This is a genomic window from Phycisphaerae bacterium, assembly GCA_035275405.1.
Lineage (GTDB): Bacteria > Planctomycetota > Phycisphaerae > UBA1845 > UTPLA1 > DATEMU01.
In genome coordinates this window covers 571,557-686,899 of record DATEMU010000015.1, presented here as the reverse complement: position 1 = coordinate 686,899, position 115,343 = coordinate 571,557, and the positions used below count along the sequence as shown (strand labels likewise).

The 115,343-nt window shown below is 60.7% G+C and carries 85 protein-coding genes and 3 tRNA genes (2 of these 88 cut by a window edge); 48 read left to right on the top strand and 40 right to left on the bottom strand.

Annotated features, from left to right (window positions below; translation table 11 throughout):
• Positions 1-416 carry the 5' portion of a c-type cytochrome gene (locus tag VJZ71_20575; protein HKQ50479.1) on the bottom strand. Its footprint begins 1,024 nt before the window's first position, so only the first 416 of its 1,440 coding nucleotides appear in the window; the start codon lies at positions 414-416; its stop codon lies off the left edge, out of view.
• Between the two features lie 111 nt (positions 417-527).
• Between VJZ71_20575 and VJZ71_20570 the strand changes: the two genes are divergently transcribed.
• The 7 genes from VJZ71_20570 to VJZ71_20540 all read left to right on the top strand — a co-directional run bounded on the left by VJZ71_20570 (position 528) and on the right by VJZ71_20540 (position 7,672).
• Complete coding sequence (locus tag VJZ71_20570) at positions 528-1,700, top strand: hypothetical protein (protein HKQ50478.1); 1,173 nt, start codon at positions 528-530, stop codon at positions 1,698-1,700.
• 17 nt (positions 1,701-1,717) lie between these two features.
• A complete protein-coding gene (aroE, locus tag VJZ71_20565; GenBank protein ID HKQ50477.1) occupies positions 1,718-3,319 on the top strand; it encodes a shikimate dehydrogenase in 1,602 nt (533 codons plus the stop codon).
• Between the two features lie 186 nt (positions 3,320-3,505).
• A complete protein-coding gene (locus VJZ71_20560; protein HKQ50476.1) occupies positions 3,506-4,360 on the top strand; it encodes a metallophosphoesterase in 855 nt (284 codons plus the stop codon).
• Positions 4,357-4,896 carry a shikimate kinase gene (locus VJZ71_20555; protein ID HKQ50475.1) on the top strand — a complete coding sequence of 180 codons (540 nt, stop codon included), beginning with the start codon at positions 4,357-4,359 and terminating at the stop codon, positions 4,894-4,896. The genes VJZ71_20560 and VJZ71_20555 overlap by 4 nt, the downstream gene beginning before the upstream one ends.
• A gap of 40 nt (positions 4,897-4,936) precedes the next feature.
• Complete coding sequence (locus tag VJZ71_20550) at positions 4,937-6,421, top strand: prepilin peptidase (protein HKQ50474.1); 1,485 nt, start codon at positions 4,937-4,939, stop codon at positions 6,419-6,421.
• Between the two features lie 4 nt (positions 6,422-6,425).
• The gene (locus tag VJZ71_20545; protein ID HKQ50473.1) at positions 6,426-6,800 is read left to right on the top strand and encodes a hypothetical protein; all 375 of its coding nucleotides are present in this window, start codon (positions 6,426-6,428) and stop codon (positions 6,798-6,800) included.
• A gap of 176 nt (positions 6,801-6,976) precedes the next feature.
• Entirely contained in the window at positions 6,977-7,672 is a 696-nt protein-coding gene (locus tag VJZ71_20540; protein ID HKQ50472.1) for an OmpA family protein, read from the top strand.
• Positions 7,673-7,819: 147 nt separating this feature from the next.
• Here the strand turns inward: VJZ71_20540 and VJZ71_20535 are convergent, their stop codons facing one another.
• The 4 genes from VJZ71_20535 to VJZ71_20520 all read right to left on the bottom strand — a co-directional run bounded on the left by VJZ71_20535 (position 7,820) and on the right by VJZ71_20520 (position 11,490).
• Positions 7,820-8,617: a hypothetical protein gene (locus VJZ71_20535; protein HKQ50471.1), complete on the bottom strand. Its 798-nt coding sequence runs from the start codon at positions 8,615-8,617 to the stop codon at positions 7,820-7,822.
• A gap of 285 nt (positions 8,618-8,902) precedes the next feature.
• Positions 8,903-9,073 (bottom strand): hypothetical protein, encoded by a 171-nt coding sequence (locus tag VJZ71_20530; GenBank protein ID HKQ50470.1) that lies wholly within the window; start codon positions 9,071-9,073, stop codon positions 8,903-8,905.
• A 223-nt stretch (positions 9,074-9,296) separates the two neighbouring features.
• Positions 9,297-10,265, bottom strand: coding sequence for an ATP-binding cassette domain-containing protein (locus VJZ71_20525; GenBank protein HKQ50469.1), 969 nt, complete (start codon positions 10,263-10,265; stop codon positions 9,297-9,299).
• A 91-nt stretch (positions 10,266-10,356) separates the two neighbouring features.
• Positions 10,357-11,490 carry an efflux RND transporter periplasmic adaptor subunit gene (locus VJZ71_20520; GenBank protein ID HKQ50468.1) on the bottom strand — a complete coding sequence of 378 codons (1,134 nt, stop codon included), beginning with the start codon at positions 11,488-11,490 and terminating at the stop codon, positions 10,357-10,359.
• A 199-nt stretch (positions 11,491-11,689) separates the two neighbouring features.
• Between VJZ71_20520 and VJZ71_20515 the strand changes: the two genes are divergently transcribed.
• Positions 11,690-11,872 carry an Rdx family protein gene (locus tag VJZ71_20515; protein HKQ50467.1) on the top strand — a complete coding sequence of 61 codons (183 nt, stop codon included), beginning with the start codon at positions 11,690-11,692 and terminating at the stop codon, positions 11,870-11,872.
• 46 nt (positions 11,873-11,918) lie between these two features.
• Positions 11,919-12,581 (top strand): nitroreductase family protein, encoded by a 663-nt coding sequence (locus tag VJZ71_20510; GenBank protein HKQ50466.1) that lies wholly within the window; start codon positions 11,919-11,921, stop codon positions 12,579-12,581.
• Between the two features lie 25 nt (positions 12,582-12,606).
• On the opposite strand, the gene VJZ71_20505 is transcribed toward VJZ71_20510, so the two are convergent.
• The 5 genes from VJZ71_20505 to VJZ71_20485 all read right to left on the bottom strand — a co-directional run bounded on the left by VJZ71_20505 (position 12,607) and on the right by VJZ71_20485 (position 18,404).
• Positions 12,607-12,680, bottom strand: a tRNA-Arg gene (locus VJZ71_20505).
• A complete protein-coding gene (locus VJZ71_20500; protein HKQ50465.1) occupies positions 12,671-13,897 on the bottom strand; it encodes a site-specific integrase in 1,227 nt (408 codons plus the stop codon). Before VJZ71_20500 ends, VJZ71_20505 begins: the two co-directional genes overlap by 10 nt.
• 340 nt (positions 13,898-14,237) lie before the next feature.
• The gene (locus tag VJZ71_20495) at positions 14,238-14,636 is read right to left on the bottom strand and encodes a hypothetical protein (GenBank protein HKQ50464.1); all 399 of its coding nucleotides are present in this window, start codon (positions 14,634-14,636) and stop codon (positions 14,238-14,240) included.
• A 188-nt stretch (positions 14,637-14,824) separates the two neighbouring features.
• Positions 14,825-17,101: a phage/plasmid primase, P4 family gene (locus VJZ71_20490; protein ID HKQ50463.1), complete on the bottom strand. Its 2,277-nt coding sequence runs from the start codon at positions 17,099-17,101 to the stop codon at positions 14,825-14,827.
• Between the two features lie 418 nt (positions 17,102-17,519).
• A complete protein-coding gene (locus tag VJZ71_20485; GenBank protein ID HKQ50462.1) occupies positions 17,520-18,404 on the bottom strand; it encodes a hypothetical protein in 885 nt (294 codons plus the stop codon).
• 717 nt (positions 18,405-19,121) lie between these two features.
• On the opposite strand from VJZ71_20485, the gene VJZ71_20480 reads away from it, so the two are divergent.
• A complete protein-coding gene (locus VJZ71_20480; protein HKQ50461.1) occupies positions 19,122-19,679 on the top strand; it encodes a hypothetical protein in 558 nt (185 codons plus the stop codon).
• A gap of 64 nt (positions 19,680-19,743) precedes the next feature.
• On the opposite strand, the gene VJZ71_20475 is transcribed toward VJZ71_20480, so the two are convergent.
• Complete coding sequence (locus VJZ71_20475) at positions 19,744-20,727, bottom strand: hypothetical protein (protein HKQ50460.1); 984 nt, start codon at positions 20,725-20,727, stop codon at positions 19,744-19,746.
• A 414-nt stretch (positions 20,728-21,141) separates the two neighbouring features.
• On the opposite strand from VJZ71_20475, the gene VJZ71_20470 reads away from it, so the two are divergent.
• The 20 genes from VJZ71_20470 to VJZ71_20375 all read left to right on the top strand — a co-directional run bounded on the left by VJZ71_20470 (position 21,142) and on the right by VJZ71_20375 (position 49,125).
• Positions 21,142-21,615: a hypothetical protein gene (locus VJZ71_20470; protein ID HKQ50459.1), complete on the top strand. Its 474-nt coding sequence runs from the start codon at positions 21,142-21,144 to the stop codon at positions 21,613-21,615.
• Positions 21,616-22,721: 1,106 nt separating this feature from the next.
• A complete protein-coding gene (locus tag VJZ71_20465; protein HKQ50458.1) occupies positions 22,722-25,451 on the top strand; it encodes a LamG-like jellyroll fold domain-containing protein in 2,730 nt (909 codons plus the stop codon).
• A 146-nt stretch (positions 25,452-25,597) separates the two neighbouring features.
• The gene (locus VJZ71_20460) at positions 25,598-25,888 is read left to right on the top strand and encodes a hypothetical protein (GenBank protein ID HKQ50457.1); all 291 of its coding nucleotides are present in this window, start codon (positions 25,598-25,600) and stop codon (positions 25,886-25,888) included.
• Between the two features lie 566 nt (positions 25,889-26,454).
• Positions 26,455-27,186: a hypothetical protein gene (locus VJZ71_20455; GenBank protein HKQ50456.1), complete on the top strand. Its 732-nt coding sequence runs from the start codon at positions 26,455-26,457 to the stop codon at positions 27,184-27,186.
• Between the two features lie 54 nt (positions 27,187-27,240).
• Positions 27,241-27,837: a hypothetical protein gene (locus VJZ71_20450; GenBank protein HKQ50455.1), complete on the top strand. Its 597-nt coding sequence runs from the start codon at positions 27,241-27,243 to the stop codon at positions 27,835-27,837.
• Positions 27,838-27,856: 19 nt separating this feature from the next.
• A complete protein-coding gene (locus VJZ71_20445; GenBank protein ID HKQ50454.1) occupies positions 27,857-29,440 on the top strand; it encodes a hypothetical protein in 1,584 nt (527 codons plus the stop codon).
• 719 nt (positions 29,441-30,159) lie between these two features.
• Positions 30,160-30,609 carry a hypothetical protein gene (locus tag VJZ71_20440; protein ID HKQ50453.1) on the top strand — a complete coding sequence of 150 codons (450 nt, stop codon included), beginning with the start codon at positions 30,160-30,162 and terminating at the stop codon, positions 30,607-30,609.
• Positions 30,610-30,941: 332 nt separating this feature from the next.
• Positions 30,942-31,532 (top strand): hypothetical protein, encoded by a 591-nt coding sequence (locus VJZ71_20435; protein HKQ50452.1) that lies wholly within the window; start codon positions 30,942-30,944, stop codon positions 31,530-31,532.
• Between the two features lie 43 nt (positions 31,533-31,575).
• Positions 31,576-32,181 carry a hypothetical protein gene (locus tag VJZ71_20430; GenBank protein HKQ50451.1) on the top strand — a complete coding sequence of 202 codons (606 nt, stop codon included), beginning with the start codon at positions 31,576-31,578 and terminating at the stop codon, positions 32,179-32,181.
• A 90-nt stretch (positions 32,182-32,271) separates the two neighbouring features.
• The gene (locus VJZ71_20425; protein HKQ50450.1) at positions 32,272-32,544 is read left to right on the top strand and encodes a hypothetical protein; all 273 of its coding nucleotides are present in this window, start codon (positions 32,272-32,274) and stop codon (positions 32,542-32,544) included.
• Positions 32,545-32,555: 11 nt separating this feature from the next.
• A complete protein-coding gene (locus tag VJZ71_20420; GenBank protein HKQ50449.1) occupies positions 32,556-33,584 on the top strand; it encodes an MBL fold metallo-hydrolase in 1,029 nt (342 codons plus the stop codon).
• A gap of 266 nt (positions 33,585-33,850) precedes the next feature.
• Positions 33,851-36,634, top strand: coding sequence for a DEAD/DEAH box helicase family protein (locus VJZ71_20415; protein ID HKQ50448.1), 2,784 nt, complete (start codon positions 33,851-33,853; stop codon positions 36,632-36,634).
• Positions 36,631-38,145, top strand: a complete 1,515-nt coding sequence (locus tag VJZ71_20410) for a hypothetical protein (protein ID HKQ50447.1) — start codon at positions 36,631-36,633, stop codon at positions 38,143-38,145. The genes VJZ71_20415 and VJZ71_20410 overlap by 4 nt, the downstream gene beginning before the upstream one ends.
• Positions 38,146-38,247: 102 nt before the next feature.
• Positions 38,248-39,711, top strand: a complete 1,464-nt coding sequence (locus VJZ71_20405; GenBank protein ID HKQ50446.1) for an HD domain-containing protein — start codon at positions 38,248-38,250, stop codon at positions 39,709-39,711.
• The gene (locus VJZ71_20400; protein HKQ50445.1) at positions 39,708-40,250 is read left to right on the top strand and encodes a hypothetical protein; all 543 of its coding nucleotides are present in this window, start codon (positions 39,708-39,710) and stop codon (positions 40,248-40,250) included. Before VJZ71_20405 ends, VJZ71_20400 begins: the two co-directional genes overlap by 4 nt.
• Before the next feature lie 10 nt (positions 40,251-40,260).
• Positions 40,261-41,754 carry a class I SAM-dependent DNA methyltransferase gene (locus VJZ71_20395; GenBank protein HKQ50444.1) on the top strand — a complete coding sequence of 498 codons (1,494 nt, stop codon included), beginning with the start codon at positions 40,261-40,263 and terminating at the stop codon, positions 41,752-41,754.
• 247 nt (positions 41,755-42,001) lie between these two features.
• Positions 42,002-43,246 carry a DUF6361 family protein gene (locus VJZ71_20390; protein HKQ50443.1) on the top strand — a complete coding sequence of 415 codons (1,245 nt, stop codon included), beginning with the start codon at positions 42,002-42,004 and terminating at the stop codon, positions 43,244-43,246.
• Positions 43,239-45,122, top strand: a complete 1,884-nt coding sequence (locus VJZ71_20385) for a phospholipase D family protein (protein HKQ50442.1) — start codon at positions 43,239-43,241, stop codon at positions 45,120-45,122. Before VJZ71_20390 ends, VJZ71_20385 begins: the two co-directional genes overlap by 8 nt.
• Positions 45,122-48,529 (top strand): helicase-related protein, encoded by a 3,408-nt coding sequence (locus tag VJZ71_20380; protein ID HKQ50441.1) that lies wholly within the window; start codon positions 45,122-45,124, stop codon positions 48,527-48,529. Before VJZ71_20385 ends, VJZ71_20380 begins: the two co-directional genes overlap by 1 nt.
• 35 nt (positions 48,530-48,564) lie before the next feature.
• Entirely contained in the window at positions 48,565-49,125 is a 561-nt protein-coding gene (locus VJZ71_20375; protein HKQ50440.1) for an HD domain-containing protein, read from the top strand.
• On the opposite strand, the gene VJZ71_20370 is transcribed toward VJZ71_20375, so the two are convergent.
• Together VJZ71_20370 and VJZ71_20365 are read right to left on the bottom strand one after the other, a co-directional pair.
• Positions 49,084-49,422 (bottom strand): hypothetical protein, encoded by a 339-nt coding sequence (locus VJZ71_20370; protein ID HKQ50439.1) that lies wholly within the window; start codon positions 49,420-49,422, stop codon positions 49,084-49,086. The two genes, VJZ71_20375 and VJZ71_20370, sit on opposite strands and share 42 nt — an antisense overlap.
• A 108-nt stretch (positions 49,423-49,530) precedes the next feature.
• On the bottom strand, positions 49,531-49,977 hold the full coding sequence (locus VJZ71_20365; protein HKQ50438.1) for a hypothetical protein: 447 nt from the start codon (positions 49,975-49,977) through the stop codon (positions 49,531-49,533).
• 692 nt (positions 49,978-50,669) lie between these two features.
• Here VJZ71_20365 and VJZ71_20360 point away from each other — a divergent pair.
• Positions 50,670-51,173: a hypothetical protein gene (locus VJZ71_20360; protein HKQ50437.1), complete on the top strand. Its 504-nt coding sequence runs from the start codon at positions 50,670-50,672 to the stop codon at positions 51,171-51,173.
• A 14-nt stretch (positions 51,174-51,187) separates the two neighbouring features.
• On the opposite strand, the gene rtcA is transcribed toward VJZ71_20360, so the two are convergent.
• From rtcA to VJZ71_20330, 6 genes are all read right to left on the bottom strand, one after another.
• Positions 51,188-52,213, bottom strand: a complete 1,026-nt coding sequence (rtcA, locus tag VJZ71_20355) for an RNA 3'-terminal phosphate cyclase (protein ID HKQ50436.1) — start codon at positions 52,211-52,213, stop codon at positions 51,188-51,190.
• Positions 52,200-53,006: a DUF5677 domain-containing protein gene (locus VJZ71_20350; protein HKQ50435.1), complete on the bottom strand. Its 807-nt coding sequence runs from the start codon at positions 53,004-53,006 to the stop codon at positions 52,200-52,202. Before VJZ71_20350 ends, rtcA begins: the two co-directional genes overlap by 14 nt.
• An 18-nt stretch (positions 53,007-53,024) precedes the next feature.
• A complete protein-coding gene (locus VJZ71_20345; protein HKQ50434.1) occupies positions 53,025-54,524 on the bottom strand; it encodes an RtcB family protein in 1,500 nt (499 codons plus the stop codon).
• Positions 54,525-54,903: 379 nt separating this feature from the next.
• Positions 54,904-54,987 (bottom strand) — tRNA-Leu (locus tag VJZ71_20340).
• 3 nt (positions 54,988-54,990) lie between these two features.
• Positions 54,991-55,074, bottom strand: a tRNA-Leu gene (locus VJZ71_20335).
• Between the two features lie 243 nt (positions 55,075-55,317).
• Positions 55,318-56,901 carry a TROVE domain-containing protein gene (locus VJZ71_20330; GenBank protein ID HKQ50433.1) on the bottom strand — a complete coding sequence of 528 codons (1,584 nt, stop codon included), beginning with the start codon at positions 56,899-56,901 and terminating at the stop codon, positions 55,318-55,320.
• A gap of 212 nt (positions 56,902-57,113) precedes the next feature.
• On the opposite strand from VJZ71_20330, the gene rtcR reads away from it, so the two are divergent.
• Positions 57,114-58,718: an RNA repair transcriptional activator RtcR gene (rtcR, locus tag VJZ71_20325; GenBank protein HKQ50432.1), complete on the top strand. Its 1,605-nt coding sequence runs from the start codon at positions 57,114-57,116 to the stop codon at positions 58,716-58,718.
• A gap of 10 nt (positions 58,719-58,728) precedes the next feature.
• Here the strand turns inward: rtcR and VJZ71_20320 are convergent, their stop codons facing one another.
• Positions 58,729-59,034 (bottom strand): GIY-YIG nuclease family protein, encoded by a 306-nt coding sequence (locus tag VJZ71_20320; GenBank protein HKQ50431.1) that lies wholly within the window; start codon positions 59,032-59,034, stop codon positions 58,729-58,731.
• 401 nt (positions 59,035-59,435) lie between these two features.
• Between VJZ71_20320 and VJZ71_20315 the strand changes: the two genes are divergently transcribed.
• Complete coding sequence (locus VJZ71_20315; GenBank protein ID HKQ50430.1) at positions 59,436-61,295, top strand: radical SAM protein; 1,860 nt, start codon at positions 59,436-59,438, stop codon at positions 61,293-61,295.
• 142 nt (positions 61,296-61,437) lie between these two features.
• Here VJZ71_20315 and VJZ71_20310 read toward each other — a convergent pair whose 3' ends face one another.
• The 6 genes from VJZ71_20310 to VJZ71_20285 form a co-directional block, all read right to left on the bottom strand.
• Positions 61,438-61,635 carry a hypothetical protein gene (locus tag VJZ71_20310; protein HKQ50429.1) on the bottom strand — a complete coding sequence of 66 codons (198 nt, stop codon included), beginning with the start codon at positions 61,633-61,635 and terminating at the stop codon, positions 61,438-61,440.
• Entirely contained in the window at positions 61,604-62,029 is a 426-nt protein-coding gene (locus tag VJZ71_20305; GenBank protein HKQ50428.1) for a hypothetical protein, read from the bottom strand. Before VJZ71_20305 ends, VJZ71_20310 begins: the two co-directional genes overlap by 32 nt.
• A 169-nt stretch (positions 62,030-62,198) precedes the next feature.
• The gene (locus tag VJZ71_20300) at positions 62,199-65,243 is read right to left on the bottom strand and encodes a hypothetical protein (protein HKQ50427.1); all 3,045 of its coding nucleotides are present in this window, start codon (positions 65,241-65,243) and stop codon (positions 62,199-62,201) included.
• A gap of 1,868 nt (positions 65,244-67,111) precedes the next feature.
• Entirely contained in the window at positions 67,112-67,906 is a 795-nt protein-coding gene (locus VJZ71_20295; GenBank protein ID HKQ50426.1) for a type II secretion system protein, read from the bottom strand.
• Entirely contained in the window at positions 67,903-69,627 is a 1,725-nt protein-coding gene (locus VJZ71_20290; protein ID HKQ50425.1) for a serine/threonine-protein kinase, read from the bottom strand. The genes VJZ71_20295 and VJZ71_20290 overlap by 4 nt, the downstream gene beginning before the upstream one ends.
• Positions 69,628-69,732: 105 nt before the next feature.
• Positions 69,733-70,356 carry a sigma-70 family RNA polymerase sigma factor gene (locus VJZ71_20285; protein ID HKQ50424.1) on the bottom strand — a complete coding sequence of 208 codons (624 nt, stop codon included), beginning with the start codon at positions 70,354-70,356 and terminating at the stop codon, positions 69,733-69,735.
• A 168-nt stretch (positions 70,357-70,524) separates the two neighbouring features.
• Here VJZ71_20285 and VJZ71_20280 point away from each other — a divergent pair, with 168 nt between their 5' ends.
• From VJZ71_20280 to VJZ71_20270, 3 genes are all read left to right on the top strand, one after another.
• Positions 70,525-70,812 carry a hypothetical protein gene (locus tag VJZ71_20280; protein HKQ50423.1) on the top strand — a complete coding sequence of 96 codons (288 nt, stop codon included), beginning with the start codon at positions 70,525-70,527 and terminating at the stop codon, positions 70,810-70,812.
• Between the two features lie 371 nt (positions 70,813-71,183).
• On the top strand, positions 71,184-77,279 hold the full coding sequence (locus VJZ71_20275; GenBank protein HKQ50422.1) for a S8 family serine peptidase: 6,096 nt from the start codon (positions 71,184-71,186) through the stop codon (positions 77,277-77,279).
• A gap of 250 nt (positions 77,280-77,529) precedes the next feature.
• Complete coding sequence (locus tag VJZ71_20270) at positions 77,530-78,195, top strand: PEP-CTERM sorting domain-containing protein (GenBank protein HKQ50421.1); 666 nt, start codon at positions 77,530-77,532, stop codon at positions 78,193-78,195.
• 222 nt (positions 78,196-78,417) lie between these two features.
• Here the strand turns inward: VJZ71_20270 and VJZ71_20265 are convergent, their stop codons facing one another.
• The gene (locus VJZ71_20265; protein HKQ50420.1) at positions 78,418-79,134 is read right to left on the bottom strand and encodes a ThiF family adenylyltransferase; all 717 of its coding nucleotides are present in this window, start codon (positions 79,132-79,134) and stop codon (positions 78,418-78,420) included.
• A 273-nt stretch (positions 79,135-79,407) separates the two neighbouring features.
• Here VJZ71_20265 and VJZ71_20260 point away from each other — a divergent pair, with 273 nt between their 5' ends.
• Positions 79,408-80,169: a hypothetical protein gene (locus VJZ71_20260; protein ID HKQ50419.1), complete on the top strand. Its 762-nt coding sequence runs from the start codon at positions 79,408-79,410 to the stop codon at positions 80,167-80,169.
• Positions 80,170-80,289: 120 nt separating this feature from the next.
• On the top strand, positions 80,290-82,014 hold the full coding sequence (locus tag VJZ71_20255; GenBank protein HKQ50418.1) for a hypothetical protein: 1,725 nt from the start codon (positions 80,290-80,292) through the stop codon (positions 82,012-82,014).
• Between the two features lie 192 nt (positions 82,015-82,206).
• Here VJZ71_20255 and VJZ71_20250 read toward each other — a convergent pair whose 3' ends face one another.
• Positions 82,207-82,626, bottom strand: coding sequence for a hypothetical protein (locus VJZ71_20250; protein ID HKQ50417.1), 420 nt, complete (start codon positions 82,624-82,626; stop codon positions 82,207-82,209).
• 129 nt (positions 82,627-82,755) lie between these two features.
• A complete protein-coding gene (locus VJZ71_20245; GenBank protein HKQ50416.1) occupies positions 82,756-83,013 on the bottom strand; it encodes a hypothetical protein in 258 nt (85 codons plus the stop codon).
• Positions 83,014-83,366: 353 nt separating this feature from the next.
• Between VJZ71_20245 and VJZ71_20240 the strand changes: the two genes are divergently transcribed.
• The 3 genes from VJZ71_20240 to VJZ71_20230 all read left to right on the top strand — a co-directional run bounded on the left by VJZ71_20240 (position 83,367) and on the right by VJZ71_20230 (position 87,817).
• The gene (locus tag VJZ71_20240; GenBank protein HKQ50415.1) at positions 83,367-83,810 is read left to right on the top strand and encodes a hypothetical protein; all 444 of its coding nucleotides are present in this window, start codon (positions 83,367-83,369) and stop codon (positions 83,808-83,810) included.
• Positions 83,811-83,897: 87 nt separating this feature from the next.
• Entirely contained in the window at positions 83,898-87,242 is a 3,345-nt protein-coding gene (locus VJZ71_20235; protein HKQ50414.1) for a tetratricopeptide repeat protein, read from the top strand.
• Positions 87,239-87,817: a sigma-70 family RNA polymerase sigma factor gene (locus VJZ71_20230; GenBank protein HKQ50413.1), complete on the top strand. Its 579-nt coding sequence runs from the start codon at positions 87,239-87,241 to the stop codon at positions 87,815-87,817. The genes VJZ71_20235 and VJZ71_20230 overlap by 4 nt, the downstream gene beginning before the upstream one ends.
• A 61-nt stretch (positions 87,818-87,878) precedes the next feature.
• On the opposite strand, the gene VJZ71_20225 is transcribed toward VJZ71_20230, so the two are convergent.
• The 3 genes from VJZ71_20225 to VJZ71_20215 form a co-directional block, all read right to left on the bottom strand.
• The gene (locus tag VJZ71_20225) at positions 87,879-88,610 is read right to left on the bottom strand and encodes a hypothetical protein (protein ID HKQ50412.1); all 732 of its coding nucleotides are present in this window, start codon (positions 88,608-88,610) and stop codon (positions 87,879-87,881) included.
• Positions 88,564-89,700 (bottom strand): hypothetical protein, encoded by a 1,137-nt coding sequence (locus VJZ71_20220; protein ID HKQ50411.1) that lies wholly within the window; start codon positions 89,698-89,700, stop codon positions 88,564-88,566. The genes VJZ71_20225 and VJZ71_20220 overlap by 47 nt, the downstream gene beginning before the upstream one ends.
• 328 nt (positions 89,701-90,028) lie before the next feature.
• Complete coding sequence (locus VJZ71_20215; GenBank protein HKQ50410.1) at positions 90,029-91,345, bottom strand: hypothetical protein; 1,317 nt, start codon at positions 91,343-91,345, stop codon at positions 90,029-90,031.
• Positions 91,346-91,804: 459 nt separating this feature from the next.
• On the opposite strand from VJZ71_20215, the gene VJZ71_20210 reads away from it, so the two are divergent.
• Positions 91,805-92,437: an ECF-type sigma factor gene (locus VJZ71_20210; protein HKQ50409.1), complete on the top strand. Its 633-nt coding sequence runs from the start codon at positions 91,805-91,807 to the stop codon at positions 92,435-92,437.
• Between the two features lie 18 nt (positions 92,438-92,455).
• A complete protein-coding gene (locus VJZ71_20205) occupies positions 92,456-94,867 on the top strand; it encodes a serine/threonine-protein kinase (GenBank protein HKQ50408.1) in 2,412 nt (803 codons plus the stop codon).
• A gap of 124 nt (positions 94,868-94,991) precedes the next feature.
• Here VJZ71_20205 and VJZ71_20200 read toward each other — a convergent pair whose 3' ends face one another.
• The 4 genes from VJZ71_20200 to VJZ71_20185 form a co-directional block, all read right to left on the bottom strand.
• Positions 94,992-95,219, bottom strand: coding sequence for a molybdopterin converting factor (locus VJZ71_20200; protein ID HKQ50407.1), 228 nt, complete (start codon positions 95,217-95,219; stop codon positions 94,992-94,994).
• A gap of 80 nt (positions 95,220-95,299) precedes the next feature.
• On the bottom strand, positions 95,300-95,497 hold the full coding sequence (locus VJZ71_20195) for a hypothetical protein (protein ID HKQ50406.1): 198 nt from the start codon (positions 95,495-95,497) through the stop codon (positions 95,300-95,302).
• A 118-nt stretch (positions 95,498-95,615) separates the two neighbouring features.
• Positions 95,616-96,452 (bottom strand): PD-(D/E)XK nuclease family protein, encoded by an 837-nt coding sequence (locus VJZ71_20190; protein ID HKQ50405.1) that lies wholly within the window; start codon positions 96,450-96,452, stop codon positions 95,616-95,618.
• The gene (locus tag VJZ71_20185; GenBank protein HKQ50404.1) at positions 96,449-96,892 is read right to left on the bottom strand and encodes a hypothetical protein; all 444 of its coding nucleotides are present in this window, start codon (positions 96,890-96,892) and stop codon (positions 96,449-96,451) included. Before VJZ71_20185 ends, VJZ71_20190 begins: the two co-directional genes overlap by 4 nt.
• A gap of 232 nt (positions 96,893-97,124) precedes the next feature.
• On the opposite strand from VJZ71_20185, the gene VJZ71_20180 reads away from it, so the two are divergent.
• On the top strand, positions 97,125-97,310 hold the full coding sequence (locus VJZ71_20180) for a hypothetical protein (GenBank protein HKQ50403.1): 186 nt from the start codon (positions 97,125-97,127) through the stop codon (positions 97,308-97,310).
• A 256-nt stretch (positions 97,311-97,566) separates the two neighbouring features.
• On the opposite strand, the gene VJZ71_20175 is transcribed toward VJZ71_20180, so the two are convergent.
• Positions 97,567-97,980, bottom strand: coding sequence for a hypothetical protein (locus VJZ71_20175; protein ID HKQ50402.1), 414 nt, complete (start codon positions 97,978-97,980; stop codon positions 97,567-97,569).
• A gap of 153 nt (positions 97,981-98,133) precedes the next feature.
• On the opposite strand from VJZ71_20175, the gene VJZ71_20170 reads away from it, so the two are divergent.
• Positions 98,134-98,277, top strand: coding sequence for a hypothetical protein (locus VJZ71_20170; GenBank protein ID HKQ50401.1), 144 nt, complete (start codon positions 98,134-98,136; stop codon positions 98,275-98,277).
• Between the two features lie 359 nt (positions 98,278-98,636).
• Positions 98,637-105,341: a DUF6531 domain-containing protein gene (locus VJZ71_20165; protein ID HKQ50400.1), complete on the top strand. Its 6,705-nt coding sequence runs from the start codon at positions 98,637-98,639 to the stop codon at positions 105,339-105,341.
• A 275-nt stretch (positions 105,342-105,616) separates the two neighbouring features.
• On the opposite strand, the gene VJZ71_20160 is transcribed toward VJZ71_20165, so the two are convergent.
• Positions 105,617-106,036, bottom strand: coding sequence for an integrase core domain-containing protein (locus tag VJZ71_20160; protein ID HKQ50399.1), 420 nt, complete (start codon positions 106,034-106,036; stop codon positions 105,617-105,619).
• Positions 106,037-106,191: 155 nt separating this feature from the next.
• Positions 106,192-108,840, bottom strand: coding sequence for a thrombospondin type 3 repeat-containing protein (locus VJZ71_20155; GenBank protein ID HKQ50398.1), 2,649 nt, complete (start codon positions 108,838-108,840; stop codon positions 106,192-106,194).
• A 190-nt stretch (positions 108,841-109,030) separates the two neighbouring features.
• Between VJZ71_20155 and VJZ71_20150 the strand changes: the two genes are divergently transcribed.
• A complete protein-coding gene (locus VJZ71_20150; GenBank protein ID HKQ50397.1) occupies positions 109,031-109,606 on the top strand; it encodes an ECF-type sigma factor in 576 nt (191 codons plus the stop codon).
• A 184-nt stretch (positions 109,607-109,790) separates the two neighbouring features.
• On the top strand, positions 109,791-112,466 hold the full coding sequence (locus VJZ71_20145; GenBank protein HKQ50396.1) for a serine/threonine-protein kinase: 2,676 nt from the start codon (positions 109,791-109,793) through the stop codon (positions 112,464-112,466).
• Between the two features lie 413 nt (positions 112,467-112,879).
• Here the strand turns inward: VJZ71_20145 and VJZ71_20140 are convergent, their stop codons facing one another.
• Positions 112,880-115,343: the 3' portion of a LamG-like jellyroll fold domain-containing protein gene (locus tag VJZ71_20140; GenBank protein HKQ50395.1), read on the bottom strand. 566 nt of this gene lie beyond the right edge of the window; 2,464 of the gene's 3,030 nt are visible here — the last part of the coding sequence; the start codon falls outside the window, past its right edge; the stop codon is at positions 112,880-112,882.

Here is a 115,343-nt window from a genome sequence, read left to right as displayed (position 1 = left end):
TACAGGACCAGCAGCGTCAGGCGCGAGCGACCAGACAAAACACCGCCGTAACGGTAGAACATGTACCCCGCGACGATCTCCAGGCAGAAAAAAGTCCACTCCGTCGCCCAGATCCAATGAAACTCATGGACCATCGTGCCGATGGTGCCCGGGCTGATCTGGATGGAAGTGAACCACATGGCCACGCCGGTCAGCGCTCCCAGAACGAAGCTGACCAGAACAAGCGTTTTGAAGTAGCCGTCGACGAAGTGCCGGGCCGATTCGTCGCGGCGCCGCTGGCTGCGCCACTCGAAAAAGCACAGCATCATCCCACCGCCGATGGCGAATTGGGCCAGGAAGACGTGAAAGATCCCCATGCCGCCGATGACCATTCCCTTGATCAGCGGTCCGAAGTCGTTTGTCGGGTAGTAGGTCATTTGTCAGATTCGGCCGGCGCGGGATTATAATCCAATCGAGCGATGGCCGAATCCCGCTCAGGCGAGGTTCCACCCCGGCCGATCTTTGACCTGCGGAGACGTGCAACGTAATTGAAACGAACCGACCTCATCGCCGTCGCGGTCTGTTTCCTACTGGCGGCTGCGCTGTTCACGAACCTGCTCGTGACCCTACTCGTCGGGCTGTTGGCCGCGGCGATCTATCACGCCGTTTATCGCCGCAACCGCAAGGTGATGGTCCTCCTCGTCAGCTTACTGGCCTCTTATCTCTTGCTCGAGTTCTTCGGCGGGATCGCGATCCGCCGCCACATCGCCCGGACCCACCACGTCGATCTCGATCATCGCATGAAGGCGAATCCCGCAGCCGGTATCAATAGCGACGGCATCCGCTGCCCCGTCGAGGCCTCCGATTTCACCGCCGACACCTACAACATCATCTTCCTCGGCGATTCCTTTACTTACGGCGAGCGCCTCGCGGACGGTGGCGAGGCGTTCCCCGCGCAACTCGAAGCCCTTTGCCGCGCGAAGTATCCCGCCGCGAAGGTCCGCGCCGTCAATTTCGCCTGGGTCTCTTCGTCGCCGCTCCTCTCCGCCCGGTTGCTCAAGGACATCGGCCAAAAATACAAGCCTCGACTCGTGGTGTATTGTCTGGACATGACGGATTTTCACGACGACCTGCGCTACCTTGTCGGTGCGCAGTACATCGGCGTATCTCCGACCGCCTTTCTGCTCGCCAAAGCCGGGTTGGCCGCCGAATTGTCCGAACTCAAAAAGCGCTGGAACTTCCCGGAGCTTTGGGCGCGGCTGACCGGTCGCGGCGCGGTCGTGCCCGGCGATCGCTTCTTCGTCGTTAATCAACCGCTTGGCGAGAGCATCGAATACATGCAGGCGACGGAAAACAACCTTCGAGAGATTGATGCCTTTTGCCGTGAGCAACTCAACGCAAAGTTTGTTCTCGTCATGCTGCCGCGCGGTTTCCAATACAGCGACAAGGAAAGCCGCCGAAGCTGGGAGGCCTACGCCTACACGCCGCTGGGCCCCTATGTCCTCGAGCCGTTCAAGTGGCTGAAGTCCTTCCGCGCGCGGGCAGGATTCCCGTGTTACTCTCTCCTCGAGGACTTCCAGAACAGCACAGTCTTCCCGACCTGTTTTGACGATGATCCTCACTGGACAAAAGAAGGCCACGCCGTCGCCGCCCGCGGTATGCTCCGGATTCTCGATAAAGAAGGGACACTTACTCGCGAGCCACTGACCACTAACCACTGACAACTGACCACTGCTCCATGACCTACCTCATCTCACCCATCTCCGGTCACACCCCCGACGATGTCCTCTCGCATGCGCGGACCGCGCTCGATGCCGGCGCGGAAGCCATCGAACTCCGACTCGACCTCTGCGGCCCCTACACCGTCGACGATCTTCGTGCGCTTCGTAAGGCGGTTCCCTCCAACGTACCGTTGATTTTGACCATCCGAACTATCTTTGAAGGCGGCGCGTGGGATGACGGCGACGATGTGGCAATAAGCAAACTGATCGAATTGGGTCCCATGGTGGATTACATCGATGTCGAACTTTCGTGGTGGCAGGGCTCCGCGAACATTCGACAGAAGATCGGCCTGGCGTTACGCCGCGCCGGTCACTTCTCTCAAGACGGCGGTCGCGAAGAGATCGATGAAGCCGCCCCGCGTAAGCTCATCCTCTCTCGTCACGACCACACCGGCCGGCCACCGACACTCTCCTCCGATTTGTACCTTATGTGCGACGAGCCCGCGTGCAATGTTTCCAAGCTCGCCTGGCGCGCGCGGACCGTGCGCGACAACTTCGAGTCATTCGAATTGATGCGCAGCAGTCCGAAACCGATCATCGCCATCTGCATGGGCCCGCACGGCGTTGCCTCGCGCGTCCTTGCCAAAAAGTTCGGCGCGTTCGGCACCTTCTCCGCCCCGGCCGCCGGGCTGGAAACTGCGGCGGGCCAACTGACGCTCGCCGAGATGCGCGCCCTCTATCGCTGGGATTCCATCAACCGGGAGACCGCGGTCTACGGCCTCATCGGATCGCCCATCGCCCACTCGCTCAGCCCCGCCGTTCACAATGCGGGCTTCGAGGCCGCCGGCGTGAACGCCGTGTACCTGCCCTTTGATGTCTCCCCGGGCTATGAGTCCTTCAAAGCATTCATGGTCGAAGCCCTGGCGCGACCCTGGCTCGACCTGCGCGGCTTGTCGATCACGATCCCGCACAAGCAAAACGCCCTGCGGTTCTTGCAGGAAAAGGGCGGTGCCCTCGACGATATCGCGGCGCGCGTGGGCGCCATCAACACGTTCCGAATCGAACCAGACGGCCGCCTCGATGGCCTTAACACCGACTATGCCGCCGCCCTCGACGGCATCTGCCAGGTCCTCCATTGTGAACCCCGGCAGCTTCGCGGGAAGCGCGCGGCCATCCTGGGGGCCGGCGGCGTCGCCCGGGCGGTCGTTGCGGCGCTGACGGACCACGGCGCCGACGTCACCATCTTCAATCGCACGACCGACAAGGCCGCCGCCCTGGCCGCCGAGTTCGGCGGCCGCCACCAACCGTGGGACAGGCGCGGGGTGATTGACGCGGATCTGCTGATTAACTGTACGAGTGTGGGGCTTTGGCCCGCGGTCGGGGAGTCGCCGATGCCGGAGGGCGTACGGAACACGAAGGCCGCCGTCTTCGACACGGTCTATCGTCCCCTGCAGACGCGCCTGCTGATGGAAGCCCGGCAAGAAGGGTGCCGAACCATGGACGGATTGTCGATGTTTGTCCACCAAGCCCATGCCCAGTTCCAATACTGGACCGGCCGATCGGTACCGGCGGAGGGTTATCGTAAGGCGGCGATCGCCCGAGTGGAGGGGGACGTCTGACCCCCTCCTGCCCACTTTTCCGGATGAGCCCCATTTGACCCCCCGGCCGGTTCCGCCGAAGATGTAACCTGTTTCGTGCCGACCCTATAGGGGTGGGACCGATCCGGACGCGGCGGTCTTTCGCCGCGACACAGACCTCGCCCCGGTATGCCGGGAGACGGACTTCGTCCTCGTTATCGATCGGCTATGAAATTACTCTTCAGCTCAGACCTGCACGGCGACGAGGCTCATTACACCCGCCTGCTCAACGTCGCGAGGCAAAACCGCCCTCAGCTCATCATCCTGGGGGGGGACATGCTTCCCGATGATTCCGCCCTGGAACCGGACCAAATGGGTCACGGTCAGCCCGCGTACGTCCGTGGGCCGTTCCGCAAGTACATCGCTTCGTTGAGAGAGGCCTCCGGTTGCGAATCGGTCATGACCATCTTTGGAAACCATGACTGGGGCAGCAGCGTGACCGCGATGGCGGAACTGGAGGGCGATGGGCTGCTGAACGTGCTCAGTCTGGAGAAGCCGACCCTTTTCAAAGGCATCTCCTTTTTGGGATATTCGAGCACGCCGCCGACGCCGTGGTTCGTCAAGGATTTTGAGCGCCTGGATCAACCCAAGGATAAGCCGCCGCTCCTCGGCGGCGCGCGCTGGGATGCGCGGTTCAACCGACCCTGCACGCTCAGCGCCACCGCGCTTTTCGGGATGAGCCGGACGATGGTCGCCGAACTGGCCGATCTCAAGCGGCCTCCCGATCCGTGGGTCTTCGTCGCCCACGCGCCGCCGGCCGAGTCACTGCTCGACCGCTACTATGGAAACCTCGCCTGGGGTTCCAAGGCGGTCCGCGACGCGATCGAAAAGCACCAGCCGATGCTTTCGCTGCACGGCCACATTCATCAGGCGCATGAAGTCACCGGGCACTTCATGGATAAGATCGGTCGGACCGTCGCCGTCAATCCCGGTCAAACTCATTCGAAGCTCAATCACGTCCTGATCGAAGTCGACCCCGCCAAGGGGGCGGTCCTGAACGTCACCCACGGACAAGCAACGTGAATCTCGTCCTCGTCGGTTATCGCGGCAGCGGGAAAAGCACCGTCGGCGAAATCCTCGCGCGGCGGATGGGCTGGCGTTTCCTCGATCTGGATGCCGTGATCGTCGAGCGCGCGGGCCAGTCCATCGCGCAGCTCTTCGCGACCGAGGGAGAGGCCGGTTTCCGCCGTCGCGAAAAGGAGGCTTGCGAATCGCTGCGCAAGGCCAAGAACCATGTCGTCGCCCTCGGCGGTGGCGCACTCGAAGATCCCGAGACGCGCCTCGCCGCCAAGCGCCTGGGCAAGATCGTCTGGCTTCGCGCCCCCGCGGCCATTCTCTGGTCGCGGATCAGCCGTGATCCCAGCAGCCCGCGAAATCGGCCGGACCTCACCCCCGGCGGCGGCCTGGCAGAGGTCGAAACGACGCTGAAGCTCCGCGAGGCGAATTACGGGGCGATGGCCGCACACCAGGTCGATACGATTTCTGACTCCCCGGAACAGGTCGCCGAAGCGATTGAGCTATGGTTCCGCGCCAACGACACCGAACAGACCGAGGCTTAGATTCTTCGACCCGGCACCCGGAACTCGCGACGAGGGGCTAATGGCGGAGGGCTGGATACTCATCGCGAACAACCTCGTGATCCCCGTGGCGATACTGGGCGCGATCGTCGGCAGCTTTCTGAACGTCGTCATCTATCGGCTCCCACTCGGCCTTTCGGTCTTCTCGCCCCGATGGTCCTTCTGTCCGCATTGTCGGCGGACGATCCGCCCGTTGGACAACATTCCGATCGTCGGATGGCTGATCCTGAAGGGACGCTGCCGGGCGTGCGGCGTACCCATCTCACCGATTTACCCTTTGATTGAAGCGCTGACGGCGCTGGTCTTTGTCACCCTCTGGGATGTGCTGTTCACGGCCCGGCTGGTCCCCGGGATTGCCGGAGTGCGGACCGATTGGCCCATGATCCTGGCGTATTTCGCTCTCTTTTCCGGCTTGCTGGCCAGCTCGGCCATGGACATTGAGTCCTACACCATCGATATTCGTATCTCCATCGTCGTGATGATCGTCGCCGTCGCTGCGCATGCGGTCCGCGGCATGCCCGATGTCGTCCTCACGACCACGGACGATCGGTCGCTGGGCTTTCTGCCGCCGGGTCTTTGCGTGATCGCCGCGGCGGGAGGACTGACGTGGCTGACCGGCTGGGTCGTCATGGCCGCCTGGCCCCGCCCCCGCACGGCCGCGGACGTTCGACCGGGCGAGGTGACGACCGGTGTCTCCGATCCTGCGCCCTCGGAGCCTCCCACCTCCAGCCCCTCGTCCGAATCCTCCGCCATTCCCATCGTCCTGCTCACGCTCCTTGTCATCGCCCTGATAATCTGGCAACGTGTCGCACCCGATTTCAACGGCGGCCTTCCTTTCTCTCCGGTGGCGCTTCGCTTTCTCATTGCGTCGGTCATCTGCATGACCGCCCTCATATTGGCGTCCTGGATTCCGCGGCCGGTAGATGCCGAAATCGTCGGGGAGATCGAAGATTCTCGGCATCACGCCCGGTCCCTCGCGGTTCGCGAGCTGGCGACGTTTGTTCCCGCGCTGATCGTCGCGATCGGCGTGTTCCTTTGGCTCCGGGGCCGCGAGGGCGTGAGCCTGCGCAGCGAATGGACCGACCTGCATCGGGCCTACGCGGATTCCTGGCATTGGGCGAAGTTCGTCGGCGGCGCGCTCCATGCCATCGGGGGCATGGTGATCGGGGCGGCCCTGGGTTGGACGGTCCGTATCATGGGAACGCTGGCGTTCGGGAAGGAGGCGTATGGGACGGGAGATATCTACCTGATGGGGACCATTGGCGCCGCGGCGGGAGTCGCCAATCTCGTATTCGGGTTCTTTCTCGCCGCCGTTCTTGCCCTGATCGGCGTGGCGGCGTCTCTCTTCCATAAGTCCAACCGCGTCATTTCATTCGGGCCCTGGTTGGCCCTGGGATCGTTCGTGGCCCTCGCGTTGGAGGGATTCCTGTTAGACTTCTTCAAGCCCGCGACCGGCCTTCTGTGGAGCCTGATATCCGGCACGTCGGCGTGGCGATTTGGAGGTTGAACCTGTGGCCGGGCCCATCAAACAAATAACGGTCTATGCGAAAGTTACGCTCATCGTCGCCATCTTTCTGGGCGTCGCCACCATCATTTTCAAGAACCGCAGCTATGAGACCAAGTTCTGGCCGTGGGCGGTCCTGGCCCCGGTCTCCACGTTGTGGCTCATGCTGGCGACCAGCGTCGTTTCCGTGGTGGTCTTCTGGCTTCTGTCCAAGATGCGGCGGGTCTGGCGGGAATTGGCCGACCTTCGGCTGCAGAAGGCCGCCCAGGAACGGCAAGCCGAGGAGGACCAGCGCCGCCGCCAGCTCGACGAGCAGGAACGCCGCATCGACGACAAGATCAAGAAGGCGCTGGGGCCGGAAAACTCACAGGGCAACCACTAGAAGGACGCCTCGCTCATGTTTCACGGCCGGCAGGGGCGCCGGCCGCTACGAAAACCCGCCATTTCTGTTGACGATGGACTCCCCTCCGCTTACTCTTTCCGCCATGCGCCGCGTCCATCTTCGCGGCGGCGCGAAAAAAACTAAACTTGCGTTGTTCAATTTTGGAGGAACAAACCATGGCATGGATGACACGCAACCCCGCTCTCACTCTTTCCCTGACCGCACTTTTCCTGACACTTGGCGTGACCGGCTGCGGGCCCGACGCCAAACAGAAAAAGATCGATGAACTCACCGCCGAGAACGACGGTCTCAAGCAGGAGATCGAGGACCGCGACCGGCAGCTCAACGATGCGATGGTCCGCGAGAACGACTCGAAGAGCACGATCGACGAGTTGAACCAGCAGCTCGCGAAGGCGCGCGCCGACGGCAAGAACAGCGAGGGCTGGGTCACGATGCCCAGCTTCGACATGATCTCGGTGCCGGGCTCGGTGCTGTTTGAGGCGGGCAAGGCGGACCTGACGTCCGGCGGCCGGGCGAAACTGGCCCAGATCGCCTCGGACATCCGCGCGAAATACAGCGATCGCGACATCTTCGTGTTCGGTCATACCGACGACCAGCCGATCCGCAAGAGCAAGTGGAAGGACAACTGGGAACTCGGGGCGAACCGCTCGCTCAAGGTGATTCGCGCCCTGTCCGAACTCGGCATTCCCAACGACTCGCTGGTCCAGGCGAACTGCGGCCAGTACCGGCCGAAGACATCGAACACTAACGACAAGGCGCGGCTGCAAAACCGCCGCGTGGAGTTCTACGCGGTCAAGAAGAACGCCGGCGCGATTGATGGCACATCGGCCCGGGGAACGAGCGACGAGTAGGCGGTCGCTTCTCTACATTTCTTATGTTCTTACCGAAGCCCACCGGATAGCTCCCGGTGGGCTTCTTTTATTAGCGACTCCACGTGCGACCTCTGCGTGCGTTCAACGTCCTGCCGGGGCGCAGGCCGCTATGAGGACTGCGCAGGTCTAGCTGGAATCAGGGATATTGAGGAGCGGCGTCAAGTCCTCGCGTATTCGCTGACGAAGGGCCTCGCGGCGCGGATCGGGATCGGGGAGATCGTCGAGGTCGATGCGCGGGACGAGGGAGTTTGGCAAAGTCGGAATGCGGATTGCGGAATGCGGAATGGGCGGAGGGGAAGTGACCGAAGGGACCAAAGGGACCTCCGGGACCGAAGGGACGGGATCAACAAGAGCGAGGGATTGAGGGGCGGAATCGGCGCGCGGGGACGGAGCGTCAACTGTGTTCGTGGACAATTCGGCGCCCCTTGGCGAGGGCGGTTCTGATGCGGCGGCGCGGAATTCGTCGGCCGCCGGGACGGCGGCCGCTACGGGACGGCGGCGGGGGAATACGTCGCAGGCTTTGTGGGCCTTGATGGCGGTGGTGATGGCGGAGGCGTACGCGAGGGTCAGGCGTTGGATCTGGGCGGGGGTGGCATCCTCCTGGTAGAGGAGCGTTTCGATCAGGCGGTCGCCGAGGAGGCGCGGGAGTGTCTGGTTGAGGTCGGCCTGGGCCGGGGCGACGAGCTCGGCGAGGTTGCAAACTTGGGCGGCGGCGCGGATGCGGCGGGCGTAGTTGTAGAAGGCGGTGAAGCTGACGCCCTTCTCGGCGAGGCGGAATTTTTCGAAGACACCGCGGTAGGTGGGCGGATCGCGGTTGACGATGGCGCGGTCGACCTTGCGGCGCTCGTCGGCGGTGGTTTTTTCGTAGATGGTCGAATGGGTGTCGCGACCGGCGGATGCGTTGGTTAAGGGCAAGTCGTGCATGATCGAATCCTCCTAAAAACGAGCGGACGCCCTGAAAAAGACTGAACAAGCCAGAAAAACGTCCACAGATGACGCAGATGCCACAGATGGGGAAGAGGGCGATGCTGCGTGAATAGCTTTGGTTTCATGGGCGCGGAATCTCCGTGGACGCGGGGGGCACCGCTTAAGAGCAGTAGCCGACGCCGGGCGTCCGGTCCTTCCTCACTTCAAGCACCATGCTTGCTCAGCGCTCCCTCTAAAATGAGGGATTTAGGGAGCCCGCCAAGGCGAGGTTTTCGACAGGGATTAGGGGATTGAGGTGGCGTTGATCCACCCGATTCGTACCGGTCGGTTCCGCGCGATGATTTTCTTGTAGACGCGGACGGTGCTTGGGTGGATGTAATAGTCGGGAATACCCTCGCCGGGCACGGCGATGAGTTCTATCTTGTCTCCGACCTTGAGTTTGCTTGCTTTCATCACGCGTCGCAGTAATGCGATCCCGTCGGGATCGAACGACATGATAGCGGCCCTGGTACAGGGGCGGTTGCCCCTGCCTACTGAATACCAGCCCGTTGGGCTGAGTCGCCGCGCCCCGATGGGCGAAGAAGTTCCATCTCGGAGGGCAGATGGTAATCTGCAATTTGAATGATTGCGCCGCATTCGATCATCGCGCCACATTCAGGCTGCGCGCGGCGCTCCTTTACGGTCGCGGCTTTGATTGCGCGCGTGGGCGCGATTCCTGCGCGCGGCTGAGGAGGACGAAGACGTCTTCGAGGCTCGGGCCGATGGGGCGGAAAGTTGCGTCCGATTGACTTGGGGCGACCTGGGCGAGGAGGGATTCGGGCGGGAGCGTGTCGGCGACGAGGATGTGGAGCGTGTCGCCGAACATGGTGGCGTCGCGGACTTCGGGGAGCTGGCGGGCGCGGGCGAGGGCGTCGGCGGGGGCGGCGCAGGTGATTTCGTAGCGCTGCGTGCCCGGCGGGGTGACGGCCTCGCCGAGCTTCAATTCGTCGGGGCGACCGAGGGCGATCAGCCGCGCCTGGTAGATGTAGCCGACGTGGGTGCAGCGCTCCGCCTCGTCCATGTAGTGCGTCGTGACGAACATGGTCACGCCGCGGTGCGACAGTTCGAAAAGGAGGTCCCACAGCTCGCGTCGCGCGACCGGGTCGATGCCGGCCGTGGGTTCGTCGAGGAAGAGGACCTCCGGTTCGTGGATGAGGGCGCAGGCGAGGGCGAGGCGCTGCTTCCAGCCGCCGGAGAGCTGGCCGCCGAGGCGATCAGCGTAGTCGGCGATTCCCGTCAACGAGATGACGGCGTCTTCGCGCTCGCGCTGGCGGACGGGGGAGAGACCGTACACGCGGCCGTAGAAGCGGAGGTTTTCGGTGACGGAGAGGTCGGCGTAGAGGCTGAACTTCTGCGACATGTAGCCGATGCGGCGTTTGACGCCTTCGGGGTCCTGGCGGATGTCGATGCCGAGGACGGACCCCGTGCCTTCGCTGGGGCGGAGGACGCCGCAGAGCATGCGGATGAGGGTGGATTTGCCGCTGCCGTTGGGGCCGAGGAGGCCGAAGATGCTCGAGCGGGCGACGTCGAAGGTGACATCGCGGACGGCGACGAACTCGCCGAAGCGGCGGGTCAGGTGGCGGGCGGCGATGACGGGTTCGTTCACGGTGGCACGCAAATTACGAATGACGAATTACGAATTACCAAAGACGAGGGGAAGCATGAATTCCCTTTTGTAATCTGCAGTGCGTCACTCGTCATTTTTTTGCTTCGTCGAAGCGGAGGTCGGCGGCCATGCCGACGCGGGCGCGGTCGAGGCCTTCTTCCAGTGTCACCTTGATGCGGAAGACCTGTTTGCTGCGCTCTTCGGGCGTCTGGATGTTTTTGGGGGTGAACTCGGCCTCGCGGGCGATGAAGGAGACGCGTCCGCGGAGGCGTTGGCCGGGCAGGCTGTCGACTTCGATCGGGACTTCCTGGCCGAGTTGGATTTCGCCGAGCCGCGCCTCGGGGACATACGAGCGCACCCAGAGCTTGGAGATATCGAGCAGGGAGACGCTGGGGGCGTTCGCGCCGACCAGATCGCCGGGCTGCAATTCGATGGCCTCGACGACGCACTTGCAGGGAGACGTTACGACCAATTCCCTCATCTGCGTCTCGATTGCCGAGACTCTTGCCCTCGCCGCAGTGACCTCCGCGGCGGCCTTGGCGATGTCCTCCTTGCGAAAGCCCTGTTCGGAAAGCTTGAGCGCCTGTTCCGCTTCGGCCAGTGCCGCCCGGCCCGCGGCGATGTCTTCCTTGCGCGTGCCCTCTTCCAGCAAGGCGAGCTGCTGTTCGGCCGCGGCGACGCGCGCCCGCGCCGCCTTGACCGCGCGGATCGCTTCGTCGAGTTCTCTTTGCGCCCCCTGGTTATTCTCCACCAGTCGTTTGAGCCGCTCGTGTTCGGATTCGGCGAGGTCGAGGCTGGCGCGTTCGAGGTTGACCTGTTCGCGCGCGACCGTGATTTCTTGTTGCCGCGGCCCGGCGACGAGTCGTTCGAGGGTCGCCGCGGCCTGATCGCGATGGGCGCGGGCCTGCTCGATCTCCTCGCTTCGAAATCCCGCGGACAGCCGCGCGTGCCCCGCTTCTACCGCGGCGAGGGAGGCGCGGGCCTGGGCGAGTTGTTCGTTGAGATCGAAGGGATCGAGGCGGTACAGGGTGTCGCCGGGCTTCACGAGACTGCCTTCGGCCGTCGAGACTTCGGCGACGCGACCGCCGACGCGGGAGCCGACACGGATGACGTCGGCCTCGATGTAACCGGAGACGACAAACCGGGCGGTCCGCCCCTGTTGACCGTAAAGCCACGCCAGTGCGCCCACTGCGAGCAGCGCGACAATCACGACGATTCGGCGCATGCGGGAAGATCCTCCTCTGGAGCGCTCCTGCGCTCGGGGTCCGCCTATCCGAGCAAAGACTATACCATTGATAGGTACGTGTGCGAGTCGGTTGGCGAACGGCGAGGGGCGGGATATAGTTCCTTCAAGTTACGCGAGTGTTCGACCATCGGAGGAAATCATGAATATCCGCATCACCTACTGCCAGCAGTGAAACTACCTGCCCAAGGCCGCCAGTTTGGCGGAAGCGATACAGGGCGAGACCGGCGTGAAGCCCGAGTTGGTCGGCGGGGCCGGGGGCATCTTCGACGTCGAGGTGGACGGGAAGATGATCTTCAGCAAGCACAAGGTGGGCCGGTTTCCCGAGGATTTCGAGGTCCTGAGCCAGATCAAACCGAAGTGAGATGCGCGAGTGTCGGGGGCGTTGCACTTGTGGCAGGAGGCGCCCCATGCCGGCGCGGATGATTCCATATCAATTGACCGAGCGATCAGCCGCCTGGCAGGCGGAGCGGGCGCGGTCGCTTTTGGCGGAGATGGAGGCGCGGCGGAGCTGCCGGTTTTTTTCGGATCGGGTGGTGCCGCGCGAGTTGATCGAACAGGCCGTGGCGGTGGGGCATTCGGCTCCGAGCGGGGCGAACCGCAAGCCGTGGCGGTTTGTGGTTGTCGATGATCCGGTAATGAAGCGGGAGATTCGCCTGGCCGCCGAGGCCGAGGAGCGGGAGAGCTACGACCATCGGATGCCGCAGGAGTGGTTGGAGGCGCTGGAGCCGATCGGCACGACGTGGGAGAAGCCGTTTCTGGAAATTGCGCCGTGGCTGGTGGTGCTATTTCGGATCGATTGGGTGGAGGAGGGCGGACGGCGGCTGAAGAACTACTACCCCTCCGAGAGCGCGGGCATCGCGGCGGGGTTTTTCCTGATGGCGTGTCATCAACTGGGGCTGGCGACGCTGACACATACACCGAGTCCGATGAACTTCCTGCGAACGATCTGCCGCCGACCGGAGAATGAGAAGCCGTATCTGCTGATTCCCGTCGGGTATCCGGCGGCGGATGCGACCGTCCCGGATCTGGTGAAAAAACCGCTGTCCGAGGCGCTGCAGTGGAATCGGTGATCGACGGGCCCTCTCAGAGATGCACCGCGCCCGGCAGGATTCGAACCTGCGACCGCCGGATTAGAAATCCGGTGCTCTATCCAGCTGAGCTACGGGCGCAACTCTTTGTCGGACAAAGACTTTTTAGCATAGCGGCGGGGTTTTTCAACCCCCGAAACCCCGTTTTGGGTCACTTTTGGGTCACTTTGCCTCGGTTGGCCAACCAAGACGGCTGCCCGACTCGCCTCCCGAATCAGGTCGAGCTGGTCTTGCGTGGCAGCGGCGTAGTAGCGCTGAGTCGTCCCTACGCTGCTGTGACCAGCCATCTTCATGACGGTCTGGATATTAGCAAACCTCGACCAGTTGGTAATGGCCGATCGTCGCAGGTCGTGGATTGAGACCGTGGGCTTCCCCGATTTGTCGATCAGGCTTGGTGCTTGTCTGGCCGCGTGCTCAACGACGGACCGGAATCCTCGGTTGAAGTTGTTGATCATGTTTCGGCCCTCAGGCCACAGTTCTTTTTTCATTGCCGCCTTTATCAGTTCGAAACGATCGAGGGGCAGGAACACGTAGGCATGCCCCTTGCGGCAATTCTGTTGGAGCCTGGCCAATAGCGCGATCGTCTCAGATGGTACCGGAATCGTCCTGTTTTCGTAATCCTTTGGAGTCCAATCCAGGGTGTGTTCGCTTTCGGTTTTTGTAGACACGGTGATCTCGTCGCCTTCGAAATCGACATCCGACCAAGTCAAATTGAGGGCCTCACCATAGCGGAGGCCGGCGGTGTAACAGACCGTCAAAAAGGATTCCCACCAGAGGTCGGCCTGGTCTTTTCGTGTCCGCGCCGCTTCGACGAGGGCAGTAAATTCGGTTGGTGAAACGTATCGGATTGCCGGTTGCGCGACGCGATCCGACCGAATTCCCAGAAAGGGATTTTCGCGGATGTATCCAAGCGGCGACACCGCCACGCTGAAGGCGGCCCTGAGTGTTCGTTTAAGACGGTTGACCGTGGCCGGGCTCGGCCGTTTTTTCGAATCGCCCTCGCGGATGGCTGATATGAACCGCACGGCTATTGCGGGCGATATGGTCACTAGCTGTGTTCCTTTGCCCGCGTACGACGCGAATCGCTCAAGGCAGTATCGGGAGGCCTCAAGGGATGTCGCCTTTAGACGCTGCCCTCGAGGCCCTGTCCGTAGCTGTACGAATTCGACAATGAAGTCACCCAGCGTCACCCGTCGTTGAACCTTCCTTTGCTGAGGGGCGCGCTCGAACTCGGCCATCTTCTGTGCTCGAAAAACCTCGGCCTCGTTGCGGTCGGAAAAGGTCCGCGCAGGACGCATAATCTTCCCGCCCGGCCCCTGCGCAAACCATCGTACAATCCAAACGTGTTTGCGGCGCCGGGGCCAAAGGTGCTTGGGGATCGGTTGGCCCTCTTGGCCTTTAGGCGGTGGTTCCATCCACCGCCGCATTATCGAGACTTTGTGTGTCATGAGATGTTGTCCCATTTAGTTAGGCTCCAGAAGCGCCGCATGCGCGCACGATGGGCGGGGACCGGGCGAACCCGGTCGCGCCCACGCAAATCGATGCGGGGTCAGCTGAGAAGCTTTGGTTTTGAGAATGTCCGGAGACGTTGAACTAACTTCGGCCGCTCGGATATATCCGTGCGGCTCAACGGACTGCTCAAGGTCTCACGTTTCTGTCATCATCTTGCAGTGCCTTTGCATGTTCGTCTTTCACCGCGGCAGCAGGAGCGACTTGCCGGCGCTCACGGCCGGCAAGCCATTCGTCCACGGCTGCCCGACGAAACAAAACTCGACCAGCGATTCGGCCGACGTCCGGTAAGTTCTGGGTGCGGCGAATGAACCGCAGGGCCCGCTTGGCGCTCGCTGGATCGTGCCCGGCCATGTCCATGCGGAGGTACTGGGCGAGTTCAACGTCGGTCAATAGTTCGGGCCAGGCGGCTGGGGGGGCCGGCCATTCGGAAGGAACCGTCGTTGTCACCTCGTTGCGCTTTTCCACAACATGTTCCGGTAATTTGCTAACCACGGCCCATCGCCGTTTGTTGTTGATCAACAACATTCCTTCTCAGGTACTGGTGAACGCCGCCCCCTCGGTCGCATGCACGGCTCTCACATCGATGGCCCGCAGCCTTGCTTTTTTCAAAATCGTTAGCGTCACAGTGGGGGGCTGGTCCGCGGTGGTCCGCGTACACCGCCACTGTTTTCCCGATGAATAAACTGCGGACCGTTGTATTCATGGTGACGCGACTAGAATCCCCCCGGAATCCGGGGCTCAATGGGCTGGGTCGTGGACCACTGCGGACCACCTGGACCATAATACTTGCGAAGGCCGATTCCGACGTACGCCCGCCGTCGTAGTTCGCCATCCCTCGGCCGGGATCGACGAAGGCCAGGAAGTGCAGCGATCAAGTCCCGGCCGAAAGTCTGCCGAGTGCCCGGATGATCCCGTCCGTTTTCCTCGCACCACTCTTTCCATTCGTCGTGCAGTCCCTCAATGTACGCTTCGTACTGGGGTCCCAGAACGCATCGATCTCGGACAAACGCCGCCACGGGACTGGCAAGGTCGGCCAGCTCCTGTATGGCGTCACTACTGGATTCCGGATTGACGAAATGGCCGCGGGCGTGAAGGCGCTCCCATCCCTCCAGCGCCCACAATAGAATTCCGGCCAGTTCGCCCATTAGTTTTTTTGTTAGTTCGGTGTCCTCCCTCCCGAAAAAAGAATGGCGGAGTATTAGGACAATAAACCGCCCGGCCAACGCCCCGGACGTGTCAGCCACTCGCGGCAATTCGTTCGCAAGGAACATGAATTTTGTAGACAACTTCAGGGTCGCATCGCCGAGGTACTTTCGCGGAATCGTCAGGTTATCTTCGCCGCTGATGCAAAGGAGCCTTTCGATAATCGTGGATAAATCCAGTTTTCCGCCGAATCGCGCGTCCGACACGATGGCCAACGCCTTGCCGATAAGAGGTTGCAGGCCAAAGTTCATTGCAAGACTCGACGTCGTGGGCCCGACCACGTTTGCGGGGCCTACGAGCGCACCTAAAACGCGGCCGATTGTCCCCTTGCCGGATCGCTTCGGCCCGAGCAGTAGCAACATCTTCTGCTGTGACGTGTCGCCCGTTAGACAGTACCCGAACCACTCCTGTAACGTGGCGATGGACTGCGGGTCATCCGGCCATAACTCGCTGAGGAACTTGATCCACGCGTATGGCCTCGGGGCATTCTCGGTATAATCGTATGTCAGCGCCGACGTAGAGAACAACATCGGCGATGGTGCGAGAATCCGGCGCGTCGGAATATCCAGAATTCCCGACCGAAACGGCAACAACAGGTCCGCCGATGGGAACGAAGGCCGGTCGATCAACCAAGCCGGGGGATTGATGCCCGCTGACAAGAACGACTCCGCCTTGATGGCGTCAATAATGTTATTGACCTTGTTCTTGGTCGGGTGAAACGGAACTAATTTGACGCGCCCTTCCCGTGTTGTTTTCGGCCTGAGAGTGTTTTCGGTAAAGGTGTAGAGAATCGAACGGAGTTCGTCATCTGCCAGTAGGGTGTAGCGATTTTCTCGCCAGACGAAAAAGACGCCGGCGTAAAAGCGAAGAATCAACATTTTGTCAACGGTAAACCGTTCACGCAGGAACGCGCGCGCTGACGGCAACGGATCGGATGGAGAGAGGATGAGTTTCCCGGTATCGGGGTCGTATGCGCCGACCTGAAAGCCAGGGAATGTCGGGCACGCCGGTTCCCTTTCGTTGGAAAACGCGGAACCGATTGTCGCCCCGGCCTCGTCGTCGTTTAGTCCGCACCGCAGGGCGATCGTTAGAAGTTTCTCGCGCGCCTCGGCCACGGAATAACCGCACCCGCGCATGTCACAAGCTGCCGAGAACAGTCGGGTGTTTCGCGTCCCCTTCGACGCACCGTTGACGATGAAATCGAGCGTCTTTTTTGATAGTTCGCGCCGTTCGCCGCACTTGGCCGCGCCGTCACGACCGTCGACGGCCGGCTTGTTCTTCTTCGAGAGCAATTCAATCCAAGCCGCGGGCAGCTCAGCGGCAACGTCAATTGCGCTCGTCCATTCGTAGGCGCGGCCGTTCGCGCCGATGCTTGGAGGGGCCACGACGTATCCGCCCTCGCCACGAACATCGACGCCAGGCGCGCCGCCGAGTTTTGTGGCGTTGCGGATCTCAATCCCGGTAGGGTAACAAAAATAATAATGGCGTCCGCCACCGGGCGTTGTCGCGGTGATAGTTTGAGGCAGTGTTCCGAACTGTGATTCGAGCTGCGCAATGCCCTTGTCGCCGTCATGGCGTGGGTCGATGTCGATTACGACGATGCCGCTCCGCGCGCCTGTGGTGACGCCAATCTGTGCATTGCGGTAGCAGCTCCCCCACCATGCGCGGATTCGTTCCGGGTCCGTCGTTGCCTCTCTCGGCCAATTTTTCAACAGGGGTTTCTTGTCGCATCCGACTGGAAGCACGTGCCAGCCACGCCTGGCGAGGGCAATGCAAGCATGTTGCATGTCTTGATATGGAGAACCAGACTCGCTATACTGTGATTGTTCGTTATTCGGGGCCGCGTTACCTTCGCCGGGGCGCGGGCCTTCTTTTTGATCGCACATACTGTATTACACCTTCCGCATTTTCAGGCTTTTTATGACGTCTCCGATGTCGAACCGGATCACCTTCGGGGTGATTCGAACGGCCGGGATGCGCCCTGCACGTACCCAGGCTCTGACCGTGGAAGGCTGGATTCCCAGGTGCTTCGCCAGTTCAGCTGTGTCGATCAGGCTGTTCGCGTTTCGGGGCATTGCTTAGGGTCCTCCCCTTATTTAGCACGGGGAATGCGCGCAGGAGTCGCGCATAGTGGCGCATACCACCGGAAAACATTGAGAAAAATGCCCCTTACATTAGCGCATGTTGAGAGACGAGGACCCGTCGCTAATCGTGATCGTCACGTTGCTTTTGACCTTGGAGGCGTGCTTTGGTCCCGGACACTTGGCGCGGCCCACTGTCGATTAAAGCAGGATCCATGGGTAAGACGCGGTTTGGTTCGATGATCTGTCGGGTCTCATCCGGGATCTGGTTGCCGAGTTCTAGCCATTGCTTTACTTGTCTAACCCAACGAGAGACCTGGCCCTGGCTCGTCCCCATCCTCGCCGCGATTTCTGTTTGGGTCAGGTCGCCGAGTTTATGCGAGAGGTAGGCTTTGAACGCTTTTTTCGAGGGCTCGTCTCGTCGCCGTCCGGCCGGATGCCCCGAATCACCCGTAGGGCTCCCTTGTGCTTCCGTTGCTTCAAACCCCACAGCTCCAGTGACCTCGGGCGCAGTATCGTCGTCCGTCTGGACTCTCTCTGTTGGCGCGTACAAGGCTCGAATATTCTCGAATTCCTTTGCGGCCCAGAAACGCCGTAACTCATCAAGCGAAACGACCGGGGGAAAGCAGGGATCATATTGGCCCAAGTCTATCTCATCCGTAAATTGATACTCCCCGTCGACAAAAACTCGGATCTCCGCCCAGTCTCCCGTGTCGTCCCCTAGTACAGTGCCGAACACAGCGACCTTACGCCCTAGCGCATCGGGCCAAGAAAGCCTAAAAAGACCCGGTGACGGTGTCGGTGCCTCGTCGCCAGCGTCCGCCGACGACTGATCGAAGTCCGGGGTCGCTTGGCTATTCATCGCATCCGCAGAAACGTGATCGGTCTCTGAGGCGAACTCGAGATCGCCAGCCAGTACAGTCCGTTCTGAGGGTTTGTTTTCCAAATGGTGTGGGACGAGCTGGACAATCGCCTGGTCGGGCTTCTGAAATAATGGAGCGTCTGCCATAGTGCCTTGTCTACGGTGTGGCCGCCGGCGAGGTACCTCAGACAACGCAACCGAGTACTACGCGGCGGCGAACAGCCGTGATCAGCCGCTACCGTCAGAATCATTCTACCTAAACGATGTTGAAAAAGCGATTGTGTCGTTGAGTGTTGGGCGCTTAGGAAACCCGTAGCGGGCGGTATTGGCATCGCGCCTGCCGGCCCGAACCGACGTGGTATTCGCCGTGCGATCGACCAAACGAGAGTTTTGCTAGATGGTGGGGAGGGGAGTTGGATCTGACACGGTCCGAGGTGATCCAAAGGATGGGGCCTAGGCAGCCGTAATTCGGCGAATAAAGGGACCGGGATCCTTTCATCAGTAAATAACGCAAGTGGGGCGGAAAATTTAGACCGAGCCCAAACGGCACCACTATTACTCTCCCACCAACGACTCCGATGGAGATAGGGTCTCCGAAACCGATCTCGGCCTCGGCGGTCGACGACTGGCCTTGTCGCGCGCTTGAACATGTCGGCGGCACGCTGTGCGCCTGGTTCTGCGCCGTTTTCGGCACCTACTCGTACGGTCCGCCCGGGCTAATGTTGCTATGTTAGGGTTTCCCTTTCGGCGACAGCGCTTCGATTTTTGGGGTCGGAGCCTCTTTTTATTAACCTGTCGATTGTTGGAAATCCGACCAGGAAATCTTATCAGTCCAAACCATGATTGTGACAAGGAGCTATTCCCATGATCGTTCAAACATCGCCGTACGATTCGAACATCCCTCCGGCGGATCGGAAGCCTCTTCCGATCCCGGAGCAGCAGCGCAATTTTGAGTCCGTCGTCAGGCGTGACCGCCGACGCCGGGCGCGGCAAGACGCGCGTGTGATGGCTCGACTTTGGAGGGCCGGACGCAACGACGCCCGACTCTTGGGCATCATCCAAGATCCGAAGACCGGGGAGCTGGTGAACGATCCAGCCGTAGCCGAATATTATGGCCGACCCACCCTGGAGCAGATCGCGGAGGCCAGCCACGAGGCGGCTGCGGTAACGAATCTTGCCGTGATGACCTTCCAAGCGTTTCCCCCACGTGCTATGGCCAGGATGTGCAGAGCAAATCGTTTTGTTGAACAGTCCCTTTTCACGTTGCCGGGGCTGATCGAGTGGTTCAAACTCGCCTCCCCCGACGAAAGGCGCCTAGCGCTGAACCGCGTCTTGCCGGAGCGGCGGACGCTCACGAGTCTCGTCCGATCGATAATTCGGGCCCGCAAGAAGAAAGAGCGCAGTGAACAGCATAGAGGGTGAGCCCGGGCCGGCTCGCGCTGCGATTCCGCTGGAGAGTCGTCGATGAAAGTCTTCGGGCTAGCGTTCAGGCGTCCGGTGTCGTGTCGTCAGCGGGCGGCGGCTCCGAAGCCACGGCCACGGCCTCACTTTTTTCGATACTTTTCCGAATGGTCTCCGCCAGGCCCAGCTCGATGTAATTCCCTTCATCGGCCATTTGCTCCGCCGTCGGCATCGGCCGGACCGGGTTTTTGCCAAATCGCTCATACAGGATGCGGATTATTCCGCCGGTCAATTCCTCCACCTCGGTCTGCGCCGCCGACGCGGCGGGCTTCAGTCTGGATATTTCGATTTCGCCGGCACGCATTCCTTCCTCGACTTGGCGATGGAGGTTTTGAAGCGGGATCGCGTTTTGCTGGCTAGGCTTGACGGCGGCCGCGGCGGTGATGGCGTTTGTCGCGATCCGCCTGCGAATGATTTTGATCAAGCACGTCCACTGGTCAGGCGTGAAGTCCGTCGCCATATCCAGATACCGCTGCAGCATGTCCGCGCCACCCGCAAGAACCAGAAGCTTGAACAACGAACCGCGATCCTTTACTCCGCCGCCGTCGAGCAACGGGCCGAGCACGTTGCTGGAGACAAAAAACCTGTTTGTAAGAAGGTCGCGTACGTCAAAGAACAGGTGCGCGTAGGCGTCTACCACCCGCGGGTGAATTTGGACCCGCTCGGCGACCCGGCTTAGATCCTCGTCGGACAGCAACAACGCCTCCAATACCTGGCGCGACTGCAGGGCGGTCGGGTTGTGGAAGAGCTGGAAGGCCCCGTCGATGCGTGGATAGGTGCCGGCGAGCTGCTCGCGATCCTCAGGCGGTCCGCCCCGGTCCATGTGCTGTCGGCAGTAATGAAAGGCGTAGTAGATCAGCGGGGTTGTTCGCCGAAACCGGCGGGGGACATGCGTCGCGATTTTCGCGAGCGTCCGGGCCCGGTTCCATCGCCAGGCTGGATCGAAGTCGATCCCCACCGGCGGACGTGGGGCGTTCAGAAGCCGGAGGACGGGATGGGGATCTTTCATTTGTTCGATTGTCCGAAAAATCGATCACTGGTTCAAAAATCCCGCCGGCCGCGCGCAGGGTGGCGACGGGCGTCCAAGATCTGTCGGCGGGAAGTGGGTCGTCGATCGTCGGTCCGGACCCCCAAGGGAAACACTGGCCGGCGAGTTTCGAATGTCAACATTACGAAAGGAAAGCTATCAAGGGTCGGCGTCAGCGGTCGCAATTTTTGGATGGGGAAGGTCATTCTCCTAGACTCAAAGGGTGTCAAAGTCCAGGAAAAGATGCCTGCGAAATGGACGTGAGGATCGGCGGTGACCGCCTCCCACCACCGAAATGACGGCCAGGGCCGAGCCAATGGGCGAAGAGCCGGTGCGGTCGTAAATGCGCCCGGTGACCCGACGCCGGACGAGATCATTGCGGCGATCCAAGGCTGCGTGTCGCAGGCCCATGAGCCCTCGATCGATAGCCTTGCAACCGATGCGGAACTGGCGGATGAATTGACCAGACGGGTTCGGCAGCTCGCTCGAAAGGGCCCCCGTCATGCCCTGATTGCCGCGTTTTCCTCAGCGTCTGAGATGTTGACCCTCGCGATGGTCCGGGTTCAGGCTCAGTTCCTTCGCGATCTTGGGACATTCGATCGGGCGAAGATCGGCGTCTCCGATGCCGGCCGTCTGGGCCTGCCGCCGGACGCCATGGAAGCCGTGTCGATTGTCAGTTCCTTGAGTAGCCAGCTGACCGATTTGGCTTCGGCATATGGGAAGTTCGTCCACGTCACGAATATTGGTAAGAAAAGCGATGAACCCGTATTTAACCACGGCACCGGAACACCACGACCGGTGGGACCAGATCGAAACGGCCATGCAGGCCGCGAGAACGGAACTGGAGAGGCAAGGCAGCGTCGTTTCTAAGCGGAGCTCATCCGGGCAAATCCTCCACGTTCTGCGGTTTCGGCAATGTCGGAAGGATGGCCGGCGGGTCCAGTGCTCAATCAACCTGGGGGACCATCCCATGGACATTCAACGGGCCCGCGACCTGCTCGGGGCGTGGCAGTCCGCACGCCGCCCGGCTCGATCGACGGACTCAAACATTCGCAGGATCTGGGCGACCATCCGATCGGTTGCCGGGCAGCTTCGGCCGGCCGATCGGGCGATCATGATCAGGCATTTTCGGACGGCCGGCACGGATCTCCGGAAACTTCTGGCGGCCTCTACCGCATGGCCGGACATCCACCGGCAACGGCTTCTACGGCGGAAATTTCGGCGGCGCAAGAGGCGGGGCCGAGGGATCACAATGAGCAACAGAGATCATGTTAACCGTGCGATGGGATCCATCGGGGGAACAGGTTTCAGCTAGATATTTTCTTTTCGCAGCAGTCTTCCTTCGGTCCTAGATGGCTCATGTGTGACGCGGCAAGCCGAATCAAACGATCGAGCGGAACGAAGGAAGCTCCTACTTCTCCCGGTCTCGAGACCACCTGGACCTATGCCGCCGAATTGGAAACCGGTTTCCAAATTGACGTTAAGTTCGCGATTCTGGCCGAGCTGTTGGGCGTGGAAAGCGGCTTCCCCCCACGTAACACTGGAGTCCGGCCTCCCAAATAAAGTGTCCCCTTTCAATCTCTCCGGCCCGAGAGCGGGGGACCACTTCGGCTCAAAAACCTGTTCAAGGGAGAATCGACCGAGCTACTCCAGCTCCTGAGGCATCAGACCACAAACCCTTGGTCCGACAGAGGATGGGTGTCACCTCCTGGCGAAATTGATCTTGGATAGGCCGGGGTTTGTGCAAACAAAGGGGTACTGGCACGCCAATTGCCAGCGTGTCGACCACGCGATCGGGGCTTGCATCGGCCCTCGATCCTGCGCCCACTTCGCGGCAAGGCGTTGCGCCCGGTCGGGCGACGCCTGCCTCAGAGGATGACGCTAATCGGGGCACACGTCCCTGGTTCGTAGTTTCGATCTCGGCCCCGTTCGCCAATTCATCATCCCGGTCGCACGACCAGACAGGAGGCGGTTCCATGCGGCGGATCAAAGACCCGTTTGTCGGCGAGGCAGCGATACTCTCGATAATCACCAATCTCGCACTGGCGGCCGCGAGTTTCGGCCAAGATTGTTTCGTTTGGACACAGTGTGCCAGCGTCGGTCCGCCGCCGCGCGATGCCATGGGAATCGCCTTCGATGCCGCCCGCGGAAAGACCGTCCTTTTCGGCGGTTACGGACCCACGATCAATCGAGACACCTGGCTTTGGGATGGTGCTACGTGGACTCTCGCATCTTCGACGGGCCCCGAAGCTAGGTTTCTCAATGCCATGGCGTATGACAGTCAGCGCGCGAGAGTCGTGCTCTTTGGTGGCCAAGGCACCAGCACCGGTTGGAAGCGCGATACTTGGGAATGGGACGGCAGCACTTGGATTTCCCGCTCAAATTTCGGCCCCGCTGCCCGCCACGGGCATGCCCTGGCCTATGACAGTGCCCGCGGGCGCACAGTGCTATTTGGCGGTTATAGCCCGGGCGGCTATTTGGGTGATACCTGGGAGTGGAATGGGACGACGTGGACCCAGCGGGCCACCACAGGACCGACCCCGCGAGATCGGCACGCGATGGCCTTTGATGAGTCGAGAGGCGTAACTATCCTGTTCGGTGGTGATGGCGGGAGCTATGACACATGGGAATGGAATGGAGCCGTGTGGACACAGACGTTTGTTTCGGCTCCCACCACGATCCCCTATTCAAAGATGGCGTACGATGCGGATCGCCAACGAGTTATCTTGTTTGCCGGTCCCGTAAATCCAGGTCAAGCCGGAAGTACGTGGGAATGGGATGGATTCAGTTGGGTGCTTCGTTCGACGAGTGGCCCGGACTGGCGGGACAACCCTGGCATGGCATACGACCGGCAACGCCGTCGGCTGGTGCTGTTCGGAGGAGGAGGCGGAGGCGCGTTTAATGACACTTGGGAGCGCGTAAACTGTTCAAGCGTCGCCGGGAGTGCGCTTAAGTTTGATGGTGTGGACGACACGGTACGAATTCCTCGTACAACCGTGCTGGAACCGACCGAAAACCTCACAATCGAAGCGTGGATCCGGCCCGACCCCATCACGGATCGGCATAGCAGAATCGTGCGAAGCGCGGGGCCGTTTTCATGTGGGTACATTCTCTCGTTTCAACAAAGCGGAGAAGGGCAGCGGATACAACTTCGCCTTCACAACGGTGACACATGCGACGACGGGTTTGACGGGACCGTTGTTGTCAGTGATACGGATCCAACCAGCACATATTACGGGGACTGGCATCATGTTGCCGGCGTGTATTCCGCGAGTGGTAATTACGCACGACTGTACGTTGACGGTATACTTAAAGGGGAGGTGCCGGGTTTCGGACCTTTGAGCTACTCCGGGGCAGACGTGTATATCGGCAACGGGCCACCGTCTGTCGACGCTGAACCCTTTGATGGACTGATCGACGAGGTCCGAATCTGGAACGTGGCGAGATCAGGCGCCGAAATCGCGCAGGACTACAACAGGCATATCAAGCCCAATACCCAAGGACTGGTTGGATACTGGCGGTTCGACGAGCCATCGAACTGGGGCGACGCATTTGACTCTTCGCCCTTTGCTAACCATGGTACGCGCGGGGCTAGCCTTACCCCCGGAACTGATGATCCCGCTCGCGTAACCTCAACCGTCCCGTTGATATCGAATCCGTGGCTGTCGGATTGGCTCGACTACGGAGGACATCGCTATCGTCTCACTGAACCGACGATCTGGTCCTGCGCCGAAGCGCAAGCGGTCGCATTCGGCGGGCACTTGGTTGCCCTAAACGATCAGGCGGAAGATGTGTGGGTTAATAGCGCGTTCGGCCCGTTAGTCGGAGGAATCGGACCTTGGATCGGTCTATATCAACCACCCGGAAGCGCGGAGCCGACCGGGGGATGGATTTGGAGCAACGGAGATTCAGTTACGTACACGAACTGGCTTGCCGCCCAACCTGACAACGATGCCGGAAATGAACATTCCGCACAATCGTCGCCGCCGAGCGACACGTGGAATGATCTCAATGGATCAGTGTTTGGGTTGAACGGAATCGTGGAGATCATCGACTGCAACGGAAACGGCATTGGCGATCCGTTGGATATTCAGAGCGGTACGAGTCCGGACTTTGACGCGGACGGCGTTCCCGACGAATGCGATAATTGCCCTTCGATCGCCAATCCAAGTCAAGCTGATTGTGATATGAACGGCATCGGCGATGCCTGTGAGCTGGATTGCGATTCAGATGGGACCCCCGATGCCTGCGAGCTTGATACTGATACGGACGGTGTACCGGACGATTGCGACAACTGTCCGGCAGTCGCAAATCCGAATCAATCTGATTGCGATTTCGATGGAGTGGGCGATGTCTGCCAGGAAAGTTGCGCTATCGATACCGATTCGGATGGCATCGTCGATTGCTGCGACAACTGCTTGCTGACGCCCAACCCCGACCAAGCCGACGGCGACAACGATGATGTGGGCGACGCATGCGACAAGTGCCCCAACGTTTTCAACCCCAGCCAGGATGACACGGATTCTGACGCCCTCGGCGACCTGTGCGATAACTGCCCAAACGTGTCCAACCCCGGTCAGGAGGATTGCGATGCCGACGGCGAAGGCGACGCCTGCCCCTGCCCGCGGCGCGGCGACATGAACGATGACGGCGTCATCGATGGCGCCGACATCCGACTTTTCGTCGAGGCGGCGCTGGGCGGATAAACTGTCGTTTGCGCAATTGACAAGCGTCGCGGAATGTGAGTAGGGACGCATCGCAGCCCTATCAGTCGTCCCGTTCTCATGTTACACTTCTCCGCGATTGTTTCGGGGGCGAGTCGTTGGTAGCCGCGACATAGGGAGTCGAATTGATGGCCAGAACCAGAAGCGGAATCTTCAAGTGCAACCGGTGTAAACGAAAGTTCAGCATGGCGGCGCATCTGGCCCGTCACATGACGGCCATTCACGGCGTCAGGAAATCGGGAAAGCGAGCCTATACGAAGCGAATGAAGCGGCCCTATTCGAAGGTTGGCCGGCCCACGGGGATCGTCGCCCGATTGGGGCTCCGGGATCTCGGCTTGGAGCAGCTCTCGCTGGTGATCGACGCGGCGCGGCAGGAAGCCCGCCGACAGCTGCAGCTGATGGAAGCGGCGCTTCGATAGAGCAACATCGGGGCGTCAGCTAATCACCGGCGGCCAATTGTGATCCAGGTCTGGCGGAGACGCCGGCCGCGTGGTCGGGGTACATCGAACTCGTATGGGCCCGACATTGGATTTTGGCGCACGCCCGGCCGATTGGTGCAGTACGTCACATCAAGATGTACGAGGCCACCTGTTTTGACCGACCAGGAACTCAGTGCCCTCGACGATCTGGCGGCGCGGGTGCTCCGGCGGCCCGCTGCTGCCGTCGAGCCCTACGTGTCCTTGGTTGAAGCTGGATAAGCCTCGCACGAAAAGCAGCGCCGAATGGCCACTTGGCACACCAGCGAGGGTCCTTTTCAGCCCTGCAGGCCGGAAAACCCTCGAAAACACGGTAGGCTAAACGAAGGGGGCGCTGTACAATGAGCGACCACGACCCGGCGGCGTAATCGGGCACGGTTATCTGAGAAATATCGGGTCAGAGAGAAAAATGGAGGAAGCAGGATTAGGGGAAACCGGCCCGAGACTGAAATGTGATTTTCAACAGAGGCAAACGGGAGCTTCGTGATTCGCTCCCGACGCAACAGAGAATGGACATGGAGACTTGGCCAGAACTACGAATTCTCATTCAAGCCCGAGCACCTAAATCTGGTTGCGTTCAAGGACGCAGTCGAGAGGCTAACGAGTTTCGACGCTTCAGGATCAGAGCCTCGGGTTTTGGCCCAGCCTCGCCGAAACTTGGATTGATTGTCGTTACCTCGTTGTTATGCGCCGCATGTGGCCCGCCACCGCCTAGGGTTGATCCGGGTCCGAGTGTACAAGACGTATGGGGGTTGCGGTCGGGTGATATCGAGCAATGCGCCCAGGCGATGTCCCGGGACTTGATTCGGGAGCCCTTGCTGCAACGAGCCGAGCCTCCGGTTCGCATCGGGATCGCTGGCGTTGAAAACCAGACGAATGAACCATTCATCGGCGGAAGCGCTGAAATGGTGGCGACCCGGATTCAGACCATTGTCTTTCGATCATTGCGCAGCCAATCGTCGCCCGGCAGCACCGCTAAGTTCATCATGCTGCGCGGACCAGTTGGGGAAGCGATCGCAGCCCAGCGAGAAGCCAAACGAACTGGACAGGCCACGCACACAGGACTGAAGGACAAGCATGGCGTCGATTACATCCTGTCCGGCGTCTATCAGTCGCTGGACAAGTCCATTGCGGGCAAGCGGCTCGTGGACATGTACATGACGTTTAGCCTCACGGACGCTGATAGTGGCGAGATCGTGTGGACCCATGACTATCCTGTGAAGACCGTGACGCCGGGGTGATTCGTGCATAGGCTCCATCTGACCAGCTGGACAGGTCATTTCGGTCTTCGTGCCATGTTGCTGCTGGTAGCCGCGCCCGGTTGCAATGCGCCCCGGGATGTTGGCAGCATCGAGGCGATGAAGGGGAGCTTCCTCAGCGACCTGGAAATCGCCCGTGTAGCCGACCTGATGGCGCGTGACATGGTCCGCGAGCCGATGTTCTTTGACGCGGAGGCACCGCCCCGAATCGCGCTTGTCAAGGTCGAAAACGACACCACGCAGTATTTCTTCGCCCCCGCTAAGGACGCCTACCTGACGCGCCTGAGGACCCAGCTCGCCCGCGCGTTGCGTGACCGCGTCAAATTCGTCGACACCGACGTCGCGCAAGAACTACGAGCGAAACTCGCCCGATGGCATCCGGACGATGAATCCACGCAGACCATCGCCCGGGGTCATCGCGATCGCCACGGCGTGGACTACTTTCTGGTCGCTCGATTCATGTCCAATGACAAGATCGTGGAAATCCCGGACAAAAAAGGGCAAAAGAATGCCCGGCGGGTAGTGCTACTGGACATGAACTTCTGCCTTGTGGATGCCGAGACAGCGGAGATTCAATGGACCAACAGCATTGCGTCAGCTGCGGCCTACTCAACACGGGATTTTCAGAATTAGGTAGCGGCGTTCAGGCGAAATGAAGTCAATCTCTCATTACATGCGTTCGCCCATGGCCTCCGCCACTACGTGCGTTTTCGCTCTCTTCTGTACGCTGAGCGCAGGGGCGGTCGGCGCAGGCTGTGCGCAGCCTGCCGGCATGCACACTTGGGGAACAACGGACTATGAGTCGGAGGCGGTCGCCCTCGGCCCGCAAGCAGAGGCAGAGCTGGCGAAGCCGATTGAGCGGCGATCAAAGGATGCCGGCCTTCTCCTATTGGATTATGCAACCTGTTGCATGAGCGCTGGAAGGCTCGATGCCGCCCAGCGCGCCTTATATGAGGCCATCCTCCTCACAAATGATTTGAGCCTGGGTGATGCGTCCGGCCGCGCCAGTCTTGTGTTCGATGAATCGATGAAGATATGGCAGGGCGAAGCATATGAACGCGCCATGATCGAACTTCTTCACGGCATCTGCTTGATGCAGCTGAACGATTTCGAGAATGCGCGCGTGGCATTTGATCGAGCCCTGGTGTGCGATCGCTTCAGCAAAGGTGCCTTGACGGACTATGAGGGAAATTGCGGCGGCGATGACCAATTCGTCGCGAACGCCTACTGCACCTCAAAGGGAGGCAGCCTCTTCCAGCGCGATTTCTTGGCAGCTTACTTCTTTCGCACAATTTGCTACTTGAGGACCGGGAGAAACAAGCTGGCAGATGATAGTTGGAAGCAGACAATTTACACCCGCGAAGAAGTTCGGATGGTCTCCCAACGAAACACCACCATCGAGACACCGATTGCCTGGACAGGGCACGATGGGCGCTATACGTATCCGAACGTATATGTCCCTCCAACTGGCCGCACGGAGGACGCGGGTCATGACGTCTTCGGGCCGAACCTAGGCGAACTGGAAAAAGCCAATCTGCTTATCATTGCGGCGACGGGAAATCGGCCCAAGAAGCTTAGGGTGGGCGAGAACAAGGGGGGGGACACGACCTTCCTTCACGATGATTACTTCATGCCGATCCAGGCGATTCGCCACATCGGCCTGAGCCTGGATGGAGACTTCACAGGCTACATGATGCAGTGTCTCGACTTGTATGGTCAAGCCGCTGGTCGCGGACCTTCGATTAAGGACCTTGCCCAGAAGCGTAAAGGCGAGGTCGAGGACTTTGGTCTCGCTCTCCAGAAGACTGATAACAACTACCTTAAGTTGCTAGGCTTGATTATCCGTGCCGCCAACCGGGAAGAGGCTGATATCCGACAGTGGAGGCTTTTGCCGAACTCGATTCACGTCTGGATGCAACGCGTTCAGCCCGGATCACATCGCATCGTCCTTTTGCCTTCCGGTGAAAACGTTCCCAGCCGTGACTATTACTTCATTGATCGCGCGGTTGCGCCGGTTCTTCAGCAGACAGAAATAAACTACGTTCGAATGCTCGCGAATGCGCCGGCACGCTTGTTCGCACCGCGGCATGTGCGGTCGCTGGATGTCAAAGTCCCGGATACCGGGTTAGCCGTCGTTTTTGTGGCGGAGGCCTTCAACTTGGAAGCCAAGGAAATCGCGGTGGGTGCGCCGAAAGAATACGAGTTGTTGCCTCGCCGCGTGCCCCCTAAGCAATGAGCGAATGAGGTTATGCGTAAATGAGCCCCTACACTTCGAAACAGCCAAGAGCCCTCCGCCGCCGACCCGGCAGGGTGATTGTCTCAGCCGTTGCCCTTGGCATCTGCGGCTGTCAACTTTCGAAGCCTGTTTACGTCGACGACCACCGTGAATTGCGGCCGTATGTGATTACCCCGACCTTGCGGCATTCTCCGACAAGTCAACAGGCCGCCTTGGAAGACGTTGATTCAATTGCACCAATGAAGGACAGGTCCGATGCGCAGCAGTAACCCCAGGCGAGTCTTCCCGAATTGTCCCCATTGGATAATCGGCCATATGCGGCTTGGTCTTCTCACGGTTGCGTGCGGGATATGGACCGTCGGATGCGCTGAAACGAAATCGACAACGAGCGAAAGCACCGTGACGCGGATCAAGAATCCTTGGCTCAGAAGTCATGTCGCCGCGGAAGTCCTACGCTCGGGCGTGAACGAGCGATCCGGCCTTTTCGAGGTTGACGCCACGCTTCGCGTCGAACAACTCGAATCGGGCCGGGATGACGGATATCGTCTTGTGGCAAGGACCTGTTACTTCCTGGGAGGCGAGCCAGATCCTGTGGATTCCTCTGATTGGAGTGAATTACTGATGGAGCCGGGTAGATCGGTGCCCTATATCTCCACGAGCCTGGCGCCGGCCGATCGCTGTATCATTGAGATTGCCTATCCGAAGGAGGCTGGATTGCGATGAATACCTTTGACTTTGAGATGAGGAAGAACAGCGTCATCATGACGATTTTGGTTTTGATCCTTTCGGCCCGCTGCGCTCCCCAGGCGCACGCTCCACGTGAAGGTACGACCAGAACGGAAGATGTGTCACAAGTCATTTACAACCACTCTTGGCTAAAGGCCAACGTTCCGCTTCGAAATCTGAAGGTGGATCGGCTAAACGGCAATTTGCTGCACGTGGTTGCGCAGCTTCACTCGGAGGAGCCGCACGTCTCTCGACGGGTAAACGTTCGCACGGAATTCTATGCGCCCGCGATGGCCGACGGGGGTGTCGTGGTCGACAAGACTGAGTGGACCGAATTCGTCTTGGAGCCTCGCAAGCGAGTGCAATACGAAGTATCCAGCCTCAAGCCGGCTGACGATTTCAGGATTTACGTCTATTACGATGAAGATATCGGAAAGCCGTAATTCTCGAGTGCCAAAGCAATCCGGTGGATGAAGAATCGAATCCAGGTGCTGTGATGAAACAAGTTAGTCTCCGCGGGAATTCGAGATGGATCATTTCGATGTTGGCTCTTTCGACTACGCTGTCGCTTTCTTGTGCACCGGACCATCCTGACGTCGAGGCAAGCGTTCCGTCGCGGACCACGGGCATCGGCGGCACTAGCCCCCGTGAGTTCAACTATCAGAAGGAGGATCCGCCGCCCCCGCCGGTTGACCCCTGTGAAGCGGACCTGAACAGCGCCCGTAGCGAGTTTGCATCGGCGTACAACAAGGGAGGCCGCCCACGATTGACCTTCATGGCCAATGTCCTCGCCGGTGAAGTTGCTGCCACCCCGAGTCGAGCCCAAGACACGCCGCGGCTGTCTTCATCTGCTGACCACCCACAAGATCCGGAAGCGGTTCCGGTCGACCGGGCCCTCGTGGAAAACGAGTTGATCGATGTCTTTCAGAAGCTTGCGGGAAACATCCGGGTTGTCGACCTTGGTGTCGCGCGGGGCCAGTTCGACCGAGCCAAGGCCAACGGCCAGGAAAAAGACATTGAGGTGCTGCGCAACAACAACCTCGCGGACCTAGCTATCTTGTTGGAACTTCGCGTGGATCGTGGCATGGCCCAATCCGCTTCGGTGGAAGTTCGCGCCCACAGTGGTGATGTACATGCTCGCGGAAACTTGGAGGCCGTTCGAGGCGGCCCCATCACCATCGCCTGCACGGCACGGGCCGTTCGCGTGTCCGACGGGGCCGTTCTTGGAACCGCCTCTCCAGAGCGAATTGTGGTGAATGATGAGCATTCGCTCGACGAAAATTTGCGCCGGATGTGTTTCTGCGGTGCGGCCGAACTTGCCCGAAAACTCGCGGTAGCGTTTACAGACGATTTTAAGGGTAAATAGTGTGAGATCAATCCGAGTTCTCTGGGTATTGTTGATCGCTGGTATGACAACCTACCTTGCGACGGGTTGTGCGAAACCGATCCAGACCGAGATCTACTCGAGAACTTCGGCCAAGGGCGGCAATTCATGGAAACCCGACAAGCCGGCTGGGCAATTGTCAGTTGGCGTCGGCGTTGATTCTCCCGCATTAGCCGCAACCGTTCGACCAGCCGTCAATGGACGCGCCCCTGCCGCAGTTTCATTAAGCGACAGGGAGTTGTTGTTGGCCGTGAACGCCGACGCTAAGATGGCCGCCGTGGCGCAAGCCTTCATTGAACACGCTGCGAAATCGAGATGTTTCAAATACGTGGGGCAGGCCACGCCAGAGAATCTATCTCGCTTGGACTTGCTCATCGAATTAACGGTTTCGTACGAGCATGAGGGTAGCGGCAATGTGCATTACTGCCTCGGTCGGCTAATCGCAAATGTCTACAACGCGGATCACTCCCAGTTCTTGCATCGTTTCGTCAAATTCCACGAAGCAATGTATACGCCCGGAAAAAGAGATCACGCCTTTGCCCATGACGGCGGCGATGTTCAGGCTGCGCTGCAGCGGGCGCTGTTTGATGAACTGATTGGCAGCCTGGCCGCCCCGGCATCCGGGGGATGAGATGGTTGCTAACAGTCGGGTCGCGCAATTTCGTGTGCGAGGGTTATTTACGCTAAGCGCGCTATGTGTACTTGAGGAGGGGGGGGGCGGATGCCGGTCGATTACGGCATACCGTGCCTACGCAGAACGGTCCAGTTGGTGGGCCTACTGTTTGACCGGCTCTACGTGATGCGCAACCAGGTTTTTCACGGGGCTAGCACCAAGGGTAGCAAGCTCAACCGCCGGGCCCTCCAGGCCTCGGCGACCGTGCTCATGGACCTGCTGCCGGTGTTTCTGGAGATCATGATCGACGTCGGGATCGACTCGGACTGGGGGGCGGTCTGTTTCCCGCCGGACGTCGATGGCCCGCCGAAGTCCGGATAAGGGTGTTGCGTATGCGAAGGCTTTTCTTCAAGGGCAGCCCGGTCCGCCGCTTGGCGATTGCCGCCGCCGTAATGCTCGTCGGATCGGGGTGCGCCGAAATTCAAGTCACTGGTCCTCGGCTTCGCATCCTCGGGACCGTCCAAGACGGCGGGTTGCCACACGTCGGGTGCTGGTGTTCAAATTGTCAGGCCGCGCGGGCCTCTCCCTCTCGCCGCCGGTACGTTTCGAGCGTCGCGCTCATCCTCCCCCGGCCCTCGGGCCATCCCTCGATCTATCTCATCGATGCCACGCCCGATCTCCGGAGCCAGCTTGACCTCCTGCATGATGTCCGCCCCGGCGTCACCGATGGCATCGATCGAAGCCCCGTTGATGGCGTGTTCCTGACCCATGCGCACATCGGCCACTATCTGGGCCTGGCCTTTTTCGGGTACGAGGCCCTCAACACCTCGAATCTGCCAGTCTATTGCACGCCGCGGATGGCGGATTTCCTGCGTACGAACGGGCCGTGGAGCCAGCTCGTCCGGATCGGCAACGTGCAATTGCAGACGCTGGAACAGAGACGACCCGTACGGGTGCCGGTGGATGATGCGAAAGGAGACCACGTCTTGATTACCCCGCTGACCGTGCCGCACCGCGATGAGTATTCGGATACGGTCGGCTTCATCATCCGGCGCGAGCACCGTGAGAATGAAGCCGCGGGATCGGCGGTCCTGTTCGTACCTGATACCGAGCCGTGGGAGAGATGGAACCCCTCGCTGCTGAAGGTCATCGAACAATACGGGGTGAACGTGGCTATCCTGGATGGGACCTTTTATTCCGGGGACGAACTGCCGGATCGCGGCACCGGCAAGATCGGTCACCCGCTCATGAAGGACACGATGGATCTACTCGAGCCACTGGTGCGGGCGGGACGCCTGACGGTGTACTTCACGCATCTGAACCATTCGAATCCGGCGTTAGACCCCGCGAGCCCGGCTTCGCGGGAGATCAGGAGGCGGGGAATCAGGGTGGCCAAGGAGGGAATGGAATTGCCACTGTGAATCGTCGCGCAAATCCTTCGTCGGCAATTAGAGATGTCCAGGCGAATCGCAAGGCACTGGTAAGGGGCTTGTATCGGCGGTCAGAATCGTGTGGCCGGCTGATACGTTTGACCTCAAACACCTCGTCCCCGTAGTGGTTGATCTCCCTCACGGCGATGGGCCTCAGGGGTTATGATATCGCTTTCGGTGGGCAGGCGCACGCCGTTGACGCTGCAACCCAGTGCGCTGCGCAGTGGTGACGAAAACAACTTCGGGCTCGAGAAACCATGCCGCTCACTCCGGAAGACCAAGCCCGCGAGATCATCGACCGGCAACTCGCCGCATCCGGGTGGGTGGTACAGAATTACCGCGAGATGAACATCTCGGCCGCCCCCGGTGTGGCCGTACGGGAATTTCCCCTCAAGACCGGCTTCGCCGACTACCTGCTCTATGCCGACGCCAAGGCGATCGGCGTCATCGAGGCCAAACCCGAGGGGCACACGCTCACCGGCGTCGAAATTCAGTCTGCCAAATACGTGGGCGGCTTTCCCGCCGGCCTGCCCTGCTGGCGCATGCCGCTGCCGTTCGCCTATGAATCCACCGGCGCGGTGACCCAATTCACGAATGGCCTGGACCCGCTTCCGCGTAGCCGCGAAGTGTTCTCATTCCACCGCCCCGAAGAGCTTATCCGATTGGCGAAGCTCGAACGCCAGCTTCGCGACGGCCTGCGTAATATGCCGGCGCTCGACACGGGCAAGCTCTGGGAAAAACAGATCACGGCCATCCGCAACCTGGAAGAGTCGCTCGCCGACAACCGACCCCGGGCGCTCATCCAGATGGTCATGGGCGCGGGCAAGACGTTCACGGCGTGCAACATCGCCTATCGCCTGATCAAGTTCGCGGGGGCGAAGCGCATTCTCTTTCTGGTGGACCGCAACAATCTCGGCCGCCAGACGCTCAACGAGTTCCAGCAGTTCGCCTCGCCCTACAACACCTACAAGTTCACAGAGGAATTCAACCTCCAGCACCTGCGGAAAAACACAATCGCCTCCGCGTCCAAGGTGGTCATCACGACCATCCAACGGCTTTACTCGATCCTCAAGGGCGAGGAGGAGTTCGACGAAGGCAACGAAGAAGCCTCGATGTTCGAGGCCGCCCCGTCGCTGATCAAGGAGCCGATGCCGGTCGTCTACAACGAGAAAATTCCGCCCGAGTTTTTCGACTTCATCATCATCGATGAGTGCCACCGCTCGATCTACAACGTCTGGCGGCAGGTGCTGGAATACTTCGACGCCTTCCTGATCGGGCTTACCGCCACGCCCAGCGCCCAGACCATCGGTTTCTTCAATGGCAACCTCGTCATGGAGTACCCGCATGAGCAGGCCGTGCTCGACGGCGTGAACGTCGGCTACGACGTGTACCGCATCGAAACCCAGGTGACCAGGGATGGCGCGAAACTCGCCAAGCAGCCCGGCTTCTTCGTGCCGCGTCGTGATCGCGCCACCCGAAAGAAGCGGCTCGCCGAGTTGGACGACGACCTGATCTACTCCGGCAATCAGCTTGATCGCGACGTGGTCAATGAAGACCAGATTCGCCTCGTCATCCGCACATTCAAGGACAGGCTTCCAGAAATGTTCCCCGGTCGCACCGAGGCGCCCAAGACGCTGATCTTCGCCAAGACCGACCTGCACGCCGACGACATCACCCGCATCGTCCGAGAAGAGTTCGGCAAGGGCAACGACTTCTGCCAGAAGATCACCAGCAAGAGCACCGGCAGGCCACCCGAAGTGCTCCTCAATGAATTCCGCAACAGCTTCCATCCTCGCGTCGCCGTCACCGTGGACATGATTGCCACGGGCACCGATGTCAAGCCGCTGGAGTGCCTGGTCTTCATGCGCAACATCAACTCGGCGTCCTATTTCGAGCAGATGAAGGGGCGCGGCTGCCGCATCGTTGATCCCGATCGTCTCCAGTCGGTCACGCCCGACGCCCGGGTCAAGGACCGCTTCGTCATCGTCGACGCCGTTGGCGTCACCGAGACGCCCAAGACGCTGTCCAAGCCGCTCGATCGCCAGCCGACCGTCTCGCTCGACAAACTTCTCAACACCGTCGCCGCCGGGGGCGTGAGCGACGAGATCGTCTCCACGCTCGCGTCGCGCCTGGTCCGGCTGGATCGCGAATTGAATGACGACCAGCGCCGGCAAATCGCAGTGGAAGCCGGCGCAAAAACGCCGACCGCCCTCGCGGCCGCCCTGCTGGCCAGCATCGACACGGACGCGGTCGCCGCCAAGGCCGCCGAGAAATTCAATCTCCCCTCCGGTCAGGAGCCGACGGACGCGCAATTTGACGCTGTCGAGCGCGAGGCGATGGCCGCGGCTCTCAAGCCCTTCCACAATCCGAGGCTGCGGAGCACGATCCTGAGCGTGAAGGCCGCCGCCGAGCAGGTCATCGATGAGGTCAATCAGGATACACTGCTGCGCGCCGGGTTCGACGCGGCGGCGAAGGCAAAGGCCCGCGCCCTCGTCACCAGCTTCCGGCAGTTCATAGTAGAAAATAAGGAAGAGATCGAGGCCATCCGCCTGCTCTACAGCCGCCCCTATCGGCAGGGCCTGCGCTACGGGCAGGTCAGGGAACTGGCCCAGAAGCTGGCCGTTTCGCCGTTCTTCGTTGATCCGAAGAAGCCCGAGAGTGTCGGCCGGCTGTGGCACGCCTTCGAGGCGGCCGAGCCGGGGAAGGTGCGTGGGCACGCACGCCAACTCGTCGATCTCGTCGCGATGGTGCGGCATGTGATCCGGCCGGAGTCGCCGCTCGTGCCGGTCGAGACGACCGTGCAAGAGTGCTACGGGGCGTGGCTGGCCGAGAAAGAACAGGCGGGAACGGCGTTCACCGCCGAGCAACTTCGTTGGCTGGATGCGATCCGCGACCACATCGCCACGAGTCTGACGATTGGGCCGGACGACCTGGAGGAAGTGCCTTTCAAGCAGTTCGGCGGGCTTGGGGCGGCGCATGCGGTTTTCGGCGAGGGATTGTCGAAGCTGCTGGAAGAGCTGAATGAGAGGCTGGCGGCGTGACGAAAGGCGAAGTGGAGCGTGGACGCTGGCCCATGCGGCAATTGCCCGCGAGTTGGTCGTGGGCGGAGTTTGCGACCGTCTTCGAGAATGTCACGAGTAGTGATCGTAAACTCAAGCAGGAACAGTACGCCGCCATCGGACGATTCCCTGTAGTTGATCAGGGATCTGATCTGATTGGCGGCTTCACTGATGACGAAGGCCTGGTACATCCGGACGACCCGCCGTTTCTGGTCTTTGGTGATCACACTCGTTGCCTCAAGTATGTTGACACGCCGTTCGTGCAAGGCGCGGATGGCGTAAAAGTGCTGAAGGTTCGGGGAATCGAGTCGCGATACGCATTATGGGCGCTGCGGACCCTGCGTCTTCCCGACCGCGGCTACAGCAGACATTTTCAGTTTCTGCGAAACTCAGAATTCCCCATCGCGCCACCCCCTGAGCAGCTCCGTATCGTGGCGAAGATCGAGGAATTGTTCTCCGACCTCGACGCGGGCGTGGCGGCGCTGGAGCGGGTAAAGGCCAAGCTGAAGCGCTACCGCGCCGCCGTCCTCAAGGCCGCCGTCGAGGGCCGGCTCACGGCCGAGTGGCGGCGGTCCCACCCGGCGACCGAGCCGGCCGACAAGTTGCTTGAACGCATCCTCGCCGACCGACGCCGCAAGTGGGAGGAGGCCCAACTCCGCAAATTCGCCGAGGTAGGAAAGGCTCCGCCTAAAGGGTGGAAGGAGAAGTACAAGCATCCCGCTCTTGCCGACACTGGCTCTTTGCACCAACTTCCCAAGGGGTGGGCATGGGCCATCGCGGACCAACTCTGTTCGCAGGTTACGGACGGGGAACACATCCAGCCGCCATATCAGCCCTCCGGCAAGCCGATGTTGACCGCCACGCACGTGCGCGACGATGGCGTCCGATTTGAGAACGTCGGGCTGATCGCGGAAGACAACTTTCAGAAGTGCCTGAAGCGATGCGCGCCGATGGAGGGCGATCTGCTCATCGTCAGTGTTGGCGCAACGACCGGGCGGGCAGCCGTTGTGGGGCCGTCTGAGCCGTTTGCGATTGTGCGAAGTGTCCTGCTACTGAAACCGCTCATCCTGTCGAAGTACCTTCTTCGCTGGGTTCAATCGCCGTGGTGTCACCAATGGATCGGTCGAGCGTCCGGCGCAAGCGCACAAGCTCACTTCTACATCTCGGATGCGAAGCGCATGCCGGCGCCGCTCCCGCCAGCTAGCGAACTTTCCGAGATCGTCGCCGAGGTCGACCGCCGCGTCTCGGTCGTCGAAGCCGTCGAAGCCGAAGTCGAGCACGGCCTGAAGCGCGCCGCCCGACTGCGCCAGGCGATCCTCAAGCTGGCCTTCGCCGGCAAGCTCGTCCCCCGAGACCCCGCCGACGAACCGGCCTCCAAGCTGCTGGAGCGCATCCGAGCCCAGCGGGCTGAAGAAAATCACAAGGGACCAGGCTCTGGGAGGAGGAAACCCCGGACGGCCCATACCCGGCGGCGAGCCCGGACGGTAGGATAGTCCCGGACCGTATTCGCCGAGGCCGCGTGGAGGACAAAAACCCAGCAAAAAGGCCCTTGCCAAATGGCCAGAAATTTGTTAGGATATTGTTAGGTATCAGGCATGGACGCCCCACGACACGCTGCCAAACCGCTGCACAAGGTCATTCGCGACCCTGTGCATAACCTCATCACGCTTACGGGCGCAGAGGGCCGGTTGATCCTGGACCTGATCGGTTGCCCGGAGTTTCAGCGGCTCCGGCGCATTCGGCAGCTCGGGCTGGGTTTCTTGACCTATCCCGGAGGGGAGCACAGCCGCTGGGCGCACAGTCTCGGCGTCTGCCATCTGGCCGGGCGGATGCTCGATTCCCTCTTGAAACAATACAGGAAAGGCAGCAAGGAGCATCGGGCGCTTGCAGGATTGCGTTTGGAAATCATTGCGGCCGCGTTGCTGCATGACGTGGGTCATGGGCCGTTCTCGCACGTATTCGAACGGGCGATTCCAATTCCGAAGAAGCCGCCCCGAAACTATCCGAAGGACCACGAAGGGTGGTCAGAGAAGATTATCCGAGAACGGTTCGCGCGAGTCCTGCGAAAGCACAAGGTTCGCGTCGACGTAGTCACCGGTCTGATTGACAAAGCCGACCCGAGGCACTTGTTGGCCAAGGATTTCATCAGCAGTCAGCTAGATGCCGACCGCATGGACTTCTTGCTGCGTGACAGCCAGGCGACGGGTCCGAAATACGGTGAGTTCGATGTCGAATGGCTTCTGCACGCGATGCGAATCGGGTCCGTCAAGATGAAGGGCCAAACGAAGCCGGTCCTACGGCTATGTTTCGACGGCGACAAGGCCGTACACGTCGTAGAGGAATACATCCAGGCCAGAGAGTTCATGTACGTGCAGGTCTATACGCACAAGACTACGCGGGCGTATGAGGCAATGCTCAAAAACATCTTGGGGCTCGCCTCCCTGATCGCTGACGGCAATACTCGACGAGTGCCACAGCCCTGTCCGCCCGCGCTCGCTAAGATGCTCGCTCGGAAGTCAGCGGAAACCGATGACTATCTTTCCTTGGACGATTTTCGACTGTGGTGCACATTTCTCGACTGGGCTCAACTCAAGCCAAGACGCGACAAGAGATTTGCTCGCCTCAGCGCCTTATGCGATCGCTTGGTCCATCGGCGAAGGCCATACCGTGTCATTGAAATTGATGTACGCCACGATGAAGGTCGCAAGCAGCTAAAACGGGCGATCGAGCTTCAAAAAGATATTGAAAACTCGATCGAGCACTACTCGCTGAACTTGGACTCCTTCGAAGACCTTGCGTATCGAAACTTGTTTTATCGAAAGAGCAGCGACACCGAGGAGCAAGAGGACCGCGTAATTCAACTTATTGACGCGCGAGGAAAGACACACCCCGCTGAGTCATTGTCTGACGTTATTCGCGCGATCTCGGGAATCGAGACAAGGGTACATCGACTCTATTACGACGAGACGGATCGAAAGATTGTCGACCGCCTCCGAAATGATGGATGGATCAAACGTAAAATGGGATCGAGGAATCGCAGGAAGGAGCGTGCCCGATGAGAGACTTCGATGAAATGAAACTAGCCCGCGTTATCGATGCTTGCGGCGGCGTCGACGGACGCGTGAAGATGCAGAAGATCGTGTACCTCCTAAAGGCCATGGGATACGGCCTGCCGTTCGATGACTTCAGAATCCGACAGCTTGGCCCGTTTTCGAGGGCTGTGGCTTGCTCAACGGACACCCTGAAAGCGGCGGGATTCGTCGAGGAGCGATTGACAGTTCTCCCCGGCCCTGGGGGCCAGCCGCTAGAGCAGTTCTCGTACAAGGTAAGCGACTCGATCAAGCCGCTGCTTAAGAAGCATTTCGATATCCCAAAGCCCTCGGGAAAGCCCAAAATCGAAACTGCCGCTGTCGAGTTAAGAGGCCACGACAGAGCTGTGCTCGAGGTTGCTGCGACGAAAGTCTTTCTTCAACGAGAAGATAAGCTGAAGGGGGACACTCTTGTTGCCGAATTGAAGCGCCTTAAAGGACATCTCGCGAATCGATTTTGCGAAGCGGACGCAATGATCACAGACATGACGAAGAAGGGCTGGCTCTAAGCGCGTTTGGATGAGCACCGACACCTCCCAAATCGTCAACAAGGCCTGGAATTACGCCCACGTCCTGCGCGACGACGGCCTATCCTACATGGCCTACACCGAGCAGATCACCTTTCTGCTCTTCCACAAGATGGCCGACGAAATGACGAAGCCGCCCTACAACCGGCCGGCGATTGTGCCCGCGAAGTATTCGTGGGAAAGCCTGATGAAGCTCGAAGGGGCCGAGCTGGAGACGCATTACCGCACGATCCTGGAGGAGCTGGGCAAGAAGCCGGGCATGTTGGGCGAGATCTTTCGCAAGGCCCGCATGGAAATCCAGAACCCGGCCACGCTTAAGCGGCTGATCGTCGACCTGATCGGGGCGGAGCAGTGGGTCCGCATGGAGGCGGACGTGAAGGGCGACATCTACGAGGGGCTCTTGGCCCGCAGCGCCGCAGAGAGCCCCAAGGGCGCGGGGCAATACTTCACACCGCGCGAACTGATCAAGGCGATTGTGGACGTGATGCGGCCGACGCCGGAGGACACGCTCTGTGACCCGGCCTGCGGCACGGGCGGATTTCAGTTGGCGGCGCACAAATACGTGGTGGATCACCACGGCAAGGACCTCGACCCGGACCGCAAGAAGCACCTGAAGAAAAGCTTCGTGAAGGGGTGGGAGCTGGTCGCCGCAACGGCGCGGCTGTGTATCATGAACCTGTACCTGCACGGCATCGACGCCGACCCCTGCCCGATCAAAAGCGGCGTGGACAGTCTGGCCAGCGACCCCGGCGAGCGGTTCAGTTTGGTGCTGACGAATCCTCCGTTCGGCAAGAAGAGCAGCATTTCCATTGTGAACGAGGAAGGTGACGTGGAAAAGGAGGAGCACGCCTACGAGCGGCAGGACTTCTGGGTAACGACGAAGAACAAGCAGCTAAACTTCCTACAGCACGTCAAGACGCTACTGAAAATTAACGGGCGCTGCGCGATCGTCGTGCCGGACAATGTGTTGTTCGAGGGCGGCGCTGGCGAGACCGTTCGGCGGAACCTGCTAAAGCAATTCGAGGTGCACACGCTGCTGCGGCTGCCGACGGGGATTTTCTATGCGCAAGGCGTCAAGGCCAACGTCCTATTTTTCGACGCCCGGCCGGCGCAGGAGGCAGCGTGGACAAAGAAGCTGTGGGTGTACGACCTGCGGACGAACATGCATTTTACGCTGAAGGAAAGCCCGCTGAAGCGTGCGGACTTGGACGAATTCGTGAAGTGCTACAACCCAGAGAGCCGCCACCAGCGGCGGCAAACGTGGAGCGAAAAGAATGCCGAGGGCCGGTGGCGGGCGGTCGAGTATGACGAACTGATCAAGCGCGACAAGGCGAACCTGGACATCTTCTGGCTCAAGGACAAGTCGCTCGAGGACGGCGACGACCTGCCCGAGCCCGACGTCTTGGCCGCCGAGATCGTTGAAGACCTGCAGGACGCCGTCGAACGATTCTCAGAAATTGCCGGCGATCTCAAGGGGTCGCCTTGATCATCTTTCGTCGTTGCCGCTGTCAGTACACCAATACGATACGCCGAACCAGAAGGTTATTTCAAAGTAGGAGGGCGGCCCTTTGTCCGCGGAAGTCGCCGGCGGAATCGCCATCGTCGGCGAAATGCATAGGCGAATATGGTATAATCAACTCCTTCTTAGGCGCCATGTTAGCGCTTCCGGCCGCGGTGCTCGCCTCGTCAATGGCTCGGAGCTTAGCGAATTACTTGACCCTCGGGCCTGTTCGATGCCTTCGACCTTTGCATGGCTGGACTTCGCGGAATCAGATCGCCAGAAGGCGATGGAGGTCATCGATCTCTTTCGCGAACAAGGCACGGTCGATGAACTCGGCTTTGCGCCGATTCGCGATGCGCTTGCCGACGGCCTGTTTCCCGGCACCTCCACTATTCAGACGCGGGCGCGGTATTTCCTCTTCGTACCGTGGATCATGCGAAGTTGCGAGTCGGCTCGCGGTCCGCTGGCTGATGTGGCCAAGACTGTCCGGAAACGTGAGACCAGGCTGATTAACGCTCTGTTGGAAGGGGCCGGCGACGACGACGGTATCATTGGCCGCGAAGCCAAGGGTACGCTGAGGCGCATGCCCAGCAGTGTCTATTGGGGCGGTCTCCAGCGCTGGGGAATCCGTGTCTTTGCGGGATCGATCGAACAATATGTTCGTCGCCTAGCGAAAGAACGCTTGGGCTCCTTCCAACCGGTCTTCACGGATGATCGGGAACCCGTCGAGAATGGATCACGGTCCTGGCATCCATCACTTCCGCCAGCGCCCGAGGAGCTATTAACGAAAACCGAGTTCGAACTCACGTTCGAGGAGGCGGAGTTTCTTGCAGATCGCATTCAGGCGTCATGCCCAGGCTCGCTCCTGGAACATCTTGTGACGCGGTCGGCCAGTACCTCGGAGGTCGATTACGTGTGGGAGCATCCCCTTCGTTCGGAACTCCCACGCGACATTGGGAGCTTGGTGGAGCACGCTCGCTGCTTCTCGCTGTGTGCGTGGGGCGGGCCATTGCTCTACGCGCGCATGGTCGGTGCTATGAAAAACAACGACGAGGTCGTCGGGAGGGCGACCGACCATTTGTTAAAGTGGCGGCAGGTCCTGGAGGCCGACCGATTGGTCCTCTCCCGCTGGAATCGGGCCGAGTTTTGGTCCCTCCTGCAAAAGCTCAACCCTCGAATCTCGCACCGGACCCGCGATTTCGCGGAACGTTGGATCGAAATCGCCATGGCGCCCGGTTCGGAGCCGCCGGTGTGGGACAACGCCGAGGTCCGAAAGTTGATCGTCCAACGGGAGGGTCAACTCAAGGGCGGCCGGGCGCGCCTCCGACCCGAGAATACCCGCGCCCGGGATTGCTGGCAGGGCGATGGCAGTGGTCGGCCGATGGATTTCCGCTGGCGCCAAACCCAGATCATCCTGAACGACATCATTCGAGGATTGCGAGGCCTCACGTTTGAAACGGAGACTGCGCATGCTTGATCCGCGGGGCCGACAACTTCTGCTGTCCACCCTGCGGCCACCCGAGGGGTACGGCTTCGACTGTGCGATCGGAACGACGTATTCGCTCGACCTCATCGCCCTGCTGACCACACCGCTGGCCTTCGCCATGTTCGACTGGCAACGAAGTGACGGCGAATTGGCCGCCGGCCCCGGGTCGCCGACCGCGGATCCCCTGGCGCTCCTGGAATCCTTGCGGCGCTGCGCCGATCGCATTCACCTTTTCTGTCAGGCCGGCCAGATCACGATTCCGCCGGCGCACCAGCGTTTGCTGGCCTACTTGGAACAGTCGGTTATCGAGGCCCAGGCGCCCGCGTGCCACGACGGTCGGCAAGCCGCTTTTCATCCCAAGGTGTGGATCATTCGCTATCGGTCGGCCGCCGGTCCCGTCAAATACCGTTTCGTGTGCCTTAGTCGCAATCTCACCTTCGACCGGTCGTGGGATACGGTCCTGCTACTCGATGGGGAACTCACCGATCGGGCCCGAGGGTTTGGCGAGAACCGTCCGCTGACCGAATTCGTGTCCGCCTTGCAATCGATGGCGTTACGGGCCGTGGGTAAGCAGGCCCAAAGCGATCTACGGCAGATCGAGCAGGAGATCGGATTCGTTCGGTGGGAATTGCCCGACGAAGTTGAGGAAATCCGCTTTTGGCCGATGGGGCACAACGGGAAGCCGGCGTGGCCGTTTGCTAAGCGGATGAATCGACTGTTAGTCATTTCGCCGTTCGTGTCCGATGACCTACTCGACCGGATCGGTAGTTCAGAAGCGGAGCGATTTTTGGTCTCCAGACTGGAGTCACTTTGCGCGCTACCTTCTTCCGCCCTCCGTAATCGGTGGACGTGCTTCACCTTGGAAGACGCACTTGAGGTCCAGCCCGTGGACATTGAAGCCGACGCCGATGAGCCAACTCCCGAGGTGCTTGTGGGCCTGCACGCCAAGGTCTTTGTTGCGGATGCCGGCTGGGATGCCCATGTCTGGACCGGCTCGGCGAATGCCACGACCGCCGCCTTCGGGGGGAATGTCGAATTCCTCGTGGAGCTGGTGGGCAAGAAAAGCAAGCTCGGCATCGACGCGACGATTAGTGAAGAGGAGAAAAAGACCAACCTGCGACGCATCCTGGCGCCGTTTGAACCCAGCGAGGATCGGCTGAAAGTGGATGCGGATGCCCTGGCCGCGGAAAACGCCGCGGAGCAGGCCCGCCAAAGCCTTGCCGCCCTGACGCTGACGGCGCGGATCGACCAGTGCGACGGAAGCTTTACCACGCAGATCGAATCGACGACCTCGGTGTCCATTCCCGAGAATGTCTCGGTCCGCTGCCGACCGGTGATGCTGCCCGCCGCTGACGCAAAATCGATAGAGGGAGATTGCCCGCTCCAACTGCGTTTCGGTCCGCATGCGTCGGAGTCGATTTCATCCTTCGTGGCTTTTGAAATCGTGGCCCGCGTTCGCCAGGCGGAGCAGCGGGTCCGGTTTGTATTGAATCTACCCTTGGTCGGCGCGCCGACCGATCGGCAGGATCGACTGCTCCGGGATTTGCTCAAGGACTCGCGCACCTTGCTGCGGCTGCTCCTGATGATGCTTGCGGATGACCCCGAGCGGCTTTTCGGAGAGATGAAAGATTTCATTATCGATCCGAATAACGGTTCGTCCCGAAGGTCTGACGACTTACTTCCCTTGCTGGAGCACCTGCTCCGGGCCTTGGATCGCAGCCCCGAAAAGTTGGAGCATGTTCATCGGCTCATTGAAGATCTCCGACGGACGCCGGAAGGAATGTCAATTCTGCCGGCGGATTTCGAGTTGGTCTGGGACCCCATCCGCCGCGTCCATCGACCGACCGTCACTGTGGGGGAGGCATAATGGGTCTCGCCGCACAAAAGCCCGATGTGGACCTGGCGTTGAAGGGACTCAAGGACTTTCAACGGCGAACGGTCGATTATGCCTTCCGGCGCCTGTATCTCGACGACGACTCCACGCATCGATTCCTCGTGGCCGACGAGGTCGGCCTGGGCAAGACGCTGGTCGCCCGCGGAGTGATCGCACGGGCGGTGGCGCACTTGTGGGATCATGTCGAACGAGTGGATGTCATCTACGTTTGCTCCAACGCCGACATCGCCCGACAAAACATCAACAAATTACGGTTGGACCCCGGCCACGATTTCGCCCGAGCGACGCGGGCCACCCTCCTGCCAATCCAGCTCCATGACTTGGCCGACTGCCGCGTGAACTACGTATCGATGACGCCGGGGACGTCACTGGAACCCAGCGGCGGCATGGGAATGGCCAAGGAGCGGGCTCTCTTATGGGCCATGCTTCGCGACCATTGGAACCTCCACGAAGGCCGAAGTGCGAATGTGCTGCGCGGCTACGTTTCCGCTGATCGGTTTGATAGGCGTTTGCGCGAGTGGTTACCCGATCAGCAAATCGATCGTGGACTACACGAGATGTTCCTGAAGGACCTTGATGCGAAAGCCTCGGGTGACCGCGCCGCCGGCAAACCCGATCTACAAGGCCGTTTCCTCGAACTCTGTGACTTGCTGCCCCGGCGGGACTCCAGGCTGGACGATGACCAGCATCAGGCACGCCGGGAATTGATCGGTGAATTGCGCGCTGCCCTCGGGCGGACGTGCATCCAAGCGCTGCGTCCAGATCTGGTGATCCTCGATGAGTTCCAGCGGTTCAAGCATCTCCTGGACCCCAAGAACGATGAGGCCGAGCTCGCCCAGTCGCTCCTGCAATATGCCGACGAGCGCGAGGGCCGAGCGGAGGCCGTGCGGGTCCTCTTGCTCTCCGCCACTCCCTACAAGATGTACACCCTCGCGCATGAGGAAGAGAGCGGCGAGAACGACCATTACGAGGATTTTGTTGCCACCTACGATTTCTTGGTTCGCCAACAGGCCGCGGATATCTCTTCGTTGCGGAGTCTGCTCAAGGACTACCGCGCCGCCATGATGCGTCTGGCGGATGGGTCGATGGAGGAACTTCGGCGACTCAAGAACGAACTGGAAGTGCGTCTGCGGCGCGTGATGGCCCGCACGGAGCGGTTGGCCGCCACGCACGATCGCAGCGGCATGCTCAAAGAGCGCCCATCACCAGACCTGCAACTGCGAGAATCGGATGTCCGGCAGTATGTGACCCTGTCCCGGGTGGCGCGGGCCCTGGATCACGGCGACATCGTCGAATACTGGAAGTCGGCGCCCTATCTGCTGAACTTCATGGACGACTACGAACTCAAGAAAGGACTCCGCGACGCAGCCGGAAACGGCACCGACTCTGCGGTGATGAAGGCGCTCGACGGCCGGCCGTCCTGTCTGCTTCCCTGGGCTGACGTTCTGGCGTATTCCCAGATCGATCCGGGCAACGCCCGCCTGCGATCATTGATCGCCGAGACCGTCGGCCGAGACCTCTGGAAGCTATTGTGGCTGCCGCCCAGCCTGCCCTATTACGAGCCGGGCGGAGTTTTTGCGGGCATCGATCCTGTCCTCGTCACCAAACGCCTGGTGTTTTCGTCCTGGAAGGTCGTTCCCAAGGTGATCGCCGCCCTCCTAAGCCACGAGGCCGAACGCCGGGCGGTTGGACTCACCTACCTCGGGCCTGATGGGTCGATGACGATCGCGAATTCCACCGACGGTCGCAAGAAAATCACTGCCCTCTTGCGGTTTTCGCGCGCGGAAGGGCGGCTCACCGGCATGCCGGTCCTGGGATTGATCTATCCCTCCCTCACGCTGGCACGCCTCCTGGACCCCGCCGCCCTGAGTATCAGCGATGCGAATCTTCCGACCGTCGAGGATCTGTTGGACTATGCCCAGACGCGGCTTGGACCCCTGGTGGATGCCCTCGTTACTCGATGGGCCGCTGGATCGGAGATTGACGAATCCTGGTATTGGGCGGCCCCGATCCTCCTCGATCTGGTACAGGAACGAGAGGCCAGTGACCAATTCTGGCGGTACCCTAAACTATCGAAGGAGTGGTCGGGTGAAGAGGATCGCGTGGACGCCGATGGCGAATTGGAGGCGGAGTCCGCGTGGGCGGCGCATGTGGACCAGGCCCGCCAACTTTTCGAGGATATGAAGGACATCGGCGCCCACGCGCTCGGGCAGCCGCCCCCGGATCTTGTGGCGGTGCTGGCGGAAGCGGTATTCGGAAACCCCGCCGTCGTGGCGCTGCGGTCCCTTGCGCGCGTTTCTGCCCCCGGGAGCATTACCGATCCGCAAGTCCGGCTGGCCGCGGGCCGTGTGGCCTGGCGGTTTCGCAACCTCTTCAACCTGCCTGAGGTTATCGCGCTGATTCGCGGGCTCAACCGCGAGGAGCCCTATTGGCGCCGGGTTGTCGAATATGCCATCGACGGTGGCCTGCAGGCCGTCCTGGACGAATACGCCCACGTGCTTCGTGATAATCTGGGCGTCAGTTCACAAGATGGGACGGATGTCGCCGGACAGATTGGCGAGGCAATCGTCACGGCGCTCGGCCTGCGTTCCGCGACGGTCGGCGTTGATGAGATCGCCGTGAACGCTCGCGACAATATGCTACGCCTTGATGCCCATCGGATGCGCTCGCGGTTCGCGGCGCGGTTTGGTCAGGATCAGTCCGATGCGGAGGGCGAGGTGAACCGCGCCGAACAGGTGAGGGCCGCCTTCAACTCGCCGTTCTGGCCATTTGTCCTGGCGACGACCTCGGTTGGACAGGAAGGGCTTGATTTTCATCATTACTGCCACGCGGTCGTGCACTGGAATCTCCCCAGCAACCCCGTCGATTTGGAGCAGCGCGAAGGGCGCATCCACCGCTTTAAGGGGCATGCGATTCGAAAAAACGTGGCCAAGAAATACGGAGCCCCACAAAGCGAGCTTCTTACCGATCCGTGGGCCGCCGCGTTCGACCGGGCCGCTGTCGAATCGTCAGGCGATATGAACGAATTGGTTCCTTTTTGGGTTTTTCCCTGCGAGTCAGGAGCCTCGATCGATCGCTACGTGCCGGCCCTTCCGCTGAGCCGCGATGCCGACCGCCTCAACAGCTTGCGGAGCGCGTTGGCGATCTACCGCATGGTCTTCGGGCAGCCGCGCCAAGACGAATTGGTCAAGTATCTTCAAACGCGGCTGCCGCCGGAGGTCGTCGAACAGTGCGTCCGCGAGCTGCGCATCGATCTCGAGCCGCCGCGTAATGGCTCACAAACGGATCGGCCACTGGAAGCAGGCAGGTCAATAAGCACCGTCGCTCAGATCGCCGAAAGCCACGCGAGCACAATCGCTCTTGATCATGGAGCTTTGTAATCGCGCGGATTGTTGGCACGCCTTGAGGTAATAAAATGCCGGAAGATAAGATTGTTCGACAGGCGTGGGCTTTTTGTGTCAACGCCCACAGGGAACAGAAACGGGACGATGGCCGTCCCTATCACACCCATCCCGAGGCTGTCGTGAAGCTGCTGCAAGGTAATGGTATTTGCGATCCGAATGTTCTCGCTGCGGCGTATCTGCACGACGTGCTGGAAGATACGGATATATCGCGGGAAACTCTTCATCGGGAGTTCGGCCAAATCGTGACCGGGCTCGTCGATGAATTGACGAACAAACATCCGTCGAAAACGCCGTTTCACCAAAAACACGCAGCCTTGCTTTCGAAGGCCCCTTGCATGTCGGATTCCGCCAAGGTGATCAAACTCGCGGACCGGCTCCACAATCTGACGGAGATGGGATCCGCCTGGCCCTTCGAAAAGCAAAATCGCTACCTCAACGCGACGGTGGAATTACTCGAGGCGCTCCGTCCCATACCACCGTCAGGGAACTCGTTGGAAGCCGCCATCCAAGGGAGGATTGCGAATCAGGGGCTACGCTCGCGTTTTCATCGCCGTGATGGCGGCATGGATTGATGCCAGCTGCCCTTCGATCGCTGCAAGCCGCGGTAAGACGATCTGGCGAAGTGCTCGACGGGTGTTCAGGCTCGTTGCGATGATGTCGAGGAACCGGACCCGCTTTTCGACCGGAAGCATGAGCAGCTCCTTGCCCGAGCTGACGTGCTCTTTGCAGACGTTGTCAGCATCCAACTTCATGTGATCATGTTTCATGATCCGCTTGGCGGGCTTTCTCATGGGCAGGGCGGAGGTCACTGTCCCATCCTTCAGGCAAAACGCCAAGTAGTACGTGTTTCGTCCCTGTGTTCTTCGCATTATTTTTCTCCGTCTGAAACCCTTCGGGCGGCGGTTAGGCAGCGGGTCCGGCAGCATGGCATCTGCAGCCGCGACCGGCGATACGATTCGATTTCTCCAAATCACCACCTAGTGAACGACTCCGAGGTGTTCCTCCGCGCAGCCGTGACAAACGTCGGCTCCGTCGCGGCTTTCGGGCGGAAAGGACTCTCCGCAGAAGCGGCATGTTGCGAATTCGGCCGCTCGAGCCGCCGCAGCCTCTTCGAGAAGCCGTGTTAGCCGCTTGTCCGTCAGGCCCTCCCAATTCAACCGCTTCCACAGGCGGCTACTTGGTGCAGGGACATGGGGATGGGGCCATTCCAGCGTGGGTAGCCGGATCTCGATCGCCTCGGGCGTGATGAGAACCACCACTGCGCGATCGTCATCAGGTTTACCGATCTGAATCAAATCGCGGGTGCGCTCGACAACTGCTCCCGGAAACTTATCCAAGACAGTCAGAGCAAAGGCCTCGAAAGTTCGAAGTACGTCGGCCCCGTATTTGCCGTCGGGGTCAATTCTTTGGCGGGAATCGTCCATTTTGGCGCATGCGCAATGGAATTAGTCAAGTTGATTTCGCGGATGGCGCTCGCGAAGCTCGTTGATGAACTGTTCAAGCTCATCGTTGACCTCGTTGGCCGCGGCTCGGATCCCGTGATGTGACGCGCCCATGGCCAAAGATATCTTGCCTTGGTTGTCGACGACTTCTAAAAAATAGTGCGGGCCAAAGACGAGCCTAACGGTGTGGACGCGCCCCGAACTATCGGATCGAATTTCGACGTCACGAATTCCCATGAGCGTTGGTCCTCTTTAGACCTTCAAAAAAACCTACGTCAATTCGGCACAAACGGACCCGGGCTCGCTTTTGCGAACCCGACGGATTGGCAGCGTGTGTCGTTTATTTTGTAGCGGTTCTCGTTGAATGCGTCCAGGGGCAGTTCCCCGAAACGGGGCCATGAGCTTATCAAAGCAGGCACCCATTGAAGTCCCCTCGCACGGCGACGAATATTTACCAAGTCATTGAAATCGAAAACCGCCGTGATCGTCACGGCGACAACCCAGGAGGTAGTATCATGCGTGATGAGGCGACCTGGAAGGCGAAGTATGCTGCAGCGCAGCGGCAGTCAGAAACCCCCCAAATTTGGTTTCTTCAGGACGGGGGGGATCTTGGCATCCGAGCGAGGCGAATCTTGGACGGCATCGCGGCGAGCGTACGTCGGTATGAAGCCGTCATGATCGCAAAACAGGGCCGCCCCTGGGAAAAGCACCCCCGAAATTATGTCGTCTTTTATGATTGGGAGTTCGAGATCAGAGTCCGGGAGAAAACGGTGACCAACCGACGGCCCGATCCGAAGAACTATGGTCATGATCGGTACCTCGGCACGGGCAAACTCTGTGTCGATGTGGATAATGAATATGCCAAGTGGATCGATGGACGAAAGCCCCTGGAGGATAAGGTCGATCTCGTCGCGGACTACCTGATCCGGCACTTGAACAAGCTTCGGGTAGGTTGGGCCGAACTTCGCGAGCGGGAAAGGCAGCGGGAAGCAGCAGAAGAAGAGGCCCTGCGCAGGCGGCGTGAGGATGACGGTTACGAGAATGTCCTGGCGAGGATTCTGGAGCTGCATCAACGCATGGCCACCGAACTATCCAAGCTTCCTCGGCGATTGCCGTCGGCCCAAGAGATGGAACGCGTGCGAGGTCCATCGACACCGGACGGACCGCCCGTCCATTAAGGTGAGGATTCCCATTATCGACTTGGACCGAACCTCAGATGCGTCGAATCGTCGGACTTTTCGGTTTTGACCGAGTTGGGACCAAGGAAACTTTGAATCAGCTCCAGATGCGTTTGTGAATGACGAGACAGGCCGATCGAGCGGAAGGAGCCGTTACCCGCGATGGCGAAGGGGAGCATGAGCTGGTCCGTCAGGTATTCTCCTGCAGGAGCGGAGGATTTGATGTAGCGTTGATACTGTTGGACGGCGAGCATCGCGACGGCCTCGGCGGGGCGGCCGACCTCGCCGAAGCCGGTGAATACCTCGCCGACGTGCTCGAACGCTAGTTCGATCGTGACGATGTTGCCGGGGCCGGGCGAACCGGCGACCTCCACGGCCTCAATCTGGTCGGTCGGCCAGTTCAAGCGCTTGGCGAAGACCTTGGTCTCACGCTCGGCGATGTGGCGCGGCAGGTTGGAGACGATGGCGCGGGCCTTGCGGTCGCGCAATTCCCCTCGTTCGAGCAGGTCGAAGCCGTTTAGACGCTTCGCCGGTGCAATCTCGATTGTGATGCGTCCGCCGCCGGCGGGGTAGAAGCCGGGGCGCTCGAGCGATGCGCGGACGGTCGGGCCCATGCGATTGACGAGCGGAAGGTAGGCCTTCGCAAGGAAGTCGAAGGGCGGCGCGAAGGGATTGTGCGTGCCGCCTTCGAGCGTCAGGCGGCTCGGCTCGTCCGCCAGCAACAGGGGAAGCAGTACGGTCTGTAGGACGAGCGTCGTGCTGCCGGCGGTGCCGATGCTGAAGGCGAAGTCGCCGCCGCGAACCTTGCCGGGCGTGAAAGACAGGGCCTGCGAGCCGATAGCGGCCCCGTCGACCTGCGCGTCGCAGACCTTCGTCGCGGCGTTCACGGCGGTCAGATGCTGGCGCATGAGGCCGGGCTTCTCGCGATTCGCGCGAATCTTCTCGATGCGAAAGGGGGTGCCTGTCACCATCGAGAGGGCGAGCGAGGAGCGAAGAATCTGCCCTCCGCCTTCGCCGTAGGAGCCGTCAATCGTTAACATGGGATTGTTCGATTCCTAGCGTTTGATAGACGCGCTTGATTTCATCGTCTACTTCGATCTCCCCGTTTCGTGTCAGAAATACAAGTAGGCACGCGAATAATTGTTTACCCATCCTATTTACCCAATAAGCTGCATCGGTGACACCGTAATCTCGCTGAAATAACCGAAACTCGTTTTCTGTAATGGTCAATGATTTATGCAGCATACACGGATCGCCATGGGCTATGAGCGACATTAGAGAGTACCAGCGTCTAGCGCCGTCTCCACCGGTTTCAACAATAGTTTGAGTGATCGATTTGCCGTTCCATGTTGGATATCGCCCTTGTCGTTCTTGCTCCGGGGTAAACGTTGATTGGACCTCCGTTGAGACTTCGATACGCCTATCAAGGTTTCCCTGTTCTGTGGGCGACAGTGATGCGCGGTAGTCGTCCAAATCATCTTCGAGGCTTCTAACGTGGTTGAATTCACCAAAACGTATAAAGCTCTCGGCGAGATTCTTCTTTGCCTCAGCACTCAGCTTTGAATTGAGGATAACCAGGAGATTTGCCGCGGATTCAAGTTGCGCTCGCGCAAGCACAGCAATTGCAACGGGTGCGGCAAAAGAAACTCCGAGAAGCTCAACGGCTGCTTGGAAAAACTCTCGGGTTCGCGCGAGTAAGAACATTCCAGCGACATCAACAGCTGTCGTCTCGATTTTGTCGGATGCGACCCTCTTGTGCCAAAAATCCAGGAGAGTGGTGGCCATTGTCCTGACCGCAGTGACCTCGTTGTCGCCATTAACATTGTTGTGCATGTTGTACCTGGCTACTTTCTAATCATCCGCCTTTGACGCATCCTTAATCACAAACCGTGCCTTGAGACGCGCCACCTCCGACGCCAGGCCTGCCAACTTCACCGACCGAAGCACCTCGTCGAAATCCTTGTACGCCGCCGGGGCCTCGTCCATCGGGTAGTTCCTGCAGTTGGTCAGGATGTCCTGTTCGTCGAACGACGCGTCGATCGACTTCTGGTCGAGCGTGCGGATCGCCTGCTTGCGGCCGAGCATCCGGCCCGCGCCGTGGTTAACGCTGTAGCACGACAGCGACGCGGTCTCGTCGGCGACCATGACCGCCGAGCCGCGCTGCGGGTCGCCGGGCAGCAGGATCGGATGGCCGCTCGCTTCGAAGGGAGTGCCCTTGAGCCCATGGTGCTTCGCGGGAAAGGCGCGGGTCGCGCCTTTGCGCATGACCCACATCGGCTGGTTCTGAACGATTTCCTTTCGCGCGATGTTGTGGCTGATGAAATAGACCAGCTCGCCTTTGACGCCGGGGACGACCTGCTGGAACGCTTCCAGAACGAGCGCGTTGATCAGCATGTGGTTCACGGTCGCGAAATTCGCGCCCATCGCCATGTCGTCGAGGTAGGCGTCGGCCTCCTTCGTGCCGAGCGGCGCGTAGCAAAGCTCCTTGTCCGCGCCGGGGAACGGAATGCCCCAGGTGTCGAACTTGCCTTGCAGGGCCTTGAACTGCCCGGCGGCGAGGTTGTGTCCGAAGCCGCGCGAGCCGCAGTGGGACAGAAAGGCGACATGACCGTCGTTGAGCCCGAACACCTTCGCACAGAACTTGGCGCGGCTGTCCTCGCCGACATGCACGACTTCGCATTCGCCGAAATGGTTCCCGCCGCCGTAGGAGCCGAGCTGGCGCATCTTCTCAACGAAGTCGCCGATGGTCCCAGCGCATAGAAGCCAGTCCAGGCGCGCTGAGAGGGCGTCACGGGTATCGTCGTGGCCGAGATGGAAGCTGTCTTCGCAGCGTTCTGCCCAGTACGCGGGGATGCCGAGGGCCTCGCAGACCGCGGCAGATGCGCCTTCGACGGCGACCCGGCGGCCGAGCGGCTCAGCGACATGCCGGGATTTCGAGACGCTGCGCTGGCCCCGCCCCGCGCCCGTCGGCACGCGTTCGCAGATCGCATCGATAATCGCGCGGCGCGTCGTGCGATCGATAATCGCATCAGCGGGCAGGTCGAGTTGGAGCAGGCTCATGCTGCACTTGATATCTACTCCGACGGGACCTGGATAGATGTGCGACGGCGAGGCCATGACGCAGCCGATTGGCGCACCGTAGCCGATATGGGCGTCGGGGTTGAGCACGACCTCGGCGACGCCAGGGGCCATTCGCGTGTTGATGACCTGCTGGAGCGTGTCCTCGGAGAAGGTCGCACGGATCGCGTCGGTCCCGATGACAGTGACGGGCTTCAGGCGTCCACCATCCACCGGCAGGATCGCCGTCGCTTCGCCGGTAGGAACTAGTTTGTATTTGCTGTCTTCGCCCATAGTTAGACCTCATTGTAAGCGAAACGATGAATCAGGCTTTCCGCTCTCTTTCGCGAAGCGGCGATGCGCCAGCCCGACCGATGCAGGACGACGAAATTTGAGAAACGGTTCTGATGCTCTATCCAATTGAGCTACACCGGCAAGAACCGGCAGCGGGACTCGAACCCGCAACCCGCAGATTACATGTAGTTCCTCTGGCATTCGTCCTGCACCGGTCGGGCGGCACCTCTTTTCAAAACTGCGTGACGACGAGTATTTGTGAAACGTCCTGCTCTACCACTGAGCTACGGGTCTCTTGTTTGCCAAATAGACCCGGCGGGATTCGAACCCGCGACCGGTGGATTGAAACCATGTAGTTCCACGGGCATTCGTCACGCATTGCGGTCGGTGGGAGTCGAACCCACACGTTGTTTCCAACACCGGACTCTTGATCCGGCGCGTCTGCCAATTCCGCCACGACCGCGTATGCGGCTGGAGGGAGTCGAACCCTCACGGGCGTATGCCCACGCGCTTCTGAGGCGCGCTCGTCTTCCAGTTCCGACACAGCCGCGAGACGCCCGGCGACAATCGTTGGCGAGAGCCGCGGGACTCGAACCCGCTCGGCCTTTTGGGCCTTTGCCACATGTACTCCCGTCTGCATTCGCCGAGTGTCGTAACTCGTACTGTTTCGCCGATTCGACAAACGGTGTGGTGACGTAGAAATGGTTGTTATCCATGTAATCACCACGACATTCGAACCGGTTTAAGATGCCGGACGGCGCCCTGTCGACGCCGCCCGGCGGTCCATGAGCCTTTAGATACGGATCGCCTCGATCTGCCGCGTCCAGTAGCCATCGGACGTATCTCCGCGGGCCACGGCCGCGATCAGGTTAAAGACCTCGTCAGAGAACCCTCCGACGTTGGTGATGTCGTCGCGCTCCTTCGCCTGCGTCGTCGCGCACGGCTGGATGTCGATACAGATCATCCGAGCCTGCGGACTCCGCCGCTTGAAGGTCGCCCACTCGTCCATGGTCCGCGTCCGGCTTCCACCGAAGCGGCCATAGTTGGACGAATCGACCCACGACTCGTTGTCCGAGACGTAGATGACGAGGTCGCCGGTCGCCCGGCGCTTGTTCAAATACGCCAGCGCCGCTGAGCAGTTCGTCCCACCGGCCGGCAGCGACGCGAGCTTCTGCGCGTTGGTCATGACTGAGTCGCGCGGGTTCAGCCCGAGCTTCTCAGGCGAAATCGCCTTCGACTCGAACGGAACCACCACCGTCGCCGGATTCGTCCGAACCATCGCCGCAGCCACCAGGGCCGCAACATCTACGCAGCGAACCTTCGTCGACGCTCCGCGCCGAAATCCCGTGACCGGCGAGTGCATCGACCCCGAGATATCCGGGAAGACGTACACCTGGCCATTGACCTTCGGCACGTTGGCGATCGCGACCTCCATGGCGTCCTGCAAGGCCTCGCGGACCACCGCGGGCACCTTCGCCGCTGACGCGTAAGCAACCATCAGTTGATAGGGGAAGACGCGGGCCTTCTCGATCAACTCCCGATCGCGCAGGCGATCCGCAATCGCCGCCGTCAACTCCGCGTCCTCAAAGACGCCGTGCCGGGCGAACGTGTTCAGGTTCATTCGCGTGGTCTGCCACGGAGCCCGCCGCGCAATCGACTTCCAAACGTCCGGCGACAAATCGAGCGCCGTCAACATCTGGAAGGGAACGTCCGGCGGCTCCATGGTCGTGCGGTCGGTCGCGGTCTTGTACGCCTCGAACTCGCGCACCAACTCCGGCAACGCGTCGGCGTTGTACGTGCGGCCAATAAAGTATCCGAACAGGGCCTCACGCGACGCGGACCGCGGCTTCGGGTGGACCATCTTGACGATGTCTGCCAGGGACGGATCGTTCCCGACCGAACCGACAAAAAGCTGCTTGTCCGTCCGCTTCTCGATCCACTGAGCAACAAGGCGCTTCGGCAGCGAGCCCAGCGACTTGCGCCCGATGGTCCCCGACCGCATGATCTGGACGAAGTTGCGGAGCATCTTCGGTGAGTCGATCACGCGATCGAAGATTTCCGCCATCAACCCCGGGCTCTTGATCGACAGAACCGCGCACAAGAGAGCGGGCAAGTCCTTCATGTTTCCGGCCTGCCGCGCGTACAGCGCTGTGCGGGCGATGAACTCCGGCTCGACGCGATCGCAGAGCTTCAGGATCTGCTCAAGCTGCGTCTCGCCGGCCGCGTAGAACGTGCCGTTCAAACAGCCGGTCGCGGCATACTGCGCGAGGGCCTGGCGATCGCTCATGCGATACGCCACCCCACCGGCCTCGTTGACCGTGTCGGCGGGCGGGACAAACAGTCCCCGGATAGTCTTGAAGATGCTCTTGTTAGCCATGACTGTTCTCCTTGGACAAAAAACTCCATTCCAGGCTCGTCAGGGCAATAGCATCGGGCGTGCCAGGAGCCAGTGAGTCCGAGCCTTGTCGATTGCAAAACATTGTCAAGCAATGCTTTGCAACGATAATTGACGCGGCAGGGGCGTCGCAGTCGTGCGATGAAAATCGAGACTTACTATCCTATATTCTCGTTTCTGATACCATTGGCTAAATGGACGGGTTCGTCATCGTTGGGCTCTTGGGAACTACGCTTGATCGCGGTGATGGACCGGACCGCTGGGCGGCCTGGCGACCCACGGTGTCCCTTTGCCAGCACGAGGACTTGTTGGTCCGCCGGCTCGAACTCCTAATCGATCCAAAGATCGAGTCCTTGGCGAAACAGGTGGCGGTGGACATTCGATCGGTCGCGCCCGAGACGGACGTCCGGACGCACGCGATCGACCTTCGTGATCCATGGGATTTCGAAGAGGTGTATGGGGCGCTTCATGGCTTCGCGCGGAACTACCCGTTTGACACCGACCGCGAGCAATACCTTTTCCACGTCACTACGGGCACTCACGTCGCGCAAATCTGCACGTTCCTGCTTACGGAATCCCGGCACTACCCTGGTCGCTTGATCCAGACAGCGCCGCCGAAGCGCAAGAAGCCCAACGATCCGGGGCGGTATTCGATCATCGATCTGGACCTGTCCAAGTACGATCGAATTGCCCAACGTTTCGTCGCCGAGCGGCGGGAGGCGACGGATTTTCTTAAGGCGGGCATCCCGACCCAGAATGCGGCTTTTAACAAGATGATCGAGCAGATCGAGCACGTCGCCATTCATTCCGCGGCCCCCATCCTGCTGCTGGGTCCCACGGGGGCCGGAAAATCGAGCCTGGCGCGGCGGATTTACGAGCTAAAGAAGCTCCGGCGAAGCGTGACAGGAAAGTTCGTCGAGGTGAATTGCGCCACGATCCGCGGCGACGGGGCGATGTCGGCGCTGTTTGGGCACAAGCGCGGTGCGTTCACCGGCGCGACGGCCGATCGGGCGGGGCTGTTGCGCGAGGCGAACCAGGGCGTCTTGTTCCTTGACGAAGTCGGCGAACTCGGCATCGAGGAACAGGCCATGCTCTTGCGGGCCATCGAGGAGCATCGGTTTTATCCGTTGGGATCGGATAGCGAAGTGCACAGCGATTTTCAATTAATCTGCGGCACCAATCTGCGGCTAGGCGAGGCGGTTCGAACAGGGGTTTTTCGCGAAGAACTGCTGGCCCGAATCAACCTGTGGACCTTTGAATTACCCGGGCTCGCGCAACGCCGCGAGGATATCGCGCCGAACGTTGATTACGAATTGGCCCAACTGACGGCGGCGACCGGACAAATTCGACGATTCAACAAGGAAGCCCTCGACCGGTTTCTAAAATTCGCCGCCGCTCCGGAGTCCTTTTGGTCCGGGAACTTCCGCGACCTCAACGCAGCGATTGCGCGAATGGCGACCATGGCGCCCGCGGGACGGATCACGACCGAAGTTGTGGATTCTGAAATCGAGCGATTGAGGGCGGGCTGGCGCATGCCCGAGTCGGCGATTCCCGACGGGGATATCGACCTGGAGACATTATTAGGGCCGCGCATCGGAGCACTCGATGAATTCGACCGCGTTCAACTCGCTCACGTCGTGCGCGTCTGCCGGGAATCATTGTCGCTCTCCGCCGCCGGCCGCCGTCTTTTCGCCGCATCGCGCACGCAACGAACGGTTCCCAACGACGCGGACAGGCTCAGGAAATACTTGGCGAGGTTTGGAATGGAGTGGACGGCACTACAAAGCGCATGCCGTTGATAGACGTCTTTCATCTATGCGGCGAATGCTGGTCAATTCCGCTCTTACGATAAGCTATCATGGGGAAATAGCGAGACCGACGTGCTCCCCATCGTATCAGCGCTTTCTTCTCCAGCCGCGTCATCGCCTTGACCGCCCATTCACGTTTCAACGCCAAGCTTCGAGAGGCATGAGGTTCCTGATAGACCACACGAACCGGAAGGCGACAACGGGTATACCGAGAGGCGGTCCCCGCATTATGTTGCTCGCTTCGACGTTTTACATCCGTCGTCGCCCCGGTGTAGAGCGAGCCGTCCGAACATCGCAAGATGTACACGAACCACGCATCGGCCTTCACCGCTTCAACTTTCGTGCACTGACTGGGCACCACAACATCCTTCGGCTTGGTGATGGCCTTTGGTAGGTACTGCAAGCCGACATTCTAATCAGGATGGCGAATCAGGGACCAGCCCGCGCCCAAATTTCTTCTGCATCCTACCATCGCGTTCGCTCGATGCGTCGCCGGCGGGCCGTCCATATTCTTGTGCGCGAATTCAGGGTTGCAAAGCTGGACCATCTTCATTATCTGCCTCCGGCGCCGGCAAATGATTAATCTGGTATGATCCCACCATTCCACTCGGCTGCAGCACTGTCCCGCCGGTTCGCCGAATAGCAAGGATCACACTGATAGAGCTTCCAAGACGAACACGCGGCGACGAATTGCTTAAGCCGGGGGAGTTGACCGGAATCATCCAGCGCCTCCGCCGCGTGGCCCCGCAACACGATTTGGCCAGCGTCATCGTCTACGCCTTCGACCGCCGTACGCGCATGTTGCCGTTCATCTACGCCGACTGGGCGATGGTCCCCGCGGGCGTGCGCGCGATCGGCTCGGCGATGGTGGCGTCGGGGTTCGAAAAGACGCGCGTCGTTCAGCAACTCTGGAATCCTCGCTTTGCCCCCTCGGCCATGCGGCTCGACGGCCGCGTGCCTGATCTGTTCATGGTCTCCAGTCTGCAGCTTCACTCGGCCTGTTGTCGCGCGTTGATCCAGGACGCCTGCCGGATCGACCCGGCACATCGACCGCTGATCATCGCCGGCGGACCGAAGACGGTTTATGAGCCGTGGGACGTGTTCAGCGCTGATCCCTCAGATCCTTGGGGCGCCGACGTGGCCGTCACGGGCGAAGAGTTCGTGCTGCTCAGCCTATTGGAGGTGGTGCTCTCCTGCCGCGCCCTGGGCGAATCGCTCCGCTCCGCCTTCCTTCGCGCGTGCCGGTCGGGGCTTCTTGACGACATCCCCGGGCTGGTCTATCCGCGCACGGACGCACGCGGCGCGCCGAAAGAACTGATCGACACCGGCATTCAACGGTTGCTGGGCGATCTGGACGAGCTGCCCCATCCCGTCCTCGGCTACCGCCTCCTCGAGGCGCCCAGCCGGTTTCGCGCCGGATTGTCGGATCGGGCGATGGGTCGACGCTGGGTGCGATTGCGAACGCCGATCGCGTCGCTGGTGCTGACATTCGGGTGTAAGTTCGCCTGCCCGTACTGCCCGCTGCCGGCTTACAACCAGCGCCAGTTCCGCGTCAAAAGCCCGGAGCGGATCGTGGACGAATTTTGCCGTCTGCGCAGCGAGTACGGCATCAAGTGGTTCTTCGGCACGGATGACAACTTCTTCAATGACCACAGGCGGGCGCATGGCATCGTCGAGGCGCTCGCGCGCGCCGAGGTCAACGGCAAGCCGCTTTACAAGCAAGTCGAATGGGGCACTGAGGTCACAGTCCACGACACGGTGGCGCTCAAGGCGGAGCTTCCCACCGTCCGCCGCGCGGGTGTCCGCATGTTGTGGCTCGGCGTCGAGGACATCACGGCCTCTTTCGTGAAGAAAGGCCAGAGCCTCAGCAAGACGCAGGAGGCTTTCGAGGCACTCCGCGCCGCCGGCATCGCGCCCATGCCAATGATGATGCACCACGATGGCCAGCCGCTCTACACGCCCGGAAGTCCCTACGGCCTGATCAACCAAGTCAGGATGTTGCGCCGCTGGGGCGCGGCGGGAATGCAGGTACTGATGATGACGCCGGCGACAGGGTCCAAACTCTACGAGGAGCCGTTCAACAACGGCCAAGTTATCGAGAGCGTTTCCGGCCGTCGCGTCGAGCCGTACATGATGGATGGCAACTACGTCGTCGCCACCCAGGCCGACGAGCCGTGGCGAAAGCAATGCAACATCCTTGCGGCCTATCTGTATTTTTTCAATCCGCTTGCGCTGCTGCGGGCTCTGCTTCCTCGTGATCGCGTGTTCACCTGCGACATCGGCATGCAGTTGATGGGAATGGGCGGCCTGTTTCACACCATCCGCCGCACGGTCGGCTGGGCCTGGCGCCTGCGGAGGGGCGATATCAAGCGTCGCACCAGCCTGCCCTCGAGTCCGCTTCCCTTCCACGGCTTGGCGGCGGAGCCGGCCAGCCACGACCTGCCCGCGCCAAAATCGTCACCGCCCGCGTTCGTGTCGATGTCGCTCAGGGGCGAGCCGGTGCCGGCTGGCGCGCAGGTCCACCAGCGAGGGCCCGAAATGTTGATGACCCTTCCTCGTGGCCGTTGAGCAGTTTTTTTCAGTTTTTGATTTAGCTCGATGCGGTCGCCGACGCTGACTACGACCTCGGCGTCGGCATACTGCCCAAAGGCAATGCTCCAATAGCTAAAGCGCGGCAACGCCCGTGATTGCCCTTCTCAGCAGTCCCCAATCACACCGCCCTCACGAACTCCACCCGATCGCCGCCCTCCACCAGCTCGTCCATGGTCAGCGCGACGTCGCCGATCTGATCCAGGGCCAGCCGCCGGGCCTCCTCGAGTGAAGTGGCCCGGACGGTCATAGTGCCCCGGCAGACGTACTGTCGCGCAACTCCGACTTCATACGTTTTTCCGTCGCCGTTTGCGATCACGTGCTTTTCCTTTCTCCGCCTCGGCGGACCCGTCGTACACCTCGGTCAGGTAGGGGCCATCGTCGTCGTTCTCGATCCTGCGGCCGGTCGATCCGCCATCCCGCGGCGCGTCGTAGTCCCGGACCTCGACGACGATCCCGGCGGGGATGCCGTGGACGCACATGACCATCCCGCGCTGGACCCTTACGACCAGCGGGTGGGGGATGGCCTGCACCCCGACCAGAAGGATTTTCCGAGCGGACCCCGACGACAGGACCGCGCCATCCAACAGCTCCATGTCATCGCCGCACTCGCGGCAGATGGGGATTCCCGCCCCGGGGAGGTCGCTGACCGGGCCGAGCTGGTCCATCCCGCACCTCGCACATCTCCAAAAAAGACTCAATCGGTCAATCATGATTCGATATTCCTTATAAAGAGGTTCTTTTGGACTTTGGGCCGCGGAACTTCTCGGCTCCGCGAGCAACAGTGACGTTTGAACGCCACGATTTGATGGCTTGCACAGAACCCTTGCGGAGGTGGCCGACCTTAATGCCGTGGCAGCGTTGAAAACCCGCGAAGCTGCCCTATGGGGTCAACGAGGCGATGAATATTTGAATATCCCGACCATCGAAGATGGAATCGTGGTTCATGTCGCCGGGACAGAGGTCGGCAGGGGTTGGGCTGAGGAGGGCATTGACGAAGGGGACGATGTCGGATTCGCCGAGCCCGCCGCCGTCGAAGTCGCCGGTGCCGCACGGGACGTCCTGAAAGATAACGCTCAAAGGCAGGGCCAAGTCAGAGCCGCCAAGCGTAGCTACCTCTTGGACAACCGGCGTCGTCGCGGGATTCGCAATGATTACCACCTTTGGGGTTGTGAAGATCGAGTCAGATTCTTGGTACGGAAAATCGCAGCCGCCCGAGCAATCCGGGTCGGCCGCGCATTGGGCCGTCGAACAAGCCGACGAGTAAAAGCCGACCGCCCACAACGTCCCATCGGCCGGGTTGGTCGTCATCGCCGTAAGATGACGGATGCCCACGACCGGGATATCCGTGTCGTGCTCCAGCAAAGTTGCATTGCGGCCGGCGCGAATAATGTTGTATCGATGGATGACGGCGCTTGCATGGTCGAGCGCATCCAGCGAGGTCGAGACATAGAGCTTGTCGCCCGACACGTGCAAGGCCGAAGGGGCCTGGACCTGGCCGGTCAGGGGCACTCGAATCTCGCTTCCGCCGTCCGCCGGGTAAATCAACAGGTAGTTGTAGTCGTTGACTTCCAGGGCGCTGGCTACGAAGAGGTTTCCGTAGGAATCCACCTCGATTTCCCGAATCCGCGAGGCGTCATTCTGGTAAACGATTTCCGTACAATTGATGCATTCAATTTCAGGGGTGTCGGCCGGGTTCGCCCCATATGTTCTTACCAATTCGAAGTTGCCATTACCTGAAAGTCGCAGTTTAGCTACCGCGCGATACGGCAGGCCGCCGCCGGCCGGCGTGATATGGACCGGCGCGACATAGACCATGTCCGGATCGTTGGGATCGAAGGCCGCGTCGGCCAGCGGATACCCGCCGCCCGTCGTCCGGCCGATGCGGACGGTGTCGCCCAAGTAGCTCTTGGGTGCCGGTTTCACCACGGCTACGCCATCCGTCAGCCGGATGAGTCCCAGGATGCCGTGCACTTGATGAAGGCGGCCCAGAGAGTCCGTCATCAATCGGCCGTGGCCCCTGCGGAGGCCGCCGCTCTGTGCCGGGGCGGGAACACCAGGCCCGGCCGCATACGTCTGGGCATTCACGCCATAGAGCGTGTCGTTGTGCGCCAACGCGTCACGAAGGCCCGCCCCGCCCGGCTTGCCAGCGATGAGTAACGACTCGCTTGGGGGGTCCTCGCAGGTGGCAGGCAATTCCTCGCCGCAGACCGTCCCGCCGCCGCCCGATCCATTGCCGCAGAGGTTGAGAGGTACGGGGTAGGAGGAGAGTGCGCCGGCCAAGGCCAATAGGTCACTCATGTCGATGTAGTTGTCGGAGGATAGGACGTCGGCGCACAAATTGGCGTTACGTACCGGTTGGCCGAACTCGCTGAGCAAGTAAAGATAGTCCAGGTCGGTCACGCCACAATCTTGGTTAAGATCTCCACACTGGCCACAATAGGGGCACACCACCGGGTCCCAGTCGTCGATCAGCACGCAGGCATCAGGACCCCGGAGTTCCAGTTCGACGTACGTGCCGCGGAGGAAGTTGAGGTTGCCCCGGGGGAAGTTGCCGGAGAAGGTGGCATAGGTTCCAGAATCAATCGAGCCGGGACCGGATGCCGGAGGCCGAACCCTCGCGACTTCCACAAGATTTTGGCTGACTTCGGGTGAGTCGGTCAGATAGACGATTAGTTCGTCGGTCGTCTGGCCGCAGAAGCGGTAGCGGAACTGCACAAGAATCTCGGCCTCGCCCGCCCGGGCGAAAGCGCCGTGCGCGGCGGCGCTCGAGGCTTGTAGCGACCCTGAGGCTTTGGTCTTGATTTTCATCACGCCATTGGCGGGGTTCTGAGGATCGAGTCCGACTTCGCGGGTGATCGCGCCTTCCTTGAACGGCGGAAAGGGCGGCTGCAAGTCGGCGGGATCGCGCAAACGTTTCTGTACGCGGACATCGAACTCCGTCTGGTCCTCCATGGCGATGACTTTCAGTGAGAAGCCGAGCAGCGGTACGTCGATGATTCGGCTGCCGTTGGACATTGGGGCGCTGGGGTCCTGCGGGTCGCGGGCGAGCGGGGCACCGGTCTCATCGACGAGCGTCTGGTAGTAGAGGCGCTGGTGGCCGGTGTTGAGCACCGCGCCGGGGTGGAGTTTAATTTCCTTGACGTAAATCGCCTCGGGAATCGTGATCTGTGGGTCCTGGAAGACAAAGCCTTGACGGTTGGTGAGGTTGACCTTGGCGTTGGGTCGTATTTCCAGTTGCTCCAAGACCCAGGTGTCGGTGTATCCGCCTGGGGAAGGGGCGCTGCTCGCGGCAAGTTCATAAGCGCCGGATAATTCACCACCAAGGCCGTTGTCGTAGTCCACCGAACGCAGTTCCAACAATTCGCCTTGGGGGATGGATGTGCCCTGAAGAATGCTAACGTTGAACTTGTTTTCGTTGATGGTCGGGCGGGGCGACGCGAGCGGGTCCGGGTCCAGGTCGAGGTAGCGATCGCCTTCGGAGTAGATCACGTTGCATTCAATGGTCGAGGTGCCCTCAACGTAGAACTCCCCGCCCCAACCCGGGGGGTTCTGCAACAGGTTGATCTGGTTGTTATGAACTTCCGTCAAATCGCTCAGGTCGCCTGACAGCACATCAACGTTTGTGTTACGGATGGTAGAATCTCGGACCACGAGTTGGCCGTTGACCTCGATCCGGCCCCAGTTGGAGGCCTGTGCCGGGTCTGCGCAGCCGCCGCCGGAGGCGCCGCCCATGTCAACGACCGCTCCGCCTTCTACGAGTAACTCCTGCCCAGCGCCGACAAGAATTTCGCCTGTTCCCACGACGTTGGTGCGAATAGTGGCGGGTTCGAAAGTCGAAGCATCGCCAGCTAGGACTCGCAGAGTTGCCCCAGTTTCCACACGCAAGGTGCCCGGCCCTGCAATCACGCTTCGGCGGAGGTCCATGCGAGCGCTCGTCCCTCCGTCCAGAACCAGTCCGCCGAGCGGGTCCGTTAAGGTCAACGTTGAATATGAAATGTAGGCGCTCGAAGCCGGGGACGCATCCCTACCGCGCAGTGTTAGATCGTTTATTGTCGGGTTTCCAAAGTTCGAAGCGAATTCGTCCCCAAAGTTGTCTGCGGAGTTTCCGACGAATACACAATCAAAAAACGGCGACCAATTCAGTCCATGGACATAGGCACCGCCTCCCGCAAGCGCGTGATTGCCGATAAAGTTGCAATTCATGACGGACGTGTTGGCAAGACCACCCACTGCGAGGCCTCCGCCAGCTCCTGCCTCGTTGTTTAGAAAATCGCAGCTTACAAGCACGCACTCCCCCATGTTGCCCATTCCTCCTCCAATACCTGCTGAATAGTTCTCCAAGAAAATACAATTAGAGAGCGTGAGCACTCCGGACTCATTATAAACTCCGCCTGCATCGCATTCGGCAGCTAGGAACCAAGGCCAACCTGAGTCGCCCCATCGAGCCTCATTGCCCGTGAACGTGCAGCCATCGAGAATCGCTCCTCCTTGCACGTTACAAAACCCGCCGCCGGATCCTAGGTACCCAAACACCGAGCCTTCAACGACCTGGAATATCGGTTCTACGGAATTGCCGCCAAATGCACAGTTGGTAAGAGTTGGGTTACCTCCATAATTGTACACCCCGGCACCCCGAAATGCACGATTACCGCTAAACGTACAGTTCGCAATTGTCGGACTGCCGCTATCAATGAGCATGCCAGCTCCGCAACTGGACAAGCCAGGTCGGTGCGACAAGTCAGCAATGCCTCCGCTGATAATAAATCCGTCCAGAACCGCTGAGGCATCTGTATTACTGGCGGTCACAACGTGATATACGTTGTCGATGTTACCGTTCAGCGTCGTAACGTTCACGACGGGATCCCTCTGCGAAAGACTCGTCTCGATTCCCGAGAAGCCGCCATACAGGGCGACTGTATTGAAGAGCCTAAACGTCGCGCTGCGTGGGTCTAAAGGTGATGTCCGCTGCGAGGGGTTGTAATTCCCGGCTGCCACCCAGATCTCCCCGCATGCGCCAATAGAGGCCGCGTTCAGGGCGGATTGCAGATCGGTTAGTGCATTGACCCAATCTGTGCCGTCATTAGCTCCCGAGGCCGCAGCGTGTACAAAGCAACGGTTGGTAAATTGAATCTTGCGGACTTGGATTCCAGAAACGCGGCCGAATCCGGTCGTCGTTGCAACGGCGATGACCAATGCATCACCGTTACCCACGGCAACGTTATGCGTAGAATGGGTCTCACCGGACAAGAAAGTATTCCGAGGAATCGCTCCGCCGACTGTCTGAGTGGGAGTGTTAGTATGGCCTGTCACGTCCACATTGACTCGATAATCAGCGTTATCAGGGGCAACCGCGTACGTAAACACCTGATAAGCTCCGACGGCTAGGCCGTCAAACGTATACGTTATACTCTGGCCGACGCCGCCGATGTCCTGGGCGTCGTTCAGGAGCTTTGCATAGTTGCCCGTCGCGCTCTGATTTTTGAATCCAAAGTTGCCGCCAGTGCCAGTGCTGCGAGTCACGCTAGCGCCGCTTGCACTGCCATCGAGCCCGACGAGCAAAAATGGCCCCGTAGTTGTACCTGTGATCTCGTTCCAATTCCCGATCTGGCCCGCCGCCCCGGCGAATGAGGTCGCCGGAGCACCACGGCCCGGCGCACCGGCGACCTCCGTTCCCACATCGATGTTAAATGACTGTCCCTTGACTTGTATACTGGTCAGGTAGATGAGAAGGGCCGCGACAACGCCAATTCGAGGAGTGTGTTGAGTGCGGCTGAAGCTCAATACGAAAGATTTCACGGCGTCGGAATCTCCTGCTGACAAGCAACGGCGTCGTCCGCCAGATCTGCGAACGGAAGGAGCGCGAATTCGTCGGACACAAACAGATTCTTCCGGATGCGGACAAAATCCGCATGACCGTCCAGGAAGGCCAGGTTGTGGCTATATGGACTTCCATGCCACTCGATCCGCTCGCTTGTATAACGCCACCAGGCCGCATACCACCCAAGGTCGCCGAAAAGAATCAAGCGGGCGCTATCCGTCGATGCCTTGGGGCGGGTCAGGTTCTTGAGGCGCTTGTTGACCTTCATCACCAGGCTGTAGCAAGGATCGGCGAGAGGCAACTCGGGATACTGATCTTGTCCGATGACAAAGGGGTTGGCCATGTAGCTGGTACCGTAATACGTGAAGGCCGTTGGCTTGGCCGTGCGGCTGCCTGTATCGGCCGGGCATCGAAAGACTTCGGCGCCGCTTGGCTGGACGGCCTCGAATCCTAAATGCCGGTTGAGCGGCTTGGGAACCGCAAACTGCGCTGCACCCTTGCCTTGGATGCCGCCGTAGTTGAAGTAGGCGTTCATGCCCTGATAGAAGAGTCCCCCGCTGTCGTCGAGATAGACATTCCAGGCCGTGGCGAGTTGACGAAGGTTGGATTGGCACTGCGTTCGCCGTCCGCTTCGCCGCGCCGCGGACATCGCTGGGAAGAGGATGGCGATCAGCAACGAGACGATGGCGATGACGACGAGCACTTCTACCAACGTGAAGGCCGAGCGAGGCGAGTGAGTTTGACCGTTCCTCGAAACCGTGGATTTCATGGTCGCAGTTCCTCCTTCCGCGATAAATCCTCCTCATGATCGGCCCCCACTTGCAGTTCAAGTTGGTGAAGGCGCGCCTCCGCCGCCGTGGAATACCAATTCGGCCCGGATGATTGCGAGCATTTGGCGTAAGCATCCTGGGCATCTTTCGTGCGGCCGGCCTTCAAGAGCCGTTCGCCCACGACGAAATAGCCCATCGGAGTTTCTTCCGCGGCGAGTTGGGCCAGAAATCGCTCTTCGGGCCAGGTCGGGTCGAGCAAGAATTGCATGGCGCTGAATTCGGCTGTGCCAGGGGGCACCTGATCCCGAATCTTTTTCGCGTATTGAATACGATCGGCATGCCATTCGAGGAGGAACCACCCCAGGGCCATGCGCTGGACTTGAAGCTGGGCTAATCGAGCCCGTGCTTGTGAGCCTCGGGCATCCTCGGCGGCCTCTTCCGCGGTCTTCTGTAATACGTCCGACGCCTGGCGCTCGTTGCGATAGAAATGAATGCTGATGGCGGTCGCGCTGATCAGCGTGACGATAACGGATGAAAACATGACTGTTAACAGGGCGTGGCGCCGAGCGAGCTTCCGAACCAAATACCAGGTACTATCCCGACGGGCGCTGATCGGCGCGCCGGCCAGGAAAGATCGAAGGTCGTCCGCCAACACACCGGCCGAGGGATAACGCCGTTCGCGCTGCTTGGAGAGGCTTTTGAGCACGATCGTATCCAGATCACTGTCAATCTGCCGTCGAAGGTGGCTGGGGCGCAAGGGGTCGGAATTCAAGATTCGGTCTTCGACGTCGCGACGGGTGCCCAGGACCGGATACGGCGACTGACCGGTCAGCATCTCGAAGAGAATGACACCGAGGGCATAGACGTCGGTGCGGGTATCAATCTTGCCGGGAATTCGCTCGACCTGTTCGGGGCTCGCCCAGCGCAGCGATCCCAGAAACTCCCCAGTCTGGGTCATATCCACGAATCGCCCCCGGGGGTCCAGGTCGCCGAACACGATCTTGGCCAGGTCGAAGTCGAGGATGAGCGGCTCACCACGCTCGTCAATACAGATGTTGCCCGGCTTCAGATCGCGGTGGATGACGCCGCGAAGGTGGGCGGCGTTGACGGCATCGCAGACCTTGATGAAGAGGCGAACGAGTTCCTCGATGTCTTGGTGCTGTCGACGCGATGATAATCGGGCGCTTCGCCAAGATGTACGTCTTCCGGGTTGCGGCGCGGTGGGCGGAGTTACCAGGGATGAACCACGCCGACGCTCGAGCCAGTCATCCAGCGCGTGGCCTGCGATGTAATCCATGACATAGAACATCGCCCCGCCGGCCTCACCACTATCGATGATGCGCACGATGTTTGGGTGGTTCAGTTCGCTGAGGATGCGGACGCCCAGTTCGATCCGCGATCGATTGCGCGGATCCGAAAAGGGGCCTTCGCGGAAGACTTTCAGGGCGACCTTCTTGCCGGTGCTCTCTTGAAGGGCCTGATAGACGACGCCTTGGCCACCGCCATGAATCTTGCGAACTAACTGGTATCCTTTGAATATATCCGCGGCGAGGGAATCGCCGGCGGGGACGCGGGAAGGCGACTCGCCTGTGGCGGGCACGGTTTCCGTTGTCCCTCCCGCCGGGATTGCCCCCATCTGTTGCAATGCGGCATCGACTAGTGACGTTTCGCCCTTGGCCAAGGAGGGAGAGTCGGAGGGGTGTTCGGTGCGCGTAGTCATTTGATCCTCGCGTCGTACCCTTCGCGCATAAGGCGCAGCCTTCGCAACGCCGAGTCCTAATTGTTGGCCATCCTTACATGAAGAGCGTCACAATTGCTCTGGAACTCACGCAGACCGGCTGTACATCGCCGACACGGAGGGCAGGAGCCGGCGAAGCCCCTCGACCGCCCTCGCCCGAAGCATGTAAACGGCTCCTGGAGAGCGGCTCATCGCCTTCGCCACCTCGTTAACGGACCGGCCGTCTAGGTCGTACATCTGTAGCACCGACCGGTAGTCGGTAGGGAGTTGCTCCATGGCCTTTTCGAGGATGTGTCGCCGTTCATGGCCGGCGGCGTCACGGCTGGGGGTCATGCTGTCCTCGCCGACGAGGTCGTACAGCGCGGCGACGGAATCGTCGGTTCGCGCCTGTCGAACCTGCCTGCGCGGATCGGGCCGCTTGGCGCGGGTCAGCCCTCGAATGGCATCTTGAAGGTTGTTCTCCGCGATCCGTCGGAGCCAGGCGACGAATGCCGGCATGCCGCTGGGCTGGAGTTTCTTGATTTGAAGAAAGGCTTCGAGGTAGGTCACCTGAAGTACATCATCCTCGTCGACCATCGATCGCCATTCGGGGCTGATAGCCCCGGACAGCGCCTGACGAACGTCGCCGCCATGGCGGGTCAGCAGCATGCCGAGCGCCTCCCGCTCGCCAGCGACCGCCTTTACGAGAAGCTCATCATCGCGCCCAGACATCGATGCGCCTCAGAGTCCTTTTGGATGTAGAAGTCCAAGCCAGATATAGCCTACCAAAAAAGTCCTCTTTTTTCAATCTCGTGAGTACGGGGCGATCGGCGTCGCTGAGAGAACAGTCCCCTGCAAAGGCCGCCGCACCGAGCCCTTGCGGAGAATGGAGTGAAAGCGATGAACCCTTGCCTGACAGACGAACGGCTTCGGTGTGAGCGGATGAAGCGGGAGTTGGCCGCCTTTCTGGGCAGCCACCTGCGCCGCTCCGATGATGAACTGCGGCGACAGGAACGCAGCCCATCCCCCGGTCGCGACAAGATCCGGCATGACCAGGGAGAGCGGTTCAGAGCACTGTGCGCCCAAGCGGTTGCGGGGGCGACGCCTTTTCGCGGACGACGCGAAATGAGTGGACTGAGGCAACTACTGATATTCGTGATGAAAAAGCTCGCGCGGTTGATGCGCTGAGGTCGCGATTATTCAGGAAGAGAAACCTCCGATGATGCGAGGCCATCTCGGGCCACCGCGGCGGACCTGACCCAGCGTGAAAACTCTTCTCCTTCTCGCTTAGTGAACGATGGGCCAGGCCGTTCGCGGGGTTGTCGAGGCGGAAACCCAACGAGTTCGACGTTTGAATGGTTCAAGACTTGAAAGGACACATCGCAATGTTGAAGTCAATGTCCGTCTGTCGGGGCACGCGCAGGACTCCCGTTTCCTTAGCTGCTTACTGTTTGTTGGTGCTGGGCATGTCCCCTATTACCGCCCGGAGCGGCGAGGCGGATGGAGTGATATCGCCGGCACCGGATACCTCTGCCGACCATGTCCCGGGCGAGGTACTTGTGTTGCTGTCAGCTGACGTGAATCACGACGGGCGTCTGGATGCCGCTGAAAAACTCGATGGAGTCGAGGCGGCAGTGAAAGGGACAATCATGCGCCGGATTCCGCTCAGGCCGGGACAACGCGCTCTGCGGGTCCAGTTGCATCCTGGAAAAGCGGTGGCGGACGCTATCGCCGAAAATTGGGGCCGAGGCGACGCGAGGATTGTGGCCGTCGAACCGAACTACGTGGTGCGGATTCTCACCACACCGAATGATCCTCGTTTTTCAGAAATGTGGAGCCTGAGCAATACCGGGCAAACGGGTGGCGTGTCCGACGCGGACATTGACGCGCCCGAGGCCTGGGACATTACGACGGGATCGACGCCGGCCATCGTGGCCGTTGTGGACACGGGCATCGATTACCTGCATCCCGATCTCGTGGACAACATGTGGAAGAACCCGGGCGAGACCGGCGGCGGAAAGGAGACCAACGGCATCGATGACGACGGAAATGGTTACGTCGATGATGTTCATGGCTACGATTTTTTCCAGAATGACAGTGACCCGAGCGACGCGCACAGCCACGGCACCCACGTGGCCGGAACGATTGGAGCCCATGGGAACAACGGACTCGGGGTGACCGGCGTGAACTGGCAATGCCGGCTGATGGCCTGTCGGTTTCTGAATGCGGGGGGTTCTGGTTCGACGGCCGATGCGATTGAGGCGATCAACTACGCGGTGGCCAACGGGGCCAAGGTACTGAACAACAGCTGGGGCGGAGGCGGATATTCGGCCTCCCTGGAGGCGGCGATTGCGAACGCCCGCGATCAGGGCGTGCTGTTTGTGGCGGCGGCGGGCAATGCCGCCTCGGACATCGATACGGTCCCAACCTATCCTGCGTCCTACAACGTTTCGAATATCATTGCGGTCGCCGCGACCACGAATACGGATTCGCTGGCCTCGTTCTCAAACTTCGGCGACCTGTCCGTGCACCTTGGGGCGCCGGGCGTAAGCGTGCTGAGTTCCATTCCCAATTACGCCACGCTCTTTTCGGAGGATTTCCAGGGCGTGTCGCCACCGACGATCGGATCGAGTTTCGTCATGGACGGCCCGGCGAATCGCTGGGGGACTGTGCAGAACAACATCGGATTCGCCGGCAACAAAGCGGCTCGGGGCGATTGGGCTAACGCGTCACCCTACCTGGGCGGAAGCGAAGGGTCCATCGTGACGACGACAATGGATACACGGGGGCTGCGCGGATTGGCCTTGCAGTTCTCTTATCGCTATCAGATTGGTTCGACCGACGCCCTTAGCGCTGATGTCTGGGACGGGACGACCTGGCGGACGGTCTTTACAAGAAACAGCAGCAACCTCCAGTCTTTCTACTATTTCACGCGCATTGACATCCCGGAGTCCTATCGGAACGCGGCCATGAAAGTTCGATTCCGCTGGATGACTGATTTGAGCGACAACAATTACTACGGCGCCGAGATTGACGATGTTCGCGTCGTTTGCATGGGCTCCAACTACGCCAACTCGTATTCACTTTTTAGCGGCACTTCCATGGCCTGTCCCCATGTGGCCGGAGTTGCGGCGCTCGCCTGGGGCAACAATCCAGGCCTTTCGTTAGCGTCGCTCAAGGACCGGATTGTCGCAACCGGCGACGCCATCCCCGCGTTGGCGGGAAAGACGATCTCCGGTCGGAGGCTGAATGCTTACAACGCCCTTCAAACCGCGGGCCTCACCGTCACGTCGCCCAATGGCGGAGAGAATTGGACCGTCGGCACGACGCACCCAATCACATGGAGTTCATTCGGCGGCGGGCCGACGGTGGACGTTGATTTGCTCAAGGACGGCATTTTCCATTCCAACCTGACCAACGACGCTCCGAATACCGGTTCTTTCTCGTGGAACATTCCGGCCGGACTGACGACCGCGTCGGATTACCGGGTTCGCATCACCGATGGGACAATCACCGACCAGAGCGACGCGAATTTTGCACTGGCGGCGAGCGGTTGCACCGTTCCGCCTCCGGTGCCGGCGAATCCGACCCCTGTGGACGAGGCCGTCGCCGTTGCTCTTGACGGAAACCTTACATGGAACGCGGGGGGCGGCTCCGGCTTCTGCGTCGTGGTGCCGAATGCAAATACGAATTCGGAGGGCGACTCGAATAATGCCTACCCGTTTAGTAGCGGAGTTTTTCCGTCCCAGAGGTATCAACAGATATACGACGCCTCTCAATTTCCGGAGGCCGGCCTCATCACCGCGATTCGCTTCCGGCCGGACGATACTCATGGCAATGCGTTTACAAACGCCGCGGTTCAGGCGCAGATTAGCCTGGGCTACTCGGCCCGGCCGGTGGCGAACCCCTCAACCACATTCTCGGACAACATCGGCCCCGGGACCGTCCAGGTCTTCAACGGCACATTGACGCTTTCCAGCGCCGATAGCGGAGGGCCGCCACGGAGTGTTGACATCGTCGTTGACGTGGAGGACCAGTTCTTTTATGACCCGGCGCTTGGGCCCCTGCTTCTCGACATTCGCGTTCTCAACTCACCAGTTACAACTTTTTTTGACGCCGACGGCGAATTTTCCGGTCAAACAGCTACGACGCGCATCTTCTCCATTTCCACCGCGAGTGATTTGACGGGAGGCACGGACATGTACCCGTACGGGCTGGTAACCATGTTCTGCTTCAATGGCGGCGCGCCCTTAAGCATGGGCCCGCTAATCGCACACCCGCGGACAGAACTGGAGGCGGAGCCCGTTGCGTTCGAGTTCGATCCAGCCACCGGAGTAGCCTGGCCGGATCGTGGGGCGCGCAACGGGAACACGGCCGCGAGCATGCGCGGCAAGCCGTTTGTCGTCGACTCTGCGCCGGTCTTGGACGGCATGCGACGAACCTCGGCTGAAATCCTCGCAGTGCGTTCAGAATTCAAACGCGATTTGGGCTCCAGCGAGTCGGAGGGAAGCCGCGCTATTCGAGTGCCCCCGAGCGAGCCTGCGAGTGCTCCGTCGATGCACCCACCCGCGCCGCGTCCCGCTGCGCCGGCGAGGGGCGGCACGACGGTCCTCGATGCGGTTCAGCGCGGCTGGTGGATGAACGACGGTTTTCATGATTCCACCAACAACAACACATTCACCGGCCAGGACGGGGGGGGGGCTGACATCTTCAATTCCTATTTTAGCTTCGACCTAAGTGGGGTCGGCACCGTGGCCAGCGCCACGTTGCGGTTAGAGCTAGAGAACTACTATGGCCCGGACCCATCGGAATCCGTAACGGTCCATGACGTCTCTACTCCCGCCGCGACGCTAGAGGCGAGTGGTACCAATGTCGCGATCTTCAACGACCTCCAGACGGGCAGCGTTTACGCGACATTCACGGCCCGAGCGTCGGATGTCGGAACCATACTAGACATCCCGTTGAGTGCGGCGGCGATCAACGACATCAACGCGGCCGGCGGCTATTTTTCGGTCGGGCTCCACTGCGACCAAATCACGCTGCCGAGCGGCGATGAAGGTGTCCGCTTCAGCCAATCTGATGAGCCAAGAGTGCATCAACTTGTACTCGAGGCCGGCTCGTCTTGCCCGGCGACGTACGACGTGCTGTTTGGCACGTCCAACCCGCCGACGACGGTGTTGTGCAACGACGTGGCGGGGACGACGTGCGATCCGGGCGCGCTTGTGGCAGGGACCAGGTACTACTGGCAGGTGGTCGCGACGAACGCGATCGGCAGCACAACTGGCCCGGTGTGGTCGTTCACCACGGCGCAGCCTTGCACTTCGCCGCCGGTTCCGGCCGATCCAAACCCCTCCGACGGGGCCACAGACGTGCCGACGAATTCCGAATTAGGTTGGAACATGGCGACTAGGTTGTTCGGTGAGCGAAATGATGCCGATCACCTGGCCTTGGCGGCAGTGAGTCGACCGGAGTCGCTGCAGTTTGGGGCCTCGCCGTCGGTCGGTCGATTCCCCGCCGAGGCGTTTGAGGGCCATGAAGGAGTGACGGTTCAAATCCTGGCGTTCCGAGGGCATTCGGATAACAGTGCTAGCGGAGAATACGAGAATACGCTCAACGCGATCGCCCAATTCTTCGCCGCATTCGCCGTGACGCCAACAGTCACGGAGAGTGCAAGCGGGCTGGCAATGGAACTGGCGGGCAAGAACGTCTTCTTGGTGCCGGAGCAGGAATTTTGGACGGCCGGTGCCATGGCCGCGTGGGGAACAAGCATTGCGACGGTCATGCAAAACTTCGCGGCCAATGGAGGTCGGGTGATCGTTACGGACTACAACTTTGGGGATGAGTTCGTTAACGCGACGGGCCTGATGACGGTGGGGGCGAATACCTCGCTATCCTGGATGACTCAGCCCTGCACAGTGGTGCAGCCGGGGCATGCGGTGATGGCGGGCGTGCCAAACCCGTTCAATGTGATGAACGGCCTGTCTTCGTTCGCGGGAGTGACGAATGGGACGGTGCTCGCGACGCTGAACTCGACGGGCAGCCCATCGGTGATTGCGCGAGAATTCGGCGCCGGCGGCATCGTGATAATGGCTTGGGATTACTTTAGCTACAACACCGACATGGCCCGCATCGTCGCCAACGCGGTTCAATGGCCGGAGTCGGGACACTGTTCGACGACATACGACGTGCTGTTTGGCACGTCCAATCCGCCAATGACATTGGTGTGCGACGACGCGACGACGCCGACGTGCGATCCCGGACCGCTGGCGGCGGGAACGACGTACTACTGGCAGGTGGTCGCGACGAACTCGGTCGGCAGCGCGGCGGGGCCGGTATGGTCCTTCACGACCGAGCAGCACATCGACTTCGAGTTTGCGCTCGTAGTCCTCACCGCTCCAAGTCTGTCAGACCGCGGGCCTCTGCCAGCCTCGCTGGGCGTCTGCATCAACAAAGGCGAGACTTTCCTTGTTGAACTGTGGGCGACTGACTCCGGCGCCATCAACACGGGGGTCGTTTGTGTTTTCGCCGATTTGCTGTATCCCGCAAGCCAACTTTCTGTAGTCGGCATCTCCGCCGCGCCGCTTTTTGCACAGTTCTCCAGTGGAACCGACCTGACCGGTCGGATCGATGAACTCGGGGGTTGCGGTCTGCCGAATAACGGCGTGGGAGTGGGCGAATGGGCTCGTGTCGCCATCGTGGAGTTCCGGGCCAATGAATGCCTGGACCCCAGTGACGTTTGTTTAGAGCCTGCCGTCCTGGAATCGTCCGCGTACGGGCGAGGCACGGTCCCCATCAGCGCGATCCAACACGATTGCCAGCCCCTCTGCATCGACGAATCTTGCGTGTACGACCTAAGTGGTGATGGTTGCATCAACGCCGTCGATCTGGGTCTCTTCGCAGCGTGCTGGTCGTGTGTCAACACCAGTCCCTGTTGGACCAACTCCCAGTGTCAGGAGAAGGATTTCGATTGCAGCGGCCTCGTCGCCGCCGGCGATCTGGGCTGGTTCGCCACCGCTTGGGCCAAGTGCTGTAGCGATTCGTCGATCTCGTATTCCGCTTGCCGGCCGAGATGCTCAGGGGGAGCCTCGTCGGTTGACGTACAGGGTGGGGCCTCGGAGGCCGCCCCTGGAGTGGACAACGCTTCGGCCGTTGGACTCGGCACTGTGGACCTGGCGGTGCGCCTCTCGCTACAGCCCGGCGCAGAAGACGAAACGGCTGGGCCCTTGCCCCCGGGGCTCAGTGGGCCATTGGAGGCGGGTCAGCGAGTGTTTGCCGAGGTTTGGATCCGCCATCGCTTCGACGCCAGCCAGGGAATCACTGCCGCCTTCGTGGACGTGACGGCCTCGACGAGCAATTTTGCGCTGGTCGGTGTCGAACCGGGTCGCATCTTCACGATGTTGTCAAATCCCGTGATCGATGCGGAACATGGCCTGGTTCATAGCGTGGGAGGCGCAACGATGGAACCCCACCACGCCGACAATAAATGGAGTCGGCTAGCCCTCGTCGAGTTGGAAGTTAAACGGCGCGTGGTGCGTCCAAAGGTCACCGCGCGTCCGATCCAAGGTGAGGCCGTCTCCGGCTACGGCCTTGGCCTGATTCCCACCGATCGGGTGAAGCTCGTGACTCTAGTGGATGTTGAACCAACGCCCCAATGAGGATGGTTCGGCCTCGGGCCGCACTCAACAAACAACCGTGGAGACTATCGTGTCGACATCGATTAACAGAGGTCATGACGAACACAGACCGACATGTTCGCCCACGGTGTGACTGCTAGGTAGTTCGTCAATCGGATCAGACGCGTCCGAGCAAGATGAGGAGTAACATCCCATGAACACATCGCAAAGGCCGACTTCCAGGATGCCCGTGAGAGCTCTTAAGATTATGGCCACTTCCCGAATGCACACGATGTCCACGGCGCCCCTCCTAGTGTTTCTCGCAATCGGCGTGCGCGCCGAAGTGCTTCTTGGCGGCCCAATCACGGATGTGGAAGTCCTGCTGATTCCTCGATCGGTGTCAGACGGTCCGGACTTCGTACCCAATCCCGCGGACCTCCCCACCGCTATGTCTTCTCTCGACCGCACGTTGATGGCCGTGTTCGTCCTGGAAATCTGGATGAGCGATGTGGGTGCGACCAACACCGGCATCGTCGCGGCCTACTTCAATGTCCAGTGGAATACTGTCATCCCCATTGTCGCTCAGCCCATCGACAATAGCCTGCCGACCCTCAATCACAGCAGCCTGTATGGTGGTTTTCTCAGTGGCACCGAAGACAATGCCCTCGGACGCGCCACCGACTTCGGTGGAAGCGACTTCACGTTCTCCGGGCTGGCGATACAGCCGGCCTATGTTCGCCTGGGACACATTGGCTTTGATGCGGTGGCCGACGGCATGATCGAGTTCAGCGGCGTCGTAGGGTCTCTCGGCGTGGGCGTTCTGGGACGCATACCGGAATCGGTAAACATCGCTCCGGTCAGCCTCGCTATCGTGCCGGAGCCAACCTCCCTAGGCCTCATAAGCCTTGCTTTCGTTTTTCTCCGACGTCGCCGGCGCGAGAGGGACTCTCCCCGCTAGGCGAGAATCATGCGTGGCAATCTCGCGACAATTCGTAGGCGATGGGTGCGCTGCGTTAATGAACAACCGATCGGCGCTAACAAATTGCGGCCGACCGCGATCCCCACCTCGGGTAGGTCGCCCACCGGACCGAGCTGGTCCATCCCGCACTTCGCGCATCGCCAGAAAAGATTCAATCGATCGATCATCGGTAATTACTCCTTGGGTGAGGCTGGTCGCGGATCACGAACGGCAGGCCACCTTGCTGGGACCGTCCCGATCGGACATGGCGCCCACGCTCCACTCCGCCGCCAGCAGATTGAGTTGAAGGTCCGCCTCGACCGGCAGCTTTCGCAGGAACTTGGCGAACTGGGCGACCATGAGGCCGGCCGCGATGTTGGCGCAGTAGATCGTACTTTTGGCCGTACAGGTCCCGCCGTAGGCCTCGGCTGCGGCAAACAGCGTCGTCGCGTAGTGGCGATACCCAGCGGCGTCGGCGACGGTCAGGACGCGAAGCACCTCGGCGGACATTCGGCCGTCACCGAAGAACTCGACCCGGTCCTTGACCGCCTGCCAGATCAGCCGCCGCGTCTCGATCGAATCCACGGCACAGAACAACACGTTGCCGATCTCCATGCTGCGGCGGAAGCGTTCCTGGTGCTCCAGTGTTTCCAGGCGGTGATGGATCTGCTGGCACAGGTCGGCCGTCGCCGAAACCTTCGACCGGCCCAGGTCATCCTCCAGGTAGCCCTGCGGCGCCAGGTTCACAGTCTCGACGGTATCAGGGTCGATAAGCTGCAGCGCCGAGATGCCCATCGCCGCCAGTTGCAGGGCGACCTGCCGGCCGATCGCCCCGACGCCCACGACGGTAGCCCGGCAGGCCGCCAGCCGCTCGGGCGGGATGATGTCCCGCTGGCGGAGGTCGCGGTCGGCAAGCTCAGAGTTTGTAGATTGATTCATGTTTGTTCCTTCCTTTCAGTTTTCCTCAGGCAAGTAATATGCGCGCTTTGCGCGCAGGAAAGATGCATCCGAAGTCACCCGTAAGCGCCGAGCGACCCTTATCGGACTGCTGAGTCGAGGTTCGTTGACTCCCTGCTGTGAAATGTGTCTAATCGGAGGAGTTGTGTGCCGTTTCGATCCCTGGGGCGGACTACACGCGGGTGGGCCCGGCGTTGGTGCAGTTGATCGTTCGAAAAGCGAAGTTTACCCGCGCATTTACAAAAAGGGCCTAACATGCCTCGCCGCAAAGGCCGGAATTACCTTGTCCTCTTCGTACTTTCCGTCGGCCCGTGGGTCCAGAATGCCCCCGCCACCCTCATTTCGTATGCCGCATTGATCAACGACGCCGGTCCCAGCGGTACCTTGACCTACGGCTCCGATGGGTACGACTTGTACGCGACCTCCCTGGACGGCGAGCCCACCTCCAGTGGACCCATCCCCTTCGGTCCAGTTCGCCTCTCGAGCCTGCCTCCCTACATCACCAGCGTGACCACCGCAGGCGCCAACTCGTATTACCGCTCCAACAGCTATGCCAACATCGTCAATCCCCAGACCGGCACCCTGGTGCACAGCGGGCTGACCTACCATTTCAGTCCCTCCAATCTCGAAAAGGAGCTACTGAACATCACCATCGGCGCCGGCGCCCCGTCCGAATTCTACATTGGTTACCTCACCGATACGGGAGACGGCCCCTGGGACTATCCCGATGGCCTGCGCTTCAAGCAGGCGACGGGCGGGGCGGGCGACAGCACCCTCATCACCACGGTTCAAGATGCCAACAAGGGAGTGGATATCTATTTTTTCCGCATCACGGGGGCGAACCCCGGCGACGTGATCACCACGTCCGGCTTTGAGACGCTGGGAGGCGTCAACTATTACAACCTGACGGCCAGCGGCCTGCTGTTCACGCAGTACATTCCCGAACCGGCCTCGCTCTCGCTGCTCAGCCTCGCCGTCGTCGCACTCGCCTCGCGCGCAAAGCGATCAATGCGCTGATCGAGAGACCAACCAAAAGTCGCTTATACTGGGTCGCCGTTGGCCAAAGAACGGCATAGCGCTCGGCGATGACACGTTGCGCCGAATTCAATGGCCGATTCGGCTCTCCGGGCTGTAACGATGGATCTCGCCCCAGGGCAGGTACCCGCTTCCAGACTCGATGGGGAAACAGCAAACCCACTCGACCCCGCCGCCCATCGCGCCGTGCTCGCGGCCCTGGTTCCCTGCCTGATCGGGACGCTGGTGCTCGGCCTCTTCTCCGATGGAGTCCACCACGACGACGACCTGGTGCACTTCCTCATGGCCCGCTGGGCGCACTGGTATCCCGAGTATCTGCTACACATCTGGGGACGTCCGGGGGCGACGATCCCCCTCGCGGCCGTCGCGTGGATCGGCGACCGCGATGTGGCGTGGCACCTCTGCCGGGGACTGTCGGCCGTGGTCACGGCGGCCGGCGCGTACCTGGCGGCGCGGGTGGCGATGCGCCTCGGGACTCGCCGGGCATGGACCGTCGTCCTCGCCTGCTACCTTCAGCCGCTCAACGCCCTCCTGGCCACCACCACGCTCACTGAGAACTTCACCGCGTTTTATCTCATCGCCGCCATCACCCTGCTTCAATCCGGTCGGGCGCGTTGGGCCGCCCTGGTTTTCTCCCTCGCCCTGCTCACCCGGCATGAGGCGCTCATCCTGGTACCCGTCTGGTGGGCCGGGCTAGCCCTGGTCGATCTGCGAGCTTCGCGCAAACTCCAGGCCGCCCTGCTGACCCTGTGGGCGCCGATTGCGTACAACATTGCTTATCGCGGATTTCTTGGGGACTGGCCGGCGCGGGTGTTCTTCGCGCCTCGAGGGTTGACCGAGTATTCCGCGACCCATCCATTGGGCTATCTACCCCACGCCCTGGAGGCCGTTCCGCCGGTGCTGTTCGGTCTCGCCCTGGTCGGTGGTGGGATGTTGATCCGCCGGCGGCAGGGGCTGATCCCCGCGCTGGTCGGCGTGTTCTTCCTCACCCACTGCGCTATCACGGCACTCGGTATCTTCGCCTCCGGCGGATACGGCCGCTTCATGGTCGCGGTCGCCCCGCTGACCGCGATCCTCATCGTCGCCGGATGGGAGAGACTCATCGACTTCGGTCGTTCCCGTCGCGCCGCCCTCGGGCAGGCCTTCGTTCTCGCGTCGGTCTGGATCGTCGGTCTGCTCTCCTATGAGAGCGAGCGCCGCGCCGGGCGCATTTCCACGCACGCGAGCCCGGAGTGGATAACCCTGCTCACCGCCGTCGCAATCCTCGCGGTGATCGTCACGCTTTTCCCTTATGCCGTCCGTTCGCGTTGGTGCGCCTGGCCGCGAATCATCGCACTCGGCATTTTGGTGTTCACTATTCTCCAGCAGTTTGGTGTCATTGTTCGTCCACTCCGCATCAAGCCGGCACAGGCACAGGTTGCTCGAGCCACGCAATGGCTACGCACGGAAGGCCTCGACACCGCTCCTCTCTTCGCCGCCAACCCGTGGTTTTCGTATGAACTCAACCTGATCGAAGATCCCCGGGCCCACAAAGGCCCGGCGCTGTTCGCCTCCCTGCCGGCCGGCACGATCATCCTCGTGGATTCGCTCTACAGCCCGAGTTACTTCCACCGCCTGCCGTTGGAGGCCATTGCGGAGGACACAAAACACTACCACTGGTTGAAAACCTTTAAGGCGGCTCCTTTGGATCCGCAGCGCCAGGAGATCCACATTTTTCGCAAGATTGCCCCCACGACGCCGGCGACCCAGCCCGACGAACCGTATCCACCGACGTACATGCGCCCGCGGCCTACAGCAAGTAACTCTTACTACATCCGTCCGGAGTGAGCCGATCGCCACCATTCCAAGGTTTTTTCAATCTTCGCCCGGCAACCGGATCATGGACAAGGCTCGCGAAGTTTTCGTGCGCAGAAAAAAAGCAAACGGTTTCGATGCACATGTTCAATCTCCCGTAGACGCCAAGGCCTTCCGGCTCTTCCTCCTCGATGGACACCTCGCGCCATGAACTCGGCCACGCATTCATCCGGCCCGGCGATGGGCAGGCAGGCGAAACTTCGGCGTACCGGTGGCCAAGAGTCGCATTACATCGTGGCTTCGCCGATAGAGCGTGAAGATGTTCGCCGGCTGGCCGCTTAGGTTGCGGACGTGACAAGCAAACGATGCCCGCGTCGCGAACCGGATGAGAAAAGCCAGTACGACTGTCCATGACGTCTGAATTTCCCCGACCTGTCCAAAGTCAAAGACGACCTGTTGCAACATGGGCTCAACGCCGGGAGCCTCGACTCGGTCCATCACCAAGCGAAGGTCTTCGTAAGTAAGCGTGGGGCCGTTGAGGACAATATTCAGGGTTCCGTCGGCTGAGATCGCCAGGCGGCAAACCTCTGTTAGCGCCTCGAAACATGCCGCAGGGTTCTCTTCTATCTTTCGTAGCCGCCACACGGGTCTCCTCCTCGCTTATTGACCTGCCCCCGGAAGGGCAACCTTTAGGATAGGATGATTAAGAAGGAGCGTTGCTGCATCCGACCTGAGATGCAGCACCACTCCCGCCAGCACAGAGCCTCCCCAGGTTCACCGCTTGATGTATTGATCGACATCGGTGCTCAGCTGCTGACATGCTTGCTGGGCCGTGCGGCTACCGGCCAAAGTGCTTTGCCCGGTTTGGTCGCTGAGGAAACGAAGTCCTTCATCCCAGCCAATGTGGCCGTCTTGGCTGTAATCGATCGGGCAGCCATTGGGCTGACTCTCATCGCAGCCCGTGCTGCCGATCGTCGTCAGCAGGCCCATCAGGACCGCGCTACAGATTCCCAAGCGTCGTATTCTCTTCATGATCGTCTCACTTTCTCTGTGCCGTCGAGCCGCGTTGGGCATCGACCGCGAACCAGCTATTGGCGGGCCCCATTCACCCGCCTACCTGATATCCGGGCGAGGGGCGTGGTTCTGACGCGCGGGGACCGGATTGCAGCGGTTCTCGTGCTCACATTCGCCGCGGCGGCGAAGTCGCCCCTTTTTTCTGCGTCAGGTTTTCGCGGCTGGGCCGGATTGATGAGTGAGGCATTGAACAGGCCGGGGACGGCTCGGGGCTTGAGGACGCATCGATGGCGGCAGAATGCTCACGAAACGCGTTGAATGGGAAACTTGGTTAGTCTGAATTCTTGTGGAAATTGAAAGGAAGGTGCGTCATGTTCAGAAAGAGTTTCGCCCTTGTTGTCGTCATGGCAGTAGGCGGTTGCGGAACATTGCCTGTTGGAACGTCGCCCATGGGAACGGTGCCTTTTGAACCGGGGACCGATGTAGCGTCGCTTACCCCCGCCTCGTTTGATGGCAAATGGCGACAATCAGGTTCGCCGGGCATGAACAATGAAGCCTGCATAACCATTCAAGGCGGCGCATTGACCGCGGCGGACGACTGCGCTGGGAAGGACTATCCGATTACAAACTCGCAAGTTGCTACGATATCTGGAGATCAAGTTACCTGGATTCTCGAGTCGTCAAGTAACGGGGCAACAGGCGTTGGGACCTTTAGTATGACGACTCAGCCTGATGGCTCGCTAAAGGGCAGTTTTTCTGTGGTTTCTGATGGAGAGACGTCCACCCATGACTCTATTACGTGGGTCAGAATGTAGTGATCCGCGTCAGGCCTCTTGGAGAGGCAGGATGGTAGAATGGAGTTCTGATCGAGGGAGTGGTTTCCGTCTCGCGGAGTCACGTCGATGGCCGGCTGCCTCACACCTGCTCAAATCGAAAGCCTGTTGGCGGGTACGCTTTCAGCTCAGGAGCAGCGCCGCGCAGAGGAGCATGCCGCGGTCTGCGAAGCCTGCCGCGGGCGGATCGAGGCCCGCCGGACGGACGAGAAGCTCTTCGGCCAGATAAAAGAGGCCCGACCTGACGAGACGCTGCTCCGGCCCGCGAGCCCAAGGGTTTCCGCACAGGCCGGCCTCCCAGTCAACGAATCTATCGAAGGATACGAAATCCTCCGCGAAATCCATCGCGGCGGACAAGGCGTCGTCTACAAGGCGGTGCAGAAGACGACGAAGCGAACAGTCGCGCTGAAAGTTCTGTTGCAAGGCCCCTACGCCTCGCCGAAACAGCGCCATCGCTTCGAGCGCGAGATCGACCTGGTCGCCAGCCTCCAGCATCCCAACATCGTCACCATCTACGACAGCGGCGTGGCCGGCGGCCGGCATTTCTTCGCCATGGAGTACATCCACGGCCAGCCGCTGGACGCGTACCTGTCCGACAAGCACCTGGGCATTGACGACACCTTGCAGCTTCTCAACAAAATCTGCGCCGCCGTGAACTACGCCCACCAGCGCGGAGTGATCCACCGAGACCTCAAGCCCGGCAACATTCTGGTCGACGCCGACGGCCAGCCGCACGTCGTGGACTTCGGCCTGGCCAAGGCCGCGGGACTGGATCTCCACGATGGAGCACCCATGACGGTCACCGGCGAGTTCATGGGCACGCTGGCCTACGCCTCGCCGGAGCAGACCAGGGGCGACCCCAACCTGATCGACATCCGCACCGATGTGTACAGCTTGGGCGTGATTCTCTATGAGATGCTGACCGGCAAGTACCCGTACCCGGTGGTCGGGCAGATGGGTGAGGTATTGCGGCATATCGCCGAGACTGAGCCGACGAGGCCCTCGACGGTCCGCCGCCAGGTCAACGACGAGGTGGAGACGATCGTCCTCAAGGCCCTGGCCAAGGAAAAGGACCGTCGCTATGCGTCGGCCGAGGCCCTGGGCCGGGACGTGGAGCGATATCTCGGCGGCGAGGCGATCGAGGCCAAGCGGGACAGCGCCTTTTATGTGCTTCGCAAGAGTCTGCGGCGGTATCGCCTACCGGTGGCGCTGGCAGCAAGTTTCGTGGCGATCATCACAGTCAGCTTGATCGTTTCTGTCGCCCTCTGGCGCGCGGCCAGCAAGGCGCGCGATCGCGCCGTGGTGGCGGAGAAGCAGCAGAGCCGCGAGCGTGAGAGTGCCGAGGCGGAGCGCCGGCGGGCTGAAAAGGCCCTGACGGCTGAAGCAGAGCAGCGTAAACTCGCAGAGCAGCGTCGCGAGGAAGCGGATGCGGCCCGCGTGGACGCTCAGCAGCGTCAGAAAGAAACGCAAACTGTCGCGGAATTCCAATCCCGGATGCTCGCCGACATTGACGTGCCGGCCATGGGACGCGGGATCGTGCAAAGTCTGCGGGACCAGGTGAAGGCCGGCTTGGAGCGTCAGACCGTGGACGAGTGGCCCAACCGCCGGAAGCGTACCCAGCCGGAGATCGAGGCGACGCTGAAGGCACTCGACGAGGCCGTCGCGCCCGGACATCCGGTCGACCTGGCCCGGCGGGTAATAGATGATTACATCTTGAAGCGGGCCGCTGCCACACTCGAACAGGAGTTTGCCGGCCAGCCGCTCATACTGGCGCAGATTGATGACGCCCTCGGGACAATGTATGACCGCCTGGGACTCTTCGACACCGCGGCACCATACCTGCGCGCGGCGTTGGAATTGCGCAGGCGCGAGTTGGGTGGGGAGCATCTGGACGTGGCGACGAGCCTGGAACATATAGCCTGGTTGGCGGGCAACAAACGTGACTATGTTGAGGCCCAGCGGTTGTACGAGGAGGCGGTCGCGCTGCGCCGCAGACTCCAGGGCAACGACCACGAGGATGTAGCCGGCACCCTCTATAATTTTGCCGACTTACAAATGAACCGAGGAAACGCCACCGCATCCGAGCCGCTTTATCGCGAGGCATTGGCCATTTATCGAAAAGCCCACGGTGAAAGTCATCGAGATACATTAAGGGCGTGGACTAGCCTTGTGTTGGCCCTGCGATCCCAGAATAAGGACGTTGCTTTGGCCCTGGAGCTTCCCAGGGGGTTATCCGGGCTTTTCGGAGCACTGAGTAAGGACGATGCGGAAGTGCTTAAGACTTACAAAGCGAACTTCGTCTCCATTGCGTTTCCGCAGCAGCGCGATCCGTTGCCGCAGCCCTTGGTAGACATGATTCCCCGCATGTGTACCATAATACTCGGCGAAAAGAACCCGGAGGTGGCGATCACACTGATCGCACTGGCGCATCCACTGCAAGCCAAGGGCGATCTCGCGGCGGCAGAGCGACTGTATCGCGAGGCACTGGCCGTTAATCGCAGGCTACGAGGCGACGAACACCCGGAAGTGGCGGCTGGCCTAGTCCAATTGGCGCGACTGCTGCAGGCGAAAGGCGACCTCGCCGCGGCCGAGCCGCTCGTTCGTGAGGCCCTGGCGATACAACGTAAGCTGCTGGGTGACGAGCACACCGACACGCTAGTGTCGATGGAATTGCTCGCCAATTGCCACTACGCCCAAGGCAAATACCAAGACGCCCAGAAGCTCTACGAGCAGACGTTGGAAATAAGGCGCCGCGTGCTAGGGCCGGAGCACGCCGATACTCTGAGGTCGATGCGCAACCTCGCCTACGCCTACTATGCCGAGGGCATATACGCCGACGCGGAACCGCTATTCCGTGCGGCGCTTGCAGCGCGATTAAAGATTTCCGGCGCGTCGCATGCGGATACAATGTGCGTCCGCGGCGATCTGATCAACCTGTACGTCAAGCAAAAGCGGTTCGAAGACGCCAGGCCGCTGGTCGTCGAGCAGATCCAATACCAGCGCGCGGCAGCGGACCAACCGGGGGCCTCCGCGTGGGACCTCAACATCTACGCATGGACGTTGTTGACCGTCGAGCCGACCGACCTTCGCGACTCGGTGGCGGGGCTCGGCTATGCCCGGCGAGCGGTGGAAGCCAACGGCGGCAAGAATGGCTGGATCATGAATACGCTGGGCGTGGCGCAGTACCGCGCTGGGAGATTCGGCGAGGCGCTCAAGACTGAGGAGAAGGCGATCGCACTGCTGCCGCCCGGCGATTCGCGGGTCCGCCAGGAGCTGGAAGTCAACCTCGCCAAGTTCCGCCAAGCTGCCGCGTCGCAGCCCACAACACGGCCGACCGCCAACCCGCCGTTGACCCGGCCAACGGGCGTGTCCGCCCCACAATCTTCCGCACCGGTGACGACACAACCTTCATGACCACCACCCGCGCCAGCCTGCTCGTTCGGATTAGAGATCGCAGCGATGCGGAGGCGTGGAAAGACTTTCAAGACCTGTATGCGCCGCTGCTCTATCGCTATGCCCGCGCACGGGGGCTGTCGCGGGAAGACGCCGAGGATGTTCGCGACGAGTGCATCGCCGTCGTCGCCCGGAAGATCGCGGCGTTCGAGTATGACAAGGCCAAGGGGGGATTCAAGAATTGGCTGTACCGCATCGCCAGCGGGAAGGTGATCGACCTGCTGCGGCAGCGCCGCGAGAAGCACGCTGACTCGGGACAGATGGCCGCGCTGCCTGACCCCGAGCCGACGCCGGATGAGGCCTGGGAGTCGAACTGGCGAAACCAGCACCTGATGTACTGCGTCGAGCAGGTCCGATCTCGCGTTTCGGAGAAGAACCACGAGGCTTTCCGACTCCTGTCGTACGAGGAGTGTTCCGTCGAGGAGGTTTGCGCCCGGCTCGACATGACGCCCGAACAGGTCTATCAAGCCAAGTCGCGCGTGCTAAAACGCGTCCGCCAGCTTCTGCGGGAGTTGGAGCCCGGCCTTGCCGAGTAGGAGTGGCCAAGGACGTTGGGCCCGCGAACAGCTGAAGATCACCGGCGCATCGGCGAACGGGTTATCGTCCTTCATGCCAAAACTCCTCGTTGGTGGGCCAGGTTCCAAAGTGCTCCACGTCCTCCGCCATCGCCGCGGCCCGCACCTTCTCGTGCCTCTCCATCTCCTCCAGCCACGGGTCGCCGAAATCCAGGCCCATGTCGGCGCGAGGCGAACCCTTCGCCGAAAGGAGCGGCCAGATGTGGGCGTGGTACTCATCCTCCCAGGCCGCGTGGTCACTGCCCGCGAAGGGTTGCGAGTAGTCGACGGTCACGGGGATCAGCAGGTGCCCACCGGGCCCCGTGTTGAATCGCAGCCGGGCGTAGGTCTGCCCGCCCTTGGCCAAGATGAACATGATCGCCCAGTCGGACGGGCCGAACACGCGGGCAAAGGTCTCCTCGTCGGTACAGCTCGGCGTCGGGGAATCGCCGGGATGGGTATGGCACCAGCATCTCATGAACTGCTCGGGCTTACGGCCCGCCATCACCTGGTCCTCGAAGAAGTCGGCGACGGCGTCATCGTCGAAGGCCACGCTGACGACGCTGGTCTGCTGCCGGACGGTCACGAACTCGTCGACGTAGAGCAGGTCGCAGGATGGCGTGATCCCGAAGCCGCCGATCTCGGTCTCGCCGGCATGGCAGAAGAACTGGAGCTTCGCCCAGGCGGTGGGGCTGAAGCGCAGGACGGGCGGCGGGGGCAGCTGAATCTCACGCCGTGGCCGCCTCGGCGACGGCGACTTGATCGTCTCCTTCAACCCTTCGAGCTTCGCCGTTGTCGACTCGGCCGGCGCTTTGGTCGTTTCCGTTTCCGTCGGAAGGGTCGTCTTCGTTTCCACCGCCTTGGGCGGCCTTGCTATCGGATCCTTGGTCATTACTTGCATCCTCGTGCTCCTTGTCTTCTTGGCAGGTCGTACACACATCCTCTTTCAGGCACTCCGCGCAGACCGACTCCTCGCAGGCGCGGCAGCGGCGGAGGCAGGCCTCGCAGTGGGCGTTTCCACAGATCGCGCAGTCTCGCAGGCAGTTCTTGCAATAGGACTGGTCGCAGGAGCGGCAGCAGCTCACGCACTGGTCGCAAAAGTCATGCTCGCAGCCCTCGCACCAGTAGCTCTCCTCGTCATCCATCGAGTAGCCACAGTCGTGGCAGGGCCGGCCATCCCACTTGGCCAGGGAGATGAACGGCGAGTCGGCGTTGTAGGTCTGCAGGACCGAGCGGACCAGGATGAACAGGTCGCAGACCCGTCCGTCGGCCAAGGCCTGCTGGATGGGCGCGGCCGCCTCGCCCAGGCAGATCCGTTCATCGCGGACATGCGGGTGGGTCACGGTCGAGTCGCAGGAGGCCGGGTTGGGCTCCAGGGCGACGATCCGCAGGAAGGAGGCGGGATCGGCATCGGAATGGCCGCCCAGCTCCAAACGAATCTCGAACCGGCCCAGGCGGATGCCCTCCAGGGTGATCGGCTCGGTCGTGACACTGAGCATCGCGTGCTCCGCGTCGAACTTGATCTCGTCGAACTCATCGTGGAGCTGGCGGAGTTCGTCGAAGACGAAGCGCGGCGTGGGCGCGGTCGATTCGTTCCGCCGGAGTAGCTGATCGCATTGCGTCGTCGCCCGGTCGATATCGCCCAAGGTGTAGTCAAGTTCGCGACGGACATCGCGGGCGGCGGCCTGCCAGCCGCGCTCCAGGCAGGTCATGAGCCGCAGCCGAAGTTGACGCACGCGTTCCAGCTGCGCGCCTAACCTTCCAATTTCGTCTGAGAGCACGGTCAACTTTCCCCGGCCGAGGCGCTGCAGGCCGGCATGCAGGTGGCCGGCCCAGCGGGCCTGCCGGCGGGTATCGTGGTTCATGTTCAGGTCCTCCAAAAAGAAAAGGGGCACCCGCGGCGACAGCGTCGCGGATGCCCTGCTGAATTCGATCGGTAGCGCGGATGGTCACGCCCGGTGCGTGCTAGAAAGTCAGGACAGGGCGAATAGGTCTGATGCCAACCCTTCGTGCGATGGGTAACAGAACAAGGGCGAATCCGTTGTGGACCCGCCCTTGCGCCTTAACCTCGTGCATATTCTCCCCGGCCCGGGAGGAGGGGTTGCGACTTCGATCTCCGAGCAACTCGTCCGTGATGTGGGCTAAAACCTTGCCCGCTCCTTATGGGCCGCCGAGACCGCGCCGCTGGCATTCTCACTGTTCCTGAATCACCGACTGCACGCCTTTGGATCGTGGGCGGCTTTCGTACATGGCCGTCACGCTGACCTGCTGCCCGATGGTGAGGCTGATGCTGCTTTGGCCGGCCGCCTGGAAGACGCCGTCGATCGTCCAGCCGATCAGCCGCCGCGAACCAACCGAGGGCGGAGCGGTAAGCGTCACGACCGTGCCCGAGAGGTAGGATCGCTCGAAGGACTCGAAGCCGCCGGCGTCGAGGGTTTCATCCGGCTCGCCGACATCAATGAACGCGCCGGGGGCATCAGACGATATGCGCAGGGCCGCCGGTCCGGGTGGAACCAGCCACATGCAGTCGGTGGCCGAGAAGCTCGTCCTGTCGGTCATCATGCCGGTCAACACCAGCGCGACCTCCGATCCGTCGGGCAGGGCATCCAATTCCAATGCGCTGACAAGGTCATCGACGCGGAAGTGCATCATCAGGTCGTCGACGTCGTCGCCGGCCAGGTCATGGCAGGCGCAGGTTTCGCCGTCAAAGGGCGTGGCGGCATCCTCAATCGTCGTGTGCGGCCCGGGTGGACCTTCGTGGGGGGCGACTTCCCCGCCGACGCCGTCGGGGCGGCGGAGCCGCAGCGTGGTCCGGTCCACGGCGGAGACATCGAACGCGGCGCCACCCACCAGGGCCACGGGCAACACGCCCCGGCTTCGGCGATTGAGCGGATTGGGGCAGGCGCCGGGGCGGATGTCGAGCACCGCCAGCGAACCCGGCTGGGGAATCGAAGCATTCACCTGCATCTCGTAACCGGATCGTGAGAAGTAGAGGACCTCTGCCCCCTCGGCGAAAAGAGGGGCCCACTCGTCGCTCGCAGTGTTGACTATTGGCCCTAAATTCGTGACGTTGATCCACTGGTTCGTGATGTGATTCCATTCGGCAGTCCACAAGTCAGCGCCGCCGTAGCCTCCTGGACGGTCTGAGCCAAACACCATGGTCGAACCGTCGCGCGAAACCCATGCATGCTGTTCGGCATAGACCGTGTTGATGGACGCAACGGGCTGCGCCGTCGCGAACAGTCCCGTATTAGAATCGTAGCGGGCGCTCCAAATGTCATGGTACGCTTCCGTGAAATAAAGATCGCGCCCGTTGAAAAGCGGGCCGTGCTGCCATTGTGGACCCCCAAGGCCAGGAACCGGCGTTCCTGGTTGCCAGAGACCGCCCGAGTAACTCGAGCGATAAATCTTCGTCTCGTATGGCGAGAACGTGTGCTGCGAGTAATACATCGTGTTCTCGTCTGGCGAAAGCGAGGGAGTCGTCGCCCAATCCGGAAACCCCATATCCACAAAGGGATCCCATTGCCCGGAACTCGCGTTCCAACTCGCGGTGTACAGGCGAGTTGGGGCTCCGTGCGCGGTTAACATCTGGGTAGCGTTTGTACTGACAAAAGTGGAAGACCAACCAGGTGCCATTCCGGGAACGGCCGTCGGCGTATCGGTGATGACCAAGCCCGCTCGCACGGTGCCAGCTGGCCCCATCACAAATGTCGCAAGAATACACGTCCCGACTGTAGAACACCGGCGGTGCATAAGAGTATTGCGAAACATCTTCATTATTCCTTTCGTGGCTGCGCCAAAGACACCGGCCCGAAAAAACGAGCCGTCCATGCCGTGGCGTCGCGGATGACAAGATGCTGACAACCAGCATTCGTTCCACCCTCACATGCGAAATCCTTCGCCAAATAGGGCAAAATCGGTGCGGCGAATCTGGTACAATTGTGTCTGGCTCTCTAATTCAGGTGGTCCATGCGGCAGGACTCGACCAATGCGATTACCCAGCTTCTGTCCGCCGTCGGACGGGGGGACGGCACGGCCCGCGAGCGGCTTTGGGCCTGCGTCTACCACGAACTCCGTGAAATGGCCCAAGCCCAGATGGCCCGGGAGGCCGCCGGGCGGACCCTCCAACCGACTGCCCTAGTTCACGAGGCGTATCTGAAGCTCTTCGGGGGTGCAATCTCCAACACGGCCGAGGGCGGACACGCCACAGCCACATCCGAGGGCGGATGTGCCACATTTGAGAACCGGCGGCATTTTTTCGCCGCCGCCGCGCGGGCGATGCACCAAATCCTCGTCGATGACGCACGTAGACGTGGGAGCCTCAAGCGCGGCGGCGCCAACCGGCCGCTCGACCTGCACGAGGACATGATCGCCCTCGAAGACGATCCGGCCTTTGTGCTGGCGGTAGATGAGGCATTGGAAAAGCTCAGCGCGCAGCGGCCCGACCTTGCGGAGATGGTGCAGCTACGGTACTTCGCGGGGCTAAGCCTTGATGAAACCGCCGAGGTGCTCGGCGTGGCCAGGCGGACTGTGGTCAACCAGTGGCATCTGGCGAGGGCGATACTCTACGGAATGCTGGCCGACAAAGTCGAAAGGCAATAACGATGAGCGGATTGAATCATGTGCTCCGAGCGGTGGAAACGGATCGATGAGCTATTCGGCGACGCGCGAGAACTCGCCCCCGACGCCCGTGACGCCTTCCTGAAAAACCGCTGTGGCGGCGACACCGACTTGCTGTTGCGTACCCGGCGTTTGCTGCGCGACCACGACCGCGCCGGCCCGCAATTTCTGGAGCGTCCGCCGACGGTCGAGGGGCTGCGTGGTCTGGCGACTGCCAAAGGCTCCGATCCGCTCGTCGGGCAGACCATCGGTTCCTATACGATCAGGGAGACGATCGCCCGCGGCGGCATGGGCAGGGTCTATCTCGCCGAGCAAGCCAGCCCACGCCGCCCCGTCGCCCTAAAGGTCATGCAATCGAGCGCCTGGTCCGCGTCGGCTGAGAGGCGATTCGATGTCGAATCACGCGTACTCGCCTATTTGCGGCATCCCAACATTGCACAGGTCTATGAGTCCGGGGCACACCGGCTGGAAGCCGGTGCCACGGTGCACTATTTCGCCATGGAATATATTCCAAACGTACGGACGATCACACAGCACGCAAACGAAAATGAGCATGGCATCCGCGATCGGCTCGATCTTTTCCTGCAGCTTTGCGACGCCGTACACCACGGCCATCAGAAGGGCATCATCCACCGCGACCTGAAGCCCGCAAATATCCTCGTGGGATCAGAAACTCCCGCGTCGACTCCCCCCCAAGCCTCAAGCCCCAAGTCTCAAGCCTTTCTGAAAATCATCGACTTTGGCATCGCCCGTTGCACCGATTCCGATATCGCCGTGACGACGATGCACACCGAGGCCGGGCAGCTTCTCGGGACGCTGGCCTACATGAGCCCGGAGCAGTGCGCGGCGGACCCGAGCCAGATCGACACCACGACCGACATCTATTCGCTAGGCGTGATTCTCTACGAATTGCTAACGGGACGAATGCCGTACGACGTATCGAACATGACCATCCACTCGGCCGCGCGGGTGATTTGTGAAAAAGAGCCGACTCGCCCAAGCAATTTCGATCGACGGCTGCGCGGCGATGTGGAGACGATCGTGCTGAAGGCCATAGAGAAGGACCGGGCGAAGCGCTACGCAAGCGCCAGTGACATGGCCGGCGACATACGCCAATACCTCCGAGGCGAGCCAATTTCCGCCCGGCCGCCGACGCCCTATTCGCTCATGCTCCGCTGGGCCGCCGGACATCCGAAAAAGAGCATCGCGCTCGCAAGCCTCGCCATCGCTTCCCTCATCGTGGGCTCGGCTTTCTTTTCGCTCTGGATCGTGAACGGCCAGCCGGCCCGCCTTGAGTTCACGAGACTGGGTCGTACACGGGATGAGCCCTCAGGCCGACTCGTACGCACCGGGGATCAAGCCACGCTCTATTCTCTTGGCGGAAGAGTTTTGAAACCGTGGAAAACTGCGGATCCCGGCAGCATCACGTTTGCGAACCTGGCGAACAGGCCCGCAAGATGGGGGGGCGGCAAGGTCGTGGTGCTCGGCTTTGGTAGGTTCGCTGATTCGCCCCATCGAGGTGAACTCTGCCTGTTCGACGCCAACGGCCCCTACGACGAACCGCTCTGGCACAGGACCGTCGAGCAGGAGTCGATCGACGCCATGCCGCACGATGCCTGGCCGCGCCCGCGATTCGATTCGGGTCGGAAATACTCTTCAGGTGGATTCGCCGTTCATTATGCTTGGATGTTCGACGTATTTCCGGGCGACGCCCATCCCGGCGAAGAGATCGTCGCCTATTACATGCACACTCCCGGCTCGCAGGGGGTTCTCCGCATCTACAACCTCAACGGAGACCTCCTTTTCCAGGCCTGGCAGGATGGCGGAATCGAGGAAGCCTACTGGATGGCCAAGGCGGGCCTCCTCGTGTTCGCTGCGATCAAGGGCGACATGGACGACAAAGAATACGGTCTGCGTTTGGCCTCCAATCACCCGCGTGTGATCTTTGCCATCCGTCCCACCCCCCGCGATATCAGCAACAAGTGGATTCACCCCCACAATCCCGGGGAGAGGCCGCGCTTCGCGGGTGACGAATGGAGGGGCGAGCGGTACCAGCCCGCGTGGTACAAGATGCCCTGTCCTGTCATATTCGCTGAGCAAGAACCGTTCGTTTGTGTATTCCCGGAGCGGAGCAATGTTCCCTCTCCCTATGACCCCGATCAATATTTGGAACTACGGATGAATTCCGACTCGCTGGGATTGAGCAACCGAAAACTGTTCAGCTTCTCTGTGATCCTTAATCAACACGGCGAGATCGTGGAGCGCCTTACCCTGTCAGATGGTGTCCGTCGTGCGATTGCCGAAAAACCGGAGCTTCCCGACCCCGTAACGTTTGACCTCGTCGACTGGAAGACCCCGGAGTTTCCCTGCGTCACAGCGACGACGCAGCCGGCAATTTTGCAAGATCATTAATGGCCTGAGATTCCATTGAACCTGCCGCCGGGTTTCATTTGAGGCGGGTCTCAAAAAAGAAAAAGGGGCATCCGCAACGCGAATCGCCACGGATGCCCCATGAATGATCTCGGTAACCACACTCTCAGGCGATCCGCGCGCCCTCGATCTTCGTCGGAGTTATGCTCACGCGGTCGTTCTCCTGGAGCATCTGGTTGCGGGCCACCGGCTGGCGGTTGACGCGGATCAGATAGTCGGCCTCGGAGTTGCTGGGCATCTTCTGGCTGAAGAACTTCTCCACCGTGGTGCCGGGTTCGACGTCGATGTAATCGGCGAACCCGCCGCCCGCGTTGTTTAAGTAGAGCACTCTCATGTCGTTTCCTTTCGTTTTGAAGATTTCGTTTGCGCCTCGCGCACGTGCGCGAAGCAATGTCGTTCAAGACGGGATCAAAATCATGCAGGGAGCAAAACGGCCGGCGCGGACCACGTGGAAGGCACGGGATCGCCGTGCACGCGCAGCGAACGGTTGATCGCCGCAAGGTTCGGCACACCGCGCCGCGGTCGGTAGCGTCGCTGCCTTGGCGTGAGCCGACTGCAGAAAAGCAGATGGCGCTCGTAGCTCGGAATGGACTTCAGGGGGATGAACATCATGATCGGGTACTCCTTTGAAAAAGTGTGGACAGGGAATCCCCGCTGCGCCGGCACGATTCGCCGGCGCGATGAAGGGGACTTTTCTCTAGCTGTCAGAACACGAACGAACAGACTTGGATCAGTCGCACCACTCGCGACAGGCCCGCTGGAACGGGCAGGATGAGCAGTTCAGCGCCGAGGGATTGGGATAGACATGGCCGGCCTGCATGGCCGCCCACACCCGCTCGATGATCCGCCTGAGCCGCACCAGCGACGCCGCATCGGCCTCGACCGGCAGGACCTCCACCTGCGGCGACTTCGTCTTGGTCAGGACCACGAACTCCAGCCGCACGGGACGATCGCCAAACGCCTGAGCCATGGGCAGCGCCAGATCGCCGTACAGCACGAGCTGCACGGCCGCCTCGGCCAGCTTGGCGGCCGTCCAGCGGCTGCGGGCGGTCTTGAAGTCGCGGATGACCAGGGCGTCGTCGGTAAGGATGATCAGATCGACCCGTGCCAGCAGGTCGGGCACGCCCGGAAGGTACTCCGTGCGGATCTCCTCCTCGATGCCCAGGACGGTCCCGCCGGGATCGCAGCTGCTGCTTTCCAGGAAGGCGCTGACCATCCGGCCCGCCAGGTCGTTCAGCGATCCGGCGGAGTCGTCCTTCCCGAAGTGGATTGGCGCATTGGCGTTCTTGCGCCAGGCCTCCTCGAAGACCGTCATCAGCCGATCACGATCCGGCACCGGTTCACCGGCCAACTCCGCCTGGTAGTAGGCCTCGATGGCCGAATGGATCGCCCCGCCGAGGACCAGGCTGGCGCCGACCTGCTCGTGGGGAAGCTGAGCCACGTACTGGAAGTACCAGCGGAGCGGGCAGGTCTGGTAGGTGGTCACCTGCGACAGGCTCAGGTAGTTCCGGCCGGTCATCCCATGGGCGATCAGGTTGGCGGGGTTGTCCAGGACGGCCAGCCTCATGGCCCCCTCCCGGCCGGCGCGCCGGTGGATCGCGCCTTGAGGGCATCGATGAGGGCGCTGGCGTCCGGCAGCGCGAGCTGATCGAGGGCCATGCCGAAGCGCGACTGACACTCGCCCTCGACATCGAGCTGCAGCCGCTCGCCGATCGAGCGAATGGCCTTGAGCTGCGCGGCCGTGGCGGGACGGGTGGGTGACTTGTTGGTGGCACGCGTCGCGCCGTTGCCGTTGGGGGGACTCCGTGAAGAGTTACGACCGACCTGCAGCTCTTCATCCACGGCCTGGCGGGCCAGGACGAAGAGCCGGCGGATGCGGTCATGGAGGGCGTCGGGATCCTGGATGAGGTGGCCTTCCACCTCCAGTTCCAGGTTGACCGAAGCCCCGCGGGAGCCGTAGTCCGGCTCGCCGACCTTGCGGGACAGACCGGCATTGAGTTTGAGCATAAGGAATTCTCCTTGGTATACATGAAGTGTTGAGGGTTAATCCGATAACGAGGGACGTGATGGAAACGGGGCGGCCCTTTTTCGGAACCTTACGGTGACGATGCCGTCGTCCGCGACGACGACACCGTCGCCAGCGGTGTCGCGGTGGTGGCATTGGTCGCCGGCGAACAGGCAATGGGGTGTGGTCGTCCGGCGGCGGCAGGCGCGGCCGCTGGGCTTCTTCCAGGTAGGCGTGTATGACGGTGGGCGTCATCCCGGCACGGACCAGCCAGCGGATCTGCTCATCGTGGCCGATGAGCGAACGCTCGGCGCGGACGAGCAGCCAGATCCCGCCGGCGAGCGGCAGCAGGATCGACAGCAGGAACAGCACGAAGGGCCAGCCGCTGGGCGCCCGTGCCGCCGCAACCTCCTCGTGTAGGGCGTCGAGGGACTGATTGAGCAGCGCGAGCTGTTCGGTCGTAACGTCGGAGCGCGGAGGGCCGGTCGAAAAGCAGGGGCCGAGCATGCAGAGGGAAAAGAGGAGCAAGACCGCCAGGGCGGCAATCGGGCGGGAACTCGATCGATACGTGTGGCACCTCCTTAGAAAAGTGAACTAACGGTTGAAATGCCGCGGTTAGGTAGAAACGCGGTGACGTTATGGGGGAAAGAGTGAGAGCACGCCCCGGCCGCCACGCTCAGGAGATGAGCGATTGGGTTGCAGCGTCGGACGATTCGGCGGGATGATCGCTGTCTGTGGGCCGTGCCATGCGGATGATCGCCGCCAGGACGCGCCGGCGGCGGATTTCGACCGCCAGCCAGATCAGCGCGGCGAGTAACGCGAGGGAGACTCCGATCGTCAGGCCGCGAAGTGTCGATACCTGGACCGACAAACTTGCGACGTCAGCCTGATACCGCAGCCGATCGATGTCGCGGAGCCGGGCGATGTGCTTCACGTCGGCCTGGGAGGCGATGGATTGCTGCACGGCCTGATCCGCCCGCTTCCAGGCCGCTTCGACGGCCTGCTGGGAGGGGGGATCGGTATCCTCATCGCAGCCGCTCCCAAACAAACAAGATAAGACCAAAGGCGCGCAGAACACCCCAAGGCGCATGTGGACCTCCTTCGACGCGAGTGCTGGGTTAGGAATCGGGCGCGGGCGACGCGCCCGCACCCTAGCAGTGAAGGGATATCAAGATCCCTTCATAAGTAAATAACGCGGGACCGACGTGTAATTAAGTGCGGTAGGACGCCCCACGCACGATTGTTGGCCGAGTGCCAGACCAGCGAATATCGCGTCCCCCCCGAGGGCCGGGGCCGCACGGTCGAGGAGTGGAAACTCCGCGTGGATGGTAGCGACAACCACTGGCTGGACGGCGTCGTGGGCTGCGCCGTCGCCGCCTCCATCTAGGGCGTCGAGCTAGCGGAGATGAAGTTCAACCAACCCGATCGTTTGCAAAAACGGCGCGAGCGCTATTGGAGGTGGAATTGTCTCGGCTGCTTAATGATTGCCGAAAACTCACGGGGATCAGAGAGATTTGGCATTCGGCGGAGGATTAATGCCGCGGGTTAGCGCCTCCGAATTCGAGGGATCGGCACCGACATGCCCCCATCCTTGACATCTCCTGCACCATTCGGTACGCTTACACCCTGATTAGTTCTTCCCGGGCCCGGTTCGGACGCGATCGCAGCATTTCCGAGCGTTTTGCGCACGCGGCCATGAGATAGATCGATACTCCCTTCTCCGTCCTTTCTCGAAAGGAGCCGATCATGCGCTCTCTCCGACCCCCCTCGGTCATCGCCCTTTCGCTCGCCAGTTTCACCCTGCTGAGTGTCCAACCTTCTGCCCGGAGCCAATGTCCCTGTCCATGCCCCGCTGACACGACAGGCAACATCCTGCGTGACGGCATTGACGTTGACGACTTCGTTCGCTGTTTGCTGAGCGGGCCGACGATCGGCCCCGGATGCAGCTGTGCCGACATGGACCTGAACTCGTTGGTCGACCTGGCGGACACGCCGCTCTTCGCCAACACGCTGCTCGCGCCCGGCCCCTGCAGCGTCGCGCAGGGGTCCTACGAGCCAGGTCCGCTGGACATGCCCCCGGCCAGCCCCTGCAGCGAGGGCGAATCCTGCAGCGGCATGCCCGATACGCGGGTTGCCGCTCAGGCCTACTTTTTTTCCGGTGAAGTGTACCAATCAGCTACTGATCTGCGCATCCGCGGGCGCGGGCTGGACTTTATCTGGGCCCGCAAATACCGCTCCCGAAACGGACCGGTTTCCGCGATGGGCCATGGCTGGGACTATTCCTACAACAGCTACCTTGAAGCGGCCGGCGCCGATCGCATCCTGCATGATGGCAACACTCGCGCAGACCTGTATCTACTTCAGCCCAACGGCAAATGGGGGCGCGATGAGTTTTTCCGCGAGCTGCAACTCAACGGCGACACGACCTATACGCTGATCTTCGCCGATACCGGCAAGTGGAACTTCCGCTCGCTCGCCAATCCCATCGCCCCCGGCCGAATCTCAACCATCGTAGATCGCAATAACAACACGATGGCCTTCATTTACGATGGGCTCGGACGCTTGATCTCCATCGCCGATACCCTTGGTCGTGTCGTCACCGTCGCCTACGACGCCAACAGCCGCATCAGCACGGTCACCGACTTCACCGGCCGACAGGTGATCTATACCTACGATGCCAACGGCGACCTGCGGACCGTCCGCAGCCCGGTCGTCACCGGGACGCCCCACGGTAACGACTACCCGGCCGGCAAATCGACGTCGTACACCTATTCTTCCGGCTTCGCCGACAGCCGCCTGAACCACAATCTGCTCACCATCACCGACCCCAAGGGTCAGACTTATTTACAGAATGTGTACGCTTCCACCCTGGATCCGGCCGACCTGAACTTCGATCGCCTGGTCCGCCAGACCTGGGGCCAGCCGGGGGATGTCATTGACATGACGTACGTCGCCCAGAGCGCGTGCGGCGGCAACAACTTCGCGGCGCTCAAGACCGTCGTGAATGACCGCGTCGGAAACGTCCGGGAGTATTCCTACGACGCCCTCAATCGCCTGGTCATGGCCCGCGAGTACACGGGGCGGGCCGATCCCGACCAGCCGACGACGGAATCCACCAACCGACCGACCAGCAAGCTCCGGCCGACGGACCCCGACTACTTCGAAACTCGCTGGACCTACAACGCCGATTCGCAAACGACGCTAATCGCCTATCCCAACCTCAACACGACCGCGAAGACCTACGAACTCGATCTCAATCCCCTTGCTGCACGGCGCGAACGAGGCAACCTCCGGTCGGTCACGCGCAACCCGGGCCCCTTGGGCGGAGACCAGGCGAGTATCACCGAGAGCTACACGTACGAGACCGGCTTCGGCGGATGCGGCTGCGGGACCAACTTCGTCAAGACCCACACCGACGGTCGCGGCAACGTCACGATGCACACCTACGACGCGGCCGGCAATCGCCTGCACACCGACCACCGCCCCGGCGGCGGCGTCGAGGATTGGACCTACAACGTGCCCTTCGGTCAGGTCATCAGCCATACGCTGCCGGCCAACGGGAGCGCCCATCGGCGCGTCGACACCTACTCGTACTACGCCGCCGGCCCGCAAATGGGCTATTTGCAAACCGAAGTGATCGACAGCGGCGGATTCAATCTGACGAACCAGTACGAATACGACGCCGTGGGCAACGTCATACGCATAGTCCACCCAAACAGCGCCGATTCGCTTTATACCTACAACGCGTTGGACCAGGTGGTTCGGACGCTCTCTCGTGAGGTCCTGCCGGTGATCCGCTACGAGACGCTCACCTGGTACAACGCTAACGACAACGTGGTCCGGACGGACGTCGAAAACCGCGATGAAAACGGTGTCCTCCAGCCCAACACGCACTTCTCCACGATCACGGAGTACGAAATCCTCAATCATATTGTCCGGACCTGCCAGGAGCGGGGCACGGCGGCCCTGAGCAACTTCGACCTATCTTGCCCGAGCTTTCCACCGGGCGAGGCGGTTACCACCGAATACGAATACGACGCCAATCGCAACCAAATTCGGGAGCGCAGGCCGATGTCCTTCAGCGGCTTGCAGCCGACCAACACCGTGGATACCGAGTATGACGAGCGTGACCTGCACTTCAAGGTCATTCGGTCCAACACAGACCCGGCCCAATCGACAGACCAGACCGACTACGACGGCAACGGCAACGTCGCGGCGCGGCGCCGGGGACTCGAGGATATCGGAAACGAACGCGTCACGATGTACGCCTATGACGGCTACAACCGCGGAGTCAGCTCCACCGATCCGATGGGCAATGTGACGACCTACCACTACGACGCCAACGACAACATGACATCACAACGAACCGACGGGGAACTGCTCGATGTACCGGGCAATTCGGGATCCGTTCGGCTTTCCGAAACGTCGTATCAATACGATGCCATGGACCGCCGTACGCGACAAGACATCGCCCACTTCGACACCTTGCCGCCGCAACCGGCGATCGGGGACGGTTTGTCGACGACGCTGTCGTCTTACGCGAATAATTCGCAGACCACGAGCGTGACCACCGATTTGCCGGGGCATGTCACGAACTACACCTACGACACGGCCAACCGGCTCCTGACGACGACCGACGCGAAGCTGAATACTTCGACCCACTCGTACGACGCTGATTCAAACGTGATTTCCATGGTCGAGACCGACAAGTCCGATCTGGGCAACCCGAACGAGACGTTCACCACCACCTACGCATACGACCTGCTGGATCGGCTCACCAGCACGACTGACAACGTCGGAAACACACACCAATACGTCTATAACTCGCGGAACAATCGCGTCCGCACAATCGATGCCCGCGGGAACCACACCCGCTACGAGTACGACGGCTTGAACCGCCCCGGCCAGACAGCGCGCGACATGAACGGCAACCTCCTCTTTACCGACCCTGTCGACATCGTCAGCACGCAGACGTGGGACGACTCCTCGCGCCTGACCGGCCAAACCGACGACAACGGCAATCCGACGATGTACATTTACGACGCGCTGAACCGGCGCACGGGCGCCGATCACGCCGACTGCACGTCAGACTTCACGTACTTTGACGTGCACGACAACGCCGTATCCACGACGGACGCGAATGGAAGTGTCGTCAGTAATAACTACGATTTGAACAACCGCCTGACCACTCGCAGCATCTCGCCGGGCACCGGTGTGTCCGGTCAGACAACCTTGGAGATCTACGCGTATGACGGGCTGGGACGCATGAGCCGTGCGGAAGACGATGACTCGCTGGTGATCCGCGCCTACGACTCGCTCGGCAACATCCTGAGTGAAACGCAGCAGCGGTTAAACCCCGACGGTCCGGCCCTGACCTTGGCCGGTGTATACGATGGGGAGGGCAACCTCACCCGCCAGACCTATCCCGGCGGGCGGGTCATTGTGCGAACCTACGACCTACTGGATCGGCCGCTCTTGATCCGTAACGACCCGCTCGGGCCCGGTGCGATCATCGCCACCTATGCCTACATCGGGCCCTATCGCGTCGAGCGGCGCGACTATCCCAACGGGTCGCCAGCCGAAAGAGTTCGCGCGACCTACGCCTACGACGGCGACCGCCGAATCCTCTCCACGACTCACACGCGGAACCCCACTGGTAGCCCTGTGGTCATTGACCAGCGGACGTATACCTGGGACCCCAACGACAACAAGCTCTCGATGGAGGTCAACTCCGCGCCCATCCCGACGGATATCCACAACTACGCCTATGACGCATCAAATCGCCTGATTCAGTGGGATCACGTAACCCCGACGCCGCCGGGGCCGGTGGACTATGTCCTGGACGGTGTGGGCAACCGCGTCAGCGTCTCCGGCGGGCCCAATCCCGGGCCGTACACCATGGACCCAACCCTCTGCGAAGCGGGCGACTTCGAGATGAACCAGTACACCACCACGCCGTTCAACGCGTCGCGCCTGTATGACCAGAACGGCAGCCTGAGCAACATCAACAGCGGCGCCGAGACCTTCGCCTATGACTATCGCAACCAGCTCGTGAATTTCCTTGCCGCGAGCGTCAGCGCGGAGTATCGCTATGACTGTCTGGGCCGCCGAATTGAGAAGGCGGTCGCGTTCGACGCCCCTCCGTTGCGCGGGCCCGGCGGGCCTCCGGTCATCGATGGGACGCTGGATAGCGCGTATGGCAATCCCGTCGCAATTCAGAACACCCAGACCCAGTTCGGCGACAGCAACACCGGCCAGGTCGATTTTGCCAACGGCTCGGAGCTCGACGGCGTGTCAGCCGTGGTCCAGGGCGGCGTGCTGTATCTGATGCTGAGCTGCAACCTCGAGTCCAACTTCAACAAACTGGAAGTTTTCATCGACTCGGGGTCCGGCGGGCAGAACCGGCTCCGCGGGGACAACTCCGGCGTGGATTTCGGCGGCCTCAACCGCATGGGCGACGACGGCGGCGGCAACGGGCTGACCTTTGACGCCGGCTTCGCGGCCGACTTCTGGCTAGGCATGACCGGCGGCGATGGCGGTGGTGGTATCTACGCCCTGTTCGCCAACTACGCCGAATTGCTCACCGCCGGCGGCGGGCCGGGATACTATCTCGGCGCCGGCACGGCGGTGTCCGACGGGACATTGGATGCCAGCGGCTCCAATCCCTTTGGCATCCGAGTCACCATCCACAACGGCAACACCTCAGGGGTCACCGGCGGGACCGGTGCCGATTCCGGGGCGGGCGTGAGCACCGGCGTGGAATGGGCCATTCCGCTGGCAGCAATCGGCGCTCCGACGGGCGAAATCAAGCTATGCGTCTTCGTCAACGCCGTGGGACACGACTTCGTCTCCAATCAGATGCTGGGCGGCATCGGTGGCGGCGACAACCTGGGCGAACCGCGCAGCGTCAACTTCAACTCCATCTCTGGAAATCAGTGCTTTTCTGTGATTGTGCCTCCCAGCGCCGCCGCCGCGGTGACATCGTACGCCTACAGTGCCCGCAGGCTGATCGAGGCGAGGGATGCGACGCGCGTCGCCGTAACGACCGTTGTGTCGAGCAACGATGGGAACAGCCAACCGGCGGATCCCTATGCGGACTTGCCTGACTTATTAGCGCTGTTCTCCACTCTGCCACTGGCGGAGGTAATTGATACGCCAGCGCAAATTGGGACCACCGATACGAATGGTCTTTGGTGGCGCGGGTTCCTCGAAGAAGAACTTCAGATGGAGCAAGGTGGACAGAAGAGCTTCTTCCACGCCGACAATCAGAACAGCGTTGCCAAGTTGACCGACCAGACCGGTAACGTCTTATCGGGCTGGGAGTACGAAGATTACGGCAAGCCGATCGCCCAGCTCTCCACGGCGAACACCCAACCGCCGGACCAGCAGCAGGCCTACCGTTCGGACCTGAGCAACCAAGAGCCCGGTCCGCAGGCCATCGCCGACGACTTCACGCTGGCCCAGCCAGAGACCATCACCGGCCTGCGCTGGTGGGGAGCGTACGATCCCGGCATTCAAGCCCATACCAACGACTTCCACATCACGATCTTCGACGACAATTCTGGCGCTCCCGGCAATCCCATCTTTCAGGAAACCGCCGGGAACAACGTCGCCGCCGCGGGCACCGGGCAGGTGGTCGGCGGAGAGGATGAACGCATCTATGAATATGCCCTGAGCCAGCCCTTCCCGGCTCAGGCCGGTGTTACCTACTGGCTCTCCATCGAGAACACCCTAGCCCAGCCGGGCATCACGCCCTGGAAATGGGAAAGCGGCGGCAACGGAAACAACCAGTCGTTCTGGAGCTCAGATCAGTTCGGCCCCTGGAACCAGCAGCCCGCCGACCTGGCCTTCGCCCTGCTCGTGCCGCAGCCCGACATCGACAACCCATTCCTGTTCCACGGCCACTTCTTCGACCGCGAAACAGGCCTCTACTGGTGCGGCGGCCGCTACTTGGCTACCGGCTCGGGCAGGTACATCCAGCGCGCTCAGGCTGGAACATGGGTGAATGGCTCAAGCCTCGGCAATCCGTACTCGTTCGACGGGAACAACCCGAGTAGCCCTCCCAGTGCTGGCCTATCTGTCAGGTGGCTTCCAGGTGAGTTTGATTCTTCAGTTGGCCCCGTCACAGCGAGGGCGAGCGTGGCTACTATGCCTCGCCGAGACAGGTGGGAGTGCGAAGGAGAATGTTCCGCCAACGGGTATAGTACGACAAGGCTGGAGGGCCGTTGCTGGCACGCGAATTGGGCAGGCAAAGGAATGGATACGACTTGTGCGAACGCTAGGGCTAATGCGATAAAGCGGGCCGATGAAAAATGTGCGCCGGGGTGTGTTTGCTTCACATTGCGTGACAACGATCGCGTGAAGCGGGGTAGTTGTGTCGAACGGGAAATTGGTGGACTTCTATTCTGTGAATGTACGTGCAGAGTGAGGGTCTATGGAGAATGCATGTAAACTGCTGGACGCCGTTCTGTGGGATCCGCTATGCGCACGTTTCTGCTGCGGGCGCTCTCTCCCAGGTGCGTAAAAGCGCGCGGGTCCACCAGCGAGGGCCCAGAATGTTGATGGCCCTCTTCCTTGATCGTTGAGGATCCTTTTCGAAGATTCAATTTAGGGCGATGCGAGTGATGGCGCTGATGCGGAATGGCGAGATTCCCGTCGGCGCGGACCGACATCGTAATTTATTCACGTCGAGCGATCTCTCATAGCGGTTTCGACCAATAGAATCTTCAGGCCGCACGGTAATAGTGTCTCAGCAGCCCGCCCAGGAATCGCTGACAGCGAACCGGCTCGTCGAGGGGTAACGCCCTAGCCAAGGCGCCCACTTCAGGTGGTCCGGTTGCTGCCTGCACGACCGTGAGATTGCCCAGGCCTTGGTGCGGGCGATGGACATTGTGATAACGGGCGTAGTGCTGGCTGATGTGGTCGAGATGACCAAGGCTGAAGCACAGAAAGTGATTCAGGCACTCCCGCTTGACCGCTCCGATCCAAGCTTCGGCAAAAGCGTTGGCGTCCGGCGCCAATAGCGGCGTCCGCAGGCGGCGAATCCCGGCGTTCTTGAACAGCTGATCAAACGCAGCAGAGAACTTCGTATCCCGGTCACGAAGTAGGAACCTCGCCTCGATCTGGTGATCATCCAGCCACATCATCACGTTTCGGGCCTGCTGCTCGACCCACGGTCCATGCGGGTTATACGTGGCCGGCGATAGGAAAACTTTCCGTGTACCAAGATGGATGAAGACCAGGCAGTGGGCCAGCCGGACTCCCAGGGGCGTGACCGGCCCACCTGCATAAGATCGCACAGCTACTGACTCAGCATTTCATCAACGATGCACTGCAGGTCGGCACCGTCCACGCTGCAATCGCCGTTGCAGTCTCGCAGCGGTCGGCCGGTGCAGTCCGCCGGGAGCCCCGGGGCGTTGTTGGGGCAGGCATCGCTCACGTTGGGCACCCCATCGCCGTCCGTATCGCCGTCACAGGCATCTCCTATGCCGTCGTTGTCGCCGTCGAGCTGAGTCGGGTTCGCGATGGTCGGGCAGTTGTCGACCGGGCAGGTATTGGCGGGGAAGCCGGAGTTGCCGAATCCATCACCGTCGGTGTCGGTGCAGGTGTCGCAGGCATCCCCGATGCCGTCGCCGTCCGTATCCGCCTGCGTGGGATCGGCAACGAACGGGCAATTGTCACACACATCGCCGACGCCGTCGCCGTCGCCGTCCTCCTGTTCCGGGTTGAAATCAAACGGACAGTTGTCATACACGTCGAGCAGTCCATCACCGTCGCTATCGATGAACACGAAGAGGTACGCCGCGCCGGAACTTGACGCGCTATTGTCAAACTGATTGCCGTTTATGCCTGTGGCGTTGCTGGCTTCACCAATTGCTCCGATCACCACCGTGTCGCCACTCGCGGCCACTGAGAAGCCGAAATTGTCTCCCTCTGTGTTCGACGCTTTGACGTAGGCCTGTTGGCGCCAGGAGGTGCTGCTGCGGGTGAACACGTAAGCAGCGCCTGCATTTGGAATACTATTGTCTGTCTGGTCACCATTCACGCCCATTGCGTTGCTCCCCTCTGCAAAGGCCCCAACCACCGCTACGTCGCCCGATACGGCGACCGAGTAGCCAAACAGGTCGGCGGACTCGGTGTTCGACGCCTTGAGGTAAGCCTGCTGGCCCCACACGCCCCCAGTGCGGAAGAAGACGTACGCCGCGCCAGCGCCGCCGGCGTTGTTGTCGGCATCGTTACCGTTCACACCGGTGGCGTTGCTATCCTCCTGATATGCACCGATCACGACTGTGTCGCCACTCGCGGCCACTGAAAAACCAAAGAAGTCGCTGCCATCGGTGTTCGACGCCTTGAGGTAGGCTTGCTGGCTCCAGGTTGAGCCGCTGCGTACGAAGACATAGGCCGCTCCTGACGAAGCTGCACTGTTGTCGGCTTGGTTGCCATCCACGCCGGTTGCACTGCTGTCTTCGGCATACGCTCCGACCACGACCATGTCGCCGCTCACGGTTACCGATTGGCCGAACAGGTCGTTCGCGCCGGTGTTCGAGGCCTTGACATAAGCCTGCTGGCTCCACGTCGTTCCGCTGCGGACGAAAACGTATGCCGCGCCGGAATCAACGGCGAGGCTGCTGAATTGATTACCATTTATGCCCGTAGCGTCGCTGTCCTCCCGGTAGGCCCCGACAACCACTGTGTCGCCCGAGATTGCCACCGAGTATCCAAACTGGTCTCCCGGCCCGGTGTTCGAAGCCTTCATGTATGCCTGCTGGCTCCACGTGGTTCCGCCGCGGACGAAAACGTATGCCGCGCCAGAGTCGGCGGAATTGTTGTTGTTCGCGCCGTTCACGCCGGTGGCGTTGCTATCTTCCATGGATGCCCCGACTACCACAGTGTCGCCCGAGATGGCCACAGAGTAGCCAAACTGATCGTTCGCGCCCGTGTTCGACGCTTTGAGGTAGGCCTGCTGACTCCAGATGGCGCCGCTGCGGACAAAGACATACGCCGCACCGGCGCTGCCCGCGTTGTTGTTGGCCTGATTGCCGTCCACTCCGATCGCGTTGCTGTCCTCGCTATTCGCTCCGATCACCACCGTGTCTCCGGAGATGGCCACCGACCAGCCAAAGGTGTCAAACGCTTCGGTGTTCGAAGCCTTGAGGTAGGCTACCTGCTGGGCAAAGGGATCGATTGTCAGCGGGTAGCGAGCATATCTATCATCGACGATCAGTCGAAGCCCGTCAGCAATCGTCTCGAACCGAGCTGGAACCGGCGCGCCTTCCGCATCGAAGACACTGAGATTGCTGTAACTCACCACGGCCACGCCGCGGGAATCATTGAACATCACATCGCGTCCTTGACTGCTCACCTGCGGCAACAACATGCCGCGGACCGCCAACTCCAAATGCAAGTAGCCCGAGCTGCCCTCAGGCCGATCATGCACGGTGTAACCGTGTTCGAGCCCGTGTCGATCGTTTACATACCATTCGGTCAGCGCCTCGCCCCATTGATAGTTGACGCGATTTCCTGCGGCTTCGGCGCACGTTGGCACTTTCACGGCGCGTTCCACGCCCTCGCGTCCAAAGCTCGCCAGCTCCAACCCCCAAGTCCATGCGCCCGCATCAGGCGTGGTGGTGAAGCCACGGCCGTCAAAGAGCGTTTGCCAATGCTGACCTGGATTGCGAGCCTGATATCCATTTTCAACCGCGAACGCGGTATGGCGATTGGCTTCGTACGCCGCGAGGATGCTCGACCAGTCCGAAGTTGATAGTCCGTCGGGTCCGTCGTTGGCGGTCGCAGAAACCGGCGCGATTTGCGTTTTTTGTTCACCGGAAGCCGGTGGGGCTGCAAGCCACGACGCGGCCACAAAGGCCACGACAGCCAATGCAACAGTGCGAGGAAGAGCATCGAAGTGTTCCACAAATCCTGTCAAGCAAGTCTTGCTTGTCCAATTCATTTTTCGGTCTCCTTGAATCACGATTCGAGGGCTTCCGCTCGGGGCGCCACTCGCTCATCCATGTTCATTAGCGAGTTTCAAGTTCAGCGTACGCCAGATTTTCATGGCAAGCGATTGGCGGGGCGGGACACAGTGGTACAATGGCAGACGCAACTCGAGTGAAAACAAGGGGTTCGGAGAGGTGGTGGGAATGTCTGACGTCACTCAGATTCTTCAGGCGATGGATCGTGGGGATGCGGCCGCGGCGAGCGAACTGCTTCCACTGGTCTATGAGGAGCTGCGCCGCCTGGCGGCGTCAAAACTCGCAACGGAGCGGCCCGACCACACCCTCCAACCGACCGCCCTCGTTCACGAAGCATTCTTGCGCCTGGTCGGATCTCCGATCCACACCTTTCAGGGCCGCGGGCACTTTCTGGCCGCTGCCGCCGAGGGGATGCGGCGGATACTTGTTGAATACGCCCGGAGCCGAAATGCGCTCAAACGCGGCAAGGGGCGTAAGGTACAGCTTGAATGGGCCAGTGTTGCAACAGTTGCAGATCTTCTGCCCGAAGAAAAAAGCGATGAGATTTTGGCGTTAGACGATGCTCTCCTGCGCTTAGAAAAGGAAGACCCCGGCGCCGCCAAGCTCGTTCGGCTCCGGTTCTTCGCCGATCTCAGCATCGACGAGACCGCCGATGTGTTGGGGATTTCCCCCCGCAGCGTGAACCGGGAATGGGCTTTCGCCCGAACGCGGCTGTTGCAAATGCTGCGGGGCAAGTCGATGTAAAGGGCATCTCGCAAGGAGCAACATCCAAATGTCGTCTGCACGCGCCAAAGACATTTTTCTCGAAGCCCTTGGGCAACCGCCCGAAGAGCGAACTGCATTTGTCGATCGAGCCTGCGATGGTGACACCTCTCTGAGAGCAGAGGTCGAAGATCTACTGAAAACTCACGACGAAGCTGGCCAATTCATGAATCGCCCAGGTTTCGATCGAATTACGATCGCCACGCAGCGCACCGTAGTGGACGGCGACCCCCTGGGGACATGCGAACTCCAGGGAGTGGTCATCGACCGTTACAAGCTCCTCGAACAGATCGGTGAGGGAGGTTTTGGAACGGTATGGATGGCGGAGCAGCGCGAGCCGGTGACGCGCAGAGTTGCACTGAAGATCATCAAGCTTGGAATGGACACAAAACAGGTGATCGCCCGCTTCGAGGCGGAGCGGCAGGCCCTTGCGATCATGGATCATCCCAACATCGCCAAGGTCTTCGATGCCGGCGCGACCGAAACGGGCCGTCCTTATTTCGTAATGGAGTTGGTCAAAGGTGTTCCCATTACGCAATATTGCGATGCGCAAAACCTCGCGCCACGCGATCGGCTGGAACTGTACATCTCCGTCTGCCAGGCTGTGCAACACGCCCACACCAAGGGCATTATTCACCGCGATATTAAGCCGTCGAACGTGCTTGTCTCGCGGCACGACGACAAGCCTGTGGTGAAGGTTATCGACTTCGGAATAGCAAAGGCCACGGCGGCGCGACTTACCGAAAAAACAGTGTTCACCGAGTTTCGCCAGATGATCGGAACGCCGGCGTACATGAGCCCCGAGCAGGCGGGACTGTCAGACCTTGATATCGACACGCGGACAGATGTCTACAGCCTTGGTGTCCTTCTATACGAACTTCTAACGGGGACGACGCCGTTTGACGTCAAGACCCTACTGAGCGCGGGTTACGCGGAGATTCAGCGAGTCATTCGTGAGGTGGAGCCGCCCACGCCAAGCTCACGGCTGTCGACGATGAAGGACGACCTGCCATCGGTCGCGGCCAATCGCAGGACCGAGCCGGCGCACCTGATGAAACTGGTTCGCGGCGATCTGGACTGGATCGTCATGAAATGCCTCGAGAAGGATCGGGCCCGGCGCTACGAAACCGCCAGCGGAATGGCCGCTGACATTCAGCGCTACATCGCGGGGGAGCCTGTGCTCGCTGCGCCGCCAAGCGCGGGCTACAAGTTTCGCAAGTTCATCCTCCGCAACAAGGCGAGCGTGACCGCCGGCGCGATTGTCGCCGTGGTGCTGATCGCAGGCATCATAGGCACGACGTGGGGAATGATATGGGCACTACGTGAACGGGACCGCGCCGACAACGCGGCCGGCGAAGCGCTCGTGGCCCGCGGCGAGGCCCAAGCACGCTCCAAAGATCTCGAAAAGGTCGTAGCATTCCAATCGGCCCAACTCTCGGGAGTAGACGTCATGCAGATGGGCGTCCAGCTTCGCCGGGATATGCTCAACGGGATCCGACTGGCTGGCGAAAGAACGCGGGCGCCTGATACGGCGACCGAGGCCAGTGTTGCGGCGGCGGATGGCGCGCTCGCGAAAGTCGATTTGACGGGCGTGGCGCGATCGGCCATGGAGGGCAGCATATTCAAGCCCTCGATCGATGCGATCCGCGAGCAGTTCGTAGATCACCCAAAAATTCGCGCCGACCTGCTGATGAGTGTCAGCGACACGGCACGTCGTCTCGGCGCGCTGGACATCGCTGAGGGGCCAGGCGTCGAGGCAGTGGAGATCCGAACGGCTGACCTCGGCCCGAACGACGCAAAAACGCTCGACGCGCGCATGTACCACGCCCTACTGCTCAAGGACAAAGGCCGGCTTGACGAATCGGAGAGGGAGATGAAGGAGTGCATTGCGCTCGCCCTCAGCACGCACGGCAACAACTCGGAAATCACAATGGACTTGCGGGCCAACTTCGCCGCAGTGTTGGCCGCGCGAGCGCAGTTCCAAGACGCGGCCGATCTCTACCGGCTCGCCCTGCCTTGGTACGAAGAGCACGCCGGCCGATTGGACCAACAAACACTTGGGAGCTTGGCGTCGCTCGCGTCCGCGCTGAGCAACTTGGGGCGGTTCGAAGAAGCCGAGCCACTCTTCCGCGAGTCCGTTCAGGGTTTCCGTACCGCCTACGGCAAGAACAACATGCGGACTCTCCAGGCGCTCAACAACCTCGCTGGCTTCTATCGCGCCAAGAAGGACTATGGCAAAGCCCGTGAGGTGTACGAGGAGGCCCTGCAGGCCGGTCGCCAGGCGCTGGGCGAGGACCACTGGCTGACGCTCATGATCGTCGACAACATCGGAGGCATCTTATTCGCACAGGACCATTTTGATGGAGCAGCTGAGTTCGCACGTTCAGCACTCAATGGGCGCCAGCGAGTTCTTGGCGCGAACCACGCGGCGACGCTCCGTTCGTGCTTCAACCTTGCAAGGGTGCTCGAATCGAAAGGGAAAGCCGACGAGGCCACGACGCTCTATCGGCGCGCCGCCGAAGGCTTCCGCGGGGCGTACGGCGAATTCCATTCGTACACCATCTCGGCCCGCACCGCGCTCAGCGGACTGCTGATCGCCCGCGGACGGTTCCAGGAGTGTTCGGATCTTCTGCTCAGCGAATCCGCACAGTTCGATGGTCACCCAGAAGCCACGAAGGATAGGCGCCAAGCCGTGGTCCGCGCACTGAGCATCCTGTATGAGAAGTGGGACGCCGCTGAACCGGGGAAGGGCTACGACGCCAAAGCTGCAACGTGGCGCGCCAAGCTCCACGCATCGACAAGCCAGCCGGTGTCATCACAACCTGTGGCCGGCGGCAAATGATGCTTGCCAGTGAGTTCGGTTAGTCGAACAAGTGTGGGGAGGCCCCCAAGCGATTGAAAAATGGCACCGTTTTTTCGATGAGGGCCGTCAATCCTGCGGCCGGCGGGCACAACTGATTTTGGCCCTGGGCGGATTCATTCGTGCAGCTCGTTTCAGGTAAACGAGTTATCGTGCTGTTAGCACTTGGGCACAACATCAGAACGATAATCGCAAGTGCCAGCAGCAAATTCTAATCGCTAAACGATCGTTGTTTTTCGGAAGTGCTGGTTGTGACTTCGCGGTGAACCGGAGAGCGCAGGAATTGGCTCTAGTATTTGACGGGAGGCCAATACTCCAAACCTTGGGCTGATTAGGGGTCAGGAGTTTTGGAATTCACTTGCTGCCAGGTTCGATCGGTCGCGCTCCCCCCGAGTTCAAGTTCCCGCCAACAGAGCCATGACAAATGGCTGTATATCTCGAGAATCAATGAAACTGTCACGATTCGCATCGACTCGAGCCAGGCTGCATCCCGTTCCAGCGGTCACGAAACCGATAGGATCCATTATTGCGAATATGAACGGAGCGATATCCGCGTGGTCCACAACGCCATCGCAATTTGGATCCACGTCTACTGGAAGTGGGCAACCCGCCGTGTCGACCTGCGCGAGCGAATGCGTCGCCGGACACGCATCGCAAGAGTCCCCGCGCCCGTCGCCATCTTCATCCGCTTGCTCAGGATTTGTCACGTTCGGGCAGTTATCGAATTCGTTCGGAACGCCATCCGCATCAAGATCGCCCAGATCGTCCACCGGACCCACCGGAATGGTATCGCTGCCGACAGAGTTCCCGCTGAATCGCTGATAGCATGCCCACCAAATCTGGTAGTCGATTAGCGTAACCAGGCCGTCGCTGTCGAGGTCGGCCATTGGGTTGAACTTCGGATCAGCGGGGTCGAGGCCGATCGCCCCCTGGATGATCGCTAAATCCATCTCGTCGACCTCACCGTCTGAATTCAGGTCGCTAGATTCTGGACACGGCGCCGCTGGCAGAAACGAATAGACGATCACCGAACTCATGATCTCAAAGCTTCCCTTTTGTGAAGGATCGAATTCGAGCGTCACATGGTGCAGACTGGTGGGCAGGTGCTGCGTGAACCTCACCATCGCGGTAATGCTCGGACTATCCCCCGGGCTTATCGTGATGGTGCCTAATACCGGCTCACTGGGAGGCAGGCCATTCAAGCTCACGACGCTCTGTGGCGGCTGGGCCCCCCGAGTTTCAACCGAAACCCGATACGGAATTACAAGCGTGGTCTGACCAGTATTCGCCAATTCCCACCCAATGGTTCCCCCAGTCATCGCGTGGAGCCGGCCGAAGTTTTCGCCTGGCCCCTCGCCGACTTTAGCGCAGGGCGAACACGGTGGCGGGCAGTAATCCGCCGGTACGCCCCTGATTCTACCTGGACACTCGATGACTTCTCCTGTGCTCTCATTCCTTATCTTTACCGAAAAGCACGCGACATCTCCGACATCGATCAGGTCCAGTGGCCGAAAGACACGAATCGTGCGACTGCGACAGCGGCCTGGCTCGATAAAGACAGGACTCGCGAATAATAGGTCGACTTGCGGCGCGCTGGCTGTACATAAGCCATCAGAGGAACCGGCGGCGAGACCTTGAACAGACACGTCGAAGTAAGCGAAGTCGGCCGAATAGTTGCAGATCGTAATCCGCACGTCGACAAAATTCTTGTCCACGCAGATCGCCGTTTCCTTTGGTACGCCACAGGGCGCAGCATATCTACATTTTCCGCAATTATTCGCCGCATAGAGACCGGCAATCTCCGGCGACGACAATGCTCGGCGGAACAATTCAAGTTCGTCGATGTTTCCGAAAAAATTGGCCGGAAACCCCGTATTGGGGTCATTGCCAGCGCCAATGCGCAGAGGCGACCCATTGCTAAGATCACCAGGTACAAGCGTGGGATTAAAGGACTGCGCGCCGGAATCCGTCGCGATAGGCTGGCCGTCGAAAAAAAACCGCCCGCCGTTAGCCTGATTACGGTTAACTGTTACCGCGACATGATGCCACGACGATGCATCGAGTCCCTGAAGAGACGCGGAGTAATAGGTCTGTTCGTTACAGATGTCGTCTGCAAGTGTTAGTGCTAGGCGATTTCCGTCGAGAAAGAATTCGTACCCAAGGGGAGCTATGGAGCCCCTTTCGCCACCTATGCAGCAAGCAGGATCCGGCCAGCCGGCCGCGAATTGGCACTGCATGATCAGGTAGTCTAATTGATCCATGCAGGGGCCAACGCCGTCACAATTGATATCACAATTCACTTCCGTTAAGTTGTCCCGTTGAATTTTGTTTGTTTCGAGGCACAAGCAATAATTAAACAGATTGAGATCGTCCTGGTCAACATCGCCGTCGCCGTCCTGATCACCGTTGCAAGGACAGAGACAGGGCGCATTTTCGTTGCGGGCCAACTTGTGGACAATGGGTTGCATGCCGGCGGGTGAAGTCTTGATCCACGCATCAATAGTGACTTGGCTCATGGGTTCGAAATCAAGTTCGTCCGCATCTGGGACTTGTACTGTGCTGTTCGAAAACGAAAATGCATCGTTTACTTTACCGGGCACGTATAGCGCCGCGCCAGTTGGTTCCCAAGTACCGTTATGGTCGGTTTTTGCGAAATTCAACGTATTCCGGTCGCCAGTCCACCAACCCTCGAGGTTCGCCGGCGGAGGAACACCAGGCGCGGTGATCTGCATTGTGGACTGTTTCCATTCGATGCAGCACCGGTCGATCACGGCCAACTTTACCTGGTAGCTACGGCATGGTCGGATATTGACCGGAAACTCAAATGCCGTTGGCCGGCCAGCTCGCAGTGGTGTGCCC

Coding starts and splice junctions, on each gene's coding strand:
- VJZ71_20400 (HKQ50445.1), top strand. CDS start 39,708: ATGAGAGACTTCGATGAAATGAAACTAGCCCGCGTTATCGATGCTTGC.
- VJZ71_20200 (HKQ50407.1), bottom strand. CDS start 95,219: ATGAGAGTGCTCTACTTAAACAACGCGGGCGGCGGGTTCGCCGATTAC.
- VJZ71_20235 (HKQ50414.1), top strand. CDS start 83,898: ATGGCCGGCTGCCTCACACCTGCTCAAATCGAAAGCCTGTTGGCGGGT.
- VJZ71_20205 (HKQ50408.1), top strand. CDS start 92,456: ATGTGCTCCGAGCGGTGGAAACGGATCGATGAGCTATTCGGCGACGCG.
- VJZ71_20495 (HKQ50464.1), bottom strand. CDS start 14,636: ATGTTGTTGATCAACAACAAACGGCGATGGGCCGTGGTTAGCAAATTA.
- VJZ71_20500 (HKQ50465.1), bottom strand. CDS start 13,897: ATGCGTCCTGCGCGGACCTTTTCCGACCGCAACGAGGCCGAGGTTTTT.
- VJZ71_20360 (HKQ50437.1), top strand. CDS start 50,670: ATGATCGCAAAACAGGGCCGCCCCTGGGAAAAGCACCCCCGAAATTAT.
- VJZ71_20330 (HKQ50433.1), bottom strand. CDS start 56,901: ATGGCTAACAAGAGCATCTTCAAGACTATCCGGGGACTGTTTGTCCCG.
- VJZ71_20160 (HKQ50399.1), bottom strand. CDS start 106,036: ATGATGTGGCTGGATGATCACCAGATCGAGGCGAGGTTCCTACTTCGT.
- VJZ71_20380 (HKQ50441.1), top strand. CDS start 45,122: ATGGGTCTCGCCGCACAAAAGCCCGATGTGGACCTGGCGTTGAAGGGA.
- VJZ71_20425 (HKQ50450.1), top strand. CDS start 32,272: ATGCCGGTCGATTACGGCATACCGTGCCTACGCAGAACGGTCCAGTTG.
- VJZ71_20430 (HKQ50451.1), top strand. CDS start 31,576: ATGACAACCTACCTTGCGACGGGTTGTGCGAAACCGATCCAGACCGAG.
- VJZ71_20175 (HKQ50402.1), bottom strand. CDS start 97,980: ATGCGCCTTGGGGTGTTCTGCGCGCCTTTGGTCTTATCTTGTTTGTTT.
- VJZ71_20385 (HKQ50442.1), top strand. CDS start 43,239: ATGCTTGATCCGCGGGGCCGACAACTTCTGCTGTCCACCCTGCGGCCA.
- VJZ71_20490 (HKQ50463.1), bottom strand. CDS start 17,101: ATGCAACATGCTTGCATTGCCCTCGCCAGGCGTGGCTGGCACGTGCTT.
- VJZ71_20365 (HKQ50438.1), bottom strand. CDS start 49,977: ATGGACGATTCCCGCCAAAGAATTGACCCCGACGGCAAATACGGGGCC.
- VJZ71_20150 (HKQ50397.1), top strand. CDS start 109,031: ATGTCTGACGTCACTCAGATTCTTCAGGCGATGGATCGTGGGGATGCG.
- VJZ71_20230 (HKQ50413.1), top strand. CDS start 87,239: ATGACCACCACCCGCGCCAGCCTGCTCGTTCGGATTAGAGATCGCAGC.
- VJZ71_20445 (HKQ50454.1), top strand. CDS start 27,857: ATGAAGTCAATCTCTCATTACATGCGTTCGCCCATGGCCTCCGCCACT.
- VJZ71_20415 (HKQ50448.1), top strand. CDS start 33,851: ATGCCGCTCACTCCGGAAGACCAAGCCCGCGAGATCATCGACCGGCAA.
- VJZ71_20300 (HKQ50427.1), bottom strand. CDS start 65,243: ATGGACCTCCGCCGAAGCGTGATTGCAGGGCCGGGCACCTTGCGTGTG.
- VJZ71_20190 (HKQ50405.1), bottom strand. CDS start 96,452: ATGAGGCTGGCCGTCCTGGACAACCCCGCCAACCTGATCGCCCATGGG.
- VJZ71_20270 (HKQ50421.1), top strand. CDS start 77,530: ATGTCCACGGCGCCCCTCCTAGTGTTTCTCGCAATCGGCGTGCGCGCC.
- VJZ71_20485 (HKQ50462.1), bottom strand. CDS start 18,404: ATGGCAGACGCTCCATTATTTCAGAAGCCCGACCAGGCGATTGTCCAG.
- VJZ71_20530 (HKQ50470.1), bottom strand. CDS start 9,073: ATGAAAGCAAGCAAACTCAAGGTCGGAGACAAGATAGAACTCATCGCC.
- VJZ71_20195 (HKQ50406.1), bottom strand. CDS start 95,497: ATGATGTTCATCCCCCTGAAGTCCATTCCGAGCTACGAGCGCCATCTG.
- VJZ71_20375 (HKQ50440.1), top strand. CDS start 48,565: ATGCCGGAAGATAAGATTGTTCGACAGGCGTGGGCTTTTTGTGTCAAC.
- VJZ71_20390 (HKQ50443.1), top strand. CDS start 42,002: ATGCCTTCGACCTTTGCATGGCTGGACTTCGCGGAATCAGATCGCCAG.
- VJZ71_20475 (HKQ50460.1), bottom strand. CDS start 20,727: ATGAAAGATCCCCATCCCGTCCTCCGGCTTCTGAACGCCCCACGTCCG.
- VJZ71_20440 (HKQ50453.1), top strand. CDS start 30,160: ATGAATACCTTTGACTTTGAGATGAGGAAGAACAGCGTCATCATGACG.
- VJZ71_20560 (HKQ50476.1), top strand. CDS start 3,506: ATGAAATTACTCTTCAGCTCAGACCTGCACGGCGACGAGGCTCATTAC.
- VJZ71_20465 (HKQ50458.1), top strand. CDS start 22,722: ATGCGGCGGATCAAAGACCCGTTTGTCGGCGAGGCAGCGATACTCTCG.
- VJZ71_20280 (HKQ50423.1), top strand. CDS start 70,525: ATGAACCCTTGCCTGACAGACGAACGGCTTCGGTGTGAGCGGATGAAG.
- VJZ71_20295 (HKQ50426.1), bottom strand. CDS start 67,906: ATGAAATCCACGGTTTCGAGGAACGGTCAAACTCACTCGCCTCGCTCG.
- VJZ71_20155 (HKQ50398.1), bottom strand. CDS start 108,840: ATGAATTGGACAAGCAAGACTTGCTTGACAGGATTTGTGGAACACTTC.
- VJZ71_20185 (HKQ50404.1), bottom strand. CDS start 96,892: ATGCTCAAACTCAATGCCGGTCTGTCCCGCAAGGTCGGCGAGCCGGAC.
- VJZ71_20255 (HKQ50418.1), top strand. CDS start 80,290: ATGGATCTCGCCCCAGGGCAGGTACCCGCTTCCAGACTCGATGGGGAA.
- VJZ71_20345 (HKQ50434.1), bottom strand. CDS start 54,524: ATGGGCGAAGACAGCAAATACAAACTAGTTCCTACCGGCGAAGCGACG.
- VJZ71_20520 (HKQ50468.1), bottom strand. CDS start 11,490: ATGCGCCGAATCGTCGTGATTGTCGCGCTGCTCGCAGTGGGCGCACTG.
- VJZ71_20450 (HKQ50455.1), top strand. CDS start 27,241: ATGTTGCTGCTGGTAGCCGCGCCCGGTTGCAATGCGCCCCGGGATGTT.
- VJZ71_20145 (HKQ50396.1), top strand. CDS start 109,791: ATGAATCGCCCAGGTTTCGATCGAATTACGATCGCCACGCAGCGCACC.
- VJZ71_20535 (HKQ50471.1), bottom strand. CDS start 8,617: ATGCACGACTTGCCCTTAACCAACGCATCCGCCGGTCGCGACACCCAT.
- VJZ71_20260 (HKQ50419.1), top strand. CDS start 79,408: ATGCCTCGCCGCAAAGGCCGGAATTACCTTGTCCTCTTCGTACTTTCC.
- VJZ71_20420 (HKQ50449.1), top strand. CDS start 32,556: ATGCGAAGGCTTTTCTTCAAGGGCAGCCCGGTCCGCCGCTTGGCGATT.
- rtcA (HKQ50436.1), bottom strand. CDS start 52,213: ATGTTAACGATTGACGGCTCCTACGGCGAAGGCGGAGGGCAGATTCTT.
- VJZ71_20370 (HKQ50439.1), bottom strand. CDS start 49,422: ATGCGAAGAACACAGGGACGAAACACGTACTACTTGGCGTTTTGCCTG.
- VJZ71_20285 (HKQ50424.1), bottom strand. CDS start 70,356: ATGTCTGGGCGCGATGATGAGCTTCTCGTAAAGGCGGTCGCTGGCGAG.
- VJZ71_20405 (HKQ50446.1), top strand. CDS start 38,248: ATGGACGCCCCACGACACGCTGCCAAACCGCTGCACAAGGTCATTCGC.
- VJZ71_20510 (HKQ50466.1), top strand. CDS start 11,919: ATGCCGGCGCGGATGATTCCATATCAATTGACCGAGCGATCAGCCGCC.
- VJZ71_20245 (HKQ50416.1), bottom strand. CDS start 83,013: ATGAAGAGAATACGACGCTTGGGAATCTGTAGCGCGGTCCTGATGGGC.
- rtcR (HKQ50432.1), top strand. CDS start 57,114: ATGGACGGGTTCGTCATCGTTGGGCTCTTGGGAACTACGCTTGATCGC.
- VJZ71_20395 (HKQ50444.1), top strand. CDS start 40,261: ATGAGCACCGACACCTCCCAAATCGTCAACAAGGCCTGGAATTACGCC.
- aroE (HKQ50477.1), top strand. CDS start 1,718: ATGACCTACCTCATCTCACCCATCTCCGGTCACACCCCCGACGATGTC.
- VJZ71_20540 (HKQ50472.1), top strand. CDS start 6,977: ATGGCATGGATGACACGCAACCCCGCTCTCACTCTTTCCCTGACCGCA.
- VJZ71_20210 (HKQ50409.1), top strand. CDS start 91,805: ATGCGGCAGGACTCGACCAATGCGATTACCCAGCTTCTGTCCGCCGTC.
- VJZ71_20305 (HKQ50428.1), bottom strand. CDS start 62,029: ATGATTGACCGATTGAGTCTTTTTTGGAGATGTGCGAGGTGCGGGATG.
- VJZ71_20455 (HKQ50456.1), top strand. CDS start 26,455: ATGGACATGGAGACTTGGCCAGAACTACGAATTCTCATTCAAGCCCGA.
- VJZ71_20550 (HKQ50474.1), top strand. CDS start 4,937: ATGGCGGAGGGCTGGATACTCATCGCGAACAACCTCGTGATCCCCGTG.
- VJZ71_20290 (HKQ50425.1), bottom strand. CDS start 69,627: ATGACTACGCGCACCGAACACCCCTCCGACTCTCCCTCCTTGGCCAAG.
- VJZ71_20480 (HKQ50461.1), top strand. CDS start 19,122: ATGATCGTTCAAACATCGCCGTACGATTCGAACATCCCTCCGGCGGAT.
- VJZ71_20240 (HKQ50415.1), top strand. CDS start 83,367: ATGTTCAGAAAGAGTTTCGCCCTTGTTGTCGTCATGGCAGTAGGCGGT.
- VJZ71_20435 (HKQ50452.1), top strand. CDS start 30,942: ATGGCCAATGTCCTCGCCGGTGAAGTTGCTGCCACCCCGAGTCGAGCC.
- VJZ71_20165 (HKQ50400.1), top strand. CDS start 98,637: ATGCGCTCTCTCCGACCCCCCTCGGTCATCGCCCTTTCGCTCGCCAGT.
- VJZ71_20350 (HKQ50435.1), bottom strand. CDS start 53,006: ATGCACAACAATGTTAATGGCGACAACGAGGTCACTGCGGTCAGGACA.
- VJZ71_20265 (HKQ50420.1), bottom strand. CDS start 79,134: ATGAATCAATCTACAAACTCTGAGCTTGCCGACCGCGACCTCCGCCAG.
- VJZ71_20220 (HKQ50411.1), bottom strand. CDS start 89,700: ATGAACCACGATACCCGCCGGCAGGCCCGCTGGGCCGGCCACCTGCAT.
- VJZ71_20460 (HKQ50457.1), top strand. CDS start 25,598: ATGGCCAGAACCAGAAGCGGAATCTTCAAGTGCAACCGGTGTAAACGA.